95 protein-coding genes and 2 pseudogenes (2 of these 97 only partly in view) are annotated in these 115,343 nt (G+C 70.6%); 43 read left to right on the top strand and 54 right to left on the bottom strand.

Translation table 11 applies throughout. From position 1 onward, the window contains the following. From AB0N16_RS11820 to AB0N16_RS11810, 3 genes are all read left to right on the top strand, one after another. Positions 1-750, top strand: partial view of a hypothetical protein gene (locus AB0N16_RS11820; protein ID WP_365795571.1) — the 3' end only. The gene continues 2,346 nt to the left of window position 1, outside the view; the window shows 750 of its 3,096 coding nt (coding positions 2,347-3,096); its start codon lies beyond the left edge, outside the window; its stop codon occupies positions 748-750. Next, a complete protein-coding gene (locus AB0N16_RS11815) occupies positions 747-2,117 on the top strand; it encodes a protein kinase (protein ID WP_123543916.1) in 1,371 nt (456 codons plus the stop codon). The genes AB0N16_RS11820 and AB0N16_RS11815 overlap by 4 nt, the downstream gene beginning before the upstream one ends. A 71-nt stretch (positions 2,118-2,188) precedes the next feature. Then, complete coding sequence (locus AB0N16_RS11810) at positions 2,189-3,247, top strand: hypothetical protein (RefSeq protein WP_086800014.1); 1,059 nt, start codon at positions 2,189-2,191, stop codon at positions 3,245-3,247. 80 nt (positions 3,248-3,327) lie between these two features. Here the strand turns inward: AB0N16_RS11810 and AB0N16_RS11805 are convergent, their stop codons facing one another. The 8 genes from AB0N16_RS11805 to AB0N16_RS11770 form a co-directional block, all read right to left on the bottom strand. Beyond that, the gene (locus AB0N16_RS11805) at positions 3,328-5,751 is read right to left on the bottom strand and encodes a preprotein translocase subunit SecA (protein WP_365795569.1); all 2,424 of its coding nucleotides are present in this window, start codon (positions 5,749-5,751) and stop codon (positions 3,328-3,330) included. A 339-nt stretch (positions 5,752-6,090) separates the two neighbouring features. Beyond that, a complete protein-coding gene (locus tag AB0N16_RS11800) occupies positions 6,091-6,402 on the bottom strand; it encodes a hypothetical protein (protein ID WP_086800015.1) in 312 nt (103 codons plus the stop codon). A 126-nt stretch (positions 6,403-6,528) separates the two neighbouring features. Next, positions 6,529-7,359: a hypothetical protein gene (locus AB0N16_RS11795; RefSeq protein ID WP_365795567.1), complete on the bottom strand. Its 831-nt coding sequence runs from the start codon at positions 7,357-7,359 to the stop codon at positions 6,529-6,531. After that, positions 7,356-8,069 (bottom strand): ParA family protein, encoded by a 714-nt coding sequence (locus tag AB0N16_RS11790; protein ID WP_086800016.1) that lies wholly within the window; start codon positions 8,067-8,069, stop codon positions 7,356-7,358. Before AB0N16_RS11790 ends, AB0N16_RS11795 begins: the two co-directional genes overlap by 4 nt. A 178-nt stretch (positions 8,070-8,247) precedes the next feature. Beyond that, positions 8,248-8,832, bottom strand: coding sequence for a helix-turn-helix domain containing protein (locus tag AB0N16_RS11785; RefSeq protein ID WP_104786621.1), 585 nt, complete (start codon positions 8,830-8,832; stop codon positions 8,248-8,250). Then, positions 8,814-9,458, bottom strand: coding sequence for a hypothetical protein (locus AB0N16_RS11780; protein ID WP_365795565.1), 645 nt, complete (start codon positions 9,456-9,458; stop codon positions 8,814-8,816). The genes AB0N16_RS11785 and AB0N16_RS11780 overlap by 19 nt, the downstream gene beginning before the upstream one ends. A 64-nt stretch (positions 9,459-9,522) precedes the next feature. Further along, positions 9,523-10,149 carry a hypothetical protein gene (locus AB0N16_RS11775; protein ID WP_365795563.1) on the bottom strand — a complete coding sequence of 209 codons (627 nt, stop codon included), beginning with the start codon at positions 10,147-10,149 and terminating at the stop codon, positions 9,523-9,525. Between the two features lie 786 nt (positions 10,150-10,935). Then, positions 10,936-14,688 (bottom strand): S8 family serine peptidase, encoded by a 3,753-nt coding sequence (locus AB0N16_RS11770; protein WP_365795561.1) that lies wholly within the window; start codon positions 14,686-14,688, stop codon positions 10,936-10,938. A gap of 290 nt (positions 14,689-14,978) precedes the next feature. Between AB0N16_RS11770 and AB0N16_RS11765 the strand changes: the two genes are divergently transcribed. From AB0N16_RS11765 to AB0N16_RS11750, 4 genes and pseudogenes are all read left to right on the top strand, one after another. Continuing rightward, complete coding sequence (locus tag AB0N16_RS11765) at positions 14,979-15,947, top strand: winged helix-turn-helix transcriptional regulator (RefSeq protein WP_365795559.1); 969 nt, start codon at positions 14,979-14,981, stop codon at positions 15,945-15,947. A 302-nt stretch (positions 15,948-16,249) separates the two neighbouring features. Then, positions 16,250-17,065: an SAM-dependent methyltransferase gene (locus AB0N16_RS11760; RefSeq protein ID WP_365795557.1), complete on the top strand. Its 816-nt coding sequence runs from the start codon at positions 16,250-16,252 to the stop codon at positions 17,063-17,065. 213 nt (positions 17,066-17,278) lie between these two features. Further along, complete coding sequence (locus tag AB0N16_RS11755) at positions 17,279-17,818, top strand: hypothetical protein (RefSeq protein WP_365795555.1); 540 nt, start codon at positions 17,279-17,281, stop codon at positions 17,816-17,818. Between the two features lie 119 nt (positions 17,819-17,937). Continuing rightward, positions 17,938-18,063: pseudogene (locus AB0N16_RS11750) on the top strand (SAM-dependent methyltransferase); the annotation flags it as partial. A 56-nt stretch (positions 18,064-18,119) separates the two neighbouring features. Here AB0N16_RS11750 and AB0N16_RS11745 read toward each other — a convergent pair. The 3 genes from AB0N16_RS11745 to AB0N16_RS11735 are packed head-to-tail and all read right to left on the bottom strand — an operon-like array spanning position 18,120 to position 21,828. Continuing rightward, positions 18,120-20,423 (bottom strand): FtsX-like permease family protein, encoded by a 2,304-nt coding sequence (locus tag AB0N16_RS11745; RefSeq protein ID WP_365795553.1) that lies wholly within the window; start codon positions 20,421-20,423, stop codon positions 18,120-18,122. Positions 20,424-20,470: 47 nt separating this feature from the next. Next, positions 20,471-21,280 carry an ABC transporter ATP-binding protein gene (locus AB0N16_RS11740; RefSeq protein ID WP_365795551.1) on the bottom strand — a complete coding sequence of 270 codons (810 nt, stop codon included), beginning with the start codon at positions 21,278-21,280 and terminating at the stop codon, positions 20,471-20,473. A gap of 14 nt (positions 21,281-21,294) precedes the next feature. Continuing rightward, a complete protein-coding gene (locus AB0N16_RS11735; RefSeq protein ID WP_365795549.1) occupies positions 21,295-21,828 on the bottom strand; it encodes a PadR family transcriptional regulator in 534 nt (177 codons plus the stop codon). 126 nt (positions 21,829-21,954) lie between these two features. Between AB0N16_RS11735 and AB0N16_RS11730 the strand changes: the two genes are divergently transcribed. The 6 genes from AB0N16_RS11730 (at position 21,955) to AB0N16_RS11705 (ending at position 30,135) form a co-directional block, all read left to right on the top strand. After that, entirely contained in the window at positions 21,955-23,223 is a 1,269-nt protein-coding gene (locus tag AB0N16_RS11730) for an ABC transporter substrate-binding protein (protein WP_365795547.1), read from the top strand. A 166-nt stretch (positions 23,224-23,389) separates the two neighbouring features. Beyond that, complete coding sequence (locus AB0N16_RS11725) at positions 23,390-25,063, top strand: glycoside hydrolase family 13 protein (RefSeq protein WP_365795545.1); 1,674 nt, start codon at positions 23,390-23,392, stop codon at positions 25,061-25,063. 44 nt (positions 25,064-25,107) lie between these two features. Then, positions 25,108-26,439 (top strand): ABC transporter substrate-binding protein, encoded by a 1,332-nt coding sequence (locus AB0N16_RS11720; RefSeq protein WP_365796187.1) that lies wholly within the window; start codon positions 25,108-25,110, stop codon positions 26,437-26,439. 5 nt (positions 26,440-26,444) lie between these two features. Next, positions 26,445-27,809 carry an ABC transporter permease subunit gene (locus AB0N16_RS11715; protein WP_365795543.1) on the top strand — a complete coding sequence of 455 codons (1,365 nt, stop codon included), beginning with the start codon at positions 26,445-26,447 and terminating at the stop codon, positions 27,807-27,809. Further along, positions 27,806-28,645 (top strand): carbohydrate ABC transporter permease, encoded by an 840-nt coding sequence (locus tag AB0N16_RS11710; RefSeq protein WP_365795541.1) that lies wholly within the window; start codon positions 27,806-27,808, stop codon positions 28,643-28,645. The genes AB0N16_RS11715 and AB0N16_RS11710 overlap by 4 nt, the downstream gene beginning before the upstream one ends. A gap of 389 nt (positions 28,646-29,034) precedes the next feature. Continuing rightward, on the top strand, positions 29,035-30,135 hold the full coding sequence (locus AB0N16_RS11705; protein WP_365795539.1) for a polyprenyl synthetase family protein: 1,101 nt from the start codon (positions 29,035-29,037) through the stop codon (positions 30,133-30,135). A gap of 33 nt (positions 30,136-30,168) precedes the next feature. Here the strand turns inward: AB0N16_RS11705 and AB0N16_RS11700 are convergent, their stop codons facing one another. After that, the gene (locus AB0N16_RS11700; RefSeq protein ID WP_365795537.1) at positions 30,169-30,732 is read right to left on the bottom strand and encodes a PadR family transcriptional regulator; all 564 of its coding nucleotides are present in this window, start codon (positions 30,730-30,732) and stop codon (positions 30,169-30,171) included. A gap of 153 nt (positions 30,733-30,885) precedes the next feature. Between AB0N16_RS11700 and AB0N16_RS11695 the strand changes: the two genes are divergently transcribed. Beyond that, the gene (locus tag AB0N16_RS11695; RefSeq protein WP_365795535.1) at positions 30,886-31,560 is read left to right on the top strand and encodes a sigma-70 family RNA polymerase sigma factor; all 675 of its coding nucleotides are present in this window, start codon (positions 30,886-30,888) and stop codon (positions 31,558-31,560) included. A gap of 44 nt (positions 31,561-31,604) precedes the next feature. Here the strand turns inward: AB0N16_RS11695 and AB0N16_RS11690 are convergent, their stop codons facing one another. The 5 genes from AB0N16_RS11690 to AB0N16_RS11670 all read right to left on the bottom strand — a co-directional run bounded on the left by AB0N16_RS11690 (position 31,605) and on the right by AB0N16_RS11670 (position 35,321). Beyond that, positions 31,605-32,237 carry a DUF1345 domain-containing protein gene (locus AB0N16_RS11690; protein WP_365795534.1) on the bottom strand — a complete coding sequence of 211 codons (633 nt, stop codon included), beginning with the start codon at positions 32,235-32,237 and terminating at the stop codon, positions 31,605-31,607. 107 nt (positions 32,238-32,344) lie between these two features. Further along, on the bottom strand, positions 32,345-33,244 hold the full coding sequence (locus tag AB0N16_RS11685; RefSeq protein WP_365795532.1) for a dihydrodipicolinate synthase family protein: 900 nt from the start codon (positions 33,242-33,244) through the stop codon (positions 32,345-32,347). Between the two features lie 67 nt (positions 33,245-33,311). Continuing rightward, positions 33,312-34,307 carry a MerR family transcriptional regulator gene (locus AB0N16_RS11680; protein ID WP_365795530.1) on the bottom strand — a complete coding sequence of 332 codons (996 nt, stop codon included), beginning with the start codon at positions 34,305-34,307 and terminating at the stop codon, positions 33,312-33,314. An 87-nt stretch (positions 34,308-34,394) separates the two neighbouring features. After that, entirely contained in the window at positions 34,395-34,745 is a 351-nt protein-coding gene (locus tag AB0N16_RS11675) for a MazG-like family protein (RefSeq protein ID WP_365795528.1), read from the bottom strand. A 30-nt stretch (positions 34,746-34,775) separates the two neighbouring features. Next, positions 34,776-35,321 (bottom strand): DoxX family membrane protein, encoded by a 546-nt coding sequence (locus AB0N16_RS11670; protein ID WP_365796185.1) that lies wholly within the window; start codon positions 35,319-35,321, stop codon positions 34,776-34,778. A gap of 126 nt (positions 35,322-35,447) precedes the next feature. Here AB0N16_RS11670 and AB0N16_RS11665 point away from each other — a divergent pair, with 126 nt between their 5' ends. Together AB0N16_RS11665 and AB0N16_RS11660 are read left to right on the top strand one after the other, a co-directional pair. Further along, positions 35,448-35,774: a nuclear transport factor 2 family protein gene (locus AB0N16_RS11665; protein WP_365795526.1), complete on the top strand. Its 327-nt coding sequence runs from the start codon at positions 35,448-35,450 to the stop codon at positions 35,772-35,774. A gap of 46 nt (positions 35,775-35,820) precedes the next feature. Then, positions 35,821-36,807, top strand: coding sequence for an aldo/keto reductase (locus AB0N16_RS11660; RefSeq protein ID WP_365795524.1), 987 nt, complete (start codon positions 35,821-35,823; stop codon positions 36,805-36,807). A gap of 18 nt (positions 36,808-36,825) precedes the next feature. Here AB0N16_RS11660 and AB0N16_RS11655 read toward each other — a convergent pair whose 3' ends face one another. Both AB0N16_RS11655 and AB0N16_RS11650 read right to left on the bottom strand, forming a co-directional pair. After that, the gene (locus AB0N16_RS11655) at positions 36,826-37,623 is read right to left on the bottom strand and encodes an ABC transporter ATP-binding protein (protein ID WP_365795522.1); all 798 of its coding nucleotides are present in this window, start codon (positions 37,621-37,623) and stop codon (positions 36,826-36,828) included. Between the two features lie 87 nt (positions 37,624-37,710). Then, entirely contained in the window at positions 37,711-39,180 is a 1,470-nt protein-coding gene (locus AB0N16_RS11650) for an ABC transporter permease (protein WP_365795521.1), read from the bottom strand. Between the two features lie 200 nt (positions 39,181-39,380). Between AB0N16_RS11650 and AB0N16_RS11645 the strand changes: the two genes are divergently transcribed. Next, positions 39,381-40,559, top strand: a complete 1,179-nt coding sequence (locus tag AB0N16_RS11645) for a D-alanyl-D-alanine carboxypeptidase (protein ID WP_365795519.1) — start codon at positions 39,381-39,383, stop codon at positions 40,557-40,559. Between the two features lie 239 nt (positions 40,560-40,798). On the opposite strand, the gene AB0N16_RS11640 is transcribed toward AB0N16_RS11645, so the two are convergent. Both AB0N16_RS11640 and AB0N16_RS11635 read right to left on the bottom strand, forming a co-directional pair. Then, positions 40,799-41,557: an SDR family oxidoreductase gene (locus tag AB0N16_RS11640; RefSeq protein ID WP_365795517.1), complete on the bottom strand. Its 759-nt coding sequence runs from the start codon at positions 41,555-41,557 to the stop codon at positions 40,799-40,801. A 146-nt stretch (positions 41,558-41,703) separates the two neighbouring features. Further along, positions 41,704-42,702: a Gfo/Idh/MocA family oxidoreductase gene (locus tag AB0N16_RS11635; RefSeq protein ID WP_365795515.1), complete on the bottom strand. Its 999-nt coding sequence runs from the start codon at positions 42,700-42,702 to the stop codon at positions 41,704-41,706. Between the two features lie 133 nt (positions 42,703-42,835). On the opposite strand from AB0N16_RS11635, the gene AB0N16_RS11630 reads away from it, so the two are divergent. The 4 genes from AB0N16_RS11630 to AB0N16_RS11615 all read left to right on the top strand — a co-directional run bounded on the left by AB0N16_RS11630 (position 42,836) and on the right by AB0N16_RS11615 (position 47,450). Continuing rightward, positions 42,836-44,272, top strand: coding sequence for a multidrug effflux MFS transporter (locus tag AB0N16_RS11630; RefSeq protein ID WP_365795513.1), 1,437 nt, complete (start codon positions 42,836-42,838; stop codon positions 44,270-44,272). Then, the gene (locus AB0N16_RS11625) at positions 44,269-45,411 is read left to right on the top strand and encodes a serine hydrolase domain-containing protein (protein WP_365796183.1); all 1,143 of its coding nucleotides are present in this window, start codon (positions 44,269-44,271) and stop codon (positions 45,409-45,411) included. The genes AB0N16_RS11630 and AB0N16_RS11625 overlap by 4 nt, the downstream gene beginning before the upstream one ends. A 55-nt stretch (positions 45,412-45,466) precedes the next feature. Further along, positions 45,467-46,465, top strand: a complete 999-nt coding sequence (locus AB0N16_RS11620) for a small ribosomal subunit Rsm22 family protein (RefSeq protein ID WP_365795511.1) — start codon at positions 45,467-45,469, stop codon at positions 46,463-46,465. A gap of 238 nt (positions 46,466-46,703) precedes the next feature. Then, positions 46,704-47,450 (top strand): bifunctional DNA primase/polymerase, encoded by a 747-nt coding sequence (locus AB0N16_RS11615; protein WP_365795509.1) that lies wholly within the window; start codon positions 46,704-46,706, stop codon positions 47,448-47,450. A gap of 9 nt (positions 47,451-47,459) precedes the next feature. Here AB0N16_RS11615 and AB0N16_RS11610 read toward each other — a convergent pair whose 3' ends face one another. Genes AB0N16_RS11610 through efeO form a run of 4 tightly spaced genes read right to left on the bottom strand, consistent with a single transcriptional unit; the run spans position 47,460 to position 51,706 of the window. Beyond that, a complete protein-coding gene (locus AB0N16_RS11610; RefSeq protein ID WP_365795507.1) occupies positions 47,460-48,470 on the bottom strand; it encodes a hypothetical protein in 1,011 nt (336 codons plus the stop codon). Further along, positions 48,409-49,302 (bottom strand): iron uptake transporter permease EfeU, encoded by an 894-nt coding sequence (efeU, locus tag AB0N16_RS11605; RefSeq protein ID WP_365795505.1) that lies wholly within the window; start codon positions 49,300-49,302, stop codon positions 48,409-48,411. Before efeU ends, AB0N16_RS11610 begins: the two co-directional genes overlap by 62 nt. A gap of 3 nt (positions 49,303-49,305) precedes the next feature. Then, positions 49,306-50,559, bottom strand: coding sequence for an iron uptake transporter deferrochelatase/peroxidase subunit (efeB, locus tag AB0N16_RS11600; protein WP_365795503.1), 1,254 nt, complete (start codon positions 50,557-50,559; stop codon positions 49,306-49,308). Between the two features lie 10 nt (positions 50,560-50,569). Further along, entirely contained in the window at positions 50,570-51,706 is a 1,137-nt protein-coding gene (efeO, locus tag AB0N16_RS11595) for an iron uptake system protein EfeO (RefSeq protein WP_365795501.1), read from the bottom strand. 230 nt (positions 51,707-51,936) lie between these two features. On the opposite strand from efeO, the gene AB0N16_RS11590 reads away from it, so the two are divergent. After that, entirely contained in the window at positions 51,937-52,647 is a 711-nt protein-coding gene (locus tag AB0N16_RS11590; RefSeq protein WP_365795499.1) for a PhzF family phenazine biosynthesis protein, read from the top strand. Here AB0N16_RS11590 and AB0N16_RS11585 read toward each other — a convergent pair. The 3 genes from AB0N16_RS11585 to AB0N16_RS11575 all read right to left on the bottom strand — a co-directional run bounded on the left by AB0N16_RS11585 (position 52,637) and on the right by AB0N16_RS11575 (position 54,767). Then, complete coding sequence (locus AB0N16_RS11585) at positions 52,637-52,819, bottom strand: hypothetical protein (protein ID WP_362577779.1); 183 nt, start codon at positions 52,817-52,819, stop codon at positions 52,637-52,639. The two genes, AB0N16_RS11590 and AB0N16_RS11585, sit on opposite strands and share 11 nt — an antisense overlap. Positions 52,820-52,921: 102 nt before the next feature. After that, positions 52,922-53,650 carry an NADPH-dependent F420 reductase gene (gene npdG, locus AB0N16_RS11580; RefSeq protein WP_351731962.1) on the bottom strand — a complete coding sequence of 243 codons (729 nt, stop codon included), beginning with the start codon at positions 53,648-53,650 and terminating at the stop codon, positions 52,922-52,924. 37 nt (positions 53,651-53,687) lie between these two features. Further along, positions 53,688-54,767, bottom strand: coding sequence for a sialidase family protein (locus tag AB0N16_RS11575; protein WP_365795497.1), 1,080 nt, complete (start codon positions 54,765-54,767; stop codon positions 53,688-53,690). 80 nt (positions 54,768-54,847) lie between these two features. On the opposite strand from AB0N16_RS11575, the gene AB0N16_RS11570 reads away from it, so the two are divergent. Beyond that, a complete protein-coding gene (locus tag AB0N16_RS11570; protein ID WP_365795495.1) occupies positions 54,848-55,447 on the top strand; it encodes a hypothetical protein in 600 nt (199 codons plus the stop codon). A gap of 63 nt (positions 55,448-55,510) precedes the next feature. Continuing rightward, a complete protein-coding gene (locus AB0N16_RS11565; RefSeq protein ID WP_365795493.1) occupies positions 55,511-56,779 on the top strand; it encodes an MFS transporter in 1,269 nt (422 codons plus the stop codon). Here AB0N16_RS11565 and AB0N16_RS11560 read toward each other — a convergent pair whose 3' ends face one another. Then, the gene (locus AB0N16_RS11560) at positions 56,780-57,013 is read right to left on the bottom strand and encodes a hypothetical protein (RefSeq protein ID WP_365795491.1); all 234 of its coding nucleotides are present in this window, start codon (positions 57,011-57,013) and stop codon (positions 56,780-56,782) included. It abuts the gene before it with no gap. Between the two features lie 58 nt (positions 57,014-57,071). Here AB0N16_RS11560 and map point away from each other — a divergent pair, with 58 nt between their 5' ends. Then, positions 57,072-57,929, top strand: a complete 858-nt coding sequence (gene map, locus AB0N16_RS11555) for a type I methionyl aminopeptidase (protein ID WP_365795489.1) — start codon at positions 57,072-57,074, stop codon at positions 57,927-57,929. 139 nt (positions 57,930-58,068) lie between these two features. Here map and AB0N16_RS11550 read toward each other — a convergent pair whose 3' ends face one another. Beyond that, positions 58,069-58,869, bottom strand: a complete 801-nt coding sequence (locus AB0N16_RS11550) for a site-2 protease family protein (RefSeq protein ID WP_365795487.1) — start codon at positions 58,867-58,869, stop codon at positions 58,069-58,071. Positions 58,870-59,035: 166 nt separating this feature from the next. On the opposite strand from AB0N16_RS11550, the gene AB0N16_RS11545 reads away from it, so the two are divergent. Then, on the top strand, positions 59,036-62,302 hold the full coding sequence (locus tag AB0N16_RS11545) for a BTAD domain-containing putative transcriptional regulator (protein ID WP_365795485.1): 3,267 nt from the start codon (positions 59,036-59,038) through the stop codon (positions 62,300-62,302). A 22-nt stretch (positions 62,303-62,324) separates the two neighbouring features. On the opposite strand, the gene AB0N16_RS11540 is transcribed toward AB0N16_RS11545, so the two are convergent. From AB0N16_RS11540 to panB, 3 genes are all read right to left on the bottom strand, one after another. Then, positions 62,325-63,158, bottom strand: coding sequence for an ABC transporter permease (locus tag AB0N16_RS11540; protein ID WP_365795483.1), 834 nt, complete (start codon positions 63,156-63,158; stop codon positions 62,325-62,327). Then, complete coding sequence (locus AB0N16_RS11535) at positions 63,155-64,162, bottom strand: ATP-binding cassette domain-containing protein (RefSeq protein ID WP_365795481.1); 1,008 nt, start codon at positions 64,160-64,162, stop codon at positions 63,155-63,157. Before AB0N16_RS11535 ends, AB0N16_RS11540 begins: the two co-directional genes overlap by 4 nt. Positions 64,163-64,559: 397 nt before the next feature. Next, complete coding sequence (panB, locus tag AB0N16_RS11530) at positions 64,560-65,435, bottom strand: 3-methyl-2-oxobutanoate hydroxymethyltransferase (RefSeq protein WP_351731994.1); 876 nt, start codon at positions 65,433-65,435, stop codon at positions 64,560-64,562. Positions 65,436-65,628: 193 nt separating this feature from the next. On the opposite strand from panB, the gene AB0N16_RS11525 reads away from it, so the two are divergent. From AB0N16_RS11525 to AB0N16_RS11510, 4 genes are all read left to right on the top strand, one after another. Beyond that, entirely contained in the window at positions 65,629-67,227 is a 1,599-nt protein-coding gene (locus AB0N16_RS11525) for an MFS transporter (protein WP_365795479.1), read from the top strand. An 84-nt stretch (positions 67,228-67,311) separates the two neighbouring features. Continuing rightward, positions 67,312-67,977 carry a TetR/AcrR family transcriptional regulator gene (locus AB0N16_RS11520; RefSeq protein ID WP_365795477.1) on the top strand — a complete coding sequence of 222 codons (666 nt, stop codon included), beginning with the start codon at positions 67,312-67,314 and terminating at the stop codon, positions 67,975-67,977. A gap of 202 nt (positions 67,978-68,179) precedes the next feature. Further along, complete coding sequence (locus AB0N16_RS11515) at positions 68,180-69,229, top strand: endonuclease/exonuclease/phosphatase family protein (RefSeq protein ID WP_365795475.1); 1,050 nt, start codon at positions 68,180-68,182, stop codon at positions 69,227-69,229. Between the two features lie 156 nt (positions 69,230-69,385). Next, complete coding sequence (locus tag AB0N16_RS11510; protein WP_365795473.1) at positions 69,386-70,606, top strand: MFS transporter; 1,221 nt, start codon at positions 69,386-69,388, stop codon at positions 70,604-70,606. 395 nt (positions 70,607-71,001) lie between these two features. On the opposite strand, the gene AB0N16_RS11505 is transcribed toward AB0N16_RS11510, so the two are convergent. The 4 genes from AB0N16_RS11505 to AB0N16_RS11490 form a co-directional block, all read right to left on the bottom strand. After that, on the bottom strand, positions 71,002-71,514 hold the full coding sequence (locus AB0N16_RS11505; RefSeq protein ID WP_365795471.1) for a hypothetical protein: 513 nt from the start codon (positions 71,512-71,514) through the stop codon (positions 71,002-71,004). 277 nt (positions 71,515-71,791) lie between these two features. Next, the gene (locus tag AB0N16_RS11500) at positions 71,792-73,747 is read right to left on the bottom strand and encodes a S53 family peptidase (protein WP_365795469.1); all 1,956 of its coding nucleotides are present in this window, start codon (positions 73,745-73,747) and stop codon (positions 71,792-71,794) included. Positions 73,748-74,032: 285 nt separating this feature from the next. Continuing rightward, the gene (locus AB0N16_RS11495; RefSeq protein ID WP_365795467.1) at positions 74,033-74,656 is read right to left on the bottom strand and encodes a DUF305 domain-containing protein; all 624 of its coding nucleotides are present in this window, start codon (positions 74,654-74,656) and stop codon (positions 74,033-74,035) included. Then, positions 74,656-75,318: a DUF3105 domain-containing protein gene (locus AB0N16_RS11490; RefSeq protein WP_365795465.1), complete on the bottom strand. Its 663-nt coding sequence runs from the start codon at positions 75,316-75,318 to the stop codon at positions 74,656-74,658. The genes AB0N16_RS11495 and AB0N16_RS11490 overlap by 1 nt, the downstream gene beginning before the upstream one ends. 496 nt (positions 75,319-75,814) lie before the next feature. On the opposite strand from AB0N16_RS11490, the gene AB0N16_RS11485 reads away from it, so the two are divergent. Further along, positions 75,815-77,176, top strand: coding sequence for a glutamine synthetase family protein (locus AB0N16_RS11485; RefSeq protein WP_365795463.1), 1,362 nt, complete (start codon positions 75,815-75,817; stop codon positions 77,174-77,176). 158 nt (positions 77,177-77,334) lie between these two features. Here the strand turns inward: AB0N16_RS11485 and AB0N16_RS11480 are convergent, their stop codons facing one another. Then, positions 77,335-78,126, bottom strand: a complete 792-nt coding sequence (locus AB0N16_RS11480; protein ID WP_365795461.1) for a hypothetical protein — start codon at positions 78,124-78,126, stop codon at positions 77,335-77,337. Positions 78,127-78,248: 122 nt separating this feature from the next. Beyond that, positions 78,249-78,451, bottom strand: a pseudogene (locus AB0N16_RS11475) (hypothetical protein); the annotation flags it as partial. A gap of 428 nt (positions 78,452-78,879) precedes the next feature. On the opposite strand from AB0N16_RS11475, the gene AB0N16_RS11470 reads away from it, so the two are divergent. Continuing rightward, a complete protein-coding gene (locus tag AB0N16_RS11470) occupies positions 78,880-80,313 on the top strand; it encodes a hypothetical protein (protein ID WP_365795459.1) in 1,434 nt (477 codons plus the stop codon). A gap of 21 nt (positions 80,314-80,334) precedes the next feature. Here the strand turns inward: AB0N16_RS11470 and AB0N16_RS11465 are convergent, their stop codons facing one another. The 5 genes from AB0N16_RS11465 to AB0N16_RS11445 all read right to left on the bottom strand — a co-directional run bounded on the left by AB0N16_RS11465 (position 80,335) and on the right by AB0N16_RS11445 (position 85,065). Further along, positions 80,335-81,159, bottom strand: a complete 825-nt coding sequence (locus tag AB0N16_RS11465) for an HAD family hydrolase (protein WP_365795457.1) — start codon at positions 81,157-81,159, stop codon at positions 80,335-80,337. 75 nt (positions 81,160-81,234) lie between these two features. Continuing rightward, a complete protein-coding gene (locus AB0N16_RS11460) occupies positions 81,235-82,257 on the bottom strand; it encodes a TolB-like translocation protein (protein ID WP_365795455.1) in 1,023 nt (340 codons plus the stop codon). Continuing rightward, positions 82,254-83,522 (bottom strand): MFS transporter, encoded by a 1,269-nt coding sequence (locus tag AB0N16_RS11455; protein WP_365795453.1) that lies wholly within the window; start codon positions 83,520-83,522, stop codon positions 82,254-82,256. The genes AB0N16_RS11460 and AB0N16_RS11455 overlap by 4 nt, the downstream gene beginning before the upstream one ends. A gap of 1 nt (position 83,523) precedes the next feature. Further along, positions 83,524-84,423, bottom strand: coding sequence for an alkaline phosphatase family protein (locus AB0N16_RS11450; protein WP_365795452.1), 900 nt, complete (start codon positions 84,421-84,423; stop codon positions 83,524-83,526). 132 nt (positions 84,424-84,555) lie between these two features. After that, positions 84,556-85,065, bottom strand: a complete 510-nt coding sequence (locus AB0N16_RS11445; RefSeq protein WP_365795450.1) for a pyridoxamine 5'-phosphate oxidase family protein — start codon at positions 85,063-85,065, stop codon at positions 84,556-84,558. A gap of 145 nt (positions 85,066-85,210) precedes the next feature. Between AB0N16_RS11445 and AB0N16_RS11440 the strand changes: the two genes are divergently transcribed. Further along, complete coding sequence (locus tag AB0N16_RS11440) at positions 85,211-88,225, top strand: bifunctional [glutamine synthetase] adenylyltransferase/[glutamine synthetase]-adenylyl-L-tyrosine phosphorylase (protein ID WP_365795448.1); 3,015 nt, start codon at positions 85,211-85,213, stop codon at positions 88,223-88,225. Here the strand turns inward: AB0N16_RS11440 and AB0N16_RS11435 are convergent. Further along, positions 88,213-89,196, bottom strand: coding sequence for a DMT family transporter (locus tag AB0N16_RS11435; protein ID WP_365795446.1), 984 nt, complete (start codon positions 89,194-89,196; stop codon positions 88,213-88,215). The genes AB0N16_RS11440 and AB0N16_RS11435 overlap by 13 nt on opposite strands. A 71-nt stretch (positions 89,197-89,267) precedes the next feature. Between AB0N16_RS11435 and AB0N16_RS11430 the strand changes: the two genes are divergently transcribed. Then, a complete protein-coding gene (locus AB0N16_RS11430) occupies positions 89,268-90,161 on the top strand; it encodes a LysR family transcriptional regulator (RefSeq protein ID WP_365795444.1) in 894 nt (297 codons plus the stop codon). A gap of 133 nt (positions 90,162-90,294) precedes the next feature. On the opposite strand, the gene AB0N16_RS11425 is transcribed toward AB0N16_RS11430, so the two are convergent. Then, on the bottom strand, positions 90,295-91,116 hold the full coding sequence (locus AB0N16_RS11425; protein ID WP_365795442.1) for a phosphatase PAP2 family protein: 822 nt from the start codon (positions 91,114-91,116) through the stop codon (positions 90,295-90,297). 82 nt (positions 91,117-91,198) lie between these two features. Then, entirely contained in the window at positions 91,199-92,221 is a 1,023-nt protein-coding gene (locus tag AB0N16_RS11420; RefSeq protein WP_365795440.1) for a LacI family DNA-binding transcriptional regulator, read from the bottom strand. A 394-nt stretch (positions 92,222-92,615) separates the two neighbouring features. Between AB0N16_RS11420 and AB0N16_RS11415 the strand changes: the two genes are divergently transcribed. The 5 genes from AB0N16_RS11415 to AB0N16_RS11395 all read left to right on the top strand — a co-directional run bounded on the left by AB0N16_RS11415 (position 92,616) and on the right by AB0N16_RS11395 (position 99,336). Continuing rightward, positions 92,616-93,890, top strand: a complete 1,275-nt coding sequence (locus AB0N16_RS11415) for an extracellular solute-binding protein (RefSeq protein WP_365795438.1) — start codon at positions 92,616-92,618, stop codon at positions 93,888-93,890. Between the two features lie 103 nt (positions 93,891-93,993). Continuing rightward, positions 93,994-94,998 carry a sugar ABC transporter permease gene (locus AB0N16_RS11410; RefSeq protein WP_365795436.1) on the top strand — a complete coding sequence of 335 codons (1,005 nt, stop codon included), beginning with the start codon at positions 93,994-93,996 and terminating at the stop codon, positions 94,996-94,998. Between the two features lie 13 nt (positions 94,999-95,011). Beyond that, entirely contained in the window at positions 95,012-95,920 is a 909-nt protein-coding gene (locus tag AB0N16_RS11405; protein ID WP_365795434.1) for a carbohydrate ABC transporter permease, read from the top strand. Positions 95,921-96,149: 229 nt separating this feature from the next. Further along, complete coding sequence (locus AB0N16_RS11400) at positions 96,150-97,811, top strand: glycoside hydrolase family 13 protein (protein WP_365796181.1); 1,662 nt, start codon at positions 96,150-96,152, stop codon at positions 97,809-97,811. A 151-nt stretch (positions 97,812-97,962) separates the two neighbouring features. Next, the gene (locus AB0N16_RS11395) at positions 97,963-99,336 is read left to right on the top strand and encodes an alpha-amylase family protein (protein WP_365795432.1); all 1,374 of its coding nucleotides are present in this window, start codon (positions 97,963-97,965) and stop codon (positions 99,334-99,336) included. A 55-nt stretch (positions 99,337-99,391) separates the two neighbouring features. On the opposite strand, the gene AB0N16_RS11390 is transcribed toward AB0N16_RS11395, so the two are convergent. Next, entirely contained in the window at positions 99,392-99,982 is a 591-nt protein-coding gene (locus AB0N16_RS11390) for a DUF4232 domain-containing protein (RefSeq protein ID WP_365795430.1), read from the bottom strand. Between the two features lie 348 nt (positions 99,983-100,330). On the opposite strand from AB0N16_RS11390, the gene pulA reads away from it, so the two are divergent. The 3 genes from pulA (at position 100,331) to AB0N16_RS11375 (ending at position 107,783) form a co-directional block, all read left to right on the top strand. After that, positions 100,331-105,688: a pullulanase-type alpha-1,6-glucosidase gene (pulA, locus tag AB0N16_RS11385; RefSeq protein WP_365795428.1), complete on the top strand. Its 5,358-nt coding sequence runs from the start codon at positions 100,331-100,333 to the stop codon at positions 105,686-105,688. A 72-nt stretch (positions 105,689-105,760) separates the two neighbouring features. Continuing rightward, positions 105,761-107,383 (top strand): fused response regulator/phosphatase, encoded by a 1,623-nt coding sequence (locus AB0N16_RS11380; RefSeq protein WP_365795426.1) that lies wholly within the window; start codon positions 105,761-105,763, stop codon positions 107,381-107,383. A gap of 34 nt (positions 107,384-107,417) precedes the next feature. Beyond that, the gene (locus AB0N16_RS11375) at positions 107,418-107,783 is read left to right on the top strand and encodes an isomerase (protein WP_365795424.1); all 366 of its coding nucleotides are present in this window, start codon (positions 107,418-107,420) and stop codon (positions 107,781-107,783) included. A gap of 117 nt (positions 107,784-107,900) precedes the next feature. On the opposite strand, the gene AB0N16_RS11370 is transcribed toward AB0N16_RS11375, so the two are convergent. Continuing rightward, a complete protein-coding gene (locus AB0N16_RS11370; RefSeq protein WP_365795422.1) occupies positions 107,901-108,590 on the bottom strand; it encodes a TetR/AcrR family transcriptional regulator in 690 nt (229 codons plus the stop codon). A 157-nt stretch (positions 108,591-108,747) separates the two neighbouring features. After that, complete coding sequence (locus AB0N16_RS11365; RefSeq protein WP_365795420.1) at positions 108,748-110,676, bottom strand: hypothetical protein; 1,929 nt, start codon at positions 110,674-110,676, stop codon at positions 108,748-108,750. 159 nt (positions 110,677-110,835) lie between these two features. Between AB0N16_RS11365 and AB0N16_RS11360 the strand changes: the two genes are divergently transcribed. Next, positions 110,836-111,243: a hypothetical protein gene (locus tag AB0N16_RS11360; protein ID WP_365795419.1), complete on the top strand. Its 408-nt coding sequence runs from the start codon at positions 110,836-110,838 to the stop codon at positions 111,241-111,243. Between the two features lie 78 nt (positions 111,244-111,321). On the opposite strand, the gene AB0N16_RS11355 is transcribed toward AB0N16_RS11360, so the two are convergent. The 4 genes from AB0N16_RS11355 to AB0N16_RS11340 form a co-directional block, all read right to left on the bottom strand. Next, a complete protein-coding gene (locus tag AB0N16_RS11355) occupies positions 111,322-112,872 on the bottom strand; it encodes a DUF1996 domain-containing protein (RefSeq protein ID WP_365795417.1) in 1,551 nt (516 codons plus the stop codon). A 173-nt stretch (positions 112,873-113,045) separates the two neighbouring features. After that, positions 113,046-113,696 (bottom strand): response regulator transcription factor, encoded by a 651-nt coding sequence (locus AB0N16_RS11350; RefSeq protein WP_362578982.1) that lies wholly within the window; start codon positions 113,694-113,696, stop codon positions 113,046-113,048. Beyond that, entirely contained in the window at positions 113,681-114,955 is a 1,275-nt protein-coding gene (locus AB0N16_RS11345; protein ID WP_365795415.1) for a sensor domain-containing protein, read from the bottom strand. Before AB0N16_RS11345 ends, AB0N16_RS11350 begins: the two co-directional genes overlap by 16 nt. Before the next feature lie 173 nt (positions 114,956-115,128). Continuing rightward, positions 115,129-115,343, bottom strand: partial view of an NAD-dependent epimerase/dehydratase family protein gene (locus AB0N16_RS11340; RefSeq protein ID WP_365795413.1) — the 3' portion only. It continues 796 nt past the right edge of the window; the window shows 215 of its 1,011 coding nt (coding positions 797-1,011); its start codon lies beyond the right edge, outside the window; the stop codon is at positions 115,129-115,131.

Here is a 115,343-nt window from a genome sequence, read left to right as displayed (position 1 = left end):
GCCTTCCCCGCGTTGCGCCACGCGCTGCACGTCTACCTGCGCCAGCACGAAGACACCGACCAGTATGAGCGCCAACAGATCGCCCATCAGCGCAAGGAGCGCCACGAGAGCCTGGACGCCGCGCGCATCGGCCACGGGGAAGCCGTCCAGGCCAGCCGAGCTCACCGAGGCGCGCTCACCTCTGCCATCAAGCAGAAGCTGGAAGACGTCAAAGCCGCGTTCGACCGGCTCGATATGGCCCACGGCGGATACGGAGCCTCACTCCAATACGACGAACCTCTCCCTCCAGCCCACCCCACCGAGAACTGGGAATGGAAAGTCACGCCGACGTGGCGGCGCGCCCGCAGACGCCATCACATCCCCTACAACCGGCGGGCCAACACCGCACAGATCGATGATCGGGCGATCAAACTCGTGTGCGCCGCTGCAGCGGCGAGCGGCACCGGTCGGCCCCTTGTCCTCGTTCTCGACGAACTCGGCCGCAATCTCGGCAAGCAGCACCGCCGCGAGGCGGTCGCCCTGCTCGGCCAGATCGGCAGGGAGAGCGGCATCACCGTCGTCGGGGCACTGCAAGACGACATGGAGTCCTACGCCATCGACGCCTGCGGCGAATACATCAAGCTACGCCGCAGCTCAGACTCCAGCCCGTACAACGAGCAACCCGTCGTCGTCGGCTACGACGAGCACGCCCCACGTGTCGAACTGCTCCGGGCCTGGCTGACCGGCAACGAGTACCGGGATGCGGTATGACCGCCCGCTCCCGCCCGCGTGGCTTCGCGATGCGTCACCTCAGCGTCTATCCCGGCCTCACCACATACGCAGTTCCCCTGCCCGATGGTGACTACAGCACCGACCGCCACGGTAATCCCAAGATCGCGCGTGTCACTCTGGAGCCGGAAGGTTTCCCCGCACCGCACCGCCCGGACGGCCTGACCGACAGCCAGTGGGCCTTTGCCACCAACGGCCCCCGCCGATGGCAGTCCGCCGTGACCACATTCGGTGACCGTGCCGAGGAGATAGCCGCAGAGCTTGCGCGCAACGGATGCATCGTCCTCGAATGCGACTTCCGCGACGCCCGCGTGGTCCTGCCGCCCCGTGGCTGGGCTCCCCATCCTGACCTGCATGCGGCCCAGCAAGAGCGCACCAGCCAGCGCGCTGCCCAAAGGGCCACTCAGGACAACGAAGCACGCCGCCTTTCCGCCGAGCTTGCCCGCTATCCCGCCGCCCGACCATTGCAAGCCATCCTCAGAGCACAACGGCACGGTGCCTACCGTGACCACGTCATCGAGGCCGCCCGCGTCCTTCTCGCCGACGAGACCATGACCGGCATGGGCGAGGTCGAACCCTGGGCTCCTGTGCAGTGGCTCAAGCGTGGAACGAAGTCCGACTACGAGAAGGACCAGGAGCCGCTCGCTGAGGGTGGCCAGGGCGCTGTTTTTGGCGGCGTGCACAAGCACGCCCGCATTCCCGTCGCTCTGAAACAGCTCCGCTACGGTGATGAGGACTCTGTGCACCGCATGGGTCGCGAGATCTCCATCGGTCACCTGTACGGACAGCACCCGAACGTTATGCCGGTGCTTGACTCTGACCCAGATGGTCGATGGTTCGTCATGCCGCTTGCGAACGGCAGCGCAGCCAGCCACGCGGAACGTCTGCGGCGGGAGACCGGAGCTCTGCGGGACCTTGTCACAGCGGTCTGCGAAGGACTGCGCCGTCCGCACGCCGACGATCGGATGCACCGCGACATCAAGCCAGCAAACGTCCTCCTCCTCAACGGCAAGTGGGTCGTGGCGGACTGGGGGTTGGGACGTCAGCCCCGAGGAGAGACCAGCGTTCCCCACCGAACGCGGACCGGCACCGGCTTCGGGTCCGAGGGATTCGCCGCGCCGGAGCTGGCCTCCGGAAACCCCCATCATGTGGCGGCCAGTGCTGACGTCTACAGCATCGGACGACTCATCGCAGCCATCCTGACCGGAGAGCGTCCCGAGCAGAACGTCTCCCTGCTACCCGCGAACGGACCATGGCGAGCCGTAGTAGAGGAGGCAACCCGCCACAAACCGACCGACCGCCCGCAGGACGTGGACGAACTCCTGCGCCTGCTCAAGGACATTTCGTGACTGTTCCCACACTGTCTCAGCGTTGCCAGCCACTGAGCTTGGTCCGCCCCAGCTAAAGGATCACCTTGTCGATGACGCGCATCGCGCTAGAGCCGTACTTCCTCCACCAGGACCAGGTTCAGTCCCTCCTCGGCGAACAGCGGACGGAGTCCGCGCGGGCGAGGGCCGCTCGCAGAAGCGAGCCCGAGGCGGCGCTGCCCTACGTACTCGCAACAGAACTGGCAGAAGTTCTGTCCTCGTTTGGGGTTCGTGAGCTCGCCAGGTGCCTCCTGGAACAGGACCTGCGGGCAGGGCAAATCATCGGCGCTGAGCTGGAATTTACGTTCCAGCGGGACCGAGAACACGATGCCCCGGGCTTCAAGCCGGTCAGCTTCACGGCTGTTGTCGACGCGGGCGAACCGGTGCGCGTCACTGGCACTTTCAACTCGGCAAGAACCGCCAGCTCGTCCGCGGCCGGGAGCCTTGCCGGAAGCAGACGGGCCTACCTGATCGGCACGGTCACCAGTCTCAGCGCGGCGCAAATTGAGCTCAGGCCAGTCTTCATCGGCATTAGGTCGTTCATCGATAACCATGCTGCCGTCGAGCTCCCGGCGCCCGGAGCGCGGGTGTACCCCAGCGATATCGGCCAGTTCAGCGGGATCGACTTCGCGTCACCCCTCACAGAGGCCGAGAGGGAAGCGGTCCTGCGCGTGCCCGAAGAAGTGGTGAAACACGCCTTCGCCGGGCTGATCGGCGAGTCGTACGTTCCGAAGGACTGGGGCGGTGAACGTTCCGATCTCTACACATCGCGGGTGTTCGCCCGTGGCCACCAGGTTTCGGCTGCCTGGCTGTTCAAAGGACCCGGTCACCCCCGCGCAATGGACGTTAAGGCCTTGGGTAAGAACGGCGACCAGATCGACCGTCTGTTCACCGAGCCCGCAGAGCTACTCGTTCTGCAGCACTGCCACCAGATCAAGCCGAGCGTGGTGGGCATGATGGACGCCTACGCCCACGACGCCCGGCGCCCCCGCTCCTACATGATCATCGACGGGGCGGACACCGGACGTATTCTGAGGTCGCTGGGCCTGCTCCCGGCAATCTCAGCAACTCTGCCTCTGCAGAACCAAGGATCGGGAGCCCCAAGGCACTGAGCTCTTTCAAGGATCACGATCGCGCCGTGCGTGATGCTTGCGGCTACTTCAGGTACGGCGTTCGGCTGAGGGCCGGAGGGCTACCGTTTCCGCTTCGGTCTTTTCTGCTTGGACTTGGTTTTGCCCGTGTTGCGCGCCGGGTGCTTGGCGTTGGGATGGAGGGTTCGCTGCAAGTCCGAGGCGGGCCGCAATGTCCTCACTGTCGCGGTGACGGAAGCGTCGAGCGGTCCGATGTGCCCGTCGTAAAGGATGTCCCGGAGGTCGCCGGTCGGTTCGTCGTACAGGAAGACAACGCCTCGCGGGAGATTGAGCTGGTGCTTCTTCGCACGCACATAGTCCATGACCCGCTGCTGGGCAGCGGCAGGTTCTTCTCCGGCAGGGCGAGTAGCCCAGACGAAGAGCCATCCTTCGGCGGGGTCGGCACTGGCCGTGATGGGGATGGTGATACTGCGGCCTTGGCCGTTCGGCAAGGGGTTGTTGAGGAGCTCGGCGCCGTAGCGAGCGAACTTGTGCTGAGCGGTGTGGGCACCGGACAGGAGCGTGGCCCCGATGCTCAGCCAGCCCGTGACGTTGCGCTCTTGTAGTTCATCGACGAGGGACGCGGTTGGGGTCGCGGCCATGTGTGGTTTGAGGGCGGATGCGGCTTCGGGACCCGCCTCATGCTTAGTGTGGAACCACTGGTCGAGAGCGTCGGTGCGGCTCGTCACGATGGCCGGCTTCTGTGAGCGGTAGCGGCGCAACTCGGCTGGCGACGGCTCGGGGATGAACGGGAACGCGCTGCGCACCTGTGCCGGGTCAGGCTCAACCCAAAGGCCCGCCTCGAAGAAGTGCAGAAACAGGTCCAGCTCGTCCGGTGCGCTGAACATGAGCGTGACGTTCGGGTTGCGACGTCGCCGGAGGTAGAGCAGGAACTCAGAGGGTCGGTCGACGAGTTCCGTGATCAGCTCAAGGTCGTGCAGTGACACTGTCCAGGGGATGTTGTCGGCGCTGAGCAGCTCCGCCCGCACCAGCTCCGCGGTGGCAGTGAGCACGGGCGAGATGTCATCGAGGCTGACTGCGATCGTGTGGATCTCGCGGATGTGACTGAGGTCTACCCACCCCTCGTCCTCAATGCGCAGGCCTCCGTCCTGCTCGATTCCGTCCCGGATCCGACCAGCTTGCTCGGCGGCTTTCGTGACGATGCCGGTCAGATCATTGCGGATCCGTGTCTTCTTGCCGCCACGGGACAGTGCACTGAACGCGACGGCTTTGTCTTCGACGACAATGGCGACGTCGTCGATCAGGACGAGATGGTCGCCCTCGACGCGCTTGGTGTACTTCGCCGGGTCAGCGTTTGCCGTCTCCGTGGCATTCGCGGGCACGTAGTACTCGAACCCGTCCCGGTAGCGGGCTCCGGGCAGCACGCGACCCAGGGCGTCTCGGGTGCGGACTTCGAGGAGGTCTCCACGGTGCTTCGCGTATTTGTTCCATGCCGCCGAGGTCTTGAGATGCTCTTCCAGATTCTCGCGGACGGCGAAGACATGGAGCCCTGGGTGGGGCAGCATCAGGCGTTCGTCAGTGGTGACGATGAGCGGTTGGGTCCGCAGCGGATTCTGGCCGGCGGTGAACGCGTCGACGACTTCTGCAGGCGTCGCTCCTGCCAGATCCAGTCGGAACCGCTCGATGACTGCTTTGACCTTGTCCTCAGCGATGCCGGTATGTCTGACGACGTCTTCGATGGCCACCGTGGCCTCGACGGCTTCAGGCTCGAACATCGTCATGAGGCTGGACCGTGCGAGGTCCATGACCCCATCGTCAGCTCGCCCGGTCTCAGTGGACGCCATCGCTTCAGACACGGAGTCACGCATCGCGTCTATGCGATGGTTCATGCTCACCACCTGGAGCTCATGGCACGCGTCGAGAACCGCTAGGGCGTCAGACGCGTCGAAGCCGAGCTCGGCGACAAGAGCCGCCCGCACCTCCGGGTCACCGTCCAAGAGCGCGCGGTTGGTCGTTTCGACCATCTCCGGGTAGGACGAATTTCGCATCCACACCTCGCCCCCTTGGACGAGCAATGACACCAGAGCGAGCTTGTCGGTCGGATCCGCAGCGGCGAAAGAGCGCAGCTGAGCCAAGTGGAGAAGCTTGTCGATCTCCTCCCGCGCCGTCGATACGAAGTGGCTCATCTCCTGCTCTGCCACCGGACCCTGGGGGGAGGCTGTGACATCTGCCGCCTCCTGTGGAGGCACGAGAGCGGTCAACGCGAGTAGTTCGAGTGGCGCGGCACTGGAATCCGCGGTGACCGGAATCATTCCTGCGGGGACCAATGGCAAGAACGCCAGACGAGCCACCTCGATGAGCCGTATCGGGTCGAAGCATCGTACCTTCGAGGCGAACTCGTCGACTGCTTCGTCGACTGCTTCACCGACAGCTACGGCAGGATCGTCGCTCGCATGGAACTTCCCCATGAGCACCATCAGGGAGGCCCAGGAGTCAATGATTACCTTCGCGTGCGGGTCGAACACTGGCGACGCCGCACCAGCGTGACGCTTCCGCTTTTTGCGTGCCTCATGACGCTTCGTTCGAGAACCCACGATGCAACCTCACCACACATCGAGGATGGCGGGCCAACTGTTTCTTACGCTGGTGGAAGGGCTCGTAGTCGCGAACGCTCGGCAACGGAGTGCCGAACGATTGAAGATCGTGCTGTCGTCATTGCCGCCACTCTGTGACTCCTGGCGGCTACCGGCGAGACACGGGGGTAGAACCCCAATCGATCTCGCCGGTCCTCGGTGGCCTGCACAGCACAGAGGACTACGGGGCGAGAAATTCCAGGGCAGTTGAGGGGCCGGGCGGCAGACGGTTTATGGAGCCTGTGGTTTGAACGGGGTGAGGTCCGGTGGGTAGCCCTTGGCGCGGAGCCAGATGTCGAGGGCTATGGCGACGATATCGCCGTGGGGCGTGCCATGGTCGGCGTTGTAGCGGCGGATGCGTCGCTGGAGCTGGAGGATGTCGGGGACGGCGTAGTTGAGCTGTCCGCGTTTGATGTGACGGTCGGCGATGACCGCCGCGGTCTCGGGATGTGGGGTGAGCGGATCGTCGGTGGGTTTGGACTGGGCTCCGAGCGCGTCGGCTATGTCACGGAGGCGACGGGCATGGTGGGAGAGATCGGGCACGGAGGTTCCTCCGGTCGGTCTGACTAGGCGGCTAGTTAGCCGCCTAGTGGCCTATCGGGATAGTCGGCGGAAGGGGCGGCCGCGCACTCAGCGAAGTGGCGGCCACCCCGTGTGCCGTATGGCGTGTCAGAAGCCGCGGGCGGTGAGCCATTCGTCCAGGGCGACCGAGACGATGTCGCCGATGGGCAGGTGGTCGAGTTCGTTGTCCAGCGCGAAGCGCTTGATGCGCTTCTTCAGCTTCAGCGCGGTCGGCACGGAGGAGTCCAGGCTCTCGCGCGTGATGATGCGCTGGTTGAGAACGGCAGCTGTGTTGGGAATGTCCTTGGGGCGGCCGGGTCCCTGAGCCCACGGGGCTCCCTCGCTGGGTGCTGCCTCCGATCGCGCGTTCTGCTCCTGGTGAGATACCGGAACATCGCTCCTCACCGGGAAGGCCGTACCGCCCGGGACCGGAGAAACGGCGTGCCGCACGGCAACCTCGGCGGTCGGTAGCACCCCAGCTGTCGTGGGGATGGCGTGAGACAGACCGGCCTGCGGAACCTGCTCGATCAGCTGTGTGGACTGAGCCGCGGGCGCTGCGGGCACGGCAGAATGAGCCGCGAACTGCCCGTGCCCATGCGTCGAATGCCCAGAGTGAGCAGACTGCATGGCGGGCACTCCTGCGGCCGGGTGATCCCGCTGGGCGGTCGGTGCCTGCACGGGGGCGCTCAGTACGGCGTCGACGGTCGGCTTACCCTGCGCCCCGGTCTCCACGGGGGCCGTGGAAGGCCGCTGGGCCTCGGCCTCATCGACGGCCGGATGCCCTTCGCCCTGGGCGTCGGCCTGTTCGGCGGCGAACTGTTCGGGCGTGAGCTCGGCGGCTGGCGGCGGGGGCGGCGGGGCCGTCTTCTTGGCCCCGCCCAGGGCCCGCCCGCCGGTGCGGCGGGCGGGAGGCTTCGGCCTGTCGTTCTTCTCGCTCATGCGGTCAGCTCCTTCATCAGGTTGGCGTACTCGCTCAGTTCGGTCGGGACCTCGCCGAAGGCCTCCATGTAGTGCACCCAGGAGTGGATGGTGGTCTCGGCGAGCGGGAACGCCTCGTCGCGGTCCGAACCGATGCCCTCGCCCTCGGCAGGCTCCAGCAGCTGCTGCTTCGCCCGGCTGGGCAGGCTGGTGCGGTCGTCGGCCTTGACCATCACCACATGGGCGGTGACGCCGCGCTCATTGCGGGCAGCGGCGCGCTCGGCCTCGTCGAACGTGGCCACCAGCTTGCGGCGCTCGATCTTGGTGGGGGCGACCGGCACGAGCAGCAGGTTCGCCTCGGTAACAGCCTCGTGGAAGATGCGGGCGCTGCCGCCGCCGGCGTCGACCACGATCGCGCCGAACTCGGCGCGCTTGGTGCGGATGTACTCGGCAATGTCATCGAAGGGGTAGCGCTCGATGACCAGGTTGGGGGGGATCTCGAAGCCGGCGGCCTGGGCGACCTTGAACCAGTCGTAGGCGGACTGGCTGGTCGCGTCGGCGTCCAGCAGCAGGGTGGGCAGGTCGAGGACGACGGCGTAGTAGAGGGCGATGAACCAGGCGGAGGTGGTCTTGCCGGTGCCGCCCTTGAGCATGCCGACCACGATGACGAAGGCGTCCCAGGCGCTGGCCGCGGCCGCGGCCAGGGTCTTGGTACGGGTGTTCTCACTCACGAGTGCTTGATCTCCTGAATCGGAAAGGTGCGTTGACGTGCGGGCGTCGGCGAGAAGGCCGACGTTCGGCGGCTGCTGAGCGTGGGCGAAGGAGGACCCCGAGCAGCGCTGTATTCGGGATGGGCCGCCGTCGCTCCCGTGACCTGCCGGGCCTGGCCTGGGACCCGTTTGAGGGCGCTCATGACCGTTTCCTCGGGGTGCGGGCCGGGCCGTGGTTGTGCTTGGGGCGCATGTGGGTGCCTGCCTGGTGCAGGAGCCGGTAGACGGTGCCGACGGAGTAGTTGCACTCGCCGGCCAGGTCCGGCACCGTGGCGCCAGCCTCGTACCGCGCCCGCAAAGACTCCGCGAGCTTCGTTCGCCGTGCGGCATCGGCTGCGGAGCGGATGCGCAGTGTCTGCAGGGTGGTGCGGGGCGTGCCACCGGCCTCGATCAGCAGCCGCCGCGCGGCACGTCGCGTCACGGATCCGGCTACGGCCAACTCCGCGAGTGTGGCGCCCTGTTGCTCGTAGAGGCGGCGCAGCCGGGCGGCGAGGTTGCGGCGGGCTTGCCCGTCGCGCAGCCTGCGCGTCTGCCACGAGGTGCGCATCTCGGTCCCGGCCTCGTGCAGCCGGTTGAGGACCGTGCCGTAGGACAGGCCACTGCTCGCCGCGAGTTGGTCCACGGTGGAGCCGGACTCGTACTGCTCCCGCAGTGCTTGCGCGGTGACCTGATCGTCGTGATCGGCCGTGGGTGGAGGGGGTGGGTTCACGCTGCGGACTCCCATTCGCTGCGGGCTTCGGCATGGGCGGCGGCCAGCTCGTCGTAACTGCGCTGGTCGGCGGGGGTGATGAGGATCAGCCGTCCATCGGTGGCGATCCGCCAGTCGGGTACGGCGCGGCCGGTGACCGGATCGAGGACACAGCCGTCCGGGGCGTGCCACGCGGTGGGAACCTCGTCGGGGCGTGGCGCGGGAATCACGATCTGGCGCCCGTCGCGGACGATCACCACGGCCTTGCTGCGGTGCTCCGACAGCCGCTCCAGCGCCCGTTGGTACGCCGTGCGCTCGGCGGCGTGCACCGCCTTGCGCCGGGACGCGACGCCCGCGGTCCCGTGCCGCGCCGCGACTGCGTCCCAGCCGCGGGCCGGCTCGGAGATCTCTTCGGCCGCAGCCTCCAGGGGGCGGTCACCGAAGCCCTCCAAGGCATGAGGTGCCAGGGTCCAGGTCTCACCGCTGTGGTGGACCAGGCCGTGGTCGGCCAGGCGCCGCAAGGCGCGGTAGAGGGTGGCGCGGGAGACGGAGGACGAGCCGACAAGCTCGGCGACCGTCTGCGCTGGCCGGGCGTGCAGTGCACCGATGACCACCAGTGCGGCGCTGCCGAGCCCGCGGTGGGCGAAGGCGTCGTGGCCCATCAGCCGGCCGATGACGGTGGAGTCGAGGTCGGCCGTCGTGCCCGTCTCAGAGGTGGGCCACTCCTCAAGTGCCAGGTCGGGGGGGGTACTGAGTGGTTCGGAAACGAGATTGCGCTACGGGGGTGCTGTGGCGGTCGGCGCTGCCCTCGGCGAGATACCAGGTCGAGCCCTCGCGGCCGTGGCCGACGCGCAGACGTCGCAGCCAGCCCCATGGTTTGAGGACGGTCTCGTAGACGACCCGGAGGGTCGTGCGGGATATCCCCGCTTCCTCCGCGGTCTGCCGCTCGCTGGCGTGGTGCAGGGGACCGCCCGCGATCTGGGCGAAGTTCAGATGCGCCCGCAGGACCCGCAGTGCGGTCCGCCCACGTTCCCCACGCCAGGGCGTCGTCTCGATGCGGTCGCGCAGCGCGGCAAGCACCTCGTACGCGTGGTGCCGCGATTCCAGCACCCTCGTGCGGCTGACCGCGGCCGAGGCACTGGCCCACACCCGGCCGATGTACGCCAGGGCACGCGATTGCCCGGAGCGCAGCGCGATGCTTCGGGCGTGCCGCCCGCCTTCGTGATCGGGGTGCAGCAACAGCTGCGTCAGCTGCTCGACGGTGCCGCCAGCGCGAGCGACATGGCAGGCGATGGCCGCCGTGATCCGGTGCCCGTGTTCGGCCGCGCCCTGACGGTTCCCGCGCAGGGACACGCTCTGGCCGTCGGAGGCGAGCCTGCTGTAACTGCCCGCCGCATAGCGACCGGTGAGATCCCCGAGCAGAATGAGATCGGCTGCAGCCGTAGGTAGATAGTGAAGACCCAGTCGCTCGCCTGGGTGAAATGGCCGTCGGAGAGAACCTGTCTGGTGGGTGCTGTGTGGCACTGTGGAGCCGTCCCGCAAGGACAGAGACGCCACCCAGGCCCGCTAAAACCACGGGTGGTGTCCGGTACCGACCTCCAATCGGTGCCAGCGAAGCCTCCAGGATGGCCATCCTGGAGGCATTCGTATGCCTGGCTGCGGTGCTGGAGGCAGGCGTCCCCATCGCGGCTCGACCGAGATCGATTCCGAGTGCCGTCAGCGGGTCCACAGCCTGATCAACGCCGTCTGACCTGGGCCGACTCGGACCAAAACAGAGGGCGATTGCCTCTGATCGGCTCCGAGCAGCTCGGTTCGAATCGGGGTCGAATCAGAGCGGTTTCCTCTGACTGCCTCCGGTCGCCTCTGCAACCCGACCTAGCAGGTCACAGCCGATCCGATCCGCGAAGCCGCAGGTCAGAAGGGTGCGTCAGGAATACCCGGCGTACAGCCCGACTCGTCTGCCACCCTGCATTTCCGCAGGTCAGGTGCGAACTGACGGGGATTCATAAACCCGACGCGCCCCATGCTGCGGCGGATGCCGTGAGCAGGTGTCGATGACGCCTCGGTGCGGCGGGCCATCCCGGGGGTGGCCCGCCGCACCAGTGGTTCAGGTCCCGCGTATCTGCGGCCCGCTCTTGGTCAGCGGAGGCCGAAGGCCCGGATCACGGTCTGTGCGACCGCGTTGCCGGCGCTGTCGTGGGCGTGCGCCCGCAGCGAGACGAACCGGGCCTGCTTCGGGGCGGACAGCCCGAACCGACCGTCATGTCCGCTGGTGATCTTCCGCCAGGTGCGGCCGTCGTCGTAGGACACCTCCAGGGTCACCGCCGACAGGTTGCCTGTGCCCACGGCACCCGGGAGTTGGGTGGCGGACACCGTGAGCGTCGTGTTCTTGGCGGTCTTCCCGGCCGCGTCCGTGCTGACGGCGTACTTGATCTGCGGCAGCGGCAGGACCGCCTGTTCGTCGCCCGACGGGGCTTTGGAGGTGAAGTCCCACTCGGTGTGCGTCGTGGGGGAGTACGGGCTCACCGTGCTGTCCCGGGCGGCGTCCAGGACGAGACGGTAAGGCAGCTTGCCGGCACCGGGGGCGTCGGCCTGCACCATGGTGTTCCCCGCGTTCTGGGCCAGTCGGGTGTCACCCTGGTACAGCGTGAGGGACTGCCGCGTGCGCTCGTAGTCCATGGACATGCCGACGTGGTCCGAGCCGCCCCAGGCGGGGACGTCGAGGGTCAGCCGGCTCCCACTGCGGGTGGGCGGACGGTAGTTGTCGTTCAGGTACGGGCGCTCGATGGGCTTGAACCACTGCTGGGTCCCCGTGCTGCCCGCCCGGTAGGTGGTGCGCGGCTCGATCTCGTAGAGCAGGTCGTCGACGTACGCCTCCTGGCTCCAGGAGTATCCGGGCCCGGTGGAGACCCAGTCGACCCGCTGGGAGTTCATCGGCTCACGCATGGTCGTGCCGATGCCCCAGGTGCTGTTGTAGACCGGCCAGTCGAAGCGGAACTCACCGCCGCCCAGGGTCGGGTCGGGGCTGTCGAAGGTGACGTTCACCCGCGCGAGGTTCTTCGGGCCGCCCTGGACGACCAGGTGGTCCGGGATCTGGTTGTGCCACGTCCACATCAGGTCGTACACGTAAGGGCTGACCGGCTGCGAGTCCACCGAGAGCGCCGCCCCGCGAGCGGAGGCCTGGCCGAAGAGCTTCTCGCCCTCGTCCGTGCTCAACAGCGCGACGTCGATTCGGGCGGGGCCTATCCACGGATCCTTGCTGTAGCTCCGGAACCCTCGCCCGGGTGTGTTGTTCACGACCAGCAGGAGCCTGGCGCCCGCCTTGATCGCCGCGACGGCCTGGTCGGCGTCGCTGATCGTGTCGTTGCGGCGGACGACCACCGCCTTGCCCCGCGCGTCCACACCGGCGTAGTCCGCGTTCGTGCCGTCGCCGGCGGCCACGAGCGGAAGCCTGTGGTGACCCGGGGACAGCGGGGTGACGTCCTGTTGCCTGTGGGCGTCCGTGAAGTCGGTGGTCTTGGTCGCGACGGCCAGTGCCGGCTGCTCCTTGCGCCAGCGGGCGCCGAGGTAGAAGTCGCCGTGGGTCACCTTGTGCGTGGTGGGCTGGGCCCACAGGCTGTCGTAGTTGGTCTGGGTCTCCATGTAGTCGCGCCACAGCCGGCCGCCCATCGAGCGGGCGTACTCCAGGCGCTGGTAGGTCGCCTCGGTCCGCTGCGGCGTGGTCATGTCGATCCGCTCGATCTTCGTGGCGTCCAGGGTGACCGTGGCGTCGTGGTCCATCACGACCTCGGGGTCACCGAGCAGCGCCATCCCCATCGAGTGCGGGCCGTGGACGCCCTGCACGGCCTTGAAGGACAGCACCGAGTAGACGTCGTTCGGGAGGTACATCTGGGACGTGCCGGTCTCGTCGACGAGCCAGAACTGGGGCGCGTCGTCGCCGGACCGCAGCAGTTCGACGACCCCCGACATCGGCTTTCCGTGTGCGTCCTTGAGGACCACGGTCAGCTTGTGGGTGACGTCGCCCAGCGACACCGCGGTGTGGGTGACGACCTTCCCCGCCGTGTCGGCCGCGACGACCTGGCCGCTCCAGCGGCCGTTCCCCGTCGCTTGGGAGCCGTCGATGGTGACCGTGACCTCGGCGGTGCCGTGCGCCGGCACGACGACCTCGGGGGCGGACAACCGGAACATTCCCGCGGGGGCGTTCGGGGCCTGAACGGACAGGTCGAGGGTGACCGGAACGGCACCTGTGTTGGTGTACGTGACCGGGCGTTTCACCGCGTCGGACGCACCCGTCGTCACCTGGCCGGCGAACGCGGTCGCGGAGGCGAAGACGTCGGCGCTCAGCGCCGACGGGACGTCCACCCGGCCGCTGCCCGCCTGGAAGGCGTCGTACTTGGGCGTCTGCTTCGAGCTGCTCACCAGGAGGTCCTTCAACTGGGAGCCGGTCAGCCCGGGGTGCGCGGCCGCGAGGAGGGCCGCGGCCCCCACGACATGCGGGGTGGCCTGGGAGGTCCCGCTGAACGTCAGGTAGCTGCCCTCGCCGAACGGCGAGTACTGGGAGCGTGCCGCCAGCACGTCGACGCCGGGCGCGCTGATCTCCGGCTTGAGCCCGCCGTCGACGCGCGGGCCCTGGCTGGAGAAGTAGGCGATGTCGTCCGAGGAGTCGACGGCTCCCACGGTCAGGGCGGCGTCCGCCGCGGCCGGGCTGCCGATGCTGTGGTCCGTACCGGTATTGCCCGCGGCGACCACGAACAGGGCCCCGGTCTCGGCGCTGAGGCGGTCGACCGCCGTGCTGAGGGGGTCGGTGCCGTCGGACGGTTCCGAGGAGCCCAGGCTCATGTTGATGATGTCCGCGTGCTGGTCCACCGCGGCCCACTCCATGCCGGCCAGCACCCAGGAGTCCTGGCCGGAACCCTCGTCGGAGAGCACCTTGCCGATGTGCAGGCGCGCGCCGGGGGCGACGCCCTTCTCCTTGCCCTCCGACGCGGCTCCCGTGCCGGCGATGGTGGACGCGACGTGGGTGCCGTGCCCATGGCGGTCCGTCACGTCCTCGTCCGGGACGAAGCTCTGCGAGGCCGCTATCCGACCTGCCAGGTCGGGGTGTCCGGCGTCGACACCGGTGTCCAGGACGGCGACGTCCACGCCCTGCCCGGTGTCACCGGCCTGCCACGCCTGCGGTGCGCCGATCTGGGACGTGGACTCGGCGAGGTCCGCCTGCACGACCCCGTCGAGCCAGATGCGGGCGATGCCCTCGCCGAAGGCCGGTCCGCCGGACGCGGACGAGGCTGTGGCCGCGGCCGCCGTGGTCCTCGAGCCCGACGCCGGCGCGGAGGTGACGGCCCGCCAGAAGTCCGCAGACCGGTCCCGGTCCTCGGCCAGCGCGGCACCCTGGACACCGCCGAGGGCCCTGACCCGGGTAGCGCCCTCGGGGGTGGCTGAACGCAGCCCCGAGACGGCTTTGCTGTCGTACGAGACGATCAGCGGCAACTGATCGCGATGTGCGTCGTCGTAGCCGTCCGCGACGAGCCGGCTGATGTTGAACAGGCGCTTGTCCAGCGTGCCCGCCGCCAGGTACGGGAGAACGGAGTCGGGATAGACGTACAGGTCGCCGTTCGTCTCCATGATGTGTGCCTGGGCTTCCGCCCCGGCGGCACCACGCACATCGACGGTGCCGCGGCCGGCACTTGACTGCCGTGTGACGACGACGTCACCCGTGATCAGGGTGACCGAGTGGACCCCCGGTGGCACGTCGCGCTGCGCGGCGGGAGCGGCGGAGTCGTCGGTCGTGGCTGCCGCGGCGTGGGCGGCGGACAGGGCGGCGGGTTGTGCCAACGACAGGAGGGCGGCGCCGGCGACGGCGAACACACTCCAGCGTCTCGGTGATGATCTCAAGGGATTCCCTGACTGTTCCGTGGGGCCGGGGGCAGCCCGCAGGCGATTCATGGCTGAAGTGAAGTGAAGTGACGGATCGGCGGGGGAGGAGAGAGGGGAGGGGGAGAGGAGCCGATGGCCGATGGATCGATCGTGGGGGTTCTGGGATCGCGGCAGGCGTGGACGATCAGAGTTAAGGCTTGTGGCCGGGCGATGTATAGATCAGGCTCGTGTCTGATATCGCCAGCTGGCGAATCGCGCCACTGCCGGCCCGACGGCCCGCCGGGAGGTGACGACCAGGAGGATGCCCGGTGCTCGACGCCCTTGGGATCAGCGAGTTCGACGAGCGGGTCTACCGCGCCTATCTGGCCAAGCCGGACCGGACAGCGCGGGAGATCGCCGAACACCTGGGCACGACGCCCAGCCGGATACACCACGCGGTGGCCCGGTTGGTGGAACTGGGAGTGCTGCGAAGAGAACGACACGGCGAGTACCGGCCGGTCAGCCCGCGGACCGCGTTGAGCGCACTGCTCGCCAGGCGCCGGGCCGATACCGAGGCGGCGTTCACCGCGGTGTGGGACGCGGTCGATGACCTGGCACGTGAGTACCGCGCCAACCGGCTGCAGGGGGATCCGACCGAGCTGGTGGAGGTGATCAGTGGTGAGGCGGCGGTCACCCTACGGGTGGCCGAGCTGACCCAATCGATGCGCACCCACTTCTGGGTTCTTGACCGGCCTCCGTACCTGGGCCCGTACAGCGTCGAGTTGGAGGAGACCTTCACGATGGACCTGCTGGGCCGCGGCATCGACATACGGTCCGTCTACACCCCGGAGGGGCTGGAGCAGCCCGGCCGATTCGAGCTGATCACCCGCCTGGCCAAGCTCGGCGAGCAGGCCCGGCTCCTGCCGGCCCTGCCGTTCCGGCTGCGGATCATGGACCGTCGTGTCGCGCTGGTCGCACTGATCGGAGGACAGTACGACAAAATTGCCGTCGTCCATCAGTCGGGTCTGCTCGATGCGATCCTCGAGCTCTTCGACGTCTACTGGCAGCGGGCACAACCCATCACCTCCATGGCCCCGGAGACCCCCGACCAGCCGAGCACGGACGATCTCCTGCTGCTGAGGATGTTGCAAGCGGGCTACAAGGACCAGGCGATCGCCCGGCAACTGGGGACGAGCGCGCGCACCGTGACCCGCCGCATCGCCGCGATCGCGGACCGGCTCGGCCTCGACACCCGCTTCCAGCTGGGCACCGAAGCCGCCAAGCGAGGCTGGATCTGAGTGGTCTTCAGGTGTGCGTCACGCCGTCAAGTGGGCTATGGGTCAACCGGTTGCGTAGGCCAGTGACCTGTCCGACGTCTGATGGGCCTTGATCGAACCGACGTTGACATCCTGGAGGGAAGCCCCGCTCGACCGCGGGCCCACCTGAAAGCCGGCAGCCGTCGAACTCCGCGGTGCCTTGAACGCGGGGCTCGGCCCGACCAATCGGAGGGAAGGGGTGAACTAGTGAGCAGGAAAAGGGAGTTCGACCGTAGGATGTGCCGCGACTGATCCCCGCCCCGGTTGAAGGACGTACACGACTCATGAGTGACCCTGTGACGACGCCCGAGCCGGCGGAGCAGCAGAAGATCGACACGTCGGTGCCGCACTCCGCCCGTATCTGGAACTACTGGCTGGGCGGCAAGGACAACTACCCCGTCGACGAGGCGGCCGGTGACGCGTACACCGAGGTGTTTCCCGGGATCGTCACCATCGCCCGCTCCAGCCGTGGCTTCCTGCGGCGCAACATCGCGTATCTCGTCTCCGAGGCGGGTATCCGGCAGTTCCTGGACGTCGGTACCGGCCTTCCGACCGCGCAGAACACCCATGAGGTCGCCCAGGGGCTCGCTCCCGAGGCGCGGATCGTCTACGTCGACAACGATCCGTTGGTGCTCGCCCACGCCCGTGCGCTGCTCTACTCCACCGACGAGGGCGCGACCGCCTACATCGACGCCGACGTGACGGATCCGGACCGGATTCTCGAGGTCGCCGCCGAGACGTTGGACTTCAGCCGTCCGACCGCGCTCATCCTCAGCAACATCCTGGGCCACGTCGCCGACTACGACCAGGCCCGTTCCATCGTCACCCGGCTTATGGGCGCCCTGCCCTCGGGCAGCTACCTCTCCATCAACGACGGGTCGCGGGGCATCGACCCCGTCTTCGAGCAGGCTCAGGACGCCTACAACAACAGCGGCGCCGTTCCGTACAACCTGCGCTCCGTTGATGAGATCACCGCGTTCTTCGACGGTCTTGAGCTGGTCGAGCCCGGTGTCGTCTCCGTGACGGAGTGGCGTCCGGAGCCCGGTTCGGGCGTCCCCGAGGTTGTCGCCGAGCACGGTGGACTTGCGCGTAAGCCGTAACGAGAGCCGTGACGACAGGAGTGGTGCGGCGGTCAGGCCGCCGGTAACGGGTCGGCCTTTGCGGAAGCGGTGGTGCGGTCTGCTGAGGTCCCATGGGACGGCCGGTGCTGGACGGGCCTGAGTGCCGCAATGGACTGTTCCACCACGTACAACCTTCCGGAAGGCCGCCGGTCTGAACAGACACACACCTACGCGAGCTACCGGGGGGTAGTCATGCGACGGATAGGTACTGCACTGGCGGCGATGATGCTGGCGGGCGGCGGTCTGTTGGCCGGCACGGTTCCGGCGGTGGCCGCGCCGACGGCCGTGGACTGTGGGGTGACGTGGGGAAGCCTGGACAAGTCCGGTGACTCCGTTGCCTCCAGGCGGCTGGCCGACGTGAGGGCCGGACAGCACGAGTGCTACGACCGGCTGGTCTTCGACGCTGTGGGCACGTCGGCCGACCCGATCGGCTACAGCGTCCGCTATGTCGACGTACTGCACCAGGACCCGTCCGACGTCGTGGTTCCGATCAAGGGCGGAGCCATTCTGGAGATCTCGCTGTTCGCCCCGCGCTACGACCCGGCGACCGGACAGCCTTACCCGCCGCTTCCTTCCGTCGACGTCACCGGGTACCGGACGTTCCGGGAGTTCAAGGTGACGGGTGGCTCAGAGGGATACACCCAGGCCGGACTGGGTGTCCGCGCGCGACTGCCGTTCCGGGTCTTCCAGACGGCCAACCATCTCGTGGTGGACGTGGCCCACACCTGGTGACCCCGCACGGCGGGGGTGCGTTTCCACCAGGGCCGGCAGGGAGGAGAGCCGGTCGGCTTCCGTCAGCGGTCCGGTCGCCGGGGTGGCGACGACCCGCTCGGGTGTGCTGCTGACCTTCTGAACTCCGAGCATGGTTGGAGCTCGTCGATCCCGGTGTCGTGTCGGTGACGGAGTGGCGGCCGGGGGCCGGTTCGGGCGCTCCGGAGGTCGTCGCCGAGCACGGTGGGCTTGCGCGGAAACCGTAACGGCAGGGGTGCGCGGCCAGGCGGACGGGACAGTAGCGGGTGGGCGGCGGTGTCGGTCAGGCCACCGCGCTCAGCGTGTCCGCCAGGCGGCGCCTGGCCGCGCGGGTCGCCGGGAGGGCGGACAGGGCCGCCGCGCCCAGGACCGCGGCCGTGCCGAACACGGCCAGCAGCGCCAGTGGCGGGCCTTGTGCGATGCCCGCGCCGATGCCGCTCGATCTGCCCTGCGTGTTGATCAGCCAGTGGGCGAGCGGGGCGCCCAGGGCCGTGCCCGCCAGGGCCGCTGCCAGTGCGGTGCAGGCGGTGGCCGTGACGGTGACGCCCGTGATCTGGCGCGGGGAGAGGCCGATGGCCTTGAGGGCCAGCAGGTCGCGTTCGCCCTCGCGTACCGTGCCGCCGATGGTGGTGAGGAGTTCGATCAGGCCGATCAGGGCGAGGACGGCGATCACGCCGGCCGCCACTCCCCGTAGGCGGGAGAGCCCGTCCGCCGGGTTGGTCACGGTGTGGACGTCCAGGTGGCCGTCTCCGGCTGCGGTCAACCGGCCGGCGGCCTGGCGTACGTCGGTGCCGGGGCGCAGCCGGACCTGGTAGAGGGTGGGGGAGAGGGTGGGGTCGTTCTCGCGCAGGGTGTCCAGGGACGTGGAGATGACCCGGCCGGCGTTCTCCGTCTCGATGCTGCGGCCGACGATGTGCAGGATCTGCGGCTGGTTGCTGACGGTCATCCGTACCCAGTCGCCGACGCGCACGTCCAGCAGGTCGAGCAGGCCCTGGCCGGCCACCGCCTCGTCGGCGCCGCGCGCGGGGCGGCCCTCGGCCAGGGCGTACGGGTAGGGGGCGTGGGCGGTGCCGAAGCCGCGCAGGGCGATCGTGGCCGTCTGACCGGGGACCAGTGCGGCCACCTCGACGCCCGGGTAGGCGGCGGCGACCTGTGGGTCGCGGGCCAGCAGGGCGCGGGTGTCGCGGTCGTCGAGGCCCGCGTCCGCGTGGACGGTGAGTGCGGCCGGGAGGCCGATCCGGCCGGGTTCGCTGTGGAAGCGGCTGATGGTGGTCCACGCGCTCATCGCCACGACGATGAGGAGGAGGGGGAGTGCCAGCCGTGCCACGGTGGTGAGTGAGCGTGTCCGGCGGGCGAAGGCGGTGTGCCAGCCCAGGACCAGTGCGGGGGGTACCCGCAGGCCCAGCGCGCGCCGGGCGGGGGCCGAGAGCCGCCCGCCCACCTGCGGGGTGGTGGTGCCGCCCCGGACCGACGGGAGCGGCGTCGGTACCGGTGGAACCCGTCCCGCACGCCAGGCCGCCAGTCCTGTCGTCGCGGCTATGAACAGCACCGCGCCGGCGGGGATTGCCACCAGTGTCACCGCGTGGCCGGGCAGGCCCTGCCACAGGGCGATCGCGTCGCCCAGGCGGCCGGGGAGCGTGCTGCCCAGGGATCTGGTCAGCGCGGCCGCGGTCACCGCGCCGAGGAGCGCGTACGCGATGTGCTGGAGGAGGAAGACGCGGACCACCTGGCCCGGGGTGAAGCCGATCGCCTTGAGGATGGAGATGTCGCGGAGATGGCCGCGGATCCGGGTGGTGATCGCGCCGTGCACGGCCAGGCCCGCGGCTATCAGTGCGCCCAGTCCGAACAGGCCCAGGACCTGGCCGAGCAGCCGGTTGTCGCCCTGTGCCTCGGCGCGCGCCTGCTGCCAGGTGGCGACCTCGCCGATCACGCCGGCGCCCAGGACGGTCACGGCCCGCTGCACGGCGTAGTCCGTGTCGTCGGGGTTGGTCAGGCGCACGCCGATGACCTGGCCGTTCGGGGCGTGGACGACGGATGGCGGGGCCCAGACGAGGCCGGGCTGCTCGTCCGGGTCGTAGCGCGGCTCGGCGCTGTCGGCGATGCCGAGCACGGTCACCGTCCGGGCGGTGTCGAGCAGGGTGAGCGTGTCGCCGGGCTCGGCGAGCAGGGCGCGGGCCAGATGGCTCTCCAGGACCACGCCGTCGGGGCTCGCCGGGTCGAGCCAGTGGCCGGAGGCGAGCAGCGGGCGGCCGATCGTAAGGTGCTGGGGGGTGGCGCGGAGTTCCACGGCGGCTCGGGTGCCGTGGGAGGTGAGGGTGGTGGTCTCGGTGGCGTACGGGCCGGCCTCGGACTCGACGCCGTCCAGCCCGGCGAGCTTCGACAGCTGTGCGGACCGCGCGGTATGGAGCCATACGTGCGCGCCGCGGGTCTGCTCGAAGACGCGCTGCCAGGGGTTGGTGGCGTAGCCGAACAGGGCTGTCGCAAGGAGCAGCGACAGAACGATCCCGACCGTGGCCAGCACCAGGAACAGCGCCTCGCCGCGGTGCGTGCGCAGATCGGAGTGCGCCCAGCGCAAGGTGGCCCGCATACGGCTCAGCCCCTTCGGGGAACGTCGTACGTCCGCATGTCGGCCCGTCAGTCCGTCAGTTCCAGCACGCCGGATATCCCGGTGCCGCGGGTGGGCGTGCCGTCGAGTTCCGCGTCGTCGGCTATCCGGCCGTCGAAGAAGCTGATCACCCGGTCCGCGGCGCTGGCCAGCCGGGCGTCATGGGTGACCAGCAGAATCGTCTGGCCGCGGGCGTGGAAGCGGGACAGCAGCCGCATCACCTCGCGGGTGCCCTTGCTGTCCAGGCTGCCCGCGGGTTCGTCGGCGAGGAGGAGCGGGGGATGGTTGACCAGGGCGCGGGCCAGGGCGACGCGCTGCTGTTCGCCGCCGGACAGTTCGCCGGGCAGGCTGCGGTCCTTGCCGTCGAGGCCCAGTTCGGCGAGGAGTTCCAGGCGTTTGGCGCGCGCCTGCTTCGGGGGGACCCCGGCGAGCAGCGCGGGCAGCTCCACGTTGTCGGCGACCGACAGGTTCGAGACCAGGTTGAAGAACTGGAAGACGATCCCGATCCGCTTGCGGCGTTCGACGGCCCAGCGGGCCTCGCTCCAGTCGTCCGCGCGGGTGCCGTCCAGCCAGACGCTGCCGGCGTCCGGCCGCTGCAGTCCGCCCAGCAGATGCAGCAGCGTCGACTTGCCGGCCCCGGACGGACCGGTGACCGCGACGAACTCGCCCGGCCGCAGGGAGAGGTTCACCCCGCGTACGGCCCGGGCCGGGGCGCCCTCGCCATGGTGCGTCTTGACCAGGCCCTCGGCGCGCAATACAGGAGTGACCGGGCCCTCGGCCCGCGGCGCGGGAGTGACCGGGCCCTCGGCGCGCGGTACGGGAGCGGGAGTCTCGCTCATTCCGGCTCCTCCAGTCATTCCGGTTCGTCCAGTCCTGCCAGGTCTTCGAGTTCTTCCTGGCACCGTTCCAGCCAGTCCAGGTCGGCCTGCAGGTGCAGCATCGCGCCCTCGATCAGCAGATGGGCGATCCGGTTGTCGCGGTTCTCGGCGGCGGCCAGCTTCGACAGGCTGCGCATGGTGGTCAGGTACTGCCGCCGCTGCCGGTTGATCAGGGCGATCTGGTCGGCGAGTCCGGTCCGCGGAGCGAGCGCCAGCTTCATGAAGAACTCGTCCCGCACCCGGGGCTCGTCCTCGGGTTTCTCGAACCAGGCGCGGAGTTCGTCCTGCCCGGCCTCGGTGAGGTGGTAGACCTTCTTGTTGGGCCGGCTGGACTGCTCGACGTCCTCGCCCTCGATCAGCCCCTGCTTCTCCAGACGGCCCAGGGTCACGTAGACCTGGCCGACGTTCGGCTGAGGGTACGCGGAGCCCAGCAGTTGCTCAAGGTCCTGCTTCAGCTCGTAGCCGTGGGCCGGACCGCGCGCGAGGAGTGCCAGGAGGGGCAGGCGCACGTGTGCAGTCCTCCTGTCTACCGATTGTGCTCCGCACCCTAGTATCGCCCATACCTAACAGGTATACATGGCCTCCGGCTCGGGGTGAAGGTGCCCCGTGCGGTCGCGGTGCACAGGGAGGAACCTATGCGGTGGTTGCGTGCCGCGGGTAGGGGTCTCCTTGCTCTCGTCGTGGTCATGACCGGATACATCGCCTCGGGGGCTCACCCCGGACAAGGTGGCGGTGGCCGCGGTCCGCTGACCGTGGCCACCGCCGGAGACCTCACGGGCTATCTCGGCCCGCTCCTGGAGGGCTGGAACCGCACCCACCCCGGCGAGCGGGTCACCCTCGTCGAACTCCCCGACTCCGCCGACGAGGCGCACGCGCAGATGGTCACCGACCTGCGCGGCGGCGACCGCAGCCGGTTCGACGTCCTCAACATCGACGTCGCCTGGACCTCGGAGTTCGCGGCGGCGGGCTGGATCCGGCCGCTGCCCCGCGACCGCTTCCCGCTGGGCACCTTCCTGCCGCGGGTCGTCGACACGGCGACCTACGACGGACGGCTGTACGCGGTCCCGTACGTCACCAACGCCGGTCTGCTCCTGTACCGCGCGGACATCCTCGCCAAGGAGGGGGTGCGCCCGCCGCGCACCTGGGCCGAGCTGGAGCGCGACGCGAAGACCATCGCGCCGAAGTACGGACTCGGCGGTTACGCGGGCCAGTTCCTGCCCTACGAGGGGCTCACCGTGAACGCCGCCGAGGCCGTGTACTCGGCGGGCGGCACCATCCTCGGGGACGAGGGCGCCAAGGTCACCGTCGACTCCGCGGCGGCCCGCGAGGGCATCGGGTTCCTCGCCCGCGGGGTGCGGGAGGGCTGGATTCCGAAGGTCTCGCTGACGTACACGGAGGAGGAGTCCAAGCAGGCCTTCCAGGACGGCCGTCTGCTCTTCCTGCGCAACTGGCCGTACGCGTACGTCGGCGCCTCGGCCAAGGGCTCGGCGGTCGCCGGCAAGGTCGGCGCCGTACCGCTGCCCGGGCGCGACGGGCCGGGGACCAGTGTCCTCGGCGGCTCCAACCTGGCCGTCAACACCCATGCACGGCACCCCGACTCGGCCGCGCGGCTGATCGCCTACCTCACCAGCGCGCCGGTGCAGCGCCAGGTCCTCACCCGTGGCGCGCTGCCGCCGGTGCGCGCCGCGCTGTACGACGATCCCGCGCTGATCCGGGAGTTCCCCTATCTGCCGACGCTGCGCGCCAGCGTGCAGACGGCCCGACCGCGCCCCAAGAGCCCGCGCTACGACCAGGTCAGCCTGGTGGTGCAGGCTGTCGTACACGACGCGATGACCGGGCACGAGACGCCCGCGGCGGCGGTGCGCCGGCTGGCGCGGGAACTGGCCGCCCTCTCCGGCCGGTAGGCGCGTACCGATCGGTCGCAGTCCTCTGCCGGTAGTTACCTGTTAGGTAACGCCAGGGTCTCTTCTCTGGCTTCGGTGGGCCTATATATCCGGATATGAAGTCCTAACCCGACAGTAGCTTCTGCCCTACTCGTTGACACCCTCTCGACACGTCTACTTAACATGCATGCATAACTGCTGCCCTTCGCAGAGACAGGTCAACGGGTTGAGCAACGTGTTGAACCGGCACCCTTGGTGGCGTGACGCAGTGATCTACCAGGTGTACGTCCGCAGCTTCCTGGACAGCACCGGCGACGGCATCGGCGATCTGGCCGGCGTCCGGGCCGGGCTGCCGTACCTGAAGAAGCTCGGTGTCGACGGGATCTGGCTGAGCCCCTTCTATCCCTCGCCGCAGCACGACCACGGCTACGACGTGGCCGGCTACTGCGACGTGGACCCGCTCTTCGGCGACCTCGCCGAGTTCGACCTGCTGACGGCGGCCGCCCGGCGGCTCGGCATGAAGGTGCTGCTGGACATCGTCCCCAACCACTGCTCCGACGAGCACCCGTGGTTCCGGCAGGCCCTCGCCGCCGTGCCCGGCAGCCGGGAGCGCGGTCGCTTCCACTTCGCCGACGGCCGTGGCCCCGACGGCTCCGAACCGCCCAACAACTGGCACTCCATGTTCGGCGGCCCGGCCTGGAGCCGGGTGACCGAGGCGGACGGCCGGCCCGGGCAGTGGTACCTGCACATGTTCGCGCCCGAGCAGCCCGACTGGAACTGGCGCACCCCCGAGGTCGCCGCCGAGTTCGACCAGGTGCTCCGCTTCTGGCTCGACCGGGGCGTCGACGGCTTCCGTATCGACGTCGCCGCCGGTCTCTTCAAGCACCCCGAGCTGCCCGACTCCCCGGACCCGGAGGCCGACGCCCGCACCCGCGACTCGGTCAACCCCCTTGCCTGGAACCAGCCCGAGGTGCACGACGTCTGGCGGCACTGGCGCGCGGTGTGCGAGGAGTACACGGCCCGCGACGGCCGCGAACGCCTCCTCGTCGGCGAGGTGTCGGTGCCCACCGCCCGCGACCACGCGCTGTACGTCCGCCCTGACGAACTCCACCAGGCCTTCTTCTTCGACCTGCTGAGCGCACCGTGGAACGCCGACGCCTTCCGCAAGGTCATCGGCGAGGCCATGCAGGACATCGCCGGCACCGGCTCCACGGTCACCTGGGTCCTCAACAACCACGACCAGGTCCGCACGGTCACCCGCTACGGCGAACCCACCCCCGAGGGCAGCGGGCTCGGCGCCGCCCGGGCCCGCGCCGCCGCCCTGCTGATGCTGGCGCTGCCCGGCGCCGCCTACATCTACCAGGGCGAGGAACTGGGCCTGCCCGAGGTCGTCGATCTGCCCGACGACGTGCTCACCGACCCGATCTTCCGGCGCACCGGCAGCCGGGCCCGGATCCGCGACGGCTGCCGGGTCCCGCTCCCGTGGTCCGGGCAGGCTTCCCCGTTCGGTTTCACCTCCGGCGCCGAAGGGGCCCGGCCCTGGCTGCCGCAGCCCGACTACTTCGCCGAGTACGCCACCGACCGCGCCCTCGCCGACACCCGCTCCTTCTGGCACCTGTACCGCGACGGCCTCCAACTCAGGTCCCAGCTACCGCAGTTGGGAGACGGCCCGCTGGAGTGGCTGGACACCCCGCCCGGTGTCCTCGGCTTCGCCCGCGGCGACGGCCTGGTCTGCGCCGTCAACTTCGGTACGGCACCCACCCCCGCCCCCGTCTCCGGCACCCCCCTGCTCGCCAGCGGCCCCTGCCCCGCCGGAGTACTGCCCGGCTCCACCGCCGCCTGGTGGATCAACGACCTCTGACCCCACCCCGGTTCAACTCACGCTCTCCCGAAGGAACATCAATGATGATGCGACGACGTACCACCCTGCTCACCGGCTGCACCACCCTCGTCCTCGCGCTCGGCGCCATCGCCTGCGGAGGCAGCGGCGGCCCGGTCTCGGCCGGCGGCGGCGCCAAGGCGCTCAGCGGCCAGACCGTCACCGTGGCCGGCGTCTGGTCCGGCGACGAACTGAAGAGCTTCCAGAAGGTCCTCGACGCGTTCAGCGCGAAGACCGGCGCCAAGACCCAGTTCGTGTCCACCGGCGACAACGTCTCCACCGTCATCGGCAGCAAGATCGAGGGCGGCAACGCCCCCGACGTCGTCATGGTCCCGCAGGTCGGCGTGCTCCAGCAGTTCGCCAAGAGCGGCTGGCTGAAGCCGCTGTCCAAGACCACCCAGCAGTCCGTGGACACCAACTTCGCGCAGGTCTGGAAGAACTACGGCAGCGTCGGCGGCACCCTCTACGGCCTCTACTTCAAGGCCGCCGACAAGTCCACCGTCTGGTACAGCCCCGACGCCCTCGACCAGGCCGGCGTCAAGCCGCCCACCAGCTGGGCGGAGCTGCTGAAGGACGGGCACACCGTCTCCGACTCGGGGCTCGCCGCCTTCTCCATAGGCGGCGCGGACGGCTGGACCCTCACCGACTGGTTCGAGAACATCTACCTCTCCCAGGCCGGACCCGAGAAGTACGACGCCCTCGCCGCCCACAAGCTCAAGTGGACCGACGCGTCCGTGGTCAAGGCCCTCGGCACGCTCGGCACCCTCTTCAAGGACAAGCAGCTGGTCGCGGGCGGCCAGAAGGAGGCCCTCAACACCGACTTCCCGGGCTCCGTGCAGAAGGTCTTCGGGCCCAAGCCGGAGGCCGCCATGGTCTACGAGGGCGACTTCGTCGCCGGGGTCGCCCACGACCAGTTCGGCAAGACGATCGGCACGGACGCGACGTTCTTCCCCTTCCCGGCCGTCGACGGCGGCACCGCGCCCGTGGTCAGCGGCGGTGACGCGGCGGTCGTCCTGAAGGCGGGCAAGAACGCCACGGCCGGCATGAAGCTCCTGGAGTACCTGGCCACGCCGGAGGCCGCGGCCGTCTGGGCGAAGGAGGGCGGCTTCCTGTCCGCGAACAAGAACCTGGACCTGTCCTCCTACGGCGACGACGTCACCCGCGCCATCGCCAAGTCCCTGGTGGGCGGCGGCGACTCGGTCCGCTTCGACATGTCCGACCAGGCACCCGCGGCGTTCGGCGGCACCAAGGGCGCCGGCGAGTGGAAGATCCTCCAGGACTTCCTGGCCGACCCGTCCGACCCGAAGGCGACCGCCGCACAGCTGGAGACCGCCGCGGCCAAGGCCTACAAGGGCTGACGGCCGTGACCGCGACCGTGGTCTCGGAGAAGACCAGCCCACCGTCTACCGGGCAGGCCGAACGTGCCAGACGGACCCGGCGCCGTGGGCGGATCATCGCCCTGCTCTTCGTCTTCCCGGCCCTGCTCCTGCTGGGCGCGCTGGTCGTCTACCCGGTGCTGTTCTCGATCGGCCGCAGCTTCTTCGACGCGTCCGGCACCCGGTTCGTCGGCGGCGACAACTACACCGAGATGTTCCGCGACCCGGCGACCCTCAAGGCCATCCGCAACACCGTGATCTGGGTGCTGGTGGCCCCGACCCTGCTCACCGGGCTCGGGCTGATCCTCGCCGTGCTGGTGGAGAAGGTGCGCTGGGCGACCGCCTTCAAGCTGCTGCTGTTCCTGCCGATGGCGGTGTCCTTCCTGGCCGCCGGCATCATCTTCCGGCTCGCCTACGACGAGGACCCGCACAAGGGCGTGCTCAACGCGGCCGTGGTCACCGTGCACAACGCATTCAAGGGCACCGCCGAGTACCCCACCGCCCGCGCCCGCACCGGCCAGGACCTCACGGCCGAGAAGGACGGCTCATACCGCACGGCCGCGAACCTCGGGCCCGGCGACACGGTGACGCTCGGACTGGTGGGCGTCGCACCGAAGGACCTGCCGGGCGGCGCACAGCCCGCCTACGCGGCGGCGCACCGCAGGACCGCGGCCGGTGACCTGGGCGGGGTGGTCTACCTGGACTTCACCCCGGGCGGCGGCGGCAGTCCCGGCGTGGTCGACCGCAGAGAGAGCGGGCTGCCGCGGATGAAGGTCGAGGCGGTGCGCGCCGACGGCAAGGCGGTCGCGAGCACCAGCACCGCGGCCGACGGCTCCTTCCGCTTCACGGGACTGGCGGCCGGCTCCTACCGGGTGGAACTGCCGGCCTCGAACTTCGCCCAGCCCTACCAGGGCGTCTCCTGGCTCGGACCCGCCCTCGTCACGCCCGCCATCATCGGGGCCTACCTGTGGATCTGGACCGGGTTCGCGATGGTGCTGATCGGAGCCGGGCTGGCCGCTCTGCCCCGGGACGCCCTGGAGGCCGCCCGGATGGACGGCGCCAACGAGTGGCAGATCTTCCGGCGCATCACCGTGCCGCTGCTGGCGCCGGTGCTCACCGTGGTGTTCGTGACCCTCGTCATCAACGTGATGAAGGTCTTCGATCTCGTCTACATCATCGCGCCGGGGCAGATGCAGGAGGACGCGGGCGTCCTCGCGACCCGGATGTGGCTGGTGTCCTTCGGCGGCGGCAACAACCAGGGCCTCGGCAGTGCCCTCGGCGTGCTGCTCCTGGTCCTGGTCATCCCGGCCATGGCCTTCAACGTCCGGCGCTTTAGGAGGAGTCAGCGGTGAACGCGATCAGGCGCGGCCTGGGCAACGCCGTGGTGCAGGCCTTCCTCGTGGTGGTCGGGCTGGTCTGGCTCACCCCTCTCGCCGGGCTGCTGCTGTCCTCGCTGCGGTCCTCGCAGGACTCGGCGAGCAGCGGCTGGTGGACGGCGCTCGCCAGGCCCGGGCAGCTGTCCTTCGACAACTACTCGGCGCTGCTGAAGAACTCGGGCATGACCCAGGCCTTCTGGAACACCGTGCTGATCTCGGTGCCGGCGACCACGCTGGTGGTCGTGGTGGCCGCGCTCGCCGGATACGCCTTCGCCTGGCTGGACTTCCCCGGCCGCGAGCCCGTGTTCCTGCTGGTGGTCGCCCTGTTGGTGGTACCGGTGCAGATCGGCCTGCTGCCCGTCGCCAAACTCTTCGGGCAACTGGGGCTGTTCGGCACGATTCCCGGCGTGGTGCTGTTCCACGTGGCCTACGGACTGCCGTTCGCGGTGTTCCTGCTGCGGAACTACTTCGCCGAGATGCCCAAGGAGATGCTGGAGGCCGCCCGGATGGACGGCGGCAGCGAATGGCGGATCTTCACCCGGCTGGTGCTGCCGGTGGGCCGCCCGGCGATCGCCAGCCTCGCCATCTTCCAGTTCCTGTGGGTCTGGAACGACATGCTGGTGGCGCTGCTGTTCGCGGACCCTTCCTCGCAGCCGCTCACCGTCGAACTCCAGTCACAGATCAGGCAGTTCGGCAGCAACATCGATGTGCTGGCACCGGGTGCGTTCCTGTCGCTGGTGGTGCCCGTGGCGGTGTTCTTCGCCTTCCAGCGGCACTTCGTGCAGGGCGTGATGGCGGGGTCGGTCAAATAGCCCCCGGTGTGCGGGGTGCGCGCACGCCCCGCACACCGCATACGTCAGGCCGCACAACCCGCCGGACGAGAAACGGAGTTCGGCGCCGATCGCGCTGCGCGACCACAGCGAGCAGAGCGAGCAGAGCGACCAGCCGCTGATGAAGCACATCCGGGTGACGATCGGCCGAGCCGCCGCTTCCCGAGGTCCGGCGGCCCGCGGATACGGATGCTCGGCACCGGCCAGTGCGGGTGCTTCGCCGTGTCGTCCAGCGGCACACGGCGACCGGGTTGCCCGCCGTCGGGTGCCGGGGTGTCTCCGGCCGCCGTCCCGGCGCGGTGCGGGCGATCGGCACCCCGTCACGCATCATGGGACACCTGTGTCCGCACGCCCTCCCCAGGAGCCCTGCCATGCCCGACACCACTGGTGGCCATGACCAGTTGACGGCTCGTCTCGCCGGTCACACCCAGGCCTTCGAGAAGCTCTTCGCGGAGTACTTCGACTCCCTGGGCGGTGCCCTCGACACACCGTCGTTCGGCAGGTTCACCCCGGAGTGCCTGGACCTGCTGAGGGAACTGTCCCTGCGCGGCGGCAAGCGGATCCGCGTGGTGATCCTCAACGAGGCGGCCCGCCTGGTGACGGACGAGCCGGTGGCGGGGCTGGAGCACGCGGCCCTGAGCCTCGAACTGCTGCACAGCCACGGTCTGATCCACGACGACCTCATCGACGACAGTCCCAGCCGCCGAGGTGGTCCCTCCACCTACTACGCCTACCGCGAGCGGTTCCCCCGCCACCCCCGGACCGCCCTCGGCCTCACCGTGCTCGCCGGCGACCTCGCGCTGGCCCTGTCCCTGCGGGTCCTCCTCGACGCGGAGGCCGCCCCGCCGGTACGGCAGGCCATGATCGAGGCGCAGACCAGGGCGGCGGCGGAGACGATCCTGGGGCAGGTCATCGACCTGGAGCGCGATGTCACCGGCGAGCTCCCGGACACCGAGGTCATCGACCAGGTGGCGGACTACAAGTCGGCCCGCTACTCGCTGCTCGCGCCCCTGCGGCTGGGACTCCTCGCCGCCGGTGCGCAACCGGAGCACCACGACCGGGAGTTGAGCCGCTACGCACGCCTGGTGGGGATCTGCGCACAGATGCGGGACGACTATCTGGACCTGTTCGGGGACGGCGAGGTGATGGGCAAGCCGACGGGGACCGACATCCGTGACGGAAAGCGCAGCTATGTGGTGGCCGCGCTGCTGTCGTCGCTCGACGGCCTCGACGGTGCGGAGCGAGCCGTGCTGGAGACGGCGCTCGGCGACCCCGCCTGCACCGCCGGGACGATCGACACGATCCGGGAGATCGCCGAGGCGCGCGGGGTGGCCGGCCGGCTACGGGCGCGGATGCGTGACCACGCCGAGCAGGCCGCCGCGATGGCCGCGGGCTGGCGGCCGCGCTGGCGGAGCGAGGCGGTCGCCTTCTTCGAACTGCTGCCGCACTGGAGCGTCGAGCGCTCCCACTGAACCCGCCCGCTCAGCCAAAGCGCCGTACCGGTTCTAGTCCGGTTCCGGTGCCTCCGCCCGGTCGGCCGGCTCCTTGACGTGCCCCTCGCGGAGCTGTTCGGCCGCCCAGTGGGCCCACTCCTGTTCCAGGACGCGCTGGCGCAGGCCGTGCTCCAGGACGAGCCGGCCGCACTCGGTCAACGCGTCGCGGTCCCAGTCCTCCGAATCCCGCAGCGCCAGCAGAGCGTCATACTCCTTCGCGGCCGTGTCCGCGTGCCGCAGGAGCCGCTCCACGGCCTCCTCGCGCGGCAGCAGCCCCAGGAAGAACGTCTGCAGCAGCATCGGGTTGCGCTGCGGCCGGTGCTCCTCCGTCTCGGCCAGCCAGCGCCGCGCCTCCGCGTGGCCTTCGGGGGTGAGCGAGTACTGCTTGCGGCCACGCGGGCCCTCGTCGGTGACCTGGATCAGGCCGGTGGCGTCCAGCTTGGTCAGCTCGCCGTAGATCTGGCTCTGCTTGGCCGGCCAGACGTAGCCGAGCGAGGTGTTGAACATCTTCAGCAGGTCGTAGCCGCTGCCGGGGCGGAACACAAGCAGACCCAAGAGGGCGTGACGAAGGCTCATGCCCGCACCTTAACCCCTCTCCCTCCAGTATTGACAGGTCGGGTCCTCACGTTCCGGTATTGACATGTTGGCTGCGGAGCTTCTACGTTCCACCTGTCAAAGTTGGAACCTCGCGGCGTCGGCCATGGCCCGGGATCCGGAACGGGGGACGTCATGCTTCGGGAAGCCGCGGAGGCCGCGTGCGTGCAGGACGCGGTGCTGACGCGGGCGGCCCAGTCCGGCGAGGTCGCCGCGCTGGGGGTGCTGCTGGAGCGGCACCGGGCGGGGATGCGGGCGGTGGCACTGAGCGTGCTGGGGGCGGCGGCGGACGTCGACGACGTGCTGCAGGAAGCGGCGCTGACCGCACTGCTGCGGATCGGGGACGTACGCGACCCGGCGGCGGTGGGCGCCTGGCTGCGGATGATCGTGCGGAACGGGAGCCGGTCCGTGCTGCGGCACTCCGCCCTGGTCCGGCCGGTGGAGGAGGTGCCCCTGCCGGCACCGGACGCCGGCCCGGAGCAGTGGCTGGAGCGCACCGCCGTACGGGACTGGATCTGGGCGGCCATGGAGGAGCTGTCCCCGGCGCTGCGCATGCCGCTGGTGCTGCGTTACTTCTCTGCCGGGGACGCCTCCTACGAGCAGGTCGCCTTCGCGTGCGGGGTTCCGGTGGGGACGGTGCGCAGCCGGCTCAGCCGGGGGCGGGCCGAGCTGGCGGCGGCCCTGGTCGCGACCGCGGACGTCGCGCACGGTGACGCCAGGCAGCGGGCCCACGCCAGCCGCGCCGAGGCCCGCCGGATGCTCGACGCCGCCCGGGAACGGGCAGGCGTCGGCCCCATGCCGACCTCCTGAGGGCTCACGCGGTCCGCTGCGGGCCCCGCCCCGGAGCCGCCGCCTCAGCCGCTGACGATTCCCACGACGAGATTGATGGCGGTGGCGAGAATGCCGGTGCCGAAGACGTAGGACAGCAGTGTGTGACGCAGCACGATCGCCCGGATCGCCGAACTCGACACATCGGTGTCGGACACCTGATAGGTCATGCCGAGGTTGTAGCTGAAGTAGAAGAAGTCCCGGTACGCCGGAGGGTCGTCCGAGTTGAAGTCGATCCCGCCCGCGGACTCGTAGTACACGTAGGCGTAACGGGCGGCGTACATCAGATGCAGCGCGGCCCAGGCCGTGAAGACGCCGCACAGGGCGGTCGCGGCCGCCACATGGCCGGGGCCGGACTTGCCGCGCAGGAGCAGCAGCACGATAGCCGCCAGTCCGCACAGGGCCACCGCGACCACCACGAGTTCATCGGTCACGGGACGGAAGTCCTCACGCCGTGCGTTGCGGTGGGTGGTTGTGGCGTCCATCGGCCACAGCACCACCCAGCCCGCCAGGACGAAGGACAGCTCCGTCGTGGCGATCGCGGCCAGTGCGCCCAGCGCTCCGTCGGTCGCCAGCGCCACGGCCACGCCGACCACGGCTCCGACAATCGCCGCGCCGATGAGGCGGGGCACGGCATCCAGGGGCAACCAGCGTCTCATGCGTCATCACGGTAGCCTCGCCGCCGCCGGTCAGGCCGTTCTACGGGGCCCGATCGACGCGGCGGGGCGTGGCGCGCACAGTGATCGCCAGGCCCGCCCGGGCGGGGTCACGCCGTCGTTCCGAGGTCCAGGTCGTCCAGTACGGTCACCAGCCGGCCCCGGGCGTCGGCGGGCAGGCCCCGGAGCGGGAGCGGCAGGTTGGGCTCGGTGGTGAGGCCCAGGTGCGCGGCGGCCGCGGACATCACGCGCAGGCCGCCGTACCGGCGGATGAGGTCCCAGAGGGGCTCCAGGCGTTCGGAGCGGGCAGTGGCCTGCTCGGTGTCGCCGGCCTGGGAGGCGCGGGTGAGGGCGAGGGCGGTCCGGGGGAACAGGCCGCCGAGGACCGAGTACCACGCCTCGCATCCGGCGTTCAGACCGCCGGCCGCTGCCCAGTCACCGCTCACGCCGATGCTCACCGTCTCGGGGAGTCGTGCCCGCAGTGTCGTCACGCGCTGCTCCGCGGCGGCCGGGTCGTCCGGCACCGGCGGGATCTTGACGGCGGCGACGTTCGGCAACCCGGCGATACGGCCGTGGAGTTCGTCGGTGAAGTCGACGTGGGTGGTGCGGGGGTTGTCGTACACGCACAGCGGCACCGACAGTTCGCGGGTGACGTCCTCGTACAGGCCGAACACCTCGTCGTCGGTGAGCGGCTGATACGTCATCGGGGCGAGCAGGACCGCGGACGCGCCCGCCTTCTGGGCGTCCTCGGCGTGGGCGAGGACCTGCGAGGTCCGCAGGGCCCCGATACCGACCATGACCGGCACACCGTCGGCGGCCTCGACCGCGAGCGCCGTCACGCGGGCGCGCTGCTTGCGGGTGAGGTAGGCGTAGCCGCCGGTGGAGCCCAGGGCCCCGACGGAGTCGACGCCGGCGGCGGCGAGGCGGGAGACGAGGGCGCGGAAGGCGTTCTCGTCGATGCCGTCCTCGCTGGTGGGGGTGAGGGGGAAGGCGCTGAGGCCGCGGAACATGGAGAACCTCTCGGAACAGTAGGAGTGGTGACGGTCACTGGAGCCGCGGACTATCGGACCACCGCGGTCACCGCCGCCGGTCCTGCGAGGGGCGTTGCAGCGGGTTGTCGCGCAACCAGTCAAGGACCTGCTGCGCGTGCTCGTTCGGCGGGAAGACCGGGTAGAAGGCGTGCTCGACGGTGCCGTCGCGGACGACGAGGGTCAGGCGCCGGAACAGCTTCGCGCCGTCGGCCTCGAAGACGGGCAGGCCGAGCGCGTCGGCGAGGGCGAGGGCGGGGTCGGAGAGCATGTCGAAGGGCAGACCGAGCCGTTCCACGACCTCGTTCTGGTAGTCGCTGTCCTGGCTGGACAGCCCGTACACGCGGCCGGCGCCGGCTTCCAGGAGGTCCTGGAAGTGGTCGCGGAAGCCGCACGCCTCCGGGGTGCAGCCGCGGGCGCCGGGGATGGAGTTCCAGCCCTCCGGCAGGTCGGTGCCGGGGCGGCCGGTGAGGGGGTAGACGTAGATCACCGTACGGCGGGGCCCGAGCGCGTCCAGGCGGACCGCCCGGCCCGCGGTGTCCGGCAAGGCGAGGGGCGGCATGGCCGTGCCGGGCAGGTGACGGGCGGCGCCGTCGTCCCCGGGGACCGGCAGGTCCGCGGGGAGAGCCAGGTGGTGGTCCTCACTCGCGGTTCCTCCGGGCGGTACGACGCCGCTGCCCCGGTGGGCCGCGATCTGCAGGTTGGTGATCAGCGTGGAGCGGCGGGCGTTGAGGGCCTCGATGCGCTCGGTGAGTTCGTCGATGGCCTCCCGGTAGGTGGCCAGCGAGGCGGGGCAGTCGTCGGCGTACAGGCTCCCGGCGGCCAGGCACTCCAGGAAGGGCCGGGTGCGTTCGACGGGGATGCCCAGCCGGTGCAGGGCCTTGATCTCCCGCACGAGGCGCACGTCGTCCTCGGCGTAGTCCCGGTAGCCGTTCGCGAGACGCTCGGGCGTCACCAGCCCCAGCGATTCGTAGTACCGCACAGCTTTCGCCGTCACGTCGGCTCGACGCGCCAGCTCACCGATCTTCATGCCGTTCACCTCCATGCTCGAACGCTAGACCCTGCCCCCGGGGGCAAGGTCAAGCGAACGCGCCGGGGCGTGGCCCCACGCGGCCGGTCTGCGGGAGCGGCTTCATGCCGACGGACCCAGGGGCCGGTCCCTGACACCCTGCAAGTGGGCCTCGAACACCTGCTGCGCCTCCGGCGTCAGCGTCCGCAGTGCCACCAGGGCCGTGATGGCCACGTCGCACAGTTCGCCCTGTACGTCGTCCCAGGTGTGGGTCACGCCCTTGCGCGGGTTCTGACCGGTGGCACCGATGACCGCCTCGGCGACCTCGCCGACCTCCTCGGAGAGTTTGAGGATACGCAGGAGGACGCCCTCCGGTCCGGCGTGGACGCGGGTGGCCTCCAGGCGTGCCCAGAGGTCGTCCACGGTGGGCCACAGGGCGACGGAGGTGGTGACGGGGGTGTCCTGTTCGCTCATGGCCGTAGTCTGCCTCGCGCCGACTGGGCGCTACTCCTCGAACAACGCCTCCTGCTCGCCCTCCCGCTCCCGCCGCACCCGCTGGTTCCGGGCCCCGACCACCACCGCCGTGACCGCCGCCGTCACCCCCAGTGCCACCGGGACCATCCAGCCCCGGTCGAAGACATGCCCGAACGTGTGGTCCAGGGAGAGCCGGCCGGGACCCGAGACCGCCAGGCCCGCGGCGGCCAGGCCCAGGCTCGCCGCGTACTCGTAGCCGCCCTCCGCCGCGAAGAAGCCGTTCGGCATGTGCAGCGCGGCCGCGCCCGCCATCGCGCCGGTCGCCGCGGCCCCCGCCGCCGGGGTCGCCAGGCCCAGCGCCAGCAGCGTGCCGCCGCCCGCCTCCGCCAGCCCCGCCGCCAGCGCGCTCTGCCGCCCGGGCGCGTACCCCACCGACTCCATGAACTGGCCCGTGCCCTCGATCCCGCCCCCGCCGAACCAGCCGAACAGCTTCTGCGCGCCGTGCGCCGCCAGCACCCCGCCGGTCCCCAGCCGGAGCAGCAGCAGGCCCACATCACGTCGGTCGTAGCAGGTCACGGTCACGGTGGCTCCTCCGGCCGGGGATGCGATCAGGTCTCCACCGTCGCACCGGGACACCCGACCGGCCCGTCCTCGGCGCCGTTAGGGTGGCGGGCCCCCGGCCGCGGTGTGACGCTGACCGACATGACGATTCACACGGACAGACTCAGCGACCCGGCCGTCCGCGCCTTCGTCGGCGCCGTCAACGCCGGTGACCGCGCGAGGCTCCTGGGGCTCCTCACCCCGGACGCGACCATGGCCGACGACGGCTCCGACCGGGACCTCGCCGACTGGCTCGACCGCGAGATCTTCTCCTCCCACGGTCACCTGGACGTCGACAGCGAGTCCCGCGACGGCCGCTCGCTGGTCGCCGGCTACCGCAACGACACCTGGGGCGAGATGCGCACCAAGTGGTCGTTCACCGTCGAGGACGACGGCCGTATCTCCCGCTTCGAGACCGGGCAGGCCTGACCGACCCCTTGCCTTCGCGTGCGCTTCAACTCCTAGCGTCTGGGGCATGGACAGCTACAGCACCACCAGGACCCTGGGACGTTCCGGCATCGAGGTGAGCGCGCTCGGCTTCGGCTGCTGGGCCATCGGCGGCGAGTGGCAGGACGGCACCGGGCAGCCGCTCGGCTGGGGCAAGGTCGACGACGAGGAGTCCGTACGGGCGGTCCACCGCGCCCTCGACCTCGGCGTCACCTTCTTCGACACCGCCGACACCTATGGCGCCGGGCACAGCGAGCGCGTCCTCGGCCGCGCCCTCGGCAAGCGCCGGGACGACGTCGTCGTCGCCACCAAGTGGGGCAACGTCTTCGACGAGGAGACCCGCACCCTCACCGGCAGCGACGACTCCCCAGCCTACGTGCGCCGCGCCCTCACCGCGTCGCTGCGCCGCCTCGGCACCGACCACGTCGACCTCTACCAGCTGCACCTGTCCGACGCGGACCCGGCCCGCGCCGCCGAACTCCGCGACGTCTGCGAGGAGTTGGTGGCGGAGGGGCTCATCAGGGCGTACGGCTGGAGTACCGACGACCCGGACCGCGCCGCCGTCTTCGCCGAGGGGCCGCACTGTACGGCCGTCCAGCACACCCTCAACGTGCTCCAGGACGCGCCCGAACTCCTGCGGGCCGCGGATGACCTGGGTCTTGCCGCCGTCAACCGCAGCCCGCTCGCGATGGGGTTGCTCGGCGGCCGGCGGCAGGCGGCCGGCTCGGGCGACATCCGGAGCAGGCCGCCGGCCTGGCTGCCCGGATTCGGGGACGGGGACGGGGCCGATCCCGAGTGGATCGCGCGGATCGACGCGCTGCGGGCGGTCCTCGCCAGCGGCGGCCGGACCCTGGCGCAGGGTGCCCTCGGCTGGATCTGGGCCCGCAGCCCGCGTACGGTCCCCATCCCCGGCTTCCGGTCCGTCGCCCAGGCCGAGGACAACGCCGGGGCGATGGCGAAGGGGCCGCTCACCGCCGGACAGCTGGCCGAGATCGACCGGCTGCTCGGGCGCTGAACGGCCCCTGCGGACGGGTCAGTAGCCCTGTCCGCCGCCGTACTGCTGCTGTACGTAAGGCTGCTGGGCGTGCTGCGGGCCGTAATCCTGCTGCTGCGGGCTGTCGTAGCCGGCCGCCTGCTGTGCGTACTGCGGTCCGCCGCCCTGCTCGGTGAGGGTGATCTGGCCGGCCTTGATGGTGGCCAGGCGCGGGGCGCGGCGGGCGATGGAGGAGTCGTGGGTGACCATGATGAAGGTCAGCCGGTACTCGTGCCACAGGCCCTCCAGCAGGCCCATGATGTCGTCCCGGGTGCCCTCGTCGAGGTTGCCGGTGGGCTCGTCGGCGAGGAGCACCTTCGGCTTCTTCACCAGCGCACGGGCGATGGCGACCCGCTGCTGCTGGCCGCCGGAGAGTTCCGCGGGAGCGTGGGTGAGGCGCTCGCCCAGGCCCACCGAGCGCAGCGCCTCCGCCGCCCGCTCGCGCCGCTCGGCCGGCTTCACGCCGAGCGGCACCAGGGCCGTCTCGACGTTCTCCTGCGCGGTCAGCGTCGGGATCAGGTTGAACGACTGGAAGATGATGCCGATCTTCTCGGCCCGCAGCCGGGTCAGCTTCGCCTCGCTGATCCGCGCGAGGTCGACGCCGTCCAGCTCGACACTGCCCTCGGTCGGACGGTCCAGGCCGCCGATCATCTGGAGCAGGGTCGACTTGCCGCCGCCGGTCGGGCCCTGGATGACGAGCTGGTCGCCGTCCTCGATGGTCAGGTCGACGCCGCGCAGCGCCTCGACCGTCTCCTTGCCCCGGGTGTAGCGCTTGGTGACTCCGGTGAGTCTGTACATGGGTTCTCCACAAGGTGGTAAGGGGGGTGGGGCGCCGCGTCCCGGGGGGAGTGGCGGCGCGGCGCCCCGGTTCAGGGGCCGGCGGTGTTAGGAGACGCTGCGCAGGGCGTCGGCCGGGCGCATCCGGGAGGCGCGCCAGCCGCCCATCGCGCCGGCGATCAGACCGCCGGTGACCGCGAGGCCGACCGCGAGCGCGATGGTGGTGAGGGAGACCGGCGCGGTCAGCGCGATCTCCAGGGTGTTCTGGGAGGCCTGCTGGCCGGGGCCGCCGCCGCCCGGGCCGCCGCCCATGCCGCCACCGCCGCCGGTGGTGCTGCCCACCTGGGCGGTCAGCTTCGGGCTGATCGCGGTGACCACGTAGGCCGCGCCGACGCCGAGGGCGATGCCGAGGGCGCCGCCGAACAGGCCGTTGACCATGGACTCGCCGACGACCTGCCGGGTGACGTTGCGCGAGGGCCAGCCCAGCGCCTTCAGGGTGCCGAACTCACGCACCCGGCGGGACACCGCGGAGGAGGTCAGCAGCGCCGCCACCAGGAAGGCCGCCACCAGCACCGCGATGGACAGCCACTTGCCGACGCTGGTCGCCAGGCTGGAGGCGGTGGAGAGGGAACCGGAGACCGTGGACGCCAGGTCGGCGGAGGTGGTGACCGTCGTACCGGAGATGTTGGACGTGATCTCCTTCTTCACGGCGGAGATCTGCTTGGAGTCGGTCGCCTTGACGTAGATCGTGGTGACCTGGTTCTTGGCGTCGCCGAGGGTCTGCGCCAGCTTCAGCGGGATGAACACATCCGTGTCGGACTCGCTGCTGTCCGGGGTCGCGATGCCGATGACCGTGAACTTGGTGCCGGAGATCTTGAAGGTCGAGCCGACCTTGTACTTCTTCTCCTTGGCGTACGACTTGCTGACCACCGCGACCTTGGTGCCGGTCTGCGCCGAGGTGAAGGTCTTGCCCGAGGTGATCTTCATCGAGGCCAGCGGGCCGAGGCCCTGGTGGGCGACGTCGACGCCGGCCACGGAGTAGCTGTTGACGTTGAAGTTGGCGCCGCCTCCCTGGACCTGGGGCTGGCCGGTGGAGGTGCCGCCGCCCGGCTGGCCCTGGCCACCGCCGCCGTTGCTGCTGCTGCCGCTGGAGCTCTGCGCCTTGCCCTGGGTGAAGGAGCCGTCGACCTTGGTGACGTTCAGGGAGAGCGCTCCGACCGCGCTCTCCACGCCCTTCTGCGCGGCGACCTTGGTGACCAGGGTCGACTTCAGGGCCTGACCTCCCTGCGTCTGCACCCGGTCCGAACTCTGCGTGGAACTGCTGCTGGACTTGGCGTCGAACTTGAAGTTCGGGCCGCCGGAGCTGCCCGACGTGGGTGCCGTACGGGCCTTGGTGACCGTCATGTCGGTGCCGAGGCCGTAAAGCGACTTGAGGACCTTGTCCTGCGCCTGCGTCATACCGGCCGACACGGAGTTGACCGTGATGACCAGCGCGATTCCGAGCGCCAGACCCAGTGCGATGACCAGGGCCGCCTTCTTTCTACGGCCCAGCTCGCGCTTGAGATAGATGCCAAACATCCCGTTCCTCGAAGGTTCTTGGCGCCCGCTGTGGGCGCTGGCTCAAGCTAGGGAGAAACCTTTGAGTCACACTGGGTAAAAGATGTGTCAGAGCTGAGAAAGCTCGTACTCTTATCAAACTTTCATAAGACAGCAAATTCCTATCCCGGCGAGGGAGCCCACCCAGGAATCCGCTGTTCGACGCGGTGTACGGTCCCGGGGTGCGCGATTCCTCTCGGCTGACCAGGCGTGCCGTCCTCGGACTGACGGCCGCCACACTTCCCCTTTCCGCGGCGACCCCTGCCTCCGCCGCCACCGTCATAGGCGGCGAGCGCCTCGCCCGCGGCGGCGTCCAGGTGCGCGGTGCCACCGGTCTTCCCAAGAAGATCACCGCCCACGCCTGGCTGCTCGCCGACTGCGAGAGCGGGGAGGTGCTGGCCTCCTTCGACGCGCACCGGCGTCTGGCGCCCGCGTCCACGCTGAAGATGCTGTTCGCGGACACCGTGCTGAAGAAGTTCGAGCGGACCGAGCGCTACAAGGTCAAGGACGCCGACATCGCCGACGTCCCGGCCGGCTCCAGCCTGGTCGGTATCAAGCCCGGCATCACCTACACCGTCGAGCAGCTGTGGCAGGGCGTCTTCCTGCGCTCCGGCAACGACGCCGTGCACGTCCTCGCCCACATGAACGGCGGCATAGCGAAGACCGTCGCCGAGATGCAGGCCAAGGCGGCCGACCTGCAGGCCCTGGACACCCGTGTGGTCAGCCCCGACGGCTTCGACCACCCCGGCCAGCTGTCCTCCGCCTACGACCTGACCCTCTTCGCCCGGCACGGGCTGAAGGACGACGACTTCCGGGGCTACTGCGGGACCAGGACCGCGAACTTCCCGGCCGGCGGCAAGAAGACCTTCCAGATCCAGAACACCGACCGCCTGCTCACCGGATCCTGGGGACTCGGCGTCTACAAGGGCCTGTTCGGCGTCAAGAACGGCTATACCAGTCACGCCGGCAACACCTTCACCGGCGGCGCCACCCGGGGCGGCCGCACCCTGCTGGTCACCGTGATGCATCCCGACAGCGGCAGCAACGCCGTCTACGAGGAGACCGCCGCGCTGCTCGACTGGGGCTTCGGGAAGGGGAGTTCGGCACAGGCGGTGGGCACGCTGGTCGATCCGCTGAGCGAGGGCGGCGCGAGCGCGAGCCCGTCGCCGACGGCGGCCAAGGGCGCCGCGGGTGCGGCCGGGACAGGCGCCGCGGCCGGTTCGGGGGCGGCCGGGCCGTCGCCGTGGCGGCTCGCGGAGGGCGGCGCGGGAACGCTCGCGCTGCTGGGCGCGGGGGCCTGGGCGCTGCGCCGGCGCCGCCGGACGGCCGGCACCGACTCGGCCGACACACCGGCGGGTTGACGTCACGCGGCAGCCGTCCCGCCCACCGGTGCGTACCCGCGGTCCCGCACGGGTCCACCCCCACCCGGTCCGGTGGGACGGCTGCCGCCTCCCCCCTCGATGTGGTCGGCGGAACACCAGAGCCTCAACTGTGAAGTTCTGGTGGAGGAAAGTTGAGCATAGGCGCGTTACCGCCCGCAATACCGCGGATGTTTGAATTCCGGTTGTGCACGTTGCGAAGGTCCGGGCTGAACGGTGGTTCAGCCCCGGCCCACGTACGGCATCGTCGTCGCCAGCACCGTCGCGAACTGCACGTTCGCCGCCAGAGGCAGCTCGGCCATGTGCCGGACGGTACGCGCCACATCGGCCACGTCCATCACGGGTTCCGGGGCGATCTCCCCGTTCGCCTGCAGGGCGCCGGTCTGCATCCGGGCCGTCATGTCGGTCGACGCGTTGCCGATGTCGATCTGCCCGACCGCGATGCCGTACGGCCGCCCGTCCAGGGACAGCGACTTGGTGAGGCCGGTCAGCGCGTGCTTGGTCGCGGTGTAGGGGGCGGAGTTCGGACGGGGCGTGTGCGCCGAGATGGACCCGTTGTTGATGATCCGGCCGCCCTGCGGCTCCTGCTCCTTCATCTGCCGGAACGCCGCCTGCGCACACAGGAACGCCCCGTTGAGATTGGTGTCCACGACATGCCGCCAGGCGTCGTAGGAGAGATCCTCCACGGGCACCCCGCCGGGCCCGAACGTCCCCGCGTTGTTGAACAGCAGGTCCACCCGCCCGAACCGCGTCACGGTCGCCGCGAACAGCCCGGCCACGTCATCCGGTTGCGCCACGTCCGTGCGTACGACGAGGCTGGCGCCCTCGGGCACCAGCCCCGCCGTCTCCTCCAGCGTCCGGGGCCGCCGCCCGGCCAGCGCCACCGACCAGCCGGCCCGCAGCAGTTCCACGGCCACGGCCCGCCCGACACCGGAACCGGCACCGGTGACCACCGCGATCTTCGATTGCTTGGTGTTCATGGAGTCGCAGCGTAGGCGCTCCGCTGGGAGGGCCGTGTTGGTCGGTGGTCGGCTGCGGCGGCGTCGTGGCTGGGCACGCCCACGTGGCGGAGCCGCACGTCGGATACCGCCCCGCGCCCCTACGGGGCGCTTTCTCCTCGGGGCTTTTACGCTTCAACCGCGTAGCGGACACCGATCAGTTCCCGGAGGGTGTCCAGGGTGCGCATGACCGCCAGGGTGCCGTCGAGCGGGACCAGTGGGGACTCCTTCTCGCCGGCCCGCAGGGCGCGCATGACCTCCCGGGCCTCGTGGCGGAGGGTGTTGCGCGGGCCGTCGGCCGGGCCCAGGGCGAACTCCTCGGGGTCATGGCCGTCGCGGTGCAGGACGAAGCGCTCGGGGTTGAAGAAGCCGTCCGGGATGTCGATCCGGCCTCGGGAACCGGTGACCGAGGCGGTGGTGCCGGTGCCGCCGACTATGGAGCAGTGCACCGCCGCGAGAGCACCGCTCTCCCAGGAGAGCAGCGCACCCGTCTGGAGATCGACGCCCTCGTCCGAGAGCACCGCTCGCGCCGACAGCCCGTCCGGCTCGCCGAGCAGCAGATGCGCGAACGACACCGGGTACACGCCCAGGTCCAGCAGCGCGCCCCCGCCCAGCGCCGGGTCCCGCAGCCGGTGCGCGGGCGGGAACGGTCCTTCGAGCCCGAAGTCCGCCTGCACCGTCCGCACCTCGCCGATCGCCCCGTCCGCGACCAGCGCCTTCAGCCGCCGCACCAGCGGGTTGCAGTACATCCACATCGCCTCCATCAGGAAGCGGTCGTGCTTCTTCGCCAGCGCGACCAGTTCCCCGGCCTCGCGGGCGTCGATCGTGAACGCCTTCTCGCACAGCACGTTCCGCCCCGCCTCCAGGCACAGCCCGGCGGCCGCCCGGTGTGCCGAGTGCGGAGTGGCGACGTACACGACATCGATGTCCTCGTCCCGGGCCAGCGACTCCCAGTCGCCGTACGCCCGCCCGATCCCGAACCGCTCCGCGAACGCCTCCGCCGACTCCGGGGACCGCGAGGCCACCGCCGCGATCTCCGCGTCCGGCAGGTCCACCAGGGCCGCCGCGAACGCGGCCGCGATCCCACCGGTCGCCAGAATCCCCCACCGCACACTCTGCTCAGCCATCCCGGCCGCCCCACCCTCGCTCATGTGTTTCCAGGCTGTCTGTACGAGCTGAGAGCATAGGCGGCGGACATCCGGGTCCACCAAGGCAGGGACTTCGGCGGACGCACGACTTCAGGAGAGAGCGAGGGGGCGCATGCCCGAGCAGCCGGCACCGCCGACATCGGACAGCCAGGACACCACCGCACCCGCACCCGCACCCGCACCCGCACCCGCACCCCGCGGACCCGGCACCCCGGCCTTCACCCCCGCCTCCGTCACCACTCCCGCCTCCGTCACCACCCCGGCCGTCCGCCGGGCCGGCCTGCTGCTGGTGCTGGTCCTCGGCGCGCTCACCGCGACGCCGCCGCTGGCGATGGACATGTACCTCCCGTCGCTGCCGGAGGTCACCCGCTCCCTGCACGCCCCCGCCGCGACCGTCCAGCTCACCCTCACCGCCTGCCTCGCCGGCATGGCCCTCGGCCAGCTGGTCGTCGGCCCGATGAGCGACCGCTGGGGCCGCCGCCGCCCGCTGCTGGCCGGCCTCGCCGTCTATGTAGCCGCCACCGCCCTGTGCGCCGTCGCGCCGAACGTCGAGACCCTGGTCGTCTTCCGCCTCGCGCAGGGCCTCGCGGGCGCGGCCGGCATAGTCATCGCCCGGGCCGTCGTACGCGACCTCTACGACGGCGTCGCGATGGCCCGCTTCTTCTCCACCCTGATGCTGGTCTCGGGGGTGGCCCCGATCGTCGCCCCGCTGATCGGCGGGCAGATCCTGCGGGTGACCCACTGGCGGGGCGTGTTCGTGGTCCTGACGGTCGTCGGCGCCGTCCTCGCCGCGGTGGTGTGGGCAAAGCTCCCGGAGACCCTGGCGACCGCCGACCGGCACACCGGGGGAGCGGCCGCCGCCGTACGCGCCATGCGCGCCCTGCTCGCCGACCTCCCCTTCACCGGCTACATGCTCGCGGGCGGCTTCGCCTTCGCCGCGCTCTTCGCTTACATCAGTGCCTCGCCTTTCGTGATCCAGGAAATCTTCGGCGCCTCCCCGCAGACCTTCAGCCTGCTCTTCGGGCTCAACTCGGTCGGGCTGGTGATCGCCGGGCAGATCAACGGCAAGGTGCTGGTGGGCCGGGTCGGCCTGGACAAGGTGCTGGGCGCGGGCCTGGCCGTGACCGTGCTCGCCTCGGCCGCCCTGCTCCTCATGTCGACCGGGGTCTTCGGCCCGGTCGGTCTCGCCCCCGTCGCCACCGCCCTGTTCGTGCTGATGTCCGCGATGGGCTTCGCCCTCCCCAACGCCCAGTCCCTCGCCCTGCTGCGCACCCGGCACACCGCGGGATCGGCGTCCGCGCTGCTCGGGACCTCCTCGTTCCTGGTGGGCGCGGTCGCCTCGCCGCTGGTCGGGATCGCCGGGGAGAGAACCGCCGTGCCCATGGCGATCGTCCAACTGGCGGGGACACTGGTGGCGCTGGCCTGCTTCGTGGGAATGTGCCGTCCCTGGACCGTGCGGGAGAACACACGTGCGGGAATGGAGGATGGGGGTGCCCCCGTCCGGACGAAGTCGAGAACAGCGAAGTCGAGAGAGGGGGAGGAGAGCTGAGCGTACCGAGACTGCGCGTCGAGACACCGGAACGGGCCGGGCTCGACCCCGCGGAACTCAGGCACCTCGTGCGCGAAGTGCGTGCCCTCACCGCCGGTGAGCGGCCCTGGGCGGCCGGGACCGTGGTGGTCGCCGGACGCGGTCCCGTGATCGCCGTGCAGCAGGCGGCCGGCTGGGCGGTGCGCTGGTCGGCGTACGACGCCGAGGCCGACGCCGGTGTCGAACTGCCGCCCGCCGCACGGGTCCCGATGACCGTCGACACCCCCTTCGACCTGGCCTCCCTGACCAAACTCTTCACCGCGGTCGCCGCCGTGCAGCAACTCGAACGCGGCACCCTCGGCATCGACGCCCGGGTCGGCGCCTACCTTCCCGACTTCCGGGCGGCCGCCGTCCACCACATCACCGTCCGCCAGCTCCTCACCCACACCTCCGGCCTGCGTCCCGAACTCCCGCTCCACGACTGCCCCGACGACGCGGCCCGCCTCGACCTGCTCCGCGCCGAGGCCCCGAGCAGCGCACCCGGCGCCTACCGCTACTCGGACCTCAACATGCTCCTCCTCCAGCACGTCCTGGAGCGGATCACCGGCCGCACCCTCGACGTCCTCGTCCGCGAGGGCATCACCCGCCCGCTCGGGATGACCGCCACCGACTTCGGCCCCTGCTCCGGCGCGGCGGCCACCGAGGACCAGCGGCGGCCGTGGGCCAAGGCGGACCGGGGCATGCTGCGGGGTGTCGTGCACGACGAGAACGCGTGGGCGCTGGGCGGGGTGGCCGGGCACGCGGGCCTGTTCTCCACGGCCCGGGACCTGGCCGTCTTCTGCCGGACGCTGCTGGCGGGCGGTGCGTACGGCCCGGCGCGCGTCCTCGGCCCCGACTTCGTGGACCTGCTGCTGGCCCCGCCCGGTCTGGGGTTCCTGGTGGACCAGCCGTGGTTCATGGGCGAACTGGCGGGACGGGGCGCGGCCGGGCACACCGGGTTCACGGGCACGAGCCTGGTGCTGGACCGGGCGACGGACACGTTCCTGGTCCTGCTGGCCAACACCGTCCATCCACGGCGGCGGCCCGGCGACAGCGCCCCGCGCGCGGCGGCGGCGACCCGGCTGGCGAGGGCGGTGTTCCTCAGCCCTTCGGGGGTGTGAGGGCGGCCCCGCCGGGGAGGTGAGGGTGCGGGCCGGGCGCCCCTACAATCGCCGGGTGAACCACCCCGCATCCCCGGCCGACCTCCTCCGTGCCACGCTCTCCGACCTTCTCGGCGGCCTTCCTCCGAAGCAGGCCGCCGGAGCCGTCGAGCGGCTGATCGCCAGCTATCGGGGGGCCACCCCGACCGACGCGCCGATCCTGCGGGACCGGGCGGACGTGGTGGCCTACGCGGCCTACCGGATGCCGGCGACCTTCGAGGCGGTACGAGCGGCGCTGGCGGCGTTCGCCGACGCGGTGCCGGAGGGCTGGGTGCCGGCGAGCCATGTGGACGTCGGCGGCGGGACCGGCGCGGCGACCTGGGCGGTGACCGACACCTGGGCCGGGGCGCGGCCGGTGACGGTCCTCGACTGGGCCGAGCCGGCGCTGGCCCTCGGCCGGGAGATCGCCGCGGCCAACCCGGAGCTGCGGGAGGCGGTGTGGCAGCGCTCTCGGATCGGAGCGGCGCTCACCATCGAGAGCACTGATCTGGTCACGGTGTCGTACGTCCTCAACGAACTCGACGAGGCCGCCCGCGCCGCCCTTGTCGACGCCGCCGCGACCGCCGCGCAGGCCGTCGTCATCGTGGAGGCCGGCACCCCGGCGGGCTACGCCCGGGTCATCGAGGCCCGCGACCGCCTGATCGCCGCCGGCTTCCGGATCGCCGCGCCCTGCCCGCACAGCGCCGCCTGCCCGATCGTCCCCGGCACGGACTGGTGCCACTTCTCGGCCCGGGTCAGCCGCTCCTCCCTGCACCGCCAGGTCAAGGGCGGGTCGCTGCCCTACGAGGACGAGAAGTTCAGCTACGTGGCCGCCACCCGCTTCCCGCCCGCCCCGGCACCGGCCCGGGTGGTCCGCCGCCCCCAGATCCGCAAGGGCCAGGTCCTCCTCGACCTGTGCGAGGCCGAGGAACAGCTGCGCCGCACGACGATCACCAAACGGCACGGTGACCTGTACAAGGCGGCGCGGGACGCGGACTGGGGCGACGGGTGGCCCCCGTCCGGCGCCCGGGAGTGAACCCGTCTAACGCCCGCAACCCCATCGTGCTTTCGGAGAGTATCCAACACCTGTAATGCCTTCTCGCCATAGTGAGACCTCTCGTCCCAGTGAGGCCCTTTCGCTTTAGTGAGGCCTCCTCGCCTTAGTGAGGCCCTCTCGTCCTAGTGAGATCCTCTCGCCCCTCGTACCCCCCTTCGCACCCACTTGGCCCCATAAGGCATCCTGGCCGGACCACAGCGAGGCGACGAGGCGATAGATGAGCGCGACGTTCGGCGGCCCGAGCGGCCGGCAGGGCAAACTCTCCCGGTGGCTCCGCGGGCGCCGTCCCAAGGGGGAGGCGGCCGCCGCCGCCGACTCAGGCCGTGCGGCCCTGCTGCTCGCCGCCGCCGGGGCGGGCCTCCCGCTGGCCCCCGCCGCGTATCCCGCCCCCGGCTACGGCTGCTCCTGCGACCGCGTCGGCTGTCCCACCCCGGCCCGGCACCCGGTGTCGTTCGCGTGGCAGACGCAGTCCACCACCGACCGTGCCCAGATCGAACGCTGGGCCCGGCACCAGCCGCAGGCCAACTTCATCACCGCGACCGGGATGACCCACGACGTCCTGGACGTCCCCGTGGAGGCCGGCCGGCCGGCGCTGGAGCGGCTGCTCGCGAACGGCGTCGAGGTCGGTCCGGTCGCCGAGAGCGACGACGGCCGCATGCTGTTCTTCACCCTCACCCGCGGTACCCCGGAGGACGAGGACGAGTGGTGGCCGTGCGAGCTGGACTGCCACCCCGAGACCATGGACGAGCACCCCGGCCTGCGCTGGCACTGCCGGGGGTCGTACGTCCTCGTACCGCCCGCCCGGCTGCCCGGTGACGGCGACCGGCGGGTGCACTGGGTGCGCGGCCCCGAGCACCCGCTGCCCGACCCGCTGACCCTCCTGGAGACCCTCACCGACGCCGGCGCCCGGCACGCAGGCGAGGAGCCCGACCAGGTGGGCACCGCCTGGCCGGTCCGCCGCTAGGGCCTGGCCCTAGGAACCCTCCGCGGAGGTCAGGCCCTGGATGCGTCCGAGGACCGAGACCTTTCCGGTACCCGCCGGGTCCAGGGCGACCTGGTTGGAGACGAACTCCATGGTCAGCGACTGCTTGATCTCGCCCTTGGTGAGGGCCTTCACGTCCTGGTTCGGCGTCGGCACGGACGTGCCCGCGGCCGCGGTCTCCTTGGCGTAGTAGCGGGTGGTGAAGAACACCAGCGCGCCGCCGTCGGTGGTGCGCAGGGCGAGCGGCGCGTAGTCGCCGTTGGTCAGCGGCTCGTCGATGTACTGGGTCGCGAGGCCCGGCTTGGTCGACTTCTTGCGGTCCGTGCGCCAGCCGCTGGTGTGCGCGCCGTCCGCGAAGACGGCGCCGCCGCTCTTCAGGTACGTGGCGTAGTCCTGGCCCAGGTCGGCCGGGGAGACGGCCAGTTGGGCGCTGTTCCCCGCCACGGCCTCCGCCCAGCCGTCCTTGTCGGTCGTGAACTTCGGTACGGCGTCCGGCGCGACCAGCGTCAGATACGCCGCCTGGAACGGCTCGGAGAGGCTGTTGCGGGTGAAGACCAGCAGCCAGCGGTCGTCGCCGCCCTTGTTGCCGTGCGCGTCGGCGAGGAACCAGCGCGGCCAGCCGGCCTTCTTGGGGATGGTGTACGTGACGTCGTCGAACTCCAGTGGCGAGTGGCCGGAGTTGCCGCCCGGGCTGTTGGTGTGCCCGGCCTTCAGGCGCGCGGAGTCGATGTCGGCGAGGGCGCCGGTCGTGTAGTCGGCGTCCAGGGAGCCGTCGTAGGCCTCGTCGGCCTTGTTGTAGGCGTCCGTGAACTGCTTCAGCGCCTTGGCGGCCTCGGCGCGGGTGGTGGTGGGGAGCACCTCGCGTTCCCCGTGCACCACCACGCATCCGCTCGCCGTCAGCGACATGGCGGTCAGCGATACCGCCAGGAGCGCGTTCCGATCACGCCTGCGGAGTCTGCGGAGCCGCCGCGGGCCGCGCTCCCTGGTCGTCAGGTGCGTCATCAGGTGCCTTCACCTTCCCCTTCCCGGAGCCGAACCCTACCGGGGCGAAGAAGAGTGCGAGCGTCGGGACCAGGTACAGCAGCCACACCGTGACCTGGAGCACGGTCGGGTCGGGCTGGAAGTTGAAGACGCCCTTGAGGAGGGTGCCGTACCAGCTGTCCGGCGGGATGGTGCCGCTGATGTCGAAGGCCTGGTTGGTCAGGCCCGGGAGCCAGTCGGCCTCCTGGAGGTCGTGGAAGCCGTACGCCAGCACGCCGGCGGCGACCACGACCAGCATGCCGCCGGTCCAGGTGAAGAACTTGGCGAGGTTGATCCGCAGGGCGCCGCGGTAGAAGAGCCAGCCGAGCAGGACCGCGGTGGCGAGGCCGAGGGCGACGCCGATCAGGGGGCGCGGGGTGCCGTCGCTGGCCGCGTGCACGGACGCCCACACGAACAGGGCGGTCTCCAGTCCCTCGCGGCCCACGGCGAGGAAGGCGGTGGCGACCAGTGCGCCCGTGCCCATCGCGAGGGCCGCGTCCAGCCTGCCGTGCAGTTCGGTCTTGAGATGCCGGGCGGTGCGCCGCATCCAGAACACCATCCACGTCACCAGACCGACCGCGACGACGGACAGGGACCCGCCGAGCGCCTCCTGCGCCTCGAACGTCAGCTCCTGGGAGCCGAATTCGAGCGCGCAGCCGAAGCCCATGGCGATCAGCACCGCCACGGCGATGCCGATCCAGATCGGCCGCAGGGCGTCCCTGCGCTCGGTCTTGACCAGGTAGGCGATGAGGATGCAGACGACGAGCGAGGCCTCGAGGCCTTCGCGCAGCCCGATCAGGTAGTTGGAGAACACGGATCACGCCCCCTTGGCGGACTCGGAGAACAGCGTCCGGCCCCACCAGTCGTCCTTGTCCCGGACGCCGGGCGGGACCGCGAAGACCGCCGAACCCACGTGCTGGATGTACTCGTTGAGTGCGTCGGACGCCGACAGCCTGCGCTGCAGCGGGATGAACCCCTTGCGCACGTCACGCTGGTAGGCCAGGAAGAACAGGCCCGCGTCGAGCCGGCCGAGTCCGTCCGTGCCGTCGGTGAACGAATAACCCCGGCGCAGGATGGTGATCCCGTCGTTGGAGTCGGGGTGCGCGAGCCGCACATGGGCGTCCGGCTTCATCGCCTTCAGGAACGGCGCGTCGTGCTCCTTGGCCTTGCCGACCGGGGCGCCCTCGCCCTTGTCCCGGCCGAAGACGTCCTCCTGCTCCTGGAGCGAGGTCCGGTCCCAGGTCTCGATGTTCATCCGGATGCGCCGGGCGACGAGATACGACCCGCCGCTCATCCACGCCGGATCGTCGCCGTCGCCCACCCACACGAACTTCTTCAGCCGGTCGGTCTCGGTCCCCGCGATGTTGCGGGTGCCGTCCTTGAACCCCATGAGGTTGCGCGGGGTCTGGGCGTCCGGCGTGGTCGAGGACGTCTTCCCGAAGCCGAGCTGGGACCAGCGGATGGCGACCTTGCCGAAGCCGATCCGGGCGAGGTTGCGGATGGCGTGCACGGCGACCTGGGGGTCGTCGGCGCAGGCCTGGACGCACAGGTCGCCGCCGGTGCGGGCGGAGTCGAAGTTGTCGCCCGGGAACTGCGGCAGGTCGACCAGGGCGGCCGGGCGGCTGTCCCCCAGTCCGAACTTCTCGAAGAACGACGGCCCGAAGCCGATCGTCAGCGTCAGCCGGGACGGCTTCAGCCCGAGCGCCTCGCCGGTGTCGTCCGGGGGTGCCTCGGCGAGCCCGCCGTACGCGCCGTCGCCGATCGCCTTCCCGGCGGTCAGCCGCCGGGCCGCGGCCGTCCAGTCCTTCAGTAGCTGGACGAACTCGGCCCGGTCGTCGGTCTTCACGTCGAACGCGGCGAAGTGCAGCCGGTCCTGGACGGGGGTGGCGATACCGGCCTGGTGGGCGCCGTGGAACTCGACCGCGCCACCGGCGTCGGCGGCGGCCGGGTCCAGGTCGTCGCCGGTCTCGGTCATCGCCACCGCGCCCCCGGCCACGGCGGCGCCGAGCGCGAGCCCGGCCCCGCCCCAGCCGATGAGCGCGCGTCGCGAAGGATTGGTCTTCTCGGCCATGTCCCGCCCCTTACTTGACGACGGTCGCGGCGAGCTTGGACAGCGGCTCCGCGAGAGCGTTGACGGCGTCGGACAGCTCCTTGCGCTGGTCCTTGGTGACCTTGTCGTACGACACGAAGCCGTCCGAGGTGGCGGTCGTGCGGTACTTGCCGAGCAGCGTGTTCAGTGCGAGGAACTGCTTGTCCAGCTCGGTGGTCAGGGCCGCGTCGTTCTTCCGGGCGACCGGCTTCAGCAGCTCGTACGCCTTCTGCGCGCCGTCGACGTTGCCCTTGAAGTCGCTGAGGTCGGTGTGGGAGTAACGGTCCTCCTCACCGGTGACCTTGCCGGTGGCGACCTCGTCGAGGAGTTCCTTGGCGCCGTTGGCCATGGAGGTCGGGGTGATCTCCGCCTTGCCGACCCGCTTCTGCCAGTCCTTCAGGTCGGTGAGCAGCTCGTCGGCGAGGGCCTTCTGCTCGGCGCCGACCTTCTTGTCCACCCACAGGGCCTTCTCCAGCGCGTGCCAGCCGGTCCACTTCTGGCCCTTCTCCAGGCCGTCGGCGCGGGTGTCCGTCTTGGGGTCGATGTCCCCGAAGGACTCGGCGATCGGCTCGGTTGTCTCCCAGCCGACGCGGGAGGGGGCGTAGGCGTTCTTGGCGGCCGCTATGTTCCCCGCCTTGACGGCGTTGACGAACGTCTCCACCTTCGGGATCGTCGCGTCGGCTTGTTCCTGCGCGTACTCGCGGTAGTCGGCGACGGCCTTGTCGAGCGCCGGGTTGCGCTTGGCGACCGCGCCGGAGCCGGTGACCGTCAGCTTCTGCCGGACGCCGTGCCCCTTCATCCCGGGCCGGCAGGCGATCTCGTACGACCCCTGCTTCACCTCGGCGGTGAGCGTGTACTTGGTCCCCGGGCCGATGTTCTCCTTCTCCGAGACGATCCGGTCGTCCGGGAAGAGGATCTCGACCTCGGTGGCCTTGGAACCCTTGTTCTCGATGGCGAGCGTGACGTGTCCGGCCGGCACGGACTTGGCCGACGTCTCGCACTTGGAGTCGGCGGCGGTGACCTGAATCGCGTCGTCACCCTTGGCGTCGCTCTTCGCCGTGCAGGCCGAGAGGGCGGTCAGAGCGGCCGCGGTGGCGGCGGCGGTGACGGTGAGTCGGACAGCACGCATGCAGGCTCCAGGCGGGGGAGGTGTGGTGAGGCTGGCCTAACTTACATGAGGCTTACCTCACTGATACCCACCCGGGTCGGGATTGACCAGACACAGAAAGATCACAGCTACGGCTTGATATCGATGGCCCAAAGCCGCCACCAAGGAAAGGTCAAGAGAAGGTCAAGGAGGTGGGCGTCGGCGATGGCATGGCCGGGTGAACGCAAAGGGCGCAGTGCTTCAATGCCGGAGTGACTGATTACGACGTGCTGCGGGTCTTCTGTGCGGCGAACGGCGGCTACGGCAACGAACTCGGGGTCGTCCGGGACGGCTCGGTGCTGCCCGAGCGGGCGGACCGGCAGGCGCTGGCGGCCAAACTCGGGTTCAGCGAGACCGTGTTCGTCGACGACCCCGAGCGCGGGGTGATCGACATCTACACCCCCACCCTGCGGCTGCCCTTCGCCGGCCACCCCTGCGTCGGTACCGCCTGGCTGCTGGACGTGCCCGAACTGGTCACACCGGCCGGCGTGGTCGGTGCCCGGCTGGACGGGGAGTTCAGCTGGATCGAGGCGCGCCCCGAGTGGGCCCCGCCACGCACCCTGCGCCAGTACGCCACGGCCGCCGAGGTGGACGCCCTGCCGGTGCCGTCACCGGGGGAGCGGAGCGAGATGGGGGTCCCCCCGGACGAAGTCTGGGGGAGGATCTATGCCTGGGCATGGGAGGACGAGTCGGCCGGGCGGGTGCGCGCCCGCGCGTTTCCCGGGCGCGGCGACGGCATCGACGAGGACGAGGCGACCGGGGCGGCCGCACTGCTGCTCACCGACCGGCTGGGCCGGGCCCTGAACATCACCCAGGGCAGGGGCTCGCAGATCCTCACGGCACCGCAGCCCTACGGCTGGGTGGAGATCGGCGGCCGGGTCCTCCTGGAGGGCGCGGAGCGGCAGCCCGGGATCAGCTGGTGACTGACGTGTCCTGCCGGCCGCGCCGCACGTAGTACCAGGTCATGTTCGACGACAGCCCCGTCAGCAGCACCCAGACGACACCGATCAGCCAGCTGCCCTGGACGAAGGAGACGACGGCGGCGACGACGGCGAGGACGCAGACGACCAGGGAGTAGAGGGCGAGGCGGGGCATGTCGGAATCGCTTTCGGATCGGTCGGTCGGTCGGGGGAGGGGACACCGGTGGCAGCCACCAGTGTCCCCCATCCGCTCGGAGAGTCCGCTCGGAGGATCCGCTCAGACGTCCGTCACGCGGAGCCCGGCGTGTGCCTTGTAGCGGCGGTTGACCGAGATCAGGTTGGCGACCAGGGACTCCACCTGGTGGGCGTTGCGCAGCCGCCCCGCGAAGATGCCCCGCATCCCGGGGATCCGCCCGGCCAGCGCCTGCACGATCTCCACGTCCGCGCGCGCCTCGCCCAGCACCATCACATCGGTGTCGATCTCCTCGACCTCCGGGTCCTGGAGCAGCACCGCCGACAGATGGTGGAAGGCCGCCGCGACCCGGGAGTCCGGCAGCAGCGCCGCGGCCTGCTCCGCCGCGCTGCCCTCCTCCGGCTTGAGCGCGTAGGCGCCCTTCTTGTCGAAGCCGAGCGGGTTGACGCAGTCCACGACCAGCTTCCCGGCCAGTTCCGCGCGCAGCGACTCCAGCGTCTTGCCGTGCCCGTCCCACGGTACGGCGACGATCACGAGGTCACTGCGGCGCGCGCACTCGGCGTTGTCGGCGCCCTCGACACCGTGCCCGAGTTCGTCGGCGGCGGCCTGCGCGCGCTCGGCGGCCCGGGAGCCGATGATCACCTTCTGGCCGGCCCGGGCCAGCCGGTAGGCGAGGCCCTTGCCCTGCGGGCCGGTGCCGCCGAGTACACCCACGACCAGGCCGGAGACGTCGGGCAGGTCCCAGGGATCCTTGGCGGGGGCCTTCTCGGCCGCCGCCTGCTGTGCACTGTCGGAAGTGTCGGAAGAGGTCATGGGCCGACTCTACGTCCGTGGCGGTGGCCGCACCCGGTCAGGTGAGCCGGTTCACGGGCACCCGGCGGAAGGTGATCGTCTCGTACGCGCCGAAGTCCCCGGTCTCGTACAGCAGTCCGACGGTGGCCGGGTCGATCCGGGTCAGGTCGGAGTACGCGGCGGGCAGGCCGTCGAGCGGGTAGACGGGGCGCCAGGTGGTACCGCCGTCGCCGGACGCACGGATCGTCATCAGCGCGCGGGTGGCGGGGTCCGCGGGGCCCGAGTAGAGCAGCAGATCGGGATCCCGCAGCTGGAGCACGGAGGCCTCGCAGACCGGCGCGGTGAGCCCGGCCTGCGGCCGGAACGGCTTCACCAGCGTCTTCCCGCCGTCCTTCGAGTGCGCGTCGGCCCGGTTGCCCGGGGAGGGCGAGTCGTTGCGGGTGTTGAAGTAGACGCGCCCGTCCGGGAGTTCGGCGGCGGTGGTCTCGTTGACGTTGATGTAGCCGTTGGGGTTCTCGTCGACGTAGCCGAGGTACCAGGTCTCGCCCCGGTCGTCGCTGAGCAGGCAGTGGCCGCTGTTGTACTTGCCCTCGGTGCCGGTGTCTGTCCCGGTGGGCGCGACGGTGTGGTTCGCGGCCACGACGACCCGCCCGGTACGCAGCTGGATGGCGTGCCCGGGGGTCGTGGCGTACCAGCGCCACCCGGCCTTCTTCACCGTCTTGGTGATCTCCTTCGGAGCGGACCAGGTGACCCCGTCGTCGTCACTGTGCTGCACCCACACCCGCCGCCCGTCCGCGTCCGGCACCTGCCCGCGCAGGATGGCGTCCTCGGTGGCGGAGGCGGCGTTGCGGACGTGGACGAGCAGGATCCGGCCGGTGTCCAGGACCACCGGGGCGGGGTTGCCGGCGAGGTCGGTGCCGTTGTTCGCGGCGACCTGGAGCGCCCCCCAGGTACGGCCGCCGTCGCCGGACCTCTTCAGCACCACGTCGATGTGCCCGTGGTCGGCGGCGGAGTTGACCCTCCCCTCGCAGAAGGCGAGCACGGTGCCCGCCCGGGAGACCACCACGGCCGGGATCCGGAAACTGGCGTAGCCCTCGGTGCCCGCGCGAAAGGGGATGCTTGCTTCTACGTCGCTCATGGGTCGCCTTCTCCCCGGGTCGGGCGAATTCGGGGTGAACTCCGCGTCACGAGTGACCGATTGCGGCAGTATGCGGGGGCATGGACGCCGTACGGGTCGCGTTGTTGCGTGAAGTGCTCGCCGGGACCGAGTGGTTGGGGGCCACGCGGAGGTTCGCCGGCGCGCTGCGCGGCTCGGTCGTCACCCACGGCGGCGGGCTGCTCCTGCTCGGCACCCCGGAGTACGAGCCGTGGCATCTGGCCGCGCACCTGGTGGACGAGGCGGCGTGGTCCGGTACGCCGGAACTGGCGCCCACCCTCGTACGGCACGACGCGCCCCCCACCGCCCCGGCGCACCTCGCGGTCGGCCCCGGCCGCATCGAGGCGGCCCGCCGGGGCGAGACGCTGCTCGTCGTGGCGCCGGGCGGGTCGGCACCGCTCCTTGACCACGTCCACACCGCCCGCCGGGCCGGGGTGACGGTCCTGGCGCTGTCCGCCACGGCCGACGACGCGCTGACCGCGATGGCCCACGAGACCCTCACGGTCCCCGAGGGCGCGGAACTGGACCTGGACACAGTCCAGCACCTGGTCAGCGCGGCGACGGGCGAGAACGGCCCGTCACCGAGAGGCCGCCGCCGCTTCCGGGACCGCCTGGCAAGACTGGCCGAAACGGTGACCGCACCGCCCCCGACGCCCTGGTAGCCGTCCGCCCGCCACGAGAAAATCGGTTGAGACGGCCGGCGCGGCCGTTCAGCATGGCCCAGCGTGACCGTCCTTCCCGACCTCGCCCCCTGGCGCGCCTCCGTGGACTTCCGTCGGCTGTGGGCCTCCGGCCTGATCAGCAACTTCGGGAGTTTCCTGACGTTCGTCGCGCTCCCCGTCCAGATCAAGGACCTCACCGGTTCCGCGGCCGCCGTAGGAGCCATCGGCGCCGTCGAGCTGCTCCCGCTCGTCCTCTTCGGACTCTACGGCGGCGCCCTCGCCGACGCCCTCGACAAGCGCGCGCTCATCGTCCGGACCGAGGCCGGCCAGGGCCTGCTCAGCGCGGCCCTGCTGGTCAACGCCCTGGTGCCGCACCCCGCCGTATGGCCGCTGTACGCCGTCGCCGCGCTGTCCGCCGCCCTGGTGTCGCTCCAGCGCCCCGCCCTCGACTCGCTCTGGCCCAGGATCGTCGCCCACGACGACCTGCCGGCCGCGGCGGCCCTCAACTCGTTCCGCTGGACGGTCGGCGGCGTCGCGGGCCCCGCCGTGGCCGGTCTGGTTGTGGCGTACGGGGGCCTCGGCTCGGCCTACGGCGCCGACCTCGCCACCTTCGCCGTCTCGGTCGTCCTGATCCTCCCCATCGCCCCGTCCCCCGCGTCCCACCAGGCCGCGGGACCCTCACTGCGCTCCATCGCCGAGGGCGCCCGCTACGCCTGGAGCCGCAAGGAACTCCTCGGCACCTACGCCGTCGACCTCGCGGCGATGTTCCTGGCGATGCCGCTCGCCGTTCTCCCGTTCCTGGCCGACGAGTTGGACGCGGAGTGGTCGCTCGGGTTGATGTACGCCAGCATCCCGGCCGGGTCGCTCCTGCTGAGCCTGGTCAGTGGCTGGACTGGGCGGGTGCGCCGGCACGGGCGGATGGTGGTGCTGTCGGCCGCGCTGTGGGGCCTGGCGATCGCCGCCGCCGGCGCCGTGGCCGACGTATGGCTGGTGCTGCTCTTCCTCGCCGTCGCCGGTGGCTGCGACATGGTCAGCGGGATCTTCCGGGCCGCCATGTGGAACCAGACGATCCCCGACGAGCTGCGCGGCCGCCTCGCCGGGATCGAGCTGCTGTCGTACTCCGTGGGTCCCACCCTCGGGCAGGTCCGGGCCGGCGCCATGGCCGGCCGGTTCGGCGTCCGGGCGTCCGTCGGTGTGGGCGGCCTGCTGTGCACGGGCGCGGTGGGCCTGCTGGCCCTGTGCCTGCCCGCCCTGATGTCGTACGACGCGCGGACCGACGAACACGCCGTACGGCTGCGCGCTCAGCGCACGGCCGCACCGACCCGGCTCTGATCAGACCTCGTCCGAGGAGTCACCCGCCGGCGCGTCGTGCCACTTGGGATCGTTCTCCCACTGGAGGTTGCGCTCCCGCGCGATCTCCATCGCGTGCTCGGCCTCCTGCCGGCTGGCATAGGGGCCGAACCGGTCCTTGGCAGGGCACTCGGGGCCCTCCTCGACCTTCTTGTGCTCCAGGCAGTAGTACCACTCGCCCGGCTTGCCGACGGTCCGCTTCTTGAACAGGGCCATGACCGGCTCCTTTCGCCATCCTCATGTTCCCGCATGCCCGCTGGTTAGACTCGCTGGCATGTCTGGCCAGTCGCTGCTCGTACCAGGGGAGCTCTCTCCCACCCGTTCGGTACCCGGAAACATCCGCCGCCCCGAGTACGTCGGCAAACCCGCGCCGACCCCGTACACCGGGCCCGAGGTGCAGACACCGGAGACCATCGAGGCGATGCGGATCGCCGGCCGTATCGCCGCGCAGGCGATGGCGGAGGCCGCGAAGATCATCGCGCCGGGGGTGACCACGGACGAGCTGGACAAGGTCGCGCACACGTACATGTGCGACCACGGGGCCTACCCGTCCACGCTCGGCTACCGCGGCTTCCCCAAGTCCCTGTGCACCAGCCTCAACGAGGTCATCTGCCACGGCATTCCGGACTCGACCGTCCTCCAGGACGGTGACATCGTCAACCTGGACGTGACGGCGTACATCGGCGGGGTGCACGGCGACAACAACGCGACGTACCTGGTCGGGGACGTCGACGAGGAGAGCCGGCTGCTTGTCGAGCGGACCCGGGAGTCCCTCGACCGGGCGATCAAGGCGGTCAAGCCCGGCCGGCAGATCAACATCATCGGCCGGGTCATCGAGTCGTACGCCAAGCGCTTCGGCTACGGCGTGGTGCGGGACTTCACCGGCCACGGCATCAACTCCTCCTTCCACTCCGGGCTGATCATCCCGCACTACGACAGCCCGCAGGCGACGACCGTGATGCAGCCCGGGATGACCTTCACGATCGAGCCCATGCTGACGCTCGGGACGCACGAGTACGACATGTGGGACGACGGCTGGACGGTCGTCACCAAAGATCGCAAGCGGACCGCCCAGTTCGAGCACACCCTGGTGGTGACCGACACCGGCGCGGAGATCCTCACCCTGCCGTAGCCCCGCCGCCACACTGTCCGCCGGGCCCGTCCTCCCCTCGGAGGGCGGGCCTTTTCGGGTGGAGAGCAAGCGCGCCCGCGCCCTCATCACGGACGTTTTCCGGGCACCCGGCGAGGAGTTCCCGCTCTCGGCGTGAGGGTCAGCCGGCTACGGAGCAGTACTCGTTCGTCCCCTGCCAGAAGCGGTACAGCTCCTGACCGCAGTAACGGTCGAAGTCGTCCACACCCAGGCCGCGCAGCAGTGCGTCGATCACGTCGAAGAACGCGCTGTTGATCGACGGCACCCACAGCAGCGCGAACACGAAGAGCAGGCCGAAGGGGGCGAACGGCTCCACCTGGCGCTTGATGTCGTACGACAGCCAGGGCTCGATCACGCCGTAGCCGTCCAGGCCCGGTACCGGCAGGAAGTTCAGGATCGCCGCCGTGACCTGGAGCAGGGCGAGGAAGGCGAGGGCGTAACGGAAGTCGCGCGGGACGCCGTCCAGGGAGTGCAGCCAGAACGGCGCGGTGCACACGGCGGCGAAGACCACGTTCGTCAGCGGGCCGGCCGCCGAGATGAGACTGTGCCGCCAGCGGCCGCGGATCCGGCTGCGCTCGATGAACACCGCACCGCCCGGCAGTCCGATCCCACCCATGATCACGAACAGCACCGGGAGCACGATGCTCAGCAGGGCGTGGGTATAGGCGAGAGGATTAAGGCTCAGATAGCCCTTCGCGCGGACCGAGGTGTCACCGCTGTGCAGGGCGGTGCGCGCGTGCGCGTACTCGTGCAGGCACAGCGAGACGATCCAGGCCGCCGTCACGAACAGGAAGACGGCGACCCCGGGCTGCTCGGCGAACCCGGACCAGGTCGCCCACCCGGTGACGGCGGTGACGGCCAGGATCCCGACGAAGACGGGACTGATCCGCCGGTCGCTGTGGCGGGTGGTGGTGGCGGTCATGGGTCGGGACTCCTGGGACGCGTCGGTGGTGGTGGCGTGCGGGGTCGACCGTACAGGTGACGTGAGAAGAACGTCGTACGGAGGGCTGTGGGTTCCTGGTAGTCGTCAGTCCGCAATTCATGCGCATCTGAAACCCTGAGGCGGAGGCCGGGCGTCCCCAGGGACAATGGACCCCGTGCGCTACCGGATTCTTGGCACCACCCAGGCCCTCCACCCCGACGGCACGGCCGTCCCCGTCGGCGGGGCACGGCTGCGGGCCCTGCTGACCGTGCTGGCGCTGCGCCCCGGGCGCGGGGTGCCCGCCGGGCTGCTCGTCGACGAGGTGTGGGGCGAGGAACCGCCCGCCGACGCGAACGGCGCGCTCCAGGCGCTGGTAGGCCGGCTGCGCCGGGCGCTCGGCGCGGACGCGATCGAGTCCACCGACGGCGGCTACCGCCTGGCGGCCGCCCCCGACGACATCGACCTGCACCGCTTCGAGCGGCTCACCGGCGAAGCCCTGCGCGCGCTCGCCGACGACGACCCCGCCAAGGCGGCGGCCGTCCTCGACGACGCCCTCGCCCTGTGGCACGGCCCGGCCCTGGCAGACCTGCCCGACCGCACCGCCGAGGCGGCCCGCGTCGACGTCCGCCGCCTGGACGCGCTGCGCGCCCGTCACACCGCCGCCCTCGCCCTCGGCCACGCCGAACAGGCCCTGCCCGAGCTGACCGCCCTGTGCGACGCCCACCCCCTGGACGAGCCCCTCCAGACGCTGCGGCTGCGCGCCCTGCACAGCTGCGGCCGCACCGCCGAGGCGCTGGCCGCCTACGACGACGTACGCCACCTCCTCGCCGACCGCCTCGGCTCCGACCCCGGGCCCGAACTGCGCGCCCTGCACGCCGAGTTGCTCGACCCGGCAGCGGAACCCGAGGAGCCGTCCCGGCCCGGCAACCTGCGTGCCCGGCTCACCTCCTTCGTGGGACGCGAGGCCGACCTGGAGGTCATCCGGGGCGACCTCGCCGCCGCCCGCCTGGTCACCCTGCTCGGACCCGGCGGGGCCGGCAAGACCCGGCTGTCCCAGGAGGCCGCCGAGACCGTGCGGAACGCCGCCCGGGACGGGGTGTGGCTGGCCGAACTGGCCCCCGTCGACGACCCGGCCGACGTCCCCGAGGCCGTGCTCAGCGCCCTCGGCGCCCGCGAGACCGTGCTGTACGGCGCCGGCGCCGAGGGCATGCGGGCCGCCGCCGACCGGCACGACGACCCGGTCGAGCGGCTCGTCGACCACTGTTCCCGGCGCCGGATGCTGATCGTCCTCGACAACTGCGAGCACGTCGTCGACGCGGCGGCCGACCTGGCGGCACAGCTGCTGGAGCGCTGCCCGGACCTGACGATCCTCGCCACCAGCCGCGAACCCCTGGGCGTCCCGGGGGAGTTGCTGCGCCCGGTGGAACCGCTGCCCGAGCCGGTGGCGCTCCGGCTGTTCGCCGACCGGGGCGGTGCGGCCCGGCCCGGCTTCAGGGTCGACGCCGACGAGGAGACCGCGGCGGCCTGCGCCGAGATCTGCCGCCGGCTGGACGGGCTGCCCCTCGCCATCGAGCTGGCCGCCGCCCGGCTGCGGATGCTCACGCCCCGCCAGATAGCCGACCGGCTCGACGACCGCTTCCGCCTGCTCACCTCCGGCAGCCGTACCGTGCTGCCCCGCCAGCAGACCCTGCGCGCGGTCGTCGACTGGTCCTGGGACCTGCTCGACGCTGCCGAACGGGACGTCCTCGGCCGGCTCTCCGTCTTCGCGGGCGGCTGCGACCTGGCCGCCGCCGAGGCGGTCTGCGGTCCCGCCGCGCTCGACGCGCTCGCCTCCCTGGTCGACAAGTCCCTTGTCGTCGCCGCCCCTTCGGCCGGACACGGGATGCGCTACCGGCTCCTGGAGACCGTCGCCGAGTATGCCGGCGCCCGCCTCGACGAGAGCGGCGCGCGCGCCGCCGCCGAGCGCGCCCATCTGACGTACTACCGCGAACTCGCCCGCACCACCGACCCGTTGCTGCGCGGCTCCGGTCAGCGTGCGGCCGTGGCCCGGCTGGAGCTGGAGTACGAGAACCTGCGCACCGCCATCCGCCACGCCATCGCCGCCAAGGACGAGCAGGAGGCGCTGTGCCTGGCCCACTCCCTGGTCTGGTACTGGCAGTTGCGTGACAAGCGGGTCGAGACCCGCACCTGGTGCGAAGACATCATGGCCCTCGGCCCGGACCCCTTCACCGAGCCGGTCCAGCGCGCCGAACCGGTGTGGCGGCGCCTGACCGACACTCCGCCGCCGTACACCGGAGAAGTCCTCATCGAGGCCCGGCGCGGCATCCATCTGGCCCATCTGGCCTGCATGGACACCGATCTGGAGGCCTGGCAGACGCCGGCCGCACAGGCCAAGATGCGCGCCGTCACCCAGGCCTACGAGCCCGGTCTGCCGCAGACCTGCCGGGCCCCCGGCATGTTCTGGTTCTTCGCCGTGATGCTGACCGAGGGCCTGGAGCAACTGCGCACCCTCGTCGACGCCGGCGTCGAGACCTGCCGTCGTACGCCCGGCTACGAGTGGGAACTCGCCGGCGCCCTCCAGCTGCGCGCCAACGTCTTCGCCAACTTCGCCGCCTCCGCCGGTGCCGCCACCCGCGACGCCGACGAGGCGCTGGAGATCTTCCGGCGCCTCGGGGACGACTGGGGCACCGCCGAGGCCTTCTCCGCGCGCGCCGAATCCCGGGAACGCACGGGGGAGTACCGGGACGCCGCCGCCGACTACGAGGCCGCCATCGAGTGCGCCGAACGGCTCGACGCCCGCTCCCAGGTCGCCGTGCTCAACGCCCGCCTCGGCATGGCAGTGCTCGAACTGGGCGAGGTCGAGCGCGGTGAACGGCTGCTGCGCGAGGTCATCGCCGACCATGACAGCACCCACAGCGAGGCGATGCCCGCCGCCCGGCTCTTCCTCACCGTGTGGCTGCTGCTGACCGACCGGATCGCCGAGGCCCGTGAGCAGCTCCGGCTGCTGCGCGCCCAGTTCAAGATCTCGCACTTCGTCGTCTTCGACGCCATGATCCTCACGCAGGAGGCCTGGGTGGACGCCCTCGACGGCCTCCACAGGGACGCCCTGGCCAAGCTGCGCGAGGCGATAGCGCACTCCGGCGACCCGCTCACCCAGGCCATCACCCCGCACATCGTCTCCTCCTGCCTGACCGTCGCCGCGACCGCCCTGTCCGACGTGGACGGCGGCGCCCGCGCCCGGGACGCCGCCCGCTGCCTGGGTGCCGCCGAGGCCCTGCAGCCGCCCGGCCATGTCTGCTCCGGCATGGAACGCAGGCTGCAGGCCCGCGCCGAGGCCCGGGTCCGCGCCGCACTCGGCGACGACACCGCCTACGAGGCCGCATACGCCGAAGGCGGTGGCCTCTCCCTCGCGGAGGCCACCGCCCTGATCTGACCCGGGACCGGGTCGCCGAACGTCAGCTCTTGGTGCGGAACTTGTAGATCGCGTACGGTGCCGCCACCGCCGTGATCCCCACCGACCAGGCCAGCGTGATCCACAGGTCGTGGGCGACCGGGCCGCCGATCATCAGTCCGCGGGCCGCGTCGGCGAGCGTGGACAGCGGGTTGTAGTCGGTGAAGGCCTGCAGCCAGCCCGGCATCGACTGCGTCGGCGCGAAGATCGACGAGCCGAACTGCAGCGGGAACAGCACCAGGAACCCCATCGCCTGCACGGACTGCGCGCTCTTCAGGATCACGCCCAGGGTGAGGAACACCCACATGATCGAGGAGGCGAACACCGCGGACAGGCCGACGGCGGCGAACAGCCCGCCCCAGTGGGTGATGTGGAACCCGACCAGCACGGCGACGACCATCAGCACGGCGGTCGCGAACAGCATCCGCACCAGTTCGACGGAGATCTTCGCGAACAGCACCGAGCCGCGCCCGATCGGCAGCGACCGGAACCGGTCCATCACACCGGAGTTGAAGTCCTGGCTGAACCCGGTGCCCACGCCCTGCGAGAGCGTCATGCTCATCATCGCGATCATGCCCGGGATGACGTACTGGACGTAGCCGTCCTGGCCGCCGCCGAGGGCCTGCCCGATCGAGCCGCCGAAGACGTACACGAACAGCAGCGTGAAGACGACCGGCATCAGCAGGGCGTCGAACATGGACTCCGGGTCCTGCCGGATCCACAGCAGATTGCGGCGGATCAGGGCGCCGGTGTGCCGCAGATGCCCGCGCAGCGGGATCCGGGCGTCGGCGGCGGCCGGGGTGGCGGTGACGCCCGGGGTGGTGGTGACGGCGCTCATACGGGGACCTCCTCGCGGTCGTCGGCGGGCGTGGCGTCCTGCGGGGCACTGGCACGGTGGCCGGTGAGGGACAGGAAGACCTCGTCCAGGCTGGGCAGTTCGGTGACGATGGAGCTGATGGTGATACCGCGGGCGGTGACGGCGCCGACCACGGCGGTCAGCTGCTCGTCGCTGAGGATCGGCACCAGCAGGGTGCCCCGCTCGGCGTCCACGGTCGTGTTGGCGAGCCCGGTGATCCCCAGCTCGTCGATCATGGCGGCGAGCGGCCGCACCTGCAGCGGGTCGACCGGCTTCACACGCAGCGTCCGCCCGCCGACCTTGGCCTTCAGCTCCTCCACCTTGCCGCCGGCGATGACCTTCCCGCGGTCCACGACGGTCAGCTCGGAGGCGAGCTGCTCGGCCTCCTCCATGTACTGGGTGGTCAGCAGCACGGTCACGCCCTCGCCGACCATCGCCTTGACCTCGTCCCACACCTCGTTGCGGGTGCGCGGGTCGAGACCGGTGGTCGGCTCGTCCAGGAACAGCACCTGGGGGTGCCCGATCATCGACGCGGCGAGGTCCAGCCGGCGGCGCATGCCGCCGGAGTAGGTGCCGGCGGGCCGCTTGGCGGCGTCGGTCAGCGAGAACCGCTCCAGCAGCTGGTCGGCCCGGGCCCGGGCGTCCTTGCGGGACAGGTCGAGCAGCCGCCCGATCATGTAGAGGTTCTCCCAGCCCGGCAGCTTCTCGTCGACCGAGGCGTACTGCCCGGTCAGCCCGATCACCCGGCGCAGCTGGCGGGGCTGGCGCAGGACGTCGTAGCCGGCGACGGTCGCCTGCCCGGCGTCGGGCTTCAGCAGGGTGGACAGGATCCGGACGATGGTCGTCTTGCCGGCCCCGTTCGGCCCGAGGACACCCATCACGGTGCCCTCGCGGACGTCCAGATCAACTCCGTCGAGAGCCTTGGTGTCGCCGTAGTGCTTCACCAGCCCCCGTACGGTCACGGCGGTGTTGTCGATTCGCGTCATGGGAAGAACCGTGCCAGGCCCCACCGACAAACCACCGACAGGCCGCCGACACCGGCGGCCCTCCTGCCGACAACCCGCCTGCAGACCGCCGACAAGGGGCTGCGTACCGGACCCGCCACGACCGTCCCCGCTGCTCAGCCCCTCGACACCGACCGGCTGGAGCCGCTGCCGCTGCGCGTCGAGCACGCCGGACGACCACCGCGACCACGAATCCCCCTGACGAATCCCCCTGCCCACCGCGACCATGTATCCCCCCGGCCACCGCGACCATCAATTGAGCAACCCCCACGGCGAGCAATCACCTCCGCGAGAGCGGCGCCGGTTTAGGCGCAAAATAGGGGCCAGCCCGCCGACGGGGGAAGATCGGCGGGCTGGCCGTGGTGTTTCCGCAGTGGCTCTAGTGGACGGAGTGCTCCTCGAGCGGGAACGTTCCGCCGACGACGTCCTCGGCGTAGGCGCGGGCCGCGTCGCCCATGACCTCGCGCAGGTCCGCGTACTTCTTCACGAACTTCGGCACCCGGCCCGAGGTCAGGCCCAGCATGTCCGTCCAGACCAGGACCTGTGCGTCGGTCTCGGGACCGGCGCCGATGCCGACTGTCGGGATGTGCAGCACCCGGGTCACCTCGGCCGCCAGCTCCGCCGGGACCAGTTCGAGTACGACCGCGAACGCGCCCGCGTCCTGGACCGACTTGGCGTCGCGCAGCAGCTGCTGGGCCGCCTCCTCGCCGCGGCCCTGCACGCGGTAGCCCATCGCGTTGACGGACTGGGGGGTCAGGCCGATGTGCGCCATCACCGGGATACCGGACTCGACGAGCAGCCGGATCTGGTCGTGCGAGCGCTCGCCGCCCTCCAGCTTGACCGCGCCGACACCGGCCTCCTTCACCAGCCGGGTCGCCGAGCGCAGCGCCTGCACCGGGCCCTCCTGGTAGGAGCCGAAGGGGAGGTCGCCGACGATGAGGGCGCGCTGGGTGCCGCGGACCACGGCCGCCGACAGCATCGTCATCTCGTCCAGGGTGACGGGTACCGTCGACTCGTACCCGAGGTGACAGTTGCCCGCCGAGTCCCCGACCAGGAGTACCGGGATCCCGGACTCGTCGAAGACGGAGGCGGTCATCGCGTCGTACGCGGTGAGCATGGGCCACTTCTCGCCGCGTTCCTTGGCGAGGGCGATGTCGCGGACCGTGATGCGGCGGGTGCCCTTCCCCCCGTACAGCGTCCTGCTGCCGTCGGAGGGGCTGTTCTGCACAGGCTGGGCAGCCGAGAGCTGCGTCATGGCAACGGCTCCTTCAAATCATCTCGAGGCACCCTGACGGTGTCCCCGGATCGCCTCCATGGTGGCACTTCGTGCCGTCCTCGGCCAGAGGACCGCCGTGTGATCCATCGGTCACCCCGTCTTGCGTAAGGCCTCGGTAAAGGAATTCAGATACGAGACGGGTCCGTATTGAAATGGGCCTAGGCTCGTCGTCATGACAACTCCTGCCGACCACGCTCCAACCGGCCCGCGCATATCCGAGGAGGTGCACCGGCGCCGCTGGGCGATCCTCGGAGTGCTCATGCTGAGCCTGCTGATCGTGGTGCTCGACAACTCGATCCTGAACGTCGCCATCAAGACCATCTCCACCCCGGCCCCGGTCGGCCTGGGCGCCACCCAGAGCCAGCTGGAGTGGGCGATCAACGCCTACACCCTGGTCTTCGCGGGCCTGCTGTTCACCGCCGGCCTCGTCGGTGACCGGCTCGGCCGCAAGAGGGTGCTGATCGGCGGCCTGGTCGTGTTCGGCCTCGGCTCCGCCCTGGCCGCCGAGTCCGGCTCCGCGGACCAGCTGATCGCCTACCGCGCCCTGATGGCCCTCGGTGCCGCCTTCGTGATGCCCGCCACCCTCGCCGTCCTGATGAACGTCTTCGAACGTCAGGAACAGCCCAAGGCCATCGGCATCTGGGCCGGCGGCGTCGGCCTCGCCATCGCGATCGGCCCGATCACCGGCGGTGTGCTGCTCGACCACTTCTGGTGGGGCTCGGTCTTCCTCGTCAACGTACCGATCGTGATCGTCGCACTCGTGCTGATGGTGTGGCTGGTGCCCGACTCGCGCGACCCGCGTCCGGGCCGCCTCGACCCCGTCGGCGTGGTGCTGTCCGTCGTCGGCCTGGTCCTGCTGGTCTACGGCATCATCAAGGGCGGCGAACTGGCCGACTTCACCGACGGCAAGGTGCTCGCGACCATCATCGCCGGTGTCGTGGTGCTCGCCGGCTTCGTGATCTTCGAGATGCGCAGCGACCATCCGTCCCTGGACGTCACCTACTTCAAGAACAAGGTCTTCTCGGCCGCCATGGCCGCCATCGCGCTGGTCTTCTTCGCGCTGATGGGCGTGACCTTCTTCTCCGTCTTCTACACCCAGAGCGTGCGCGGCTACTCGCCGCTGCAGTCCGGTCTGCTGCTGCTCCCGCTGGCCCTCGCCCAGCTGATCTTCGCGCCGCGGGCCCGACTGGTCGTGGAGCGGATCGGCAACAGGGCCACCACCACCGGAGGCCTGGTGCTGATCGCCGCGATGCTGGGCATGTTCGCCACCTTCGAGGCCGACACCCCGATCTGGCTCCTGGAGGTCGTCTTCTTCCTGATGGGCACCGGCATGGCGCACATCATGACGCCGACCTCGGTCGTCATCATGCAGGCGCTGCCCCGGGAGAAGGCCGGTTCCGCCTCCGCGCTCAGCAACACCTTCCGCCAGGTCGGCGGCGCCCTCGGCATCGCCGTCCTCGGCTCGGTGCTGTCGACGTCGTACCGCAACGGCATCGAGGGCAAGCTCGGCACGCTGCCGCCCGGGTTGCGCGAGACCGCCGGCGAGTCCATCGAGGCCACGCTGGGTGTCGCCCAGAAGCTCGGGGCGCAGGGCAAGGCCCTGGTCACGCCCGCCAACGACGCCTTCCTGCATGCCATGCACATGACCGCCCTGTGCGGTGTGGGCGTCGCGCTGCTCGGTGCCGTGGTCACGGCCCTCTTCCTGCCGGGCAAGCCGCCGGCCGGTCAGCAGGGCGAGCGGGAAGAGGAGTTGGTCGCCGCCGGGGAGTGAGCTGACGCACGGTACGGCACGGATCAGCGGGGGGAGGCTTGGGCTGCGGGAGAATGACCGCAGCCAGTGAGAGGACGGTATGACGTGAGGCTTGCCGACGGTCGGCCGCGGTCCGTGGGTCCCGCCCGGGGCCGGCCCCGCAGCGAGGCGGTGGAGAGCGCCATCCTGGAAGGGGTCATGAAGCTCCTGGAGGACGGTGTCCCGCTCGCCGAGCTGTCCATCGAGCGGATCGCCCGGACCGCCGGCGTCGGCAAGGCCACCATCTACCGCCGCTGGAACGGCAAGGAGGAGCTCTTCGTCGACGTCATGCGCGCCGCCGAGCCCCCCGACCCCGAACTCCCCGGCACCTCCATGCGCGACGACCTCGTCGTCCTGCTCGAATCGCTGCGCCGGCGCGGGCTGATGAACCGTTCGTCGGCGATCCTGCACAACGTGTACGCCCAGATGAAGAGCAGCCCCCGCATCTGGAACGCCTATCACGTCAACGTCGTCAACCCTCGGCGCGAACTCGGCAAGGAAGTGCTGCGCCGGGGCCAGCGCAACGGCGAACTCCGCGCCGACGTCGACCTCGACCTGGCCAACGACATGTTCACCGGCCCGATGCTGCTCAGGGCCATCCTGCGCCCGGACGCGGAACTCCCCGAGGGCCTGGCCGAACAGATCGTCGACTCGGTTCTGGCCGGTCTACGGCCCGTCAGTTCGCCCGCCCCGGCCCCGGACCGGGACTCGCAGCCGCAGCCTCAGCCGTAGGGGGCTGTCGTCGCCGTCGGCGGAATGTCCACGTTCCGTCACAGTCCACCCCGACCCGGCGGTAACCGGAACCCCTTCGGCCGGTGTGTTCGTCCTCGTCTTCCGTACGGCCGTCATGTGACGGCGGGATCGGAGCCGATCATCCCCTAGGGTCGTATCCCGGGGGACGACGGTGTGCACGGCAGGTTGTGAGGCAGACGGTATGGCGCAGCAGGCGTACATGACGGAGACGGACAACGGCGGCTCGGGGCCCGAGCGTCGGGGAGACCGGTTCCGGCGCCTGGTGAACCGCCTGCTGGCAGGCTGGCGCGACGATCCACGCATCTGGCGCCGGGGCATCGTCCTCGCCGTCATCGCCCTGCTGCTGGCCGGCGTGATGCTGATGCACTCCCGCATCCCCAACGCCATCGGCAACCTCGGCAGTCTCACCGAGACGTTCCTGCCCTGGCTGGGCCTGCTGATCCCGGTGCTGCTGGTGCTCGGCGTCCTGCGCAAGTCGGCGACCGCGCTCATCGCCCTCCTTCTCCCGGCGATCGTCTGGCTGAACCTGTTCGGCGGCCTGCTCACCGACAAGTCCGGCACCGGCGGCGACTTCACGGTCGCCACGCACAACGTGAACGCCGATAACCCCGATCCCACCGCCACCGCCGAGCAACTCGCCGCGTCCGGCGCCGATGTGGTGGCCCTGGAGGAGCTGAAGGCGTCGGCCGTACCGGCGTACGAGAAGGCGCTGGCGTCGACGTACAAGTACCACGCGGTCGAGGGCACCGTGGGGCTGTGGAGCAAGTACCGGCTGACCGGGGTGAAGGCCGTCGACATCAAGCTCGGCTGGACGCGTGCGATGCGTGCCACGGTCGCCACGCCGGAGGGGGCCCTCGCGGTCTACGTCGCCCATCTCCCCTCGGTCCGGGTCAAGATGAACGCCGGGTTCACCGCCCGCCAGCGGGACACGAGCGCGGACGCGCTGGGCGAGGCCATCGCTGACGAGAACCTGCCGCGGGTGGTCCTCCTGGGCGACCTCAACGGCACGATGAACGACCGTTCGCTCAACGCCGTGACCTCGCAGATGCGCTCCACGCAGGGCGCCGCGGGCAGCGGGTTCGGGTTCAGCTGGCCGGCCGCGTTCCCGATGGCCCGTATCGACCAGATCATGGTGAAGGGCGTGGAGCCGGAGAGCTCCTGGACTCTGCCGAGGACGGGCAGCGACCACCTGCCGGTCGCGGCACGTGTGAACCTGACCACATCGGATTAGTGAAAGCTCCTGGTCAGGCCAGTGTCGCTGTCTTTGTAAGGACAACCGGACACCACGCTGTAACCTGCCGGAATACTGGGCCTGGGATGCTTTGTTCCGTAGATGAACTTAAACCCGTCCGTACGGAACCCCGCTCCCCGAAAGGCAAAGCCCCCCATGCCCCTGGCCCTGCTCGCTCTGGCCGTCGGCGCTTTTGGTCTCGGCACCACCGAGTTCGTGATGATGGGCCTGCTGCCCGACGTCGCCGACGACCTGCACATATCGATCCCCACCGCCGGCCACCTGGTCTCGGCGTACGCGCTCGGCGTCGTCATCGGTGCCCCGCTCCTCGCCGCGCTGACCGCGCGCATGCCCCGCCGCACGGTCCTGATCTCCCTGATGGCCCTGTTCGTGGCGGGCAACGCGCTGTCGGCCCTGGCTCCCACGTACGACTGGTTGCTCGCCGCCCGCTTCCTCAGCGGCCTGCCGCACGGCGCCTTCTTCGGCGTCGGCGCGGTGGTCGCCACCAACCTGGTGGCACCGGAGCGCAAGGCCCGCTCGGTCTCGCTGATGTTCATGGGCCTGACGGTCGCCAACATCGCGGGCGTTCCCGTCGCCACCCTCATGGGCCAGCACCTGGGCTGGCGGGCGACCTTCCTGGGCGTGAGCCTGATCGGCGTCGCCGCGATGGCCGCCGTGGCGCTGCTGATCCGAGGGGCCGACGCCCCGGCCCCGGACTCCGGCCTGCGGGGCGAACTGACCGCCCTGCGCTCCCTCCCGGTCTGGCTGGCCCTCGCCACGACCGTCGTCGGCTTCGGCGCGCTCTTCTCCGCGTACAGCTACATCACGCCGATGCTCACGGACTCCGCCGGGTACGCCGACTCCGACGTGACCCTGCTGCTGGCGCTCTTCGGTGTCGGCGCCACCGCCGGCAACCTGATCGGCGGCCGCCTCGCCGACCACGCGATGCGCGGCACGCTCTTCGGCGGCCTGGCCTCCATGGTCGCGGTGCTGCTTCTCTTCCCGGTCCTGATGCACGCGCAGTGGAGCGCGGCCCTGGCGGTGACGTTGCTCGGCGTGGCCGCGTTCATCACCGGCTCGCCGCTCCAGCTGATGGTCATGGAACGCGCGGCGGCGGGCCCCTCCCTCGCCTCCTCGGCCAACCAGGCGGCCTTCAACCTCGCGAACGCGGGCGGCGCCTGGATCGGCGGCGTGGCGCTGGCCGCGGGCTTCGGCGTCACCTCCCCGTCCCTGGCGGGCGCGGCGCTCGCGGTCCTGGGCCTGGGCGTGGCCGGCGTGGCGTTCGCGGTGGACCGGCGGCGGGATGTCCCGTCGACGGGCCGTGTGCGGGTGGTCGCCTCGCACGTCCCGGAGGCTACCGAGCCGGTGCGGACCTGACCCGCACGCAGAAGCTCGTCCAAGGACGCCGTGCTCGTCGTGGTCGGCGCTTCGGTCCCCGCCCGGGACCGCATCGCCGGTTGTCGTGGTCGGCGCTTCGGTCCCCGCCCGGGACCGCATCGCCGGTTGTCGTGGTCGGCGCTTCGGTCCCCGTCCGGGACCGCGGGGCCGGTCGTGGTGGTCGGCGCTTCGGTCCCTGCCCGGGACCGCGGGGCCGGTCGTGGTGGTCGGCGCTTCGGTCCCTGCCCGGGACCGCGGGGCCGGTCGTGGTGGTCGGCGCTTCGGTCCCCGTCCGGGACCGCGGGGCCGGTCGTGGTGGTCGGCCGACCGGGACCCGAGGCGAGCCGACTTCGCCCATCGGCCGACCGGTTCGCCGACCGTGCCTCTGTCAGGACCTAGTCCCGGATCCCCAGGTCCTCCCGCATCAATGTCCGCATCGCCACCAGCCGGGGCTCCGCCCGTTTGACCTCGACGAGCAGGCGCTCAACGCTCTCCCCGTCCCGCGCGAGGCCGCGGTCGACGCGCTTGGCCGCGGCGTCCACCCCCGCGAGGACCTTGTTGAGTTCCCGTGACGCCTCCATGATCCGCAGCGGGACGATCATCTGGGCCGCCGCGTAGCGGTCGCGGTACTCCCTGCGGGAATCCTCGAGACGGGTGCGGTCCTCCTCGGTGTAGACGCCGTCACGCATACGGTGCAGGGCGTCCTTGAGGAGCGTGTGGAACTGCTCGGAGGCGCGGTTCATGGCCGTGTACGCCTCTCGGCGCTCCTCGAACGACCGTCTACGGTCGGCGAGTTCGGCCTCGGCGGCGCGTTCGCGGGCGTTGAAGCGTTGCGGGAGCACCGCGCCGAGGAGAGCCCCGCCGAGGCCCGCCGCCGCGGTGATCGCGGTCGCTATCGCGTCGGACATGCGCGGACCCTATCGTGATCCGCACGCCCCGCTGCCCGCCGCCGCAGCGGGAACTGTCACTGAGCGGGTCTTTTCCCTCACGTGAGCCGGCCCGGCAGGTGGCTCGGGTGCTGAGGACGGACGGGTACTCCGGGCGTCATCGCGAGGACGTGCGGCGGGCTGGGCGGGCGGCCACGCCGCGTACTGCCCGGCCTCCCTCAAGCCGGCCTGACGCAAAGGGGCGTGGGGGCCTCCGAAGAGAAGGACCCCACGCCCCTTGGTCAAGCCGCGCAGCGGATCAGTGCTTGCGGTGCGCCTTGTACGACTCCACGTAGCCGGCAGCCGGGGTACCGACGCCCGTGACGTCGTCGTAGCCCTTGACCGCGGACAGGGAGCTGTCCTTGCCGAGGCTGCGGACCGAGGTCAGCAGGCCGTCGGTGGCGTCGTAGCCGTTGGCGAAGTCGACGCGGGCGACCGCGAGGTCCTTGCCGGTCGGCTTGTCCGTGACGTCGTGGTAGGCCTTCGTGCCGTACTTGGAGTAGATCAGCGGGTTGGCGAAGCCGATCGCCTTGCCGCCGCCCGCCTCCTGCGCGAGGGCCTGGACCGCCGCGAGGACCGGAGCGGCCAGCGAGGTGCCGCCGATGCGGTACTCGCTGTACGCCTCGGTGCCGTCCGCCTGGGTCTGCGTCTGGCCGACCTTGAAACCGGTGTTGGGGTCGGCGATCGCCGAGATGTCCGGGACCACGCGGTTGCCGGAGGCGCTGTTGGCCTTGGCGAGCGAGTCCGGGACGACACCCTTCTGGTAGGACGGCTCGTTCACCGTCTTGCTGGTGCCGCCGCCCGCGCCCGAGGTGAACGGGCCGGGGAAGCCGGTCCAGCTCTTCCCGTCGGTCGACAGCGAGGCCTTCTCGGTGCCCCAGCCGGTCTCCCACAGGTACTTGTCGCCCTTGCCGACGGCCAGCGAGGTACCGCCGACCGCCGTCACCCAGGCGGAGTTGGCCGGGGTGTCGACCTGCTTCGTGTTGGTGTTGGCGACCTCGTCGCCGTTGTCACCGGAGGAGAAGTAGAAGCCGATGCCCTGCACCGCGCCCAGCTGGAAGACCTGGTCGTAGGCGGCCGCGAGGTCCGGGGTCTGGTTGGCCTCGATGTCGCCCCAGGAGTTGGAGACGATGTCGGCCAGGTGGTTGTCGACGATCTTGCTGAGGGAGTCCAGCAGATCGTTGTCGAAGCAGGACGCGGCGCCCACGTAGGTGACGTCGGCGTCCGGCGCGACCGCGTGCACGGCCTCGACGTCGAGGGTCTCCTCGCCGTACCAGCCGGAGGCGTCGCACTCGTCGGCGCCGGTGTTCGTGTAGTTCGAGGGCAGCACCTGGTGCAGCTGGCTCGTCTTCCACGCGGCGTCGCCGTGCGCCTTGGCGTAGGTGCCGGCGTCGTAGGCGATGGTCGGCGAGGCGAACGCGTCGGTGATCGCGACGCGCACGTGCTTGCCGGTGTACTTGCCGGCGCCGTAGGCGGCCCGCAGCTGCTTGCCGGTGTAGCCCTCGACGGCGTACGGGATCTTGGTGCCGTACGCGTCCGGCAGCGTGGTCGCGGTCTTCGAGCCGTAGTACGACGAGAACGGCCCGGAGTTCTTGAACACGCCGGCCGGGGGCGGCAGCGTGTCGTCGTGGGTCGCCTTGTGCGGCGCGTTGTCCAGACCGGTGACGGTCAGGATCGCGCTGCTCACGGCCGCCGGCACCGACGCGGTCTTCACCGGCGCGCGGTAGGTCTTCGAGCCCTTGGCGTAGTTGTGCAGCTGGGTGCCGAACGCCTGCTCGACGGCGGACACGTCGCCGGACACGGCTATGTAGTGCTGGGTGACCTCGGTGACCTTCAGGCCGGACGCGGCCAGCCAGGACTTGACGGCCTTCACCTGGGCCGCGGTGGCGCCGAAGCGGGCCTGCGCCTGCTTGGCGCTGAGGTACTTGCCGTAGAGCGGCGAGCTGGGGTCGGACACCGCCTTCGCGTAGGCCGCGAGGCCGCTGGCGTTCCGGCCGGCCAGGTAGACCCGGGCCTTGACCTGCGCGCTGTTGGAGGTGGCGCCCTTGTCCGCCTTGGCCGTGGCCCAGGTGGGCTTGGTGCCCTTCAGGGTGTCACGGGCCGGGCTGTCCGCGGCGTGCGCCGCGGGTATGCCGAGTGCGAGCGCGCCGGCGATCATCGGCAGTGTCGCTGCCATGCTCACGCTGGCCCGCACCTTGGCACGGTTGGATCTCATACTGCCCCCTGCTATGCGGTTCGACGCATGGAGTGGTCGGTCAGGCGTGATCATCAGGAGGCCAGCGGCGGAACGGCCCGTGAATGGATCACACGATGGGGGTCACTCTTGCGGTGAACTGTTCATGCCAGGGGAATGAAAAGGCCAAGGAAACCCCAAGTGGGAGTTGATTAGGGGCCTTTGACCGGATTTCGATGCCGTGCCAAACGTTACGGATCGATTGCGATTGCCCGTAAGCCCTTGCGGTGCCGTTAAGTCGACAAATCCCCCACCTTGTACGCCGGTTCAGTCGCGCGGCGCGGCGCCCCGCTCCTTCAGCATCCGGGCCATCGTCGTCAACTCCGACTGCTGCGCGTCCACCATGCCCTGGGCGAGGTTCTTCTCCACCGTGACGGTGCACTTGGCCACACACCCCTCGGCCATGTGGATCCCGCCCTTGTGATGATCCGTCATCAGCTGCAGGTAGAAGATCTCCGCCTGCTTGCCGTTCAGGGTCCCCAGCTTCTTCAGCTCGGTGTTGGTCGCCATGCCCGGCATCAGTGCACCGTCCTTGCCGGAGGCCATGTCGCCCATGCCCATCCAGGTCATCGGCGGATCGGCCGACACCTTCGGCAGCCCCCACAGGTCCAGCCAGCCCAGCAGCATGCCGCGCTGGTTGGCCTGCGTCTGCGCGATGTCGTAGGCGAGGCGCCGTACGTCGGTGTCCTTCGTGCGGTCGCGCACGATGTACGACATCTCGACGGCCTGCTGGTGATGGACCGCCATGTCCCGGGCGAACCCCGCGTCCGCCGAGTCGGCGCTCGGGATCGCGCTGCCGCCGTCGTCGCCCTCGCCCGCGACCGCGTAGGTGATCGCGCCGGCCGCGACCAGTACCGCCACCGCGGAGCCCGCGATGAGCACCGACCGCATCACTGACCCTTACCGCCCGTGCACGCGGCACCCGGCTCGGGCGTCTGCTTGCCCTGCACGAACTCCTCGAAGAACTTGCCCACGTTCGGGTCGTCGGCCCCGGTCACGGTGCGCTGATGCGCCCACGCCGTCAACATGATCGGGTCCTTCTGCTTGTCGTCCGGGCTCATCAGCGTGTACGGCGTCTGCTTCACCTTCGCCGCGAGCGCGTCGACGTCGGCCTTCTTCGCCTTGCTGGTGTACGTCACCCAGACCGCGCCGTGCTCCAGCGAGTGCACGGCGTTCATGTTGTCGAGCGCCTTGGTGTAGACGTCGCCGTTGCAGTTCTGCCAGACCGGGTTGTGGTTGCCGCCCACCGGGGGCTCGGTCGGGTAGTGCACGGTCGTGGTGACGTGCGTCCGGCCCAGCGTGCCCTTCCAGGTGTTCACCCCGTCCTTGCCGGTCACGAAGTGCCCCGAGGTCTTCGCGTCGGCCGCCGCGGAGTCGTCACCGGACTGGTTCTTCACCAACACCACACCGCCGACCACGAGGCCGGCGACGACCACCACGCTCGCGGCGATCGTGAGGATCCGGCCGCGACGCTCACGCGCCTGCTCGGCGCGCCGCATCTCCTCTATGCGCGCCTTGCGCTCGGCACTGTTGCTCTTCTTCGCGGAACCCATGGGATGTGTCCTTCTGGGGGAAAGGGGCGTGGAAGGTGGGGCCCGCTGATCGTAATGGGGGAGATGGGGCCGGTCGTAGGGAGGACACAGGAAAGACCTGGAAATGCCGGAGATTCGACAGGAAACCGATAATCGGAACGCGAGGGCGCGGACGGGGGCGGGGCGGGGCGCGAGGGCGCGGGCGGGGCGTGGCCCGCGCCGGGGGCGCCGGACCTCGGGTGACCTCGGGTACGTCTGCATCTGATATCCATCTTCATGAGCCGGGTGTGACGTGCGTCGGAATCGGATCGGCCATTACGGATGTCGGTGCGAGCAGGCAAGATGGGCGCCAGGGCGGTACACCTGCCGTACGGGAGCCGTTCAGGCCGAGGACGCCGGGGCGATCATGGTCCGCAACGCGCATGAAATGCTGTTGTGGTGTGATGCTCAGGTGCCCGACCGCCTCCTGTGGGACCGGGAACAGGCGGCCTGACCAGCAAGGATGGGGAAGCGGAAGATGGACAAGCAGCAGGAGTTCGTGCTCCGGACCTTGGAGGAGCGGGACATCCGGTTCGTACGCCTGTGGTTCACGGACGTGCTGGGCTTCCTCAAGTCCGTCGCCGTGGCCCCGGCCGAGCTGGAACAGGCCTTCGACGAGGGCATCGGCTTCGACGGCTCCGCGATCGAGGGCTTCGCCCGGGTCTACGAGTCCGACATGATCGCCAAGCCGGACCCGTCCACCTTCCAGGTCCTCCCGTGGCGCGCGGAGACCCCCGGCACGGCCCGTATGTTCTGCGACATCCTGATGCCGGACGGCTCGCCGTCCTTCGCGGACCCGCGCTATGTCCTCAAGCGGGCCCTGGCCCGCACCTCCGACCTGGGCTTCACCTTCTACACCCACCCGGAGATCGAGTTCTTCCTCCTGAAGGACCGCCCGCTGGACGGCTCCCGCCCGGTCCCCGCCGACAACTCGGGTTACTTCGACCACACCCCGACCAACGTCGGCATGGACTTCCGCCGCCAGGCGATCACCATGCTGGAGTCGATGGGCATCTCGGTCGAGTTCTCCCACCACGAGGGCGCGCCGGGCCAGCAGGAGATCGACCTGCGGTACGCGGACGCGCTGTCGACGGCCGACAACATCATGACGTTCCGCCTGGTCATGAAGCAGGTCGCGCTGGAGCAGGGCGTGCATGCGACCTTCATGCCGAAGCCCTTCTCCGAGCACCCCGGCTCGGGCATGCACACCCACCTCTCCCTCTTCGAGGGCGACCGGAACGCGTTCTACGAGTCGGGCGCCGAATTCCAGCTCTCCAAGGTCGGCCGCTCCTTCATCGCGGGCCTGCTGAAGCACGCCGCGGAGATCTCGGCGGTCACCAACCAGTGGGTGAACTCCTACAAGCGCATCTGGGGCGGCTCCGAGCGCACCGCCGGCGCCGGCGGCGAGGCCCCCTCCTACATCTGCTGGGGCCACAACAACCGCAGCGCGCTGGTCCGGGTTCCGATGTACAAGCCCGGCAAGACCGGCTCGGCGCGCGTCGAGGTCCGCTCCATCGACTCCGGCGCCAACCCGTACCTGGCCTACGCCCTCCTGCTGGCGGCGGGCCTCAAGGGCATCGAGCAGGGCTACGAGCTCCCCGCGGGCGCCGAGGACGACGTCTGGGCCCTCTCCGACGCGGAACGCCGCGCGATGGGCATCGAGCCCCTCCCGCAGAACCTCGGCGAGGCCCTCACCCTGATGGAACGCAGCGACCTGGTCGCCGAAACCCTCGGCGAACACGTCTTCGACTTCTTCCTCCGCAACAAGCGCCAGGAGTGGTACGAGTACCGCTCCGAGGTCACCGCGTTCGAACTGCGGAAGAACCTGCCGGTGCTGTAGGCGCGGGTCGGAGCGTGTTACCGCTGAAACGACCCCGTGGGGGTCGACGGTCCACGACCGTCGACCCCCACGGGGTTTCGTCGCCCCTGGGCCGTCATGTCGTGAGTCTCTGTGCCGGGAGCGCTAACGCACAGCCTTGCTATGCGTACAGAGGGAGCTTAGGGCCAAACGGCGGTGACATCGGCATCCAGTACTTCACTGCTCCCGGCAGGAGCGAAAGGCACGGTATTGAGAGGATGCGATCTGTTGAGAAGGCCTAGAGCGTATCCGGCGACATGGGTTGGCGATTGGTCATCCGCGTGGCATGCCCAATCAAGCCTCATGCCATTGATCTCCTGTACGCCGGTGCCCTGAACCCAGACACAGTGCAGAGTCTGCTCATGTCTGACAGGATTCCGGAGTTCGATCGCCCAAGGCTGGGTGAGTTTGTTTGTAGGACGTGTTCCGGATGGCGTCCCGCCCCATTCTGGAGTTTCCAAAATCACAACATTTCGATCCCAGGGTGACGACACGCATGCAAGATTATTGTTGTCGGACGCGGCGTACGGCTTGTACCAGCAGGGGTCAAGGATCTGGTTGCCTGCGATGCAGCGCCAGGCGTTCGGGTCCAGGGTACCGGCCGCACCCGTGAAACATTCGGCATTTCGGTTTCGACGGACTTCTTTGAAGGGTGGCAGCAGCTGGCCATTTTCCTCGAACAAGCGCAAATAGCGCACTTTTGTGGGTCCCAAGCCCGGCTCGGGTGCAGTGCTTCGAGTGACAGCCTGCTGAACGGCGATTCCAACGAATGCCACAACGGCAACACCAATCAGCTTTTTGAGGTGCTCGGCTACCCAGTTTCGGAACCGTAGCCAGCCGCTCCGCGTATCTGTGCTCTGTCCGTCGGTTTCACCCGGAGTGCCACTGCCTGTACTTGAATCGCCTGAGTGAGAGGTCCCTTCGTTTCTCATATGAGGCATTATCACGGGACTTGATCGGGAGGCGCTCTGGGTGGACGTGGGCCATACGGGTCGGGCACCTCCTGCGCGCCTCGAAGCCGGGCCGGCGACACGTGCCGCCAGCCGGAGCTGCTTTACACCTCCTGGCCCATTTGGGGGTCGTCCAATGGGAGTCGACCGCTCTCGTACAGGCCGTCCACCGCCTTCCGGGCCCGTCGCTGCTCGGCATCAGGTGCGTGTAGACCCGGAGCGCGAACCCCGGGTCGTCGTGTCCCAGGTAGTTGCTGAGTGCCTTGACGTTCTGGCCGGCGTCCAGCAGAACCGTTGCGTAGAAATGCCAAATCCGCCGTGCTGCTGCAAGGCCGGGCCGTCCCTGGGCCGTCCGATCGCAGGCCAGCGCTGCGCCGACGCCGATCGCGCTAAGCCACTCCGGGCCGGCGTCACTTCCTTCGTGACAAGCGCCAGGAGGGGGAGGAGTAGCGCTCCGAGGTCACCGCGTTCGAACTGCGGAAGAACCTGCCGGTGCTGTAAGGGCGGGTCGCCCCTGCGCGGTAAGGCGGGGCGCCGCCCTGGCCCGAGTCGATGCGACGGCCCCCGTGTGCGCTCGCGGCCACGGGGGCCGTCACCCGTTCGGCGGGTTCGGGCCGGGATGTTCGAATTGACACCGGGTTGCCGGGGCCTCGTACTGAACACGAGGGACTTCTGGCCAGTTTCCCTGTGGGGGATTCCAGCAACCGTGATCCATCCCGCCTTCAGGGAGGCACCGTGACGGTGCAGCAACAGCAATCCACGATCCCGACGATCCTGGTGTACGAGGAGGACCCCGGATCCTTCGGGCACGTCAACATGCCCGTGCCGCATGCCGTTCCCCAACTCGACACCCAGCCCTTCCCCGCCGCCATCGCCGAGACCGCGCCGCAGCCGGACAGTGCGGGACCGGGCACCGAGGCGTTCCGCTACTGGGTCGCGGCCGACGCGCTCAGCAGCGCCTGCCAGACCTGGGGCCCGCTCGTGCCGACCGGCACGCACTGGTACCCGACGGTCGGCCGCGCCCTCACCGCCCACCTCGACGCCGGCAACGACCTCAACGCCTTCTACGACCGCAAGGGCCTGTGGTTCTTCCGCCGCACGGTGGCCGGGATCACCGTCGCCGCGTGCGAGAGCGGCGACGTCGTCAGGCACGAGGCCGGACACGCGGTCCTCGACGCGCTGCGCCCCCAGCTGTTCAGCGCGTCGAGCGCGGAGGCGGCCGCCCTGCACGAGGCGTTCGGCGACATCAGCGCGCTGGTGTCGGCGCTTCGGCAGGAGTCGCTGCGCACCTCCGTCCTGGCCGAGACCCAGGGCGACCTCGAAGTCTCCTCGCGGGTGTCCCGGATGGCCGAGCAACTGGGCTGGGCCATCCGCCAGGGCCACCCGAGCGCGGTCGACCCCGACTGCCTGCGGAACACGTCGAACAGCTTCTTCTACCGCGACCCGGTGCTGCTGCCGCCGAGCGGCCCCGCGAACACGCTGTCCAGCGAGCCGCACTCGTTCTCCCGGGTGTTCAGCGGCGCCTTCCTGAAATGCGTCGCCGGGATCTTCCGGCAGCAGGACCTGCAGGACCAGGCCGGTCTGGGCCTCGCGGCCGAGATCGCCGCGCAGCTGCTGGTGGACGCCGTCGTCGCCGCGCCCGTGGTGTCCGCCTACTACGCGCAGGTCGCCGGCCACATGATCGCCGCCGACCAGCGCCGCAACGGCGGCCGCTACGGCCCGTTCCTGCGCTCGGCGTTCGTCCGGCACGGCATCCTCTCCCTGGAGGCCGCCACGTCGATCACCGAGTCCGAGGTGTCGCGCAGGGGCGTCGGCATGGCCGAGGCGACCCCGGGCGGCGGTGACGAGGAGGGGCTGATGCCCGTCACGGTCCAAGGGACGACGTACGGCCTGAACCAGCCGATCACCCTGCCCGCCCCGGCGGAGGGACGACGGTTCGGCATCGCGGCCTCCGACCCCGCCGGCGGCTCACTGCGGGCCGCCGACCCCGACCGGGTCGCCACGTCGTTCCTCGAGGACCTCTTCCGGCGCGGCCGCGTCGACGTCCCGGAGGAGCACCGCACCGCCTCGGCGTTCGTCGACAACAGCCCGTCGCGGATCAAGACCCACGAGATCGCCCGGAGCTCGACCGGCGAGGGCCTCGCCCTGGTCCGGCGCTGCTTCGACTGATCCACCGGGAGAGCTTCGGCGTCAGCTGAAGAAGCGCAGACGGCGGGCGGTCAGCCGCCCGTCGTCCTCGCGCCTGATGACATGCGTCGTACGCGTCGTCGGCTCCTCGCCCTCGAACACCGCCTCGCCGCGCGCCAGCAGGTCGTTGACGAACTTCTCGGCCGCGACCCGCTCGGCGTCCCCGTCCGGCTCGGCGCCGCCGAGCACGTCCGGCTCCTCGCCGGCCTGCACGCCGTCACCGGTGGTGTCCACCGGCCCGCGCAGGTCTACCGTGAACCCCGCCCGCCGCAGCGCCTCGGTGCCCCGGGCGGTCACCATGGCGAGCGCGAGCCGCTCGGAGACGACCTCCACGACGACGGCCTCGGTCGCGTCCACGGCCGCAGCCGGCTCCGGGCCGTCCGGGCCGGCGGGCGACTCGATCCGGGCCCGGAGCACCGGACGGTCCTCCGTGGCGGCCCGGGTGAACACCGGGTGGGCCGCCGTACGCATCCCCGCATCCCGCGCGAACGCGCGCTCGCGGGCGTCCTCGCCCACGAAGACACAGTCGTCGGCCGTTCCACCGGCGCTCGCGACGGCCCGGTCGAAGAGGGCGCGGCTGTCCTTCGCGCCCCAGTGCACGAGGGTCACGTCGGTGAAGCGGCCCGGGAACGCCTCGTGCAGCGCGGCCGCCACCCGTTCGGCGTCACCCTCGTGGGTCCCGGGGTTGGAGATGATGCCCTTGCGCACCTCGCCGAGGTCGTCGAGCACGGCGAGGACACGTGGCAGGGGACGGAGCGTCAGGGAGCCGTCGGGGTTCAGCCGGGGTTCCGCCAGGGTCGCCCCGATGTCGAAGAAGATCACAGGCATGGGAAGTGCCTCCCCACGGCGGACGCGTTCGAGTCGCAACCGCCCGGGAGAGGACCCCACATTCACCCGGGGCGGCTACGGACCGACGTACGCCGGTGACACCGCCGAGACGCTGATCCGCCGCGGCTTTCCCGATCCGTCCGCCGGTACCTCGTACAGGTCCGCCCCATAGTCGCCCGGCAGCGCGTACACGACCGTACGGGCGTCCTTCCAGACCGCCTGGTCGTCCACGCTCCGTGTCTCCGCCAGCGGCGTTTCGCGCATCGTCCGCAGGCTCAGGACGTACAGGCGCCAGGGGGCGTCCTTGGGAAGGCCCTGCACGCGCTTCTTGTAGGCGATGCGCGTGCCGTCGGGGGAGAGGGACGGGCACTCGACGTTCGGGTGGAGCGTGGTCACCGTGCGGGTGCGGAGGTCGCCGCGCACGAGGTACGTGGTGCCCTTCGTCGCCAGCGTCGCGTAGAACGTGTTGTCGTCCGAAGCGAAGGTCACACCCCAGAAGTTGACGTCCGCGGACCGGTAGGAACGGCCGTCCTTGACGATCCGGAACGCCTCCAGGGACGGGATCAGCGCGCCGGTGCGGGTGTCGACGATCGCCGTACGCGTGGAGAAGTTCGTGCCCGCGTACGAGTCGCCGCCCACGAACGCCGTCCAGGCCGCGTAATGGCCGGTGGGGGAGACCCGGGCGCGGGACGGGATGCCCGGGACGTCGTAGTGGGCGCGCGTGCGCAGCTTCGCGTCCAGGATCAACGCGCGGTAGGTGTCCGAGACCGGGCCGTGGACGGCCCGGAGGCATACGCCCGTGCCTGAAGCGGCGTGGAAGCGCAGGCATTTCACGCCGGAAGCCGTGCGTGGGCCGGCCGGGTCGGTCGCCGGGGTCGTGGTCAGTTCGTCCCGGTGCGGGCCCCAGGCCATGTTGCGGAAGATCATGCGACCGGGGGTGGTCAGGGCGACCGTCCCCGCGGTGACCTTGGGGCCGCCCGCCTGGGTCTGGTCGCGGCGCTCCGCCCGCGCCGAGGCGTGCAGGACGGAGGCCAGGGCTATCGCCCCCAGCACGGCCAGGGCCGCGACGAGGATCAGGACGCGGGACCTCAGGGTCATACGGCAGCCTCCCGGAAGGGTCGGAGGGTCAGGGCGTACGCGGCGCACACCGCCAGGGCCACCGCCGACACGCTCAGCGCGGTACGGTCGCCCCACAGCGTCCAGGCCGCCCCGAACGTCAGTGAGCAGGCGAAACGTGCCCCCGCCTGGCCCGTCTGGACCAGCGCCAGGCCCGACGAGCGCAGCGCCTCCGGCACGCTGTCCGACGCGGCCGCCATCAGGACCCCGTCGGTCGCCGCGTAGAACGTGCCGTGCAGGGCGAGGACCACGTACGGCAGTGCCGTGCCGTGCCAGGACGTGAGCAGCGAGGCGTACGTCAGCAACAGGGCTCCGTGGCCCGCCAGGAACACCCGCCAGCGGCCCCAGCGGTCCGCCAGCCGGCCCAGGGGGACGGCCAGGAGGAGGAACGCGGCCGCCGTACCGAGGGGGAGCAGCGCGAACCAGCGGTCCGGGACGCCCAGGCGCCGTTGCAGCAGCAGGTACACGAACGAGTCGCTCACCGTGGCGAGGCCGAGGAGCAGGGCGCAGACGGTGATCCGGCGCAGGTCCCGATTCGACAGGAGACCCACGGCCGCGCGCAGCGTGGGGCGCGCCGCCGCGTCGGCCGTACGAGCGTGTTCACCCGGTACGAACAGCACCAGGATCAACACCCCGACCACCGCCACGCAGAAGCTCACCGTGAACACCGCGTCGTAGCCGTCCACCGTCGCCCGCAGGATCAGGAACGCCGCCAGGGGGCCGAGCAGGGCGCCGGCGGTGTCCATCGCCCGGTGTACGCCGAAGGCGCGGCCCCGGGTCCCGGGGGTGCTGGAGAGGGAGATCAGGGCGTCGCGCGGAGCCGTGCGCAGGCCCTTGCCGGTGCGGTCCGCCGCGAGGACCAGGCCGATGGGGGTCAGGGTGTGGGCGATCAGCAGCAGGGGTTTGCACACCGCCGAGAGCGCGTACCCCGCGCCCGCCACCCACTTGTGCCGGCCGCCGCCGCGGTCGGCGAGGTGGCCGCCGACCAGGCGTACGACCGCCGAGAAGCCGTTGTAGACGCCGTCCAGGAGCCCGAAGCCCAGCGGGGACAGGCCCAGGCCCGTCACCAGGTACAGCGGGAGGACCGCTGTCACCATCTCGGAGGACACGTCCGTGACCAGGCTGACCGTGCCGAGGGCGAGGACGGTGGGGGTGACCGCGGTGCGGTACCGCCCGGCCGGTGACGGCCGGGCGGTACCTTCCGCGGACGCCGCCGGTGTGCTCGCGCGGCTGTCCGCTACGTACACGTCAGGACGCCCAGATCCCGGTGATGTCGTCGGCCGAGGCCGCGTTGCCCGCGTGCGCGCTCAGGCCCTGGGTGTCCTCCAGGGTGCGCAGCAGGTCGTAGTGGTTGTAGGTGGTGGAGGAGGTCGACCCCGCCTTGACCGGCTGTCCGTAAAGGACCGTCGGGATGCGGTTGCCGGCCAGGCGGTTGTCCTCGTCCATGGTGACGACGAGGAGGCTGTTGTGGGTCTTGGCCCAGGTCGCGTACGTGCCGAGGTTGTTCTTCAGCCAGGTGTCACCGGTGGACACCGAGCAGTCGTGCATGTCGCTGCACAGGTTGGGGGTCACGAAGGAGAGCTGGGGGAGGGTGGTGTAGTCGGTGGGGAACTGGGCGAACGTCTTGGCGGTCGACGTCGGTACGTTGCTGAAGCCGAACCACGGGTTGTGCTTGCGCGCGTAGTTGCCGCTGCTGCACGTGGTGGAGCCCTGGCTGGGCAGGGTCTCGTTGTAGCTGGCCCAGGTGCGGCCGGCCGCGAGCTGCTCGGAGGCCAGGTTCGCCGCCGAGGAGAAGCCCGCGGTGTAGCAGCTGTCGTCGGTGATGCCCTGGGTGGCGCCGGAGAACAGGGCGAAGTAGTTGGGCTGGCTCGGGTGTGTCTCGGCGTACATCTGGGTCAGGTTGGCGCCGCCGGTCGCCAGCGAGTTGATGTACGGGGCGCTGGAGGAGCCGACGACCTGGCTGTAGGCGTGGTTCTCGAAGACCACGACGATCACGTGGTCCGGGGTGGGTACGGCACTCGCGGCGTGCGCGGACGTGCCGCCGAGACCGGTCCACAGGCCGATCGCGGCCGCGGTGAAGGCGGTGGCGGAGGCCACCGCCGTACGGGCTCGGCGCAGCGTCGCCGAACGTGCGGAACTGCCGGACACATCAACCTCCGGTGCTGGGGGAAGGGAGGGACTGGTGGGGGTGCGGACAGAGCATGCACACGCCAATAATCCCCCGACCCACCGCGTCCGGCCAGATGGATGAAGAGCGGGTGAACTGCTCCCGCAGGACGCCTACTCGGTCCAGGTCCACTTCGTCTGGCTGAACGGCTCGCCCTTGCCGAAACCGAGGACCTTGCGGGGCCGCACCGCGAAGACCAGGGCCCGGCCGGGCCCGTGCTGGAAGCAGCCGTCGGCCACCTCGTAGTGCCAGGCGGGGCCGTACTTCGCCTCCCAGGCCGCCGCCAGCTCGCGCAGCCGGCCGTCGTCGGTGACCCGCACCGCCTCGCCCTCGACGGTCAGGTCGTACCCCTTGGCCCAGCTGTTGGCGCCGGTGGTCAGGACGACGTGCGGGTTCCCGGCGAGGTTGCGCGCCTTGTGTTCGCCGGGGCCGGTGCCGAAGTGCAGGGCGCCGTCGTGCCACACCGCCAGCAGCGGGGTGACGTGCGGCCGCCCGTCCGGCCGAACCGTGGAGATCCAGAACAGTTCGGCGCCGGTGAGCAGCTTCTCCGCCTCGGACCAGTCCTGCGCCCGGATGCCGGGGCTGCTGTAGCGGGCGTCCAGCACACCCTCGGGTTCGCGCATGATGCCTCCTTCGGTTTCCTGCCGGTACGGACCCGGTACAGACCACGATCCCGCCGGAAACTCATCGGCGCCCGGGACAGGGTCTGCGGTTAGGCTCTGGCGTGGACGACCTTGATCCGGTTCTCGATCCCTGGGGAGGCCGCGGATGACGCCGGGGCGCAGGAGCAGTACCTTCACGCGACTGCTGCGGCACGGCTTCACCGATGCCTCGGCCGCCGAGCGGCTGCTGGACAGCCCCGAGCTGGCCGCCGTACGCGACGACCCGGTCCTCCTGGAGGCACTGGGTGCGACCGCCGACCCGGATCTCGCCCTGCACGGCCTGGTACGGCTGCTGGAGGCCCAGCCCGGCCCCACCGCCCACCGGGAGCTGCTCGACACCCTGATAGCGGCCAAGCCGCTCCGGGACCGCCTGCTGGGAGTCCTCGGCGCCTCCGCGGCCCTCGCCGACCATCTCGCCCGGCATCCGCGGGACTGGGAGGTCCTGGTCACCTACGAGCCCCGGGACCTGCACCCCGGGGTGGCGGAGTTCGAGCGCGGCCTGGCCGAGGCCGGCGACCCGGTCGGCCTCCGGGTCGCCTACCGGCGCTGCCTGCTGTCCATCGCCGCCCGGGACGTGTGCGGCACCACCGACGTCGCCGAGACCGCTGCCGAGCTCGCCGACCTCGCCACCGCCACCCTGCGCGCCGCCCTCGCCCTGGCCGAGCGCGCCGCGCCCGAGGACGCCGCCGGCTGCCGGCTCGCGGTGATCGCCATGGGCAAGTGCGGCGGCCACGAGCTGAACTACGTCTCCGACGTCGACGTCATCTTCGTCGGCGAGGCCGCCACCGGCGCCGACGAGGCCAAGGCCCTGCGCTCCGCCACCAAGCTCGCCTCGCACATGATGCGGATCTGCTCCGAGACCACGGTGGAGGGCTCGATCTGGCCGGTCGACGCCAATCTGCGGCCCGAGGGCAGGAACGGCCCGCTGGTGCGCACCCTCAGCAGCCACCTCGCCTACTACCAGCGCTGGGCCAAGACCTGGGAGTTCCAGGCCCTGCTCAAGGCCCGCCCGGTCGCCGGCGACCGCGAACTGGGGCAGGAGTACATCGACGCCCTCGAACCGCTGGTCTGGACGGCCGCCGAGCGCGAGAACTTCGTCACCGACGTGCAGCAGATGCGCCGCCGGGTGGTGGAGAACATCCCCGTCGCCGAGGTCGACCGCGAGCTGAAGCTCGGCCCCGGCGGCCTGCGCGACGTCGAATTCGCCGTCCAGCTCCTCCAGTTGGTGCACGGCCGGGCCGACGCCACCATCCGCTCCGGCACCACCCTCGTCGCCCTCCAGGCCCTCGCCGCCGGCGGTTACGTCGGCCGCGCCGACGCCATGCAGCTCGACGACGCCTACCGCTTCCTGCGCTCCATGGAGCACCGCATCCAGCTCTACCGGCTGCGCCGCACCCACCTGGTCCCCGTCGACCAGGCCGACCTGCGCCGCCTCGGCCGCTCCCTGGGTCTGCGCACCGACCCGGAGACCGAGCTGGTCCGCGAGTGGAAGCGGCACACGGGTGTCGTACGACGCCTGCACGAGAAGCTCTTCTACCGCCCGCTGCTCGACGCGGTCGCCCAACTCGCCACCGGCGAGGCCAGGCTGAGCCCCAAGGCGGCCCGGGAACGCCTGGAGGCGCTCGGTTACGCCGACCCGGCGGCCGCCCTGCGCCATCTGGAGGCCCTCGCCTCGGGCGTCACCCGCAAGGCCGCGATCCAGCGCACCCTGCTGCCCGTCCTGCTGGGCTGGTTCGCCGACTCCGCCGACCCGGACGCGGGCCTGCTGAACTTCCGCAAGGTCTCCGACGCCCTCGGCAAGACCCCCTGGTACCTGAGGCTGTTGCGGGACGAGGGCGCCGCCGCCGAGAACCTCGCCCGGGTGCTGTCGGCCGGCCGGCTCGCCCCCGACCTGCTGATGCGCGCCCCCGAGGCGGTCGCCCTGCTCGGCGACGGCGACAGCGCCCGCGAGGGCGGCGGCTCCGGCGGCCTCGAACCGCGCGAACGCGCCCCCCTGGAAAGGGAGATCCTCGCCGCCGTCGGCCGCGCCGACAACGCCGAGGACGGCGTGCGGGCCGTGCGCGGCGTGCGCCGCCGCGAGCTGTTCCGTACGGCCGCCGCCGACATCGTCGACTCCTACGGCACCGAGACCAACCCCGCCGAGGCCGACCAGGGCGCGCTGGTGGACCGGGTCGGCGGCGCGGTCTCCGACCTCACGGCGGCGACCCTGGCCGGGACCCTGCGGGCGGTCGTCCGCGACGGCTGGGGCGACACCCTGCCGACCCGGTTCACGATCATCGGCATGGGCCGGTTCGGCGGGCACGAGCTGGGCTACGGCTCCGACGCGGACGTGGTGTTCGTGCACGAGCCGCGGGAGGGCGTGGCCGAGCGGGAGGCCGCCGACGCGGCGAACAAGGTCGTCTCCGAGATGCGGCGGCTGCTCCAGATCCCCAGCGCCGACCCGCCGTTGCTGATCGACGCCGACCTGCGGCCGGAGGGCAAGTCCGGGCCGCTGGTGCGCACGCTCAAGTCCTACGAGGCGTACTACCGCCGGTGGTCCCTGGGGTGGGAGTCGCAGGCCCTGCTGCGGGCCGAACCGGTGGCCGGGGACGAGGAGCTGGGGCGCCGGTTCATCGAGCTGATCGATCCGCTGCGGTACCCGGCGGAGGGGCTCGGCGAGGACGCGGTACGCGAGATCCGGCGGCTGAAGGCCCGGATGGAGTCCGAGCGGCTGCCGCGCGGGGCCGACCCCAAGCTGCACACCAAGCTCGGGCCGGGCGGGCTGTCCGACGTCGAGTGGACCGTGCAGCTGCTGCAACTGCGGCACGGCTGGGTCGAACCGGGGCTGCGGACCACCCGGACCCGCGAGGCGCTGGCCGCGGCGTGCGCGGCGGGGCTGCTGGGGGCCGAGGAGGCCTCGATACTGGATGAGGCGTGGGTGCTGGCCACGCGGGTGCGGAACGCGGTGATGCTGGTGCGGGGGCGGGCCGGCGACACGTTTCCCCCGGAGAGCCGGGAGCTGGCCGCGGTGGGCCGGTATCTGGGGTACGGGGAGGGGCATGCGGGGGACATGCTGGATGCGTACCGGCGGACGGCGCGGCGGGCCCGGGTGGTCGTGGAGGAGCTTTTCTACGGGGCTTGAGGGGTGGTGCCGGGGGGAGTCCGGTCGTGTTTCGGGTGCGGCGCCGCCGGGGCTGGTCGCGCGCCGCGGCGGAGCCGCTGATGTATACGGCCCCGCGCCCCTTCGGGGCGCTCCAGCTGGTGGCGTGTCAAGGCCACCCCGGTCAACACGACCGCCATGCCTGTCACCACCCGCCGGCCGATGTGTTCGTCCAGGATCAGGGCGCCCAGGGCCACCGACACCACCGGTAGCAGGTAGCCGACCGTCGCCGCGCTGGTCGCGCCCTCGTCGGCTATCAGGCGGTAGTTGAGGTAGAAGGTGACGCCCGTCGCCAGGGCACCGAGGGCGGTGACCGCCAGCACGCCGGTCAGGTCCGTGTCCACCGGGCCCGCCCACGGCAGCCCCAGCGTGCTCCACGCCGTCGCCGTCAGGAGCTGCGCGGCCGAGACCGCCAACGGGGCGCCCCGGCCGGTGAGATGGCGGGCCATGTACGCGAACGCCGCCGCGTAGCTCGCCGCCGCCCCGAGCAGGGCGAGCGCGCCCCAGCTCAGCAGGCCCGAGCGCTGCCAGGGGGTGAAGATCAGGACCGTACCGGCGAAGCCCAGCAAGAGGCCGGTGAGGCGGGTGCGGGACAGGCCGCGGTCGGTGCCGACGGCGAGGCCGATGAGCAGGGACCACAGCGGAGTCGTGGCGTTCAGGACGCCCGCGATGCCCGAGTCGACCGACCGCTCGCCCAGCGCGAACAGGGCGAAGGGGATGGCGTTGCAGAACAGGGCGGCCACCGCCAGGTGGCCCCACAGGGCGCGGGAGCGGGGGATGCGCTGGCCGGCTCTGCGGGCCAGCAGGGCCAGGACGGCGGCGCCCAGGGCGCAGCGGACGATCGTGATCTGGGCGGGGGACAGTCCGTGGTTCAGGGCGAGTTTGATCCAGAGGAATCCGGAACCCCAGAGCAGGGCCAGGGCGGCCGTCCGGACGGTCGAGGCGAGTGGCATGGCTCCACCATGGCCGCCCCGATCCTTGAGGACAAGTGAAAGGTTATGCACATACCGTTAAGCTGTGCTGCATGCTTGATGTGCGACGGATGCAGGTGCTCCGGGCCGTGGTGGCCGACGGATCGGTGACCGGTGCGGCGGCCACCCTCGGCTACACGCCCTCCGCGGTGAGCCAGCAGATCGCCGCGCTGGAGAAGGAGGCCGGGGCCGCGCTCCTGGAACGGGTCGGACGCGGGGTACGGCCCACCGCCGCCGGGCTGCTGCTCACCGAGTACGCCGACACGGTGGCCCGGCAGGTCGCCGAGGCCGAGACCGCCCTGGCCGACCTGCTCGCGGGTCGCACCGGGCGGCTGTCGGTGCGGTACTTCGCCACGGCGGGGGCGGCCCTGGTCGCCCCGGCGGTCGCCCGGCTGCGCGCGGACCACCCCGGCGTGCGGATCGAACTGCGGCTCTCCCGCGACGCGGAGGAGCCGCTGGCCGACGTGAAGGAGGGCCGGGCGGATCTGGCGCTCCTGGTGCGGGCCGAGGGACGGCAGGAGACCGGCGTACGGCTGGTGCGGCTGCTCGACGACCCCTATCTCGCCGTGCTGCCACGCGGGCACCGGCTCGCCGGGCGGCGCTGCGTCCGGCTGACCGAGCTGGCCGAGGAGGCGTTCGTCGGCAGCGAGTGGCCCGGCCCCTGTCTGGACGCACAGCTCGACGCCTGCCGGGCCGCCGGGTTCCGGCCCCGGTTCGTCGTGGAGAGCGAGGACTACGTCACCGCGCAGGGGTTCGTCGCCGCCGGGCTCGGGGTGAGCCTGGTGCCCCGGCTGGGGCTCGGCAGCCGACATCCGGGGGTGGTCGTACGGGAGGTGCGCGACCCCGTGCCGGTGCGCGCGATCCACGCGGCGGTACGGGAGACCGCGCCGCCGCAGCCCGCACGGGAGGCGTTCCTCGACGCGCTGCGGGCGGCGGCCGTCAGGTGATTGGGCATGGGCCCGCGCGCGGTTCATGAGCCCTGCGTGCGGGCGGGGACCGGCCGTGCGGTCACCATGGGGAACCGGCGTGCCCGGCGCCGACGGGCGGCCCCGGCCGAGTCGGCCCCGGCCGCCCGCAGGGCTACGTTCGTCTCGGTAGCGCGTAGGGCAGCGTGCCGTACCACAGGAGGGCCAGGGTCAGGCCGAACGCCAGGCACAGCATGCCGCCCGCCGCGTCGAGCCAGAAGTGGTTGGCCGTGGCGACGATCACCAGCAGGGTCGCCGTCGGGTAGAGGAGGCCCAGGACGCGTGCCCACGGCACCGACGCCAGGGCGAAGACCGTCAGGCCGCACCACAGCGACCAGCCGATGTGCATGGACGGCATCGCCGCGTACTGGTTGGACATGTGCTTGAGGTCGCCGGAGGCCATCGAACCCCAGGTGTGGTGGAGCATCACCGTGTCGATGAAGCCGCCGCCGTACATCAGCCGCGGCGGGGCGAGCGGGAACAGGTAGTAGCCGAGGAGGGCCACGCCCGTCGTGGCGAAGAGGGCGAGGCGGGCCGCCGCGTAGCGGCCGGGATGGCTGCGGTAGAGCCACACCAGCACACCCAGCGTCACCACGAAGTGCAGTGTCGCGTAGTAGTAGTTCATCCCGATGATCAGCCAAGTCATCGAGTTCACGGCGTGGTTGACCGAGTCCTCGACGGCGATCCCCAGATGGTGCTCGGCGCTCCAGATCCAGTCCGCGTTGCGCAGCGCCTGCGCCTTCTGCTCCGGGACCGCGTTGCGGATGAGCGAGTAGGTCCAGTAACTCACCGCGATCAGCAGGATCTCGAACCAGAGCCGGGGCCGGCGCGGCGTGCGCAGCCGGCGCAGGAACCCCTGTTCCCCCTCGCCCGTGACGGTCCGCGGAAGGGTCTGCTGTGCGCGACCTTCCGGCTCTGCCACGGTCGAGTCACTCATAAGAACAGAGTCTGCCAGAAAAGACATCTTCGACAGATCATCCCAAGGTTGGGTTCACAGCGCATGTTCTACGGCGGGGCGACTACTTCCCGGGTACCGCTGCCGTAGAACCGCGTACCACCAGTTCCGGCATGAAGACGAACTCGCTGTGCGGAGCCGGCGTCCCCCCGATCTCCTCCAGCAGGGTGCGCACCGCGGCCTGCCCCATCGCCGGGACCGGCTTGCGGATCGTGGTGAGCGGCGGGTCGGTGAAGGCGATCAGCGGGGAGTCGTCGAAACCGACCACCGAGATGTCCTTGGGGACGTCCAGCCCCCGCTGCCGGGCCGCCCGTATCGCGCCGAGGGCCATCATGTCGCTGGCGCAGACGATCGCCGTGCAGTCGCGGTCGATCAGCGCGGTGGTCGCCGCCTGACCGCCCTCCAGGGTGTAGAGGGAGTGCTGGACCAGCTCGGTCTCGATCACCGCGGCCGGCAGCCCCACCTGGTCCTGCATGGCCCGTACGAAGCCCTCGATCTTGCGCTGCACGGGGACGAAGCGCTTCGGGCCGAGGGCGAGGCCGATCCTCGTGTGCCCCAGGGACGCCAGGTGCGTGACCGCCAGGATCATCGCCGCCCGGTCGTCGGGGGAGATGAACGGCGCCTGCACCTTGGGCGAGAAGCCGTCCACGAGGACGTACGGCACGCCCTGCGCCCGTAGCCGCTCGTAGCGCTGCATGTCGGCGGTCGTGTCCGCGTGCAGACCGGAGACGTAGATGATGCCGGCGACCCCGCGGTCCACCAGCATCTCGGTCAGCTCGTCCTCGGTGGAACCGCCGGGGGTCTGGGTGGCGAGCACGGGGGTGTAGCCCTGCCGGGTCAGCGCCTGCCCGATGACCTGGGCCAGAGCCGGGAATATCGGGTTCTCCAGCTCGGGGGTGATCAGCCCCACCAGCCCCTCGCTGCGCTGCCGCAGCCGTACCGGACGCTCGTAGCCGAGCACGTCCAGCGCGGCGAGCACGGACTGGCGGGTGGTGGCGGCGACGCCCGGCTTGCCGTTGAGGACCCGGCTGACGGTCGCCTCGCTCACCCCCGCCTGCGCTGCGATGTCGGCAAGCCGTGTGGTCACGGCACTGGACTGTACCGGCCGTATGTCCCCTTGCACACCGATCGGGCGCCTGATGCGGCCTGGGGGGCGGCCCGGTGCGGGCTGCTGCGTCATCGCACTCCCTCGTGAAACGTGATGGCAAGAGCTTGCAGAGTCTTGCACAAGTGGCCGTCGTAGCGCTCTACCGCCGTAAACAAGCAGCAAGCAAGCGTCTCACGGCGGTCGCCGACAGGTCACGCCCGGATAACTTCGGAGATCTCTTGCACTTTTTTGCTGCAAGGTCTTTCGTCGCGCTTACATCGCTGTTACGTTCCCTGACGCCCGGCCGCCGCAACGGCGCTGTCGGCACGACGGCGAGGACGGCGGACGGGGCCGCCCTCGCATCACTCGGGCTTTTCACCCTCAAGGAGAACTCATGCGGCGTGGCATAGCGGCCTCCGCGCTGGTGGCGTCCCTCGCCCTCACGGCGACGGCGTGCGGCGGGAGCGACAGCGACAGCAAGTCGGACGGCCCGGTCACCATCACCTGGTGGGACACCTCCAACGCCACCAATGAGGCACCGACGTACCAGGCCTTGGTCAAGGAGTTCGAAGCCGCGAACAAGGGCATCAAGGTCAACTACGTCGACGTCCAGTTCGACCAGGCGCAGAACAAGTTCGACACGGCGGCCCAGTCCGGCAAGGGCGCCCCCGACGTGCTGCGCTCCGAGGTCGGCTGGACCCCCGCCTTCGCCAAGGCCGGCTACTTCCTGCCGCTGGACGGCACCAGCGCGCTCGCGGACAAGGACAAGTTCCAGTCCAGCCTGATGACGCAGGCCCAGTACGAGGGCAAGACCTATGGTGTCCCGCTGGTCACGGACACCCTCGCGCTCGTCTACAACAAGGCCCTGCTGAAGAAGGCCGGCATCGCCGAGGCCCCCAAGACCTGGGACGAGGTGAAGACCGACGCCGCCAAGATCCAGGCCAAGGCCAAGGTCACCGGCTACTGGGGCCCCGAGGCCGCGTACTACACGCAGCCCTTCCTCTACGGCGAGGGCACCGACATGGTCGACGCCGCCGCCAAGAAGATCACCATCACGTCGGCGGCGGCCAAGAAGGGCTACCAGACCTGGCTGGACCTCTACTCCGGCAAGGGCCTGCAGAAGGCGGACACCACCGCCGACGCCTACGCCCACCGCCAGGACGCCTTCGTCAACGGCAAGGTCGCCATGACCATCGAGGGCCCCTGGGAGATCACCAACTTCTACAAGGGCTCCGCGTTCAGCGACAAGTCCAACCTCGGCATCACCACCGTCCCGGCCGGCTCCACCGGCAAGGCGGGCGCCCCGACCGGCGGCCACAACCTCTCCATCTACGCCGGCATCGACAAGGCCCACCAGGAAGCCGCCGAGAAGTTCGTCGCCTTCCTGACCTCCGCGAAGTCCCAGACGGAGATCGCCCTGAAGAACTCCACCCTGCCGACCCGCTCCGACGCCTACACCGCCGAGGTCAAGGCCGACCCGGGCATCGCCGGCTACCAGGCCGTCCTCTCCTCCGCGCAGCCGCGCCCGGCGCTCGCCGAGTACTCCTCCCTGTGGGGTCCGGTCGGCACCGAGCTGACCAAGATCGCCGGCGGCAAGGAGTCCCTCGACAAGGGCCTGGGCAACGCCGAACTCGGGATCGAGAAGCTCGTCCCCGACTTCAGCAAGTAAGCCGCGAGTGGCCGTCGGATCCCCCTGAGACATGGGGGGAGGGATCCGGCGGCCACCGGCCTGTGCCCAGCCCCCTCCCGGAAAACCCAGAAGGTGTCGAACCATGACAGTCGCCATCGACCGCGCGACCGGCAAGCGCCACGGCGACCGCGCGCCCCGCCCCGGGCTGGGCCAGCGGCTCCGCAACAACTACCAGAAGTACTGGTACGCCTACGCGATGGTCGCCCCCGTGGCCGTCGTGCTCGGGGCGCTCGTCATCTACCCGCTGGTGTACGGCTTCTACCTGACGCTGACGGACGCCAACAGCCTCAACACCGCCCGCACCATCGGCGTCAACCACATCGACGCCACCTACAAGTTCATCGGCCTGGACAACTACAAGGACATCCTGTTCGGCCCGACGTCCTACGACCGCTTCTGGTCGCACTTCGTGTGGACGATCGTCTGGACCGCGCTCTGCGTCACCCTGCACTACACCATCGGTCTGGGCCTCGCCCTGCTGCTCAACGAGAAGTTCCGCGGCCGCACCTTCTACCGCATGGTCCTGGTGCTGCCCTGGGCGGTGCCGACCTTCGTCACCGTGTTCGGCTGGCGGTTCATGCTCGCCGACGGCGGCATCATCAACGCGACGCTCCACTTCCTCCATCTGCCGCAACCCGAATGGCTGGAGGACACCTTCTGGCAGCGGGCCGCCGCCATCCTGGTCAACACCTGGTGCGGTGTGCCGTTCATGATGCTCTCGCTGCTCGGCGGCCTGCAGTCCATCGACGGCACGCTCTACGAGGCCGCCGAGATGGACGGCGCGAGCGCCTGGCAGCGCTTCCGGTACGTCACCCTGCCGGGGCTGCGGTCCGTCAGCTCCACGGTCGTCCTGCTCGGCATCATCTGGACGTTCAACCAGTTCGCCGTCATCTTCCTGCTCTTCGGCAACACCGCCCCCGACGCGCAGATCCTGGTCACCTGGGCTTACTACCTCGGCTTCGGACAGCAGCCGCGTGACTTCGCCCAGTCCGCCGCCTACGGCATGCTGCTGCTGGCCATTTTGATCGTCTTCACCTCCTTCTACCGCCGCTGGCTCAACCGCAACGACCAGCAGCTCGCGATCTGAGGCAGGAGTTCCCATGAGTACGACCACTGTCGAGACCTCCGCCCAGGTCGCCGAGGAGGCCCCTGTGACCAGCAGTCCCCGCGTCCGCCGCCGGGGCGAGCGCGGCCCCCTCGGCACCGCCGTCACCCACGGCCTGCTGGGTGTCGCGAGCCTGATCGCGTTCTTCCCGGTGGGCTGGCTGATCTTCCTCTCCCTCGGCCCGGACAAGGACGACTACCTCCATCCGGGCGGCATCTGGCACAAGATGACGCTGGACAACTACTCCTTCGTCCTCCAGCACACCGGCTTCTGGGACTGGTTCAAGACGACGATGATCGTCGTCGGCGGTACGACGGTCATCGGACTGATCCTCGCCTCCACCACCGGCTACGCCGTCTCCCGCATGCGCTTCCCCGGCTACCGGAAGTTCATGTGGCTGCTGCTGGTCACCCAGATGTTCCCGATCGCCGTCCTGATCGTGCCGATGTACCAGATCCTGTCGCGGCTCGGCTTTATTGACAGCTACCTCGGCCTGATCCTGGTCTACTGCACCACCGTCGTCCCCTACACGGCCTGGCTGCTCAAGGGCTACTTCGACACGATCCCCTTCGAGATCGACGAGGCCGGCCGGGTCGACGGGCTCTCGCCCTTCGGCACCTTCTTCCGGCTGATCCTGCCCCTTGCCAAGCCGGGCCTCGCGGTCGCCGCGTTCTACAACTTCCTGACCGCCTTCGGTGAGGTGGCGTTCGCGTCCACGTTCATGCTCAGCGACGACAAGTACACGTTCGCGGTGGGGCTGCAGAGCTTCATCAGCGAGCACGACGCGCAGCGCAACCTGATGACCGCGACGGCGGTGCTGATCGCGATACCGGTGGCCGTGTTCTTCTATCTCGTGCAGAAGAATCTGGTGACCGGTCTCACCGCCGGCGGTACCAAGGGGTGACCGTCGGTCGCCGAAAGCCGCCTCGGTCGCCGTTCGTCTGCGGCTTCGTCGTGGCTGGTCGCGCCCACGCGGCGGAAGCCGCATATCGATAGAGTCCCGCGCCCTCGGGGCGCGGGGAGGCGGCCGCGGTCTCCATCCGACCCCGCTGTGACCGCGGCCGCCTCGGCACCACCTCACCGCCGTATCCATCTCCGACCCGATGACCCAGTTACGACGCATCAAGGACGCCATGAGCCAGCAGCAATCCGCCGCACCGGCCACCGCAACCACCACCGTCACCCGTCGCCGCGACTGGTGGCGGGACGCGGTGATCTACCAGGTCTATCCGCGCAGCTTCGCCGACAGCAACGGCGACGGGATGGGGGACCTGGAGGGCGTACGTTCCAGACTCCCGTACCTGCGTGACCTCGGTGTCGACGCCGTGTGGCTCAGCCCGTTCTACGCCTCCCCGCAGGCCGACGCCGGCTACGACGTCGCCGACTACCGGGCCGTGGACCCGATGTTCGGCAACCTGCTCGACGCGGACGCGCTGATCCGGGACGCCCATGAGCTGGGCCTCAGGATCATCGTCGACCTGGTCCCGAACCACTCCTCCGACCAGCACGAGTGGTTCAAGCGAGCGCTGGCGGAGGGCCCCGGCTCGCCGCTGCGGGAGCGCTATCACTTCCGTCCGGGCAAGGGCGACAACGGCGAACTCCCGCCCAACGACTGGGAGTCCATCTTCGGCGGCCCGGCCTGGACGAGGGTGGCGGACGGGGAGTGGTATCTGCATCTCTTCGCCCCCGAGCAGCCCGACTTCAACTGGGAACACCCCGCCGTCGGCGACGAGTTCCGCTCCATCCTGCGCTTCTGGCTGGACATGGGCGTGGACGGCTTCCGTATCGACGTGGCGCACGGCCTGGTGAAGGCGGAGGGCCTCCCGGACCTCGGCGGCGCCGACCAGCTGAAGCTGCTGGGCAACGATGTCATGCCGTTCTTCGACCAGGACGGTGTCCACGAGGTCTACCGGCAGTGGCGGCACGTCCTCGACGAGTACGCCGGCGAGCGGATTTTCGTCGCCGAGGCCTGGACGCCGACCGTGGAGCGCACCGCCAACTACGTCCGCCCGGACGAGCTGCACCAGGCCTTCAACTTCCAGTACCTGAGCACCGACTGGGACGCGAAGGAACTGCGTACCGTCATCGACCGCACCCTGGAGGCGATGCGCCCGGTCGGCGCTCCCGCCACCTGGGTCCTCTCCAACCACGACGTCACCCGGCACGCCACCCGCTTCGCCAACCCGCCCGGCCTCGGCACCCAGATCCGCACGGCCGGCGACCGGGAGCTGGGCCTGCGGCGGGCCAGGGCCGCGACCCTGCTGATGCTCGCGCTGCCCGGATCGGCGTACATCTACCAGGGCGAGGAGCTGGGACTTCCGGACGTCGTCGATCTGCCCGACGAGGTCCGGCAGGACCCCGCGTACTTCCGCGGTGCCGGGCAGGACGGCTTCCGGGACGGTTGCCGGGTGCCCATCCCGTGGACGCGGGAGGGCTCGTCGTACGGCTTCGGCGGCGGGGGCAGCTGGCTGCCGCAGCCGGCGAGTTGGGGTGAGCTGAGCATCGAGGCGCAGACCGGGGTGGCCGGTTCCACCCTGGAGCTGTACCGCACCGCGCTGCGCGTCCGTCGTACACAGTCCGATCTGGGTGCGGGTGAGGCGGTGGAGTGGCTGCGCGCCCCGGAGGGCGTACTCGCCTTCCGGCGCGGGGAGTTCGTCTGCGTCGCGAACACCAGCGGGGAGTCGGTGACCACTCCGGCGTACGGCCGCGTGCTCCTGACCAGCGGTGAGGTGACCGAGGCGGGCGGCGAGGCGAAGCTGCCGGCCGACACCACCGTGTGGTGGACGACCGCCTGACGGACCGTCATTCGGTAATTTGTTGCGTCAACTTCTGAGGGCCCGCTACCCATCCGGGGAGCGGGCCCTTAACATCTGCGCAACCGCAAGGTTTCAGCAACCTTTCAGCAAGAGCCTTCAACGGCGCCTTCAAAGACGAAGGAACCCCCACATGGCACCCAAGACCCTCTCCGCCGCGCTGGCGCTCGCCGCCTGCAGCATTGTCATGACCCCGTCCGTCGCGTCGGCCTCCCCGCCCGGCACCAAGGACGTCACCGCCGTCCTCTTCGAGTGGAAGTACGCCTCGGTCGCCAAGGAGTGCACCGCCACCCTGGGCCCCGCCGGCTACGGATACGTCCAGGTCTCCCCGCCCGCCGAGCACATACAGGGCTCGCAGTGGTGGACGTCGTACCAGCCCGTGTCGTACAAGATCGCGGGCCGGCTCGGCGATCGCACGGCCTTCCAGAACATGGTGAACACCTGTCACACGGCCGGTGTGAAGGTGGTCGTCGACACGGTGATCAACCACATGTCGGCGGGCAGCGGCACCGGCACCGGCGGCTCGTCGTACACGAAGTACGACTACCCCGGCCTGTACTCCTCCTACGACTTCGACGACTGCACCTCCCTCGTCTCGAACTACGCCGACCGCTGGAACGTCCAGCACTGCGAACTGGTCGGCCTGGCCGACCTGGACACCGGCGAGGAGTACGTCCGCAAGACCATCGCCGGTTACATGAACGACCTGCTCAGCCTCGGCGTCGACGGCTTCCGCATCGACGCGGCCAAGCACATCCCGGCCGAGGACCTGGCCAACATCAAGACCCGGCTGACCAACCCGTCGGTCTACTGGAAGCAGGAGGTCATCTACGGCGCCGGAGAGGCCGTCCAGCCCACCGAGTACACCGGCAACGGGGACGTCCAGGAGTTCCGCTACGCCTACGACCTCAAGCGCGTCTTCAACGACGAGAACCTCGCCTACCTGAAGAACTACGGCGAGGGCTGGGGGTACATGAGCAGCTCGGTCGCCGGCGTCTTCGTCGACAACCACGACACCGAGCGCAACGGCTCCACGCTCAACTACAAGGACGGTGCCAAATACACCCTGGCCAACGTCTTCATGCTCGCCTACCCCTACGGCGCCCCGGACATCAACTCCGGCTACGAGTGGACCGACGCCGACGCGGGGCCGCCCAACGGCGGTACCGTCAACGCCTGCTGGCAGGACGGCTGGAAGTGCCAGCACGCCTGGCCGGAGATCATCCGCATGGTCGCCTTCCGCAACGCGGTACGCGGCGAGTCGGTGACCAACTGGTGGGACGACGGCGCCGACGCGATCGCCTTCGGGCGGGGCGCCAAGGGCTACGTCGCCATCAACCACGAGTCGGGCTCGCTGACCCGCACGTACCAGACGTCGCTGCCGGCGGGGACGTACTGCAACGTGCAGGCGAACACCTCGGTGACGGTGAACACGAGCGGCCAGTTCACCGCCACCCTGGCCGCCAACACCGCCCTGGCGATCTACGCCGGAAAGTCGACCTGCTGATCCATCCGATCGCCGCCACTCAGCCCCCCAGCCCCCCGCCGTTCGCGCCGGAGCGTCAGGGAGTGACGTCGATGTGCCTGGCCAGCGCGGTGACCGAGAGGTCGCCGTGGTCGACCCACTGGGGGAAGGCCGGCGTCTTGTGCTGGGTGGCGGCGGGCGGGGTGATCTCCAGGTAGGAGGCGTGCACCGCGCCCGAGGTGCCGGTGTTGGCGTGCGTCCAGGCGACGACGGCCTCGGCGCTCTCGCCGTCCTTCAGGACCAGGGTCTTCTTGCCGGGGTCCTTGGCGTACCAGGTGTTGCCCCAGTGCGTGTGGGTCGTGAGGCTGTGGTGCGCGGAGTTCTCCAGCCCCAGGCCGGGGTAGCCACGCAGGGCGCAGGTCCTGCCGCTGAGGTTGCGCAGCCTGATGACGACCCCCTGGTGGTTCATTCCGCCGCCGAGCTGCTGGCCGAAGGTGGCCTTGAGCGCGGCGGCGGAGCAGGTCGGCGTCGACTTCGCGGCGCTCGGGCTCGCCGCCTCGGCGGTGCCCGCCCAGGCGAGGCCCAGGCCGGTGACGGCGGCCACGGCGAGCGCCGTGCGGCCGATCCTGCGGTGGGTGCGGTGCTCGGCGGTGCGGGTCCGGGCGATGGTGTTCCGGTGATCGTTCACGGTGACGGTGCTCCACTCGTGCTCCACGGCGCGCTCGGCGGTGGTGTCCGTGCCCGCTCTCCGCGCCGTCCTCTGGTGACCTACACAAGGTTCGATGCGGGACACCGCCGAATTGTTCACCGGAACGCAGAAATTTCTCCCGTCTGTCGGCCGGGCGCCCCGCTCGTGTGCGACGAGCGGGGCGCCCGGCCGCGGTCCCCCCCAGTGCGCCAGTTGAGACACCCCGTCCCTACGCCCCGTGAAAGGTCTTGCTGTGAGTTGCAAGCCTCTTGCTGTAAACCTTTCGCCAGCGGTACGGTCGCGCGGGGTCGGACCCAAGAGAGCCGCTATCGCTAGGAGTTCACACCGGTGATACATGTCAGACGGGTCGCGGCCGTCGCCGTCGCCGCCCTCGCCGCCGCGCTCGTGCAGCCCCTCGCCGCGCACGCCGCCGCGCCGCCCGCGCCGCCCTCCGACGCGAAGCTCGCCGCCGAGCCCGCCCGGCACGACGACACCCGCGAGCAGTTCTACTTCGTCATGCCGGACCGTTTCGCCAACGGTGACACCGGCAACGACCAGGGCGGCCTCACCGGCTCCCGCCTCTCCACCGGCTACGACCCCACCGACAAGGGCTTCTACCAGGGCGGTGACCTCAAGGGCCTGACCAAGCGGCTCGACTACATCAAGGGGCTCGGCACCACCGCCCTGTGGATGGCACCCATCTTCAAGAACAAGCCGGTGCAGGGCACGGGCAGCAACGCCTCGGCCGGCTACCACGGTTACTGGATCACCGACTTCACCCAGGTCGACCCGCACTTCGGGACCAACAAGGACCTGGAGACCCTGGTCTCCAAGGCGCACGCCAAGGGGATGAAGGTCTTCTTCGACGTCATCACCAACCACACCGCCGACGTCGTCGACTACGAGCAGAAGTCCTACGGCTACCTCTCCAAGGGCGCCTTCCCCTACCTGACCAAGGACGGGCAGCCCTTCGACGACGCCGACTACGCGGCCGGCGGCAAGAAGTTCCCGGCCGTCTCCGCCGCCTCCTTCCCGCGCACGCCGACCGTGACCAGTCAGGCGAAGGTGCCGTCCTGGCTCAACGACCCGACGATGTACCACAACCGGGGCGACTCGACCTTCGCCGGCGAGTCCGCCACCTACGGAGACTTCTCCGGCCTCGACGACCTGTGGACCGAGCGTCCCGAGGTCGTCAGCGGGATGGAGAAGATCTACCAGCGATGGGTGCGGGACTACGACATCGACGGCTTCCGGATCGACACCGTGAAGAACGTCAACATGGAGTTCTGGACCCAGTGGGCGACCGCGCTCGACAAGTACGCGGGCCGGCACGGCCGTAAGAACTTCTTCATGTTCGGCGAGACCTACTCCGCCGACACCTCGGTCACCTCCCCGTACGTCACCCAGGGGCGGCTGGACGCGACCCTCGACTTCCCCTTCCAGGACGCGGCCCGCGCCTACGCCTCCCAGGGCGGCAGCGCGCAGAAGCTCGCCTCGGTCTTCGGCGACGACTACAAGTACACGACCGACAAGGCCAACGCCTACGAGCAGGTCACCTTCCTCGGCAACCACGACATGGGGCGGATCGGGTACTTCCTGGAGCAGGACAATCCGAAGGCCACCGACGCCCAGCTGCTGGCCAAGGACCGGCTCGCCAACGAGCTGATGTTCCTCAGCCGCGGCAACCCGGTCGTCTACTACGGCGACGAGCAGGGCTTCACCGGCTCCGGCGGGGACAAGGACGCCCGGCAGACCATGTTCGCGTCGAAGGTCGCCGACTATCTCGACGACGACGAGATCGGTACGGACCGGACCGCCGCCAGCGACTCGTACGACACAAGTGCGCCGCTCTACAAGCAGATCAGTGCTCTCGGCAAGCTCCGCAAGGACAACCCCGCCCTCGCCGACGGTGTCCAGACCCAGCGCTACGCCGCCGACGGCGCCGGCATCTACGCGTTCACCCGGACGGACGCCAGGACCGGCCAGGAGTACGTCGTCGCCTTCAACAACGCCGACACGGCCGAGTCGGCGACCTTCGCCACCGGCTCCGCCGGCATGCGCTACCGGGCGGTCTACGGCACGGACGGCACGCTGACCTCCGACGGTGCGGACCGGCTGGCCGTCACCGTCCCGGCCGGATCCGCCGTCGTCTACAAGGCCACCGGCTCCCTCGACAAGCCCGCGACCAGCCCGGAGATCACCCTCACCGCCCCCGCCGCCGGCACCGTCGACCTCACCGCGAACGTCACCGGCGGACAGCTCAACCGGGTCGTCTTCGCCGCCCAGGTCGGCAACGGCAGGTGGACCACCCTCGGCTCCGCCGACCACGCCCCCTACCAGGTCACCCAAACCCTCGCCGAGGACCTCCCGGCCGGCACCGTACTGCGCTACAAGGCGGTCGTCGTCGACTCGGCGGGTCACCGCGCCTCCGCCACGGCCGAGAGCACCTCCGGCACCCCGCCCGCCCCCGAGACCCCCACCGCCTCCTCCCGCGACTACGCGATCGTCCACTACAAGCGCACCGACGGCGACTACGCCGACTGGGGCCTGTACGCCTGGGGTGACATCGCCGACGGCGAGGCGACCACCTGGCCCGCCGGCCACCCGTTCGTCGGCCGGGACGCGTACGGCGCCTTCGCCTACGTCAAGCTGAAGTCCGGTGCCTCGAACGTCGGCTTCCTCGTCGTCGACAAGGACGGCGACAAGGACGTCTCCGCCGACCGCTCCATCGACGTCACCAGGACGGGCGAGGTCTGGATCGAGCAGGGGAAGGCGGAGGTGATGACCGAACGGCCCGCCTACCCCGCCCAGGACACCACCAAGGCGGTCATCCACTACCACCGCGCCGACGGGAACTACGACGGCTGGGGCCTGCACGTCTGGACGGGCGCCGCGAACCCCACCGACTGGTCGAGCCCCCTGAAGCCGGTGAAGACCGACGCCTATGGCGCGGTCTTCGAGGTACCGCTCACCGAGGGCGCCACCAGCCTCAGCTACATCATCCACAACGGTGACGAGAAGGATCTCTCCGCCGACCAGTCCCTGGACCTCACCTCCAGCGGCCACGAGGTGTGGCTGCTGAACGGCCAGGAGAAGTACCTGCTCCCGCAGCCCGCCGGCAGCGCGGCCGCCCTGGACCTGACCACCTCCAAGGCGATCTGGATCGACCGGGACACGGTCGCCTGGGACGGCGCCGACGGTGCCGCCTCCACCCAGCTCCTCTACTCCCACGACGGTTCGATCGCCGTCAAGGACGGGACGCTGACCAGCGACGACGAGCGGTGGCTGCGGCTGACGAAGACCACCCTCACCGACGCCCAGAAGGCCAAGTTCCCGCATCTGAAGGACTACGCGGCCTGGTCGGTCGACCCGCGCGACCGCGACCGGGTGCGCGAGGCGCTCGACGGACAGCTCGTCGCCTCCCAGCGGGCGGCGAACGGGGCGGTGCTGGCCGCGACCGGCGTACAGATCGCCGGGGTGCTCGACGACGTGTACGCCAGGGCGACGACGGCGAGTCTCGGTCCGGTCTTCCACCGCGGAAAGCCGACCCTCTCCGTCTGGGCGCCGACCGCACAGCGCGTCGGCCTCGAAATCGGCGGCTCAACCGTGGCCATGAAACGGAACCCCGCCACCGGCGTCTGGTCCGTCACCGGCCCCGGGTCCTGGAAGAACAAGCCCTACCGGTACGTCGTGAAGGTCTGGGCGCCCAGCGTCCGGAAGCTGGTGACCAACAAGGTCACCGACCCCTACTCGGTCGCTCTCACCGCGAACTCCGAGCGCAGTCTCGTCGTCGACCTGGCCGACAGGTCCCTCACCCCGGGCGGCTGGTCGACGTACACCAAGCCCAAGGCCGTACCGCTGAAGGACGCCCAGATCCAGGAGCTGCACATCCGGGACTACTCGGTGGCGGACTCCACGGTCCCGGCCGCCCACCGGGGTACGTACCTGGCCTTCACCGACAAGGGCAGCGACGGCTCGAAGCACCTGCGCGCGCTCGCGAAGTCCGGGACGTCGTACGTCCATCTCCTCCCGGCCTTCGACTTCGCCACCGTGCCCGAGAAGAAGGCGGACCAGGCGAGCCCCGACTGCGACCTCGCCTCCTACCCGGCCGACTCCGACCAGCAGCAGGAGTGCGTCGCCGCGACCGCAGCAAAGGACGCCTACAACTGGGGGTACGACCCCTACCACTTCACGGTCCCCGAGGGGTCGTACGCCACCGACCCGGACGGCACCGCCCGCACGGTCCAGTTCCGGCAGATGGTCAAGTCGCTGAACGAGGACGGCCTGCGGGTCGTCATGGACGTCGTCTACAACCACACCGCGGCGAGCGGGCAGGCGGACACATCCGTCCTCGACAGGATCGTGCCCGGCTACTACCAGCGGCTGCTGGCCGACGGCTCGGTCGCGAACAGCACCTGCTGCGCCAACACCGCGCCCGAGAACGCCATGATGGGCAAGCTGGTGGTCGACTCGATCGTCACCTGGGCCAAGGAGTACAAGGTCGACGGCTTCCGCTTCGACCTGATGGGCCACCACCCGAAGGCCAACATCCTGGCGGTCAGGAAGGCCCTGGACGCGCTGACCCTGAAGAAGGACGGCGTCGACGGCAAGAAGATCATCCTCTACGGCGAGGGCTGGAACTTCGGCGAGGTCGCCGACGACGCCCGGTTCGTGCAGGCCACCCAGGCCAACATGGCCGGCACCGGCATCGCCACCTTCTCCGACCGCGCCCGGGACGCCGTACGCGGCGGCAGCCCCTTCGACGCGGACCCCGGCGTCCAGGGCTTCGCGTCCGGGCTGTACACCGACCCCAACTCATCCGCGGCCAACGGCACTGCGGCCGAGCAGAAGGCCCGCCTGCTGCACTACCAGGACCTGATCAAGGTCGGCCTGAGCGGCAACCTCGCCAGGTACCGGTTCACCGACACCGACGGCAAGGAGGTCAGCGGCGCCGAGGTCGACTACAACGGCTCGCCCGCCGGCTACGCGGACGCGCCCGGCGACGCCCTCGCCTATGTCGACGCGCACGACAACGAGTCGCTCTTCGACGCGCTGACGTACAAGCTGCCGGCCACCACCAGCGCCTCCGACCGGGCCCGGATGCAGGTCCTGGCGATGGCCACGGCAGCCCTGTCGCAGGGCCCGTCGCTCTCCCAGGCGGGTACGGATCTCCTCCGCTCCAAGTCCCTGGACCGCAACTCCTTCGACAGCGGCGACTGGTTCAACGCCATCCACTGGAACTGCTCCGACGGCAACGGCTTCGGGCGCGGGCTACCCATGGCCGCCGACAACGCGTCCAAGTGGCCGTACGCCAAGCCGTTGCTGAGTGCGGTGCGGGTCGGCTGCGCCGAGATCGACGGGGCCTCGGCCGCCTACCGCGATCTGCTGAGAATCCGTACGACCGACAGCGTGTTCTCGCTGGACACGGCTGGACAGGTGCAGTCGAAGCTCTCGTTCCCGTTGTCCGGGAAGGACGAGACGCCCGGCGTGATCACCATGGAACTCGGTGACCTCGTCGTCGTGTTCAACGCGACGCCCGAGCGGCAGGAGCAGCGGGTGAGCGCGCTGGCCGGGACCGGTTACCGGCTGCACCCGCTGCAGGCGGCGGGCGCCGATTCCGTCGTCAAGTCCGCATCGTACGAGCTGAAAGCGGGTACGTTCATCGTGCCGGGACGCACTGTGGCGGTGTTCTCCCGCACCGCATGACATCCGCACTACTTTGGTGGGGCAGGCCCGGAACCGGGTCCTGCCCCACCGGCGTTGTCCAGGGGCTGGTAAATGGACGTCAACGGCAAGCTGACAGACACCACCGTGCTGATCGTGGACGACGAGGCCGCGAGCCGGTACGCGATGGGCACCGTGCTGCGCCGGGCCGGTCACCAGGTCGTCCCGGTTGCCTGCGGCCAGGAGGCGCTCAGCGAACTCGACGTACGGCTGCGCAAGGGCCACCTGCCCGACGTGGCCCTCATCGATGTGCACCTGCCGGACATGAGCGGCTTCGAGCTGTGCCGCCGGCTCAGGGAGCGGCCGCACATGGCCGGGCTGCCCGTGGTGCACTTCTCGGCCCTGTCCTCCGTCCCGGGGGACCGCTGCCCGGGCCTCGAGATGGGCGCCGAGGCGTATCTGACCGTGCCCGCCGAGCCGGAGGACATCGAGGCGGCGGTCCGGACCGCGGTCCGCTCCGCCCGGCTGCGCGCCGACGACCAGGCGCTGGTACGGCGGCTCAGGCAGCTGTCGGAGACGATCGTCACCATCCAGTCGGCGCGCTCGCTGCACGAACTGGCCGACGCGGCGGCGGACGGCGCCGCCCGGCTGCTCGGCTGCCCCGCCGCCGTCTTCGTCCTCGACCGGGACGGCGAGCTGTACCGCGGCCTGAGCCGGGAGCGCACCTCCCTCGCCCTGCCCGACGAGGGCGCCCACCGGGACGTGGCCGCGCTGTTGCGGCGGCTCACCCGAGGGCAGTCAGGGGTGCAGATCACCACCGTGCCGGCCCCGCTGTGGCCCACCGGGTTCTTCCGGCCCGGGGTGCAGCACGACGCCCGGCTGGCGGTGGTCCTCACCCAGGACGGCAAGGCGCCGGTCTGTCTGGCCACGCCCACCCGCGGGCTGCGCCGGGTCAGCCCCGACGGCGAGGCACTGCTGGCCCAGCTGGCCCAGGCCACCGCGCTGGCCGCCGAGCCCCTGCTCATGTACCAGGTGGAGCGGCATGTCGCGCTCACCCTCCAGCACAGCTTCCTGCCCCGCCCGCACCAGCTGCCCGAGCTGCCGGGCGTCGACATAGCGGTGCGATACGAACCCGCCTCCCGGGAGACGGAGATCGGCGGCGACTTCTATGCCGCGCTACGGGTCGGCGACGGCGTGCTCACCGCGGTGGGGGACGTCGTCGGGCACTCGCTGGAAGCGGCCACCGTCATGGTCGAGCTGCGGCACGCGCTGCGCGCCTACTGCCTCGCGGAGAGCGACCCGGCCGCGCTCGCCGACCGGCTCGACCGGTTGCTCCAGCACTACCACGCCGAGGTCACGGCCACCGTCTGCCTGGCCCTGATCGACCCCGGCACCGGACGCACCCGTATCGCCAACGCCGGCCACATCCCGCCGCTGATACTCGGTGACGACGGCAGCGCCGAGTACGTCAAGGCGTCCGGCCCGCTGCTCGGCGTGGGTCTGCCGCACCCGCCGCCCACCGAGCTGGTCCTCGGACCCGCCGACCGGCTCCTCATGGTCACCGACGGCCTGATCGAGACCCGGGGCATCGACCTCACGGTCTCCATGGAACACCTCCGCTCCGCCGCCGTCGGCGCCCTGCCCGGCCTGGAGGCCCTCTGCGACACGCTGCTGGCCTGTTTCGGCCGGGACCGTGAGGACGACGTCGCCCTGCTGGCGCTGAGCCTGGCGGACTAGGCTGGGCGCGAGTTCCAGCCGACCAGGAGGGCCCATGCCGCAGATCACCGTCGACTACTCGCACCCGGTGGAAGACGCCTTCGACTTCGATGGCTTCGCGCGGGGACTGCACGAGGCGACCGTCGAGATCGCCGCGGCGAAGCCGGAGGCGTGCAAGACCCTGTACCGGCCCACCGAGTACTGCGCGTTCGGATACGAGGACCCCCGGGCGGGTGGCCACGCCATCGTGCATGTGACCATCGGGCTCCTCGCCGGGCGCAGCGACGAGACGAAGGAGAGACTGACGCAGGCCACGCTGGAGCTGCTCCGCAAGCACATCGAACCGGAGGACGGGGTCGTCCTGCACGCGTCCGCCGAGGTGAGGGATCTGGACCCGTCGTACCGGAAGTACGAGGGCTGACGTTTCACCACCGGCACCGTGCACGTGCCGTCGTTCGGCTGCGGCTCCGTCGTGGCCGGTCGCGGCGCGCGGCAGAGCCGCATGTCGATGCAGCCCCGCGCCCCTGGGCGCTGCGGCTCAGCCCGCCAAGGCGAGCAGCCGGACGGCCAGGTCCGCGAACGGGCCGTCGCCCGGCTCGTCCTTGACCATCCGCTTCAACAGGGTGCTCATCTCCTGGTCCTGGGCGGCGCTGACCGCGGCCAGCGCCGCGAAGTCATGGACGAGCTGGACCTCCAGTTCGGCGCGGGGGATGCGCCGGCCGTCCAGCCAGATCAGCGCGGTCGACTCGGCGAGGGAGATCCAGGAGCGGACGACCAGTTCCAGCCGGGCCGGTGCCTCGGTGACGTCGAGGTGCGCGAGGATCTGCTCGTAGGCGGCCTGCCGTACGGAGTCGATGAGCGCGTTGGTCGCGGAGGAGCCGACCGCCGGGCCGCCGCGCATCAACGCGGCGAAACCGGGCCCGTGTTCGTCGACGAAGTCGAAGAAACGCCGCATCACCCGCAGCAGCCGCGCCCCGAGCGGGCCTTCCCGCGGCTCGGCGAAGCGGCCCGCGAGATCCTCCGAGGCACGCTTCAACGCGGCCTCGTACAGGCTGAGTTTGCCGGGGAAGTAGTGGTAGACGAGCGGCCGCGAGATCCCCGCGGCCGACGCTATCTCGTCTATCGAGACCTCGTCGGGCGATCGACGGCTGAACAGTTCGAGGGCGACGCCGATCAACTGCTGCCGCCGCTCCTCGACTCCCAATCTGCGGCGTACCCCGGTACTCATACGAACACCTTACCGATCGGATCCGGCCTTCCACGGACCCGACCCGGCACGGGCGTTCACAGATCCAGCACAAGTCTCCCCCCGTGCGCCCGGGACACGCAGATCAGCATCGAGTCGGCACGCTCCGTGTCCGTCAGCAGCTCGTCGTAGAGAGGCCTCACCGCAGCCCGCGGATCCCGCTCCCGTCCTCCAGCGTCCCCGTCAAGTCGGCCCGCGCACCCTGTTGCGCCTTGGCCGCCAGCAGCGTCCCCCGAGCCGACGCGGTGACCCCGCCGGTCGCCCGGATCGACGCCGTGTCGCGGCTGCCCGCGGCCAGCAGGTACCACTGCCCGGCCCCGGACTTCCACAACACCCCGGCCAGCACGTGCGGATCACGCGGACCGCAGGCCGTCACGTCGGACCCCTTCGCCGCCACCGCCCCGTACTGACTGCCCGGCGTCCGGAACTGCGCCAGCGACACCGCGCCGTCGCCCCGCCAGGTCTCCGCGCGCGTGCACACCCACGAACCGGCGCCACCGGCGTCCGGCAACGGCTGCTCCGCGAACGCCCACGCGTTGACGCCGCGCACTCCGGCGGACCGCTCGGCGGACAGCGAACAGGCGAACGGCGCCCAGTCGCGCAGCGCCTTCGCGCCCGAGGCCTCGTCGGTGTACCCGGGTCGGCCCGAGGTGAGGCGGGCCGGCACCAGTTCGCCCAGGTCGGTCGAGAGGTGCACGCCCTGCGCGTCGGTCAGCTGGAGCGCGTTCCAGGACGTGCACGCCCCCTGCTGGAGGGCGGGGCTGGCCAGCGGACCGGTCACCCCGTCGGTCAGCCCGAGGTCCATCGCCCCCGCGGTCGGTTTGACCAGGTCCCGCTCCGCCGCCCTGGTCACCCAAGGAGCCGTCAGATAGCGGACGTTGCCGTCGGAGCGGCCCAGCACCATCGCCTCCGCCTCGACGCCGGACGCGCCGTCGACACGGGCGAAGTCCAGGGCCGCGCCCTGGGTGCCGTCCTTCGGCTCGGCGTAGCGGGCGATGCGCAGACCGTCGTAGAAGATCACCACCCGGGCGCTGTCGACGACGCCCGCGTACAGCAGCTGGGGCGGTCCTGCCGGGCCGCCGGTCTGGGTGCCGGGGGTCGCCGAGACGCGGACGGTCTCGCCGGGGCGGGCCCAGACGGCGAGGGCGCGGCGCAGCAGCGCGGTGTCGCCGGCGAGGCCGCCGCGCGCGGGCCAGACGGAGAAGTCGGTGCGGGCGGCGGTCTTCCAGGCGGTGGACGGGGCCCTCGTCAGCTGGGCCGGGTCCAGGGCGGCCTGGGCGGCCGGGTTCTGCGCGTACACCGGCGCCGCCGCGCCGTCGGCGCCCCAGCCACCGCTGGGCAGCGCGACCAGCGCCCCGCACACCGCGAGCGCGGCCGCGGCGGCCAGCGCGGCCTTGGTGTGCTGGCGGCGCCGCATCAGATCGGTGGGACGCACTTGCAGGGAACAGGGGTCGAACTCGGGGGAGTCGAGCAGCGGGTACTGGGCCGGCACGCCGTTCGCGTCGGCGAGCGCGTCGTCCGGGTGCTCCACCCCGGCCGCCCGGAGGATCTTGCGGACGTCGCCGTCGGGGAGCTGCTCGAGACCGCGCAGGGCAAAGGCGGCGCGGGCCGGCCCGGACAGGGTGGCGAGGCGCTGGTCCAGGGCGAGTTCGTCGGCGCCGCCGGAGCGCGGGAAGAGCCGCAGGCCCCACACCTGGGGGAGCAGCGGTGGCAGCTGGGCCCGCTTGGGCCACGCGGTCAGCCTGAGCGGCAGGCCCGCCTCCAGCGCCGTACGCACCACTTCGAGGCGGACCAGGGCGTACCCGGGGTCGGTGTTCCGGCCGGCGGACTGGGCCGGGATCACCGGGGCCTGCTTACGGCCCCGGGGCAGCGCCCGCTGGACCAGGGAGTGCGCGGTCAGGACGCGGCGGCCCCGGGACAGGCCCGGCGGCAGCACCAGATAGGCGAGCCGGACCAGCCGCGGGTAGTGCTCGACGAGCGCGGCCTCGGCCTGCTCGACGTCGACGGCCGGACCCAGGGCTCCGGCGGAGGCTGCTGCGTGACTCTGGGCTACATCCTGTGACTGCACGTCCTGAAGAACGAGCGACCCGTTGGTAGGTCACCACCACTCGGGTGACCACGGCATCCTGGACCCCTCTTCGATTTGAGCGCCCCGCGCCCCACAGCCGTATCGAAGGGGAGGGCCCCGCAGCCATTCCCGGGGCCGGCAACGCGACCGGAGGAACAGATGAGGTTGACCCGACCGATGCTCGCCGTGGCCGGCGCGACGGCCGTACTGGCGCTGGCGGGCTGTGGATCCGGTGACGGCAGCGCGGAGGCGAAGATACCGGTCACCGCCACCGGCAGTCTGGAGAGCCTGGCCGCCAAGGTGAAGTGCACCCCGGACATGCAGATCGACTCCGACGAGGTCCGGCAGGCCATCTGCAAGAACGCGGCCGGCAAGTTCGTCTTCGCCACCTTCGCCACCGACCGCGGCCAGCGCGAGTGGATCAACGACGCCAAGGACTACGGCGGTTTCTACCTCGTCGGCCGCAAGTGGGTCGCCGTCGGCGACGACAAGGTGGTCAAGGCGCTCCGGACCACGCTGGGCGGCGAAGAGGAGATCGGGACCGACCACAGCAAGCACACCAGCTGAACCTCCCGGCACACACGAGAAGGCGGGCGGTGGGAGATCCCACCGCCCGCCTTCTCGCTATCGGCTGCTAGCTGTTGCTCACTGGCACTTGCGGCCGCTGTTGATGCAGTTGGCGATCTTCGCCGCCAGGTTGTTCTTGGTGACGCTGATGAAGTCGTCGTGGTCGGTCGACGGCTTGTGCAGCTGCTCCGGGAAACCGTCCACGGCGTAGGCGTTCTTCACCGTGCCGTCCGCCTGGATGGTGGGGGGCGTGATCTTGTAGACCAGGCTCATCGTCAGCTGCGGAATGGCCTTGAAGCCGTTCCCGCAGACACCGCTCGCCGGGTCCGCGAAGGCCACGTGCGAACGGTGGTTGGCGCTGTCGATGTTGACGCCGTCCCAGCAGCTCTGGAAGGCGAAGATGCGGACCACGTTGCTGCCCTGCGGGCAGATCGGGTACTGCTCGGTCAGCTGGACCTTGTTCTCGAAGCCGGTGCAGCTCCAGTGCGCGTTGGCGTTGGCCAGACCGTTGGTCGTGGTCTTGGCGTCACCGGTGATGATGCGCAGGAACTGCGGCATCGCGACGACCTTGCTGGCCGGGCTGCCGACGTACTTGATCTGCGCCGACTGCGGGGTCAGGATCTTGCCGACGTTGCCTTCCTTGCCACCGCCGTCCGCGTTCTGGTCGAAGTCCTGCGAACCGTCCTGGACACGCACGACCGGCCAGTAGTACGACGACAGGTCGCTCTGGTTCTGGCAGGAGCTCGGCGCCGCCAGCAGCGAGTCGTTGGTGGCGAACGCGTTGACCTTCTGGTTGCCGACGTAGTCGTGCAGGTGGTGCGCGCCGTTGGTCACGCCGGGCGCCACGATGACGTTGTCGGTGTTGTGGTTCTTGTTCGCGTTCACACCGCAGCGGGTGGTGAAGCTACCGGTCGAGGCGGTGCGCTGCTTCGCCGGCTTGGCCAGGACGTTCGGCGCGACCTTCGTGATGTCCACGAAGTCGGCCGCGACCGGGCCGTTGCCGGCCTGCCCGCCGACGTTCGCCGGCGCGCTGGCGCTGGCGCTCGGGGCGGCCGTGGCCTGGCCGTTGTTCCCGTTGTTGTTCTGCCCGCCGTTGTTCTGGCCGTTGTTGTTGTTCTGACCACCGTTGTTGTTGCCACCGCCGGCGGTGGTCTGGTTGGCGGTCTGCGTGGTGCAGGCGGCGAGCTGGGCCAGCGAGCTGTCGAACTGTCCGCCGACCCGGGTGATGTCGATCCGGATCCGGTCGATCGTCGCCGCCCGCTTCTCCTTCAGGGGGCCGACGATCGCGTTCTGCACGAAGTTCGCGTCGTTCGCCTGCGCCTGGCGCGTGGAGGCGAGCCGGGCGTAGGCCTCGGTGATCTGCTTGTCGAGTTTCGCCAGTTCCGCCGCCACCCCCATCTTGGCGTTGGCGGGCACGTTCGTCAGCTTCTGGCCGACGTCCGGGCAGGAGATGGTGGCCACCGTCGCGGAGGCGGCCTTCGTGTAGTTCTGCGCCGAGTTGTTCGACTCGTGAGCCGAAGCGTTCATCTGCGCATAGAGCAGCCCGCCCCCGCCGAGTGCGACAGCCGCCGATGCGGCTATGACCTTGACGGTCAGCGGCGAACGGCGTTTGCGTATGTTGCGTCCCATGGAACTCCTCAGACCTTCCTTGCGGGGCGGCATCGAGGCGCCCGACAGGAGTGAAGCGGCGTCCTTTCATACGCAGCCCGTCTCAGGCGTGTTCAGGCGTCTCACAAATTCATCAGAGACTTGTTACGCACTTGGGCCACAACTGCCGTTTGAGCAGGGCGATTTCTGGAAAATCAGCGGTCGCGGTCCAGATACGCAAGCACCGCCAGGACGCGCCGATTGTCATCGTCCGACACCTCAAGTCCCAGTTTGGTGAAGATGTTGGAGGTGTGTTTGGCGATGGCCCGTTCCGTGACGACGAGCTGCCCGGCGATCGCCGCGTTCGAGCGGCCCTGTGCCATCAGCTCCAGCACCTCCTTCTCGCGCGGTGTCAAGCCCTCCAGGGGCCGGTCGCCGGACCGCCGGGACAGCAGCTGCTGGATCACCTGCGGGTCCATGGCCGTACCGCCCGCCGCGACCCGCCGTACGGCGTCCACGAACTGCTCCGCGTCGAACACCCGGTCCTTCAGCAGGTACCCCACCCCGCCGCTGCCGTCGGCCAGCAACTCCCGCGCGTACAGCTGCTCCACGTGCTGGGAGAGGACCAGCACCGGCAGCCCCGGCCGGTCCTGCCGCGCCCTGAGCGCGCACTGCAGCCCCTCGTCGGTGTGCGTGGGCGGCAGCCGTACGTCCACCACCGCCACGTCCGGCTCCAACTCGGCGAGAGCGCGGGTGAGTTCGGGGCCGGTCTCGACGGCGGCCGCGATCTCGAAGTCATAGGCCTCCAGCAGCCGGACCAGCCCGTCGCGCAGCAGGAACAGGTCTTCGGCTAGGACAACGCGCACGGAATCTCCATGGTGACCATGGTGGGGCCGCCCGCGGGGCTGCTGACGGCCAGGACGCCGTCGAATGTACCGAGCCGCCGCTCGACCCCGGTGAGCCCTGACCCGGCACCGATGGCCGCGCCGCCCCTGCCGTGGTCGGTGACCGATATCCGCAGCATGCCGCCACCGTCCGGCACGTGATGCAGGTCCACCCAGATCCGGTCGGCACCGGAGTGCTTGACCGCGTTGGTGAGCACCTCGCTCACCGCGAAGTACGCGGCCGACTCCACCGGCGCGTCCGCCCGGCCCGGCAGGTCCACGGTCACCTCCGTGGGCACCGGCAGCCGCAGCGCCAGCGCCCGTACCGCGTCCCCGAGACCGCGCTCGGCCAGCACCGGCGGATGAATGCCCCGCACCAGGTCGCGCAGTTCCCCCAGGGCCTCCACGGACGCCCGCCGGGCCTGCGCGAGCAACTGCCTCGCCTTCTCCGGATCCTTGTCCAGGAGCATCTCGATGGTCCCCAGGTCCATGCCCATGGCGACCAGCCGGGCCTGCGCCCCGTCGTGCAGATCGCGTTCGATCCGGCGCAGCTCGGCCGCCGAGGTGTCCACCGCGTCCTTCCGGGTCTCGGTCAACACCCGCACCCGCTCGACGAGTTCGCCCTGACCGGTGTCGAGGACGGCGCGGGTGAGCTTGAAGTGGACGGTCAGCAGGGCCGGGGCGTAACGGAAGGCGGCGACGAGGATGACGGCACCGAGCCCGGCGGCGGCGAACGCGGTGGCCTGCCCGCTGACCGGCACGAAGCCGTACCAGTAGCCGTCCCCCAGCACCCGCCACAGCCCGGCGGCCACCGCGAACCCCTCCAACGGGTAGAACACGAGCACCGCCGGCAGCAGCGCCGTCACGAACCCGGCCGTCATGTCCACGAGAAGCCACAGCACGTCCCGCCCGACCTGCGGGTCCTGGAGCAGCGCGAGGGTGCGGGTCCAGGGGTTGGCGTTCGCCGGCACCGGCCGGTACGCCGACGGGATCCGCACCCCGCACCACTCGTCGGCGAGCCGCCGCCGCACGTCCGCCGCGTCCCGTACACCGCCGAGGATCCAGGGGGTCGTGAGGATGCCGAGGCCGCTCGGGATCAGCGCGACGGAGAGCGCGGTCAGGACAAAGCAGAGGATCGAGATCGCCGGCATCACCAGCGCCAGCACCAGCCCCCGCACGGCGGCCAGCAGCACCTCACGCGCCCTGCCGCGGAAGCCACCGCTGTTCGTGTTCGTCGTCATGCGGCCAGTCTGTCCGACCGGTTAGCCACGGGTCACTGGCCCGAAGCCCCATGTGAGGGGGTGGTGCTATGTACACCCCAGGGGCTGTCGCGCCCCGTCAGGGGCGCGGGGCCGTGTCCGACATGCGGCTCCGCCGCGTGGGCGCGATCGCCCCCCGCCGGCCCGCGGATCGATCACCACTTGCCGGCCGAAAGGCCAAGCACCCTCGCCTCCACCGCCGGGTCCAGCCCCACGGCCGTACGGTCCGGCCGGAGCGGCGCCTCGCCACCGGCGCCCCGGAGCCACCCCCACGTATCCGCCACGGTCTCCTCGGCCGGCCTGCAGACCAGCCCCGCCGCCACCGCCCGCGACACGTCCATGCGATGCATGGCGTCGTGCGACTCGCTCC

This window comes from Streptomyces sp. NPDC051105, from assembly GCF_040682795.1.
GTDB lineage: Bacteria > Actinomycetota > Actinomycetes > Streptomycetales > Streptomycetaceae > Streptomyces.
This window is presented reverse-complemented; position numbering and strand designations above follow the sequence as displayed.

Coding starts and splice junctions, on each gene's coding strand:
- AB0N16_RS11815 (WP_123543916.1), top strand. CDS start 747: ATGACCGCCCGCTCCCGCCCGCGTGGCTTCGCGATGCGTCACCTCAGC.
- AB0N16_RS11810 (WP_086800014.1), top strand. CDS start 2,189: ATGACGCGCATCGCGCTAGAGCCGTACTTCCTCCACCAGGACCAGGTT.
- AB0N16_RS11795 (WP_365795567.1), bottom strand. CDS start 7,359: ATGAGCGAGAAGAACGACAGGCCGAAGCCTCCCGCCCGCCGCACCGGC.
- AB0N16_RS11785 (WP_104786621.1), bottom strand. CDS start 8,832: ATGGGAGTCCGCAGCGTGAACCCACCCCCTCCACCCACGGCCGATCAC.
- AB0N16_RS11780 (WP_365795565.1), bottom strand. CDS start 9,458: ATGGGCCACGACGCCTTCGCCCACCGCGGGCTCGGCAGCGCCGCACTG.
- AB0N16_RS11760 (WP_365795557.1), top strand. CDS start 16,250: ATGAGTGACCCTGTGACGACGCCCGAGCCGGCGGAGCAGCAGAAGATC.
- AB0N16_RS11755 (WP_365795555.1), top strand. CDS start 17,279: ATGCGACGGATAGGTACTGCACTGGCGGCGATGATGCTGGCGGGCGGC.
- AB0N16_RS11745 (WP_365795553.1), bottom strand. CDS start 20,423: ATGCGGGCCACCTTGCGCTGGGCGCACTCCGATCTGCGCACGCACCGC.
- AB0N16_RS11740 (WP_365795551.1), bottom strand. CDS start 21,280: ATGAGCGAGACTCCCGCTCCCGTACCGCGCGCCGAGGGCCCGGTCACT.
- AB0N16_RS11730 (WP_365795547.1), top strand. CDS start 21,955: ATGCGGTGGTTGCGTGCCGCGGGTAGGGGTCTCCTTGCTCTCGTCGTG.
- AB0N16_RS11725 (WP_365795545.1), top strand. CDS start 23,390: ATGCATAACTGCTGCCCTTCGCAGAGACAGGTCAACGGGTTGAGCAAC.
- AB0N16_RS11720 (WP_365796187.1), top strand. CDS start 25,108: ATGATGCGACGACGTACCACCCTGCTCACCGGCTGCACCACCCTCGTC.
- AB0N16_RS11705 (WP_365795539.1), top strand. CDS start 29,035: ATGCCCGACACCACTGGTGGCCATGACCAGTTGACGGCTCGTCTCGCC.
- AB0N16_RS11700 (WP_365795537.1), bottom strand. CDS start 30,732: ATGAGCCTTCGTCACGCCCTCTTGGGTCTGCTTGTGTTCCGCCCCGGC.
- AB0N16_RS11695 (WP_365795535.1), top strand. CDS start 30,886: ATGCTTCGGGAAGCCGCGGAGGCCGCGTGCGTGCAGGACGCGGTGCTG.
- AB0N16_RS11690 (WP_365795534.1), bottom strand. CDS start 32,237: ATGAGACGCTGGTTGCCCCTGGATGCCGTGCCCCGCCTCATCGGCGCG.
- AB0N16_RS11685 (WP_365795532.1), bottom strand. CDS start 33,244: ATGTTCCGCGGCCTCAGCGCCTTCCCCCTCACCCCCACCAGCGAGGAC.
- AB0N16_RS11680 (WP_365795530.1), bottom strand. CDS start 34,307: ATGGAGGTGAACGGCATGAAGATCGGTGAGCTGGCGCGTCGAGCCGAC.
- AB0N16_RS11675 (WP_365795528.1), bottom strand. CDS start 34,745: ATGAGCGAACAGGACACCCCCGTCACCACCTCCGTCGCCCTGTGGCCC.
- AB0N16_RS11665 (WP_365795526.1), top strand. CDS start 35,448: ATGACGATTCACACGGACAGACTCAGCGACCCGGCCGTCCGCGCCTTC.
- AB0N16_RS11660 (WP_365795524.1), top strand. CDS start 35,821: ATGGACAGCTACAGCACCACCAGGACCCTGGGACGTTCCGGCATCGAG.
- AB0N16_RS11655 (WP_365795522.1), bottom strand. CDS start 37,623: ATGTACAGACTCACCGGAGTCACCAAGCGCTACACCCGGGGCAAGGAG.
- AB0N16_RS11650 (WP_365795521.1), bottom strand. CDS start 39,180: ATGTTTGGCATCTATCTCAAGCGCGAGCTGGGCCGTAGAAAGAAGGCG.
- AB0N16_RS11640 (WP_365795517.1), bottom strand. CDS start 41,557: ATGAACACCAAGCAATCGAAGATCGCGGTGGTCACCGGTGCCGGTTCC.
- AB0N16_RS11635 (WP_365795515.1), bottom strand. CDS start 42,702: ATGGCTGAGCAGAGTGTGCGGTGGGGGATTCTGGCGACCGGTGGGATC.
- AB0N16_RS11630 (WP_365795513.1), top strand. CDS start 42,836: ATGCCCGAGCAGCCGGCACCGCCGACATCGGACAGCCAGGACACCACC.
- AB0N16_RS11615 (WP_365795509.1), top strand. CDS start 46,704: ATGAGCGCGACGTTCGGCGGCCCGAGCGGCCGGCAGGGCAAACTCTCC.
- AB0N16_RS11610 (WP_365795507.1), bottom strand. CDS start 48,470: ATGACGCACCTGACGACCAGGGAGCGCGGCCCGCGGCGGCTCCGCAGA.
- efeB (WP_365795503.1), bottom strand. CDS start 50,559: ATGGCCGAGAAGACCAATCCTTCGCGACGCGCGCTCATCGGCTGGGGC.
- efeO (WP_365795501.1), bottom strand. CDS start 51,706: ATGCGTGCTGTCCGACTCACCGTCACCGCCGCCGCCACCGCGGCCGCT.
- AB0N16_RS11585 (WP_362577779.1), bottom strand. CDS start 52,819: ATGCCCCGCCTCGCCCTCTACTCCCTGGTCGTCTGCGTCCTCGCCGTC.
- npdG (WP_351731962.1), bottom strand. CDS start 53,650: ATGACCTCTTCCGACACTTCCGACAGTGCACAGCAGGCGGCGGCCGAG.
- AB0N16_RS11575 (WP_365795497.1), bottom strand. CDS start 54,767: ATGAGCGACGTAGAAGCAAGCATCCCCTTTCGCGCGGGCACCGAGGGC.
- AB0N16_RS11570 (WP_365795495.1), top strand. CDS start 54,848: ATGGACGCCGTACGGGTCGCGTTGTTGCGTGAAGTGCTCGCCGGGACC.
- AB0N16_RS11560 (WP_365795491.1), bottom strand. CDS start 57,013: ATGGCCCTGTTCAAGAAGCGGACCGTCGGCAAGCCGGGCGAGTGGTAC.
- map (WP_365795489.1), top strand. CDS start 57,072: ATGTCTGGCCAGTCGCTGCTCGTACCAGGGGAGCTCTCTCCCACCCGT.
- AB0N16_RS11550 (WP_365795487.1), bottom strand. CDS start 58,869: ATGACCGCCACCACCACCCGCCACAGCGACCGGCGGATCAGTCCCGTC.
- AB0N16_RS11545 (WP_365795485.1), top strand. CDS start 59,036: ATGGACCCCGTGCGCTACCGGATTCTTGGCACCACCCAGGCCCTCCAC.
- AB0N16_RS11540 (WP_365795483.1), bottom strand. CDS start 63,158: ATGAGCGCCGTCACCACCACCCCGGGCGTCACCGCCACCCCGGCCGCC.
- AB0N16_RS11535 (WP_365795481.1), bottom strand. CDS start 64,162: ATGACGCGAATCGACAACACCGCCGTGACCGTACGGGGGCTGGTGAAG.
- panB (WP_351731994.1), bottom strand. CDS start 65,435: ATGACGCAGCTCTCGGCTGCCCAGCCTGTGCAGAACAGCCCCTCCGAC.
- AB0N16_RS11525 (WP_365795479.1), top strand. CDS start 65,629: ATGACAACTCCTGCCGACCACGCTCCAACCGGCCCGCGCATATCCGAG.
- AB0N16_RS11515 (WP_365795475.1), top strand. CDS start 68,180: ATGGCGCAGCAGGCGTACATGACGGAGACGGACAACGGCGGCTCGGGG.
- AB0N16_RS11510 (WP_365795473.1), top strand. CDS start 69,386: ATGCCCCTGGCCCTGCTCGCTCTGGCCGTCGGCGCTTTTGGTCTCGGC.
- AB0N16_RS11505 (WP_365795471.1), bottom strand. CDS start 71,514: ATGTCCGACGCGATAGCGACCGCGATCACCGCGGCGGCGGGCCTCGGC.
- AB0N16_RS11500 (WP_365795469.1), bottom strand. CDS start 73,747: ATGAGATCCAACCGTGCCAAGGTGCGGGCCAGCGTGAGCATGGCAGCG.
- AB0N16_RS11495 (WP_365795467.1), bottom strand. CDS start 74,656: ATGCGGTCGGTGCTCATCGCGGGCTCCGCGGTGGCGGTACTGGTCGCG.
- AB0N16_RS11490 (WP_365795465.1), bottom strand. CDS start 75,318: ATGGGTTCCGCGAAGAAGAGCAACAGTGCCGAGCGCAAGGCGCGCATA.
- AB0N16_RS11485 (WP_365795463.1), top strand. CDS start 75,815: ATGGACAAGCAGCAGGAGTTCGTGCTCCGGACCTTGGAGGAGCGGGAC.
- AB0N16_RS11480 (WP_365795461.1), bottom strand. CDS start 78,126: ATGAGAAACGAAGGGACCTCTCACTCAGGCGATTCAAGTACAGGCAGT.
- AB0N16_RS11465 (WP_365795457.1), bottom strand. CDS start 81,159: ATGCCTGTGATCTTCTTCGACATCGGGGCGACCCTGGCGGAACCCCGG.
- AB0N16_RS11460 (WP_365795455.1), bottom strand. CDS start 82,257: ATGACCCTGAGGTCCCGCGTCCTGATCCTCGTCGCGGCCCTGGCCGTG.
- AB0N16_RS11445 (WP_365795450.1), bottom strand. CDS start 85,065: ATGCGCGAACCCGAGGGTGTGCTGGACGCCCGCTACAGCAGCCCCGGC.
- AB0N16_RS11440 (WP_365795448.1), top strand. CDS start 85,211: ATGACGCCGGGGCGCAGGAGCAGTACCTTCACGCGACTGCTGCGGCAC.
- AB0N16_RS11435 (WP_365795446.1), bottom strand. CDS start 89,196: ATGCCACTCGCCTCGACCGTCCGGACGGCCGCCCTGGCCCTGCTCTGG.
- AB0N16_RS11430 (WP_365795444.1), top strand. CDS start 89,268: ATGCTTGATGTGCGACGGATGCAGGTGCTCCGGGCCGTGGTGGCCGAC.
- AB0N16_RS11425 (WP_365795442.1), bottom strand. CDS start 91,116: ATGAGTGACTCGACCGTGGCAGAGCCGGAAGGTCGCGCACAGCAGACC.
- AB0N16_RS11415 (WP_365795438.1), top strand. CDS start 92,616: ATGCGGCGTGGCATAGCGGCCTCCGCGCTGGTGGCGTCCCTCGCCCTC.
- AB0N16_RS11410 (WP_365795436.1), top strand. CDS start 93,994: ATGACAGTCGCCATCGACCGCGCGACCGGCAAGCGCCACGGCGACCGC.
- AB0N16_RS11405 (WP_365795434.1), top strand. CDS start 95,012: ATGAGTACGACCACTGTCGAGACCTCCGCCCAGGTCGCCGAGGAGGCC.
- AB0N16_RS11400 (WP_365796181.1), top strand. CDS start 96,150: ATGAGCCAGCAGCAATCCGCCGCACCGGCCACCGCAACCACCACCGTC.
- AB0N16_RS11395 (WP_365795432.1), top strand. CDS start 97,963: ATGGCACCCAAGACCCTCTCCGCCGCGCTGGCGCTCGCCGCCTGCAGC.
- AB0N16_RS11380 (WP_365795426.1), top strand. CDS start 105,761: ATGGACGTCAACGGCAAGCTGACAGACACCACCGTGCTGATCGTGGAC.
- AB0N16_RS11375 (WP_365795424.1), top strand. CDS start 107,418: ATGCCGCAGATCACCGTCGACTACTCGCACCCGGTGGAAGACGCCTTC.
- AB0N16_RS11370 (WP_365795422.1), bottom strand. CDS start 108,590: ATGAGTACCGGGGTACGCCGCAGATTGGGAGTCGAGGAGCGGCGGCAG.
- AB0N16_RS11360 (WP_365795419.1), top strand. CDS start 110,836: ATGAGGTTGACCCGACCGATGCTCGCCGTGGCCGGCGCGACGGCCGTA.
- AB0N16_RS11355 (WP_365795417.1), bottom strand. CDS start 112,872: ATGGGACGCAACATACGCAAACGCCGTTCGCCGCTGACCGTCAAGGTC.
- AB0N16_RS11345 (WP_365795415.1), bottom strand. CDS start 114,955: ATGACGACGAACACGAACAGCGGTGGCTTCCGCGGCAGGGCGCGTGAG.